The 114,917-nt window shown below is 65.8% G+C and carries 102 protein-coding genes, 5 tRNA genes, 1 other RNA gene and 8 pseudogenes (2 of these 116 only partly in view); 58 read left to right on the top strand and 58 right to left on the bottom strand.

The features are described 5' to 3' along the window. Positions 1-222, bottom strand: the start of a protein-coding gene (gene pks2, locus MYXE_RS01045; protein ID WP_085197318.1) for a sulfolipid-1 biosynthesis phthioceranic/hydroxyphthioceranic acid synthase. Its footprint begins 6,126 nt before the window's first position; 222 of the gene's 6,348 nt are visible here — the first part of the coding sequence; it begins with the start codon at positions 220-222; the stop codon falls past the left edge of the window. A 262-nt stretch (positions 223-484) separates the two neighbouring features. On the opposite strand from pks2, the gene MYXE_RS01050 reads away from it, so the two are divergent. From MYXE_RS01050 to MYXE_RS01070, 5 genes and pseudogenes are all read left to right on the top strand, one after another. Further along, a complete protein-coding gene (locus MYXE_RS01050) occupies positions 485-2,224 on the top strand; it encodes an AMP-binding protein (protein ID WP_085197316.1) in 1,740 nt (579 codons plus the stop codon). Positions 2,225-2,283: 59 nt separating this feature from the next. Next, on the top strand, positions 2,284-3,063 hold the full coding sequence (locus MYXE_RS01055) for a lysophospholipid acyltransferase family protein (RefSeq protein ID WP_085197314.1): 780 nt from the start codon (positions 2,284-2,286) through the stop codon (positions 3,061-3,063). Between the two features lie 4 nt (positions 3,064-3,067). After that, positions 3,068-3,843, top strand: a pseudogene (locus MYXE_RS01060) (lysophospholipid acyltransferase family protein). Between the two features lie 5 nt (positions 3,844-3,848). Further along, complete coding sequence (locus MYXE_RS01065) at positions 3,849-4,721, top strand: lysophospholipid acyltransferase family protein (RefSeq protein WP_085197309.1); 873 nt, start codon at positions 3,849-3,851, stop codon at positions 4,719-4,721. 118 nt (positions 4,722-4,839) lie between these two features. Next, the gene (locus MYXE_RS01070) at positions 4,840-5,655 is read left to right on the top strand and encodes a Cof-type HAD-IIB family hydrolase (protein WP_003921462.1); all 816 of its coding nucleotides are present in this window, start codon (positions 4,840-4,842) and stop codon (positions 5,653-5,655) included. Between the two features lie 10 nt (positions 5,656-5,665). On the opposite strand, the gene MYXE_RS01075 is transcribed toward MYXE_RS01070, so the two are convergent. Beyond that, the gene (locus MYXE_RS01075) at positions 5,666-7,294 is read right to left on the bottom strand and encodes an N-acetylmuramoyl-L-alanine amidase (RefSeq protein WP_112650013.1); all 1,629 of its coding nucleotides are present in this window, start codon (positions 7,292-7,294) and stop codon (positions 5,666-5,668) included. Between the two features lie 163 nt (positions 7,295-7,457). Further along, on the bottom strand, positions 7,458-8,447 hold the full coding sequence (locus tag MYXE_RS01080; RefSeq protein WP_039890651.1) for an exported repetitive protein Erp: 990 nt from the start codon (positions 8,445-8,447) through the stop codon (positions 7,458-7,460). Positions 8,448-8,723: 276 nt separating this feature from the next. Here MYXE_RS01080 and glf point away from each other — a divergent pair, with 276 nt between their 5' ends. From glf to zomB, 5 genes are read left to right on the top strand one after another with little or no spacing between them, the layout of a single operon-like run. Beyond that, the gene (gene glf, locus MYXE_RS01085) at positions 8,724-9,932 is read left to right on the top strand and encodes a UDP-galactopyranose mutase (protein ID WP_085197305.1); all 1,209 of its coding nucleotides are present in this window, start codon (positions 8,724-8,726) and stop codon (positions 9,930-9,932) included. Beyond that, on the top strand, positions 9,929-11,833 hold the full coding sequence (locus tag MYXE_RS01090; protein WP_085197303.1) for a glycosyltransferase: 1,905 nt from the start codon (positions 9,929-9,931) through the stop codon (positions 11,831-11,833). The genes glf and MYXE_RS01090 overlap by 4 nt, the downstream gene beginning before the upstream one ends. Continuing rightward, positions 11,826-12,368 (top strand): phosphatase PAP2 family protein, encoded by a 543-nt coding sequence (locus tag MYXE_RS01095; protein ID WP_085197301.1) that lies wholly within the window; start codon positions 11,826-11,828, stop codon positions 12,366-12,368. Before MYXE_RS01090 ends, MYXE_RS01095 begins: the two co-directional genes overlap by 8 nt. Further along, entirely contained in the window at positions 12,365-13,279 is a 915-nt protein-coding gene (locus MYXE_RS01100; protein WP_003921468.1) for a decaprenyl-phosphate phosphoribosyltransferase, read from the top strand. The genes MYXE_RS01095 and MYXE_RS01100 overlap by 4 nt, the downstream gene beginning before the upstream one ends. After that, the gene (zomB, locus tag MYXE_RS01105) at positions 13,266-15,215 is read left to right on the top strand and encodes a flagellar motor control protein ZomB (RefSeq protein ID WP_085197322.1); all 1,950 of its coding nucleotides are present in this window, start codon (positions 13,266-13,268) and stop codon (positions 15,213-15,215) included. Before MYXE_RS01100 ends, zomB begins: the two co-directional genes overlap by 14 nt. A 346-nt stretch (positions 15,216-15,561) precedes the next feature. Here zomB and MYXE_RS01110 read toward each other — a convergent pair whose 3' ends face one another. After that, a complete protein-coding gene (locus MYXE_RS01110; protein ID WP_039890657.1) occupies positions 15,562-16,143 on the bottom strand; it encodes a Uma2 family endonuclease in 582 nt (193 codons plus the stop codon). A 428-nt stretch (positions 16,144-16,571) separates the two neighbouring features. Here MYXE_RS01110 and ag85A point away from each other — a divergent pair, with 428 nt between their 5' ends. The 10 genes from ag85A (at position 16,572) to MYXE_RS24135 (ending at position 30,322) form a co-directional block, all read left to right on the top strand. After that, positions 16,572-17,618, top strand: coding sequence for a diacylglycerol acyltransferase/mycolyltransferase Ag85A (gene ag85A / locus MYXE_RS01115; RefSeq protein ID WP_085197299.1), 1,047 nt, complete (start codon positions 16,572-16,574; stop codon positions 17,616-17,618). A 146-nt stretch (positions 17,619-17,764) separates the two neighbouring features. Continuing rightward, positions 17,765-18,664: an esterase family protein gene (locus tag MYXE_RS01120; protein ID WP_085197297.1), complete on the top strand. Its 900-nt coding sequence runs from the start codon at positions 17,765-17,767 to the stop codon at positions 18,662-18,664. A 106-nt stretch (positions 18,665-18,770) separates the two neighbouring features. Beyond that, on the top strand, positions 18,771-19,793 hold the full coding sequence (gene culp6 / locus MYXE_RS01125) for a carboxylesterase Culp6 (protein ID WP_085197295.1): 1,023 nt from the start codon (positions 18,771-18,773) through the stop codon (positions 19,791-19,793). 263 nt (positions 19,794-20,056) lie between these two features. Then, positions 20,057-21,952, top strand: coding sequence for a long-chain-fatty-acid--AMP ligase FadD32 (gene fadD32 / locus MYXE_RS01130; RefSeq protein WP_085197293.1), 1,896 nt, complete (start codon positions 20,057-20,059; stop codon positions 21,950-21,952). Between the two features lie 5 nt (positions 21,953-21,957). Beyond that, on the top strand, positions 21,958-27,195 hold the full coding sequence (pks13, locus tag MYXE_RS01135; RefSeq protein ID WP_085197291.1) for a polyketide synthase Pks13: 5,238 nt from the start codon (positions 21,958-21,960) through the stop codon (positions 27,193-27,195). Then, a complete protein-coding gene (locus tag MYXE_RS01140) occupies positions 27,192-28,742 on the top strand; it encodes an acyl-CoA carboxylase subunit beta (protein ID WP_085197289.1) in 1,551 nt (516 codons plus the stop codon). The genes pks13 and MYXE_RS01140 overlap by 4 nt, the downstream gene beginning before the upstream one ends. Before the next feature lie 210 nt (positions 28,743-28,952). Next, positions 28,953-29,243 (top strand): hypothetical protein, encoded by a 291-nt coding sequence (locus tag MYXE_RS01145; protein WP_039890546.1) that lies wholly within the window; start codon positions 28,953-28,955, stop codon positions 29,241-29,243. After that, positions 29,236-29,457 (top strand): hypothetical protein, encoded by a 222-nt coding sequence (locus MYXE_RS01150; protein WP_161552022.1) that lies wholly within the window; start codon positions 29,236-29,238, stop codon positions 29,455-29,457. Before MYXE_RS01145 ends, MYXE_RS01150 begins: the two co-directional genes overlap by 8 nt. Continuing rightward, on the top strand, positions 29,426-29,791 hold the full coding sequence (locus MYXE_RS24130; RefSeq protein ID WP_172468551.1) for a hypothetical protein: 366 nt from the start codon (positions 29,426-29,428) through the stop codon (positions 29,789-29,791). Before MYXE_RS01150 ends, MYXE_RS24130 begins: the two co-directional genes overlap by 32 nt. A 318-nt stretch (positions 29,792-30,109) precedes the next feature. Further along, on the top strand, positions 30,110-30,322 hold the full coding sequence (locus MYXE_RS24135) for a hypothetical protein (RefSeq protein WP_085197287.1): 213 nt from the start codon (positions 30,110-30,112) through the stop codon (positions 30,320-30,322). A 42-nt stretch (positions 30,323-30,364) separates the two neighbouring features. On the opposite strand, the gene istB (MYXE_RS01160) is transcribed toward MYXE_RS24135, so the two are convergent. The 21 genes and pseudogenes from istB (MYXE_RS01160) to MYXE_RS01245 all read right to left on the bottom strand — a co-directional run bounded on the left by istB (MYXE_RS01160) (position 30,365) and on the right by MYXE_RS01245 (position 57,760). Then, complete coding sequence (gene istB, locus MYXE_RS01160; RefSeq protein ID WP_039890060.1) at positions 30,365-31,183, bottom strand: IS21-like element helper ATPase IstB; 819 nt, start codon at positions 31,181-31,183, stop codon at positions 30,365-30,367. Between the two features lie 5 nt (positions 31,184-31,188). Then, positions 31,189-31,491 (bottom strand): hypothetical protein, encoded by a 303-nt coding sequence (locus MYXE_RS25030; RefSeq protein ID WP_332101922.1) that lies wholly within the window; start codon positions 31,489-31,491, stop codon positions 31,189-31,191. Continuing rightward, positions 31,434-31,823, bottom strand: a complete 390-nt coding sequence (locus tag MYXE_RS25035) for a Mu transposase domain-containing protein (protein WP_332102207.1) — start codon at positions 31,821-31,823, stop codon at positions 31,434-31,436. Before MYXE_RS25035 ends, MYXE_RS25030 begins: the two co-directional genes overlap by 58 nt. After that, on the bottom strand, positions 31,807-32,751 hold the full coding sequence (locus MYXE_RS25040; RefSeq protein WP_332102208.1) for a hypothetical protein: 945 nt from the start codon (positions 32,749-32,751) through the stop codon (positions 31,807-31,809). Before MYXE_RS25040 ends, MYXE_RS25035 begins: the two co-directional genes overlap by 17 nt. Before the next feature lie 625 nt (positions 32,752-33,376). Then, positions 33,377-33,745: a GDSL-type esterase/lipase family protein gene (locus MYXE_RS01170; protein WP_232061700.1), complete on the bottom strand. Its 369-nt coding sequence runs from the start codon at positions 33,743-33,745 to the stop codon at positions 33,377-33,379. 299 nt (positions 33,746-34,044) lie between these two features. Further along, positions 34,045-37,268: pseudogene (locus MYXE_RS01175) on the bottom strand (arabinosyltransferase domain-containing protein). 23 nt (positions 37,269-37,291) lie between these two features. Beyond that, a pseudogene (locus MYXE_RS25180) lies at positions 37,292-37,380 on the bottom strand (sirohydrochlorin chelatase); the annotation flags it as partial. Continuing rightward, the gene (locus tag MYXE_RS01180; RefSeq protein WP_085195661.1) at positions 37,377-40,655 is read right to left on the bottom strand and encodes an arabinosyltransferase domain-containing protein; all 3,279 of its coding nucleotides are present in this window, start codon (positions 40,653-40,655) and stop codon (positions 37,377-37,379) included. The gene MYXE_RS01180 and the pseudogene MYXE_RS25180, both read right to left, overlap by 4 nt. Positions 40,656-40,727: 72 nt before the next feature. Beyond that, positions 40,728-42,491, bottom strand: coding sequence for a CocE/NonD family hydrolase (locus MYXE_RS01185; RefSeq protein WP_161552148.1), 1,764 nt, complete (start codon positions 42,489-42,491; stop codon positions 40,728-40,730). 190 nt (positions 42,492-42,681) lie between these two features. After that, entirely contained in the window at positions 42,682-45,960 is a 3,279-nt protein-coding gene (locus MYXE_RS01190) for an arabinosyltransferase domain-containing protein (RefSeq protein ID WP_039890553.1), read from the bottom strand. Continuing rightward, on the bottom strand, positions 45,960-47,915 hold the full coding sequence (locus tag MYXE_RS01195; protein WP_112650010.1) for a galactan 5-O-arabinofuranosyltransferase: 1,956 nt from the start codon (positions 47,913-47,915) through the stop codon (positions 45,960-45,962). Before MYXE_RS01195 ends, MYXE_RS01190 begins: the two co-directional genes overlap by 1 nt. Before the next feature lie 4 nt (positions 47,916-47,919). Further along, positions 47,920-48,684 (bottom strand): decaprenylphospho-beta-D-erythro-pentofuranosid-2-ulose 2-reductase, encoded by a 765-nt coding sequence (locus MYXE_RS01200; protein ID WP_085195657.1) that lies wholly within the window; start codon positions 48,682-48,684, stop codon positions 47,920-47,922. After that, the gene (locus MYXE_RS01205; RefSeq protein WP_112650009.1) at positions 48,685-50,064 is read right to left on the bottom strand and encodes an FAD-binding oxidoreductase; all 1,380 of its coding nucleotides are present in this window, start codon (positions 50,062-50,064) and stop codon (positions 48,685-48,687) included. 33 nt (positions 50,065-50,097) lie between these two features. Continuing rightward, on the bottom strand, positions 50,098-50,466 hold the full coding sequence (locus MYXE_RS01210; protein WP_086009203.1) for a GtrA family protein: 369 nt from the start codon (positions 50,464-50,466) through the stop codon (positions 50,098-50,100). Positions 50,467-50,571: 105 nt separating this feature from the next. After that, positions 50,572-51,054: a GreA/GreB family elongation factor gene (locus MYXE_RS01215; RefSeq protein ID WP_085195653.1), complete on the bottom strand. Its 483-nt coding sequence runs from the start codon at positions 51,052-51,054 to the stop codon at positions 50,572-50,574. A gap of 294 nt (positions 51,055-51,348) precedes the next feature. Further along, positions 51,349-52,623, bottom strand: a pseudogene (locus tag MYXE_RS01220) (hypothetical protein). Between the two features lie 71 nt (positions 52,624-52,694). Then, positions 52,695-53,525, bottom strand: a complete 831-nt coding sequence (wzm, locus tag MYXE_RS01225) for a galactan export ABC transporter permease subunit Wzm/RfbD (protein ID WP_003921491.1) — start codon at positions 53,523-53,525, stop codon at positions 52,695-52,697. After that, positions 53,522-54,430 carry a galactofuranosyltransferase GlfT1 gene (gene glfT1 / locus MYXE_RS01230; RefSeq protein WP_085195651.1) on the bottom strand — a complete coding sequence of 303 codons (909 nt, stop codon included), beginning with the start codon at positions 54,428-54,430 and terminating at the stop codon, positions 53,522-53,524. Before glfT1 ends, wzm begins: the two co-directional genes overlap by 4 nt. Further along, positions 54,427-55,236, bottom strand: coding sequence for a galactan export ABC transporter ATP-binding subunit Wzt/RfbE (gene wzt, locus MYXE_RS01235; protein ID WP_039890559.1), 810 nt, complete (start codon positions 55,234-55,236; stop codon positions 54,427-54,429). The genes glfT1 and wzt overlap by 4 nt, the downstream gene beginning before the upstream one ends. 9 nt (positions 55,237-55,245) lie before the next feature. Further along, on the bottom strand, positions 55,246-55,818 hold the full coding sequence (locus MYXE_RS01240) for a bacterial proteasome activator family protein (RefSeq protein WP_112650008.1): 573 nt from the start codon (positions 55,816-55,818) through the stop codon (positions 55,246-55,248). Then, a pseudogene (locus MYXE_RS01245) lies at positions 55,785-57,760 on the bottom strand (DUF6541 family protein). Before MYXE_RS01245 ends, MYXE_RS01240 begins: the two are co-directional and overlap by 34 nt. 108 nt (positions 57,761-57,868) lie before the next feature. Between MYXE_RS01245 and MYXE_RS01250 the strand changes: the two are divergent. Next, entirely contained in the window at positions 57,869-59,065 is a 1,197-nt protein-coding gene (locus MYXE_RS01250) for a cysteine desulfurase-like protein (protein ID WP_085195678.1), read from the top strand. A 57-nt stretch (positions 59,066-59,122) separates the two neighbouring features. On the opposite strand, the gene MYXE_RS01255 is transcribed toward MYXE_RS01250, so the two are convergent. Next, positions 59,123-60,100 carry an NAD(P)H-quinone oxidoreductase gene (locus MYXE_RS01255; RefSeq protein ID WP_112650007.1) on the bottom strand — a complete coding sequence of 326 codons (978 nt, stop codon included), beginning with the start codon at positions 60,098-60,100 and terminating at the stop codon, positions 59,123-59,125. A gap of 161 nt (positions 60,101-60,261) precedes the next feature. Here MYXE_RS01255 and MYXE_RS01260 point away from each other — a divergent pair. After that, positions 60,262-60,348 (top strand) — tRNA-Ser (locus tag MYXE_RS01260). Between the two features lie 59 nt (positions 60,349-60,407). Here the strand turns inward: MYXE_RS01260 and lipE are convergent. Genes lipE through MYXE_RS01275 form a run of 3 tightly spaced genes read right to left on the bottom strand, consistent with a single transcriptional unit; the run spans position 60,408 to position 62,761 of the window. Next, entirely contained in the window at positions 60,408-61,661 is a 1,254-nt protein-coding gene (gene lipE / locus MYXE_RS01265) for a lipase LipE (protein WP_085195647.1), read from the bottom strand. 47 nt (positions 61,662-61,708) lie between these two features. Continuing rightward, positions 61,709-61,897, bottom strand: coding sequence for a hypothetical protein (locus MYXE_RS01270; protein WP_085195645.1), 189 nt, complete (start codon positions 61,895-61,897; stop codon positions 61,709-61,711). Positions 61,898-61,936: 39 nt separating this feature from the next. Continuing rightward, positions 61,937-62,761 carry a crotonase/enoyl-CoA hydratase family protein gene (locus MYXE_RS01275; RefSeq protein WP_085195643.1) on the bottom strand — a complete coding sequence of 275 codons (825 nt, stop codon included), beginning with the start codon at positions 62,759-62,761 and terminating at the stop codon, positions 61,937-61,939. 23 nt (positions 62,762-62,784) lie between these two features. Between MYXE_RS01275 and MYXE_RS01280 the strand changes: the two genes are divergently transcribed. After that, positions 62,785-63,366 carry a TIGR03086 family metal-binding protein gene (locus MYXE_RS01280; protein WP_085195640.1) on the top strand — a complete coding sequence of 194 codons (582 nt, stop codon included), beginning with the start codon at positions 62,785-62,787 and terminating at the stop codon, positions 63,364-63,366. Here the strand turns inward: MYXE_RS01280 and MYXE_RS01285 are convergent. Together MYXE_RS01285 and hisC are read right to left on the bottom strand one after the other, a co-directional pair. Then, on the bottom strand, positions 63,363-63,830 hold the full coding sequence (locus tag MYXE_RS01285; protein WP_085195638.1) for a DUF4334 domain-containing protein: 468 nt from the start codon (positions 63,828-63,830) through the stop codon (positions 63,363-63,365). The two genes, MYXE_RS01280 and MYXE_RS01285, sit on opposite strands and share 4 nt — an antisense overlap. Next, a complete protein-coding gene (hisC, locus tag MYXE_RS01290) occupies positions 63,827-64,909 on the bottom strand; it encodes a histidinol-phosphate transaminase (RefSeq protein WP_085195636.1) in 1,083 nt (360 codons plus the stop codon). The genes MYXE_RS01285 and hisC overlap by 4 nt, the downstream gene beginning before the upstream one ends. Positions 64,910-64,995: 86 nt before the next feature. Between hisC and MYXE_RS01295 the strand changes: the two genes are divergently transcribed. Next, positions 64,996-65,084 (top strand) — tRNA-Ser (locus MYXE_RS01295). Positions 65,085-65,125: 41 nt separating this feature from the next. Next, positions 65,126-65,198 (top strand) — tRNA-Arg (locus MYXE_RS01300). A gap of 225 nt (positions 65,199-65,423) precedes the next feature. Here MYXE_RS01300 and MYXE_RS01305 read toward each other — a convergent pair. Next, complete coding sequence (locus tag MYXE_RS01305; RefSeq protein ID WP_003921504.1) at positions 65,424-66,422, bottom strand: phosphotransferase family protein; 999 nt, start codon at positions 66,420-66,422, stop codon at positions 65,424-65,426. Between the two features lie 106 nt (positions 66,423-66,528). On the opposite strand from MYXE_RS01305, the gene MYXE_RS01310 reads away from it, so the two are divergent. Together MYXE_RS01310 and MYXE_RS01315 are read left to right on the top strand one after the other, a co-directional pair. After that, positions 66,529-66,915, top strand: a complete 387-nt coding sequence (locus tag MYXE_RS01310; RefSeq protein WP_039890565.1) for a nuclear transport factor 2 family protein — start codon at positions 66,529-66,531, stop codon at positions 66,913-66,915. 3 nt (positions 66,916-66,918) lie between these two features. After that, positions 66,919-67,332: an MmcQ/YjbR family DNA-binding protein gene (locus tag MYXE_RS01315; protein WP_085195634.1), complete on the top strand. Its 414-nt coding sequence runs from the start codon at positions 66,919-66,921 to the stop codon at positions 67,330-67,332. 1 nt (position 67,333) lies between these two features. Here the strand turns inward: MYXE_RS01315 and MYXE_RS01320 are convergent, their stop codons facing one another. Beyond that, on the bottom strand, positions 67,334-67,681 hold the full coding sequence (locus MYXE_RS01320) for a nuclear transport factor 2 family protein (RefSeq protein ID WP_039890566.1): 348 nt from the start codon (positions 67,679-67,681) through the stop codon (positions 67,334-67,336). Between the two features lie 106 nt (positions 67,682-67,787). On the opposite strand from MYXE_RS01320, the gene MYXE_RS01325 reads away from it, so the two are divergent. From MYXE_RS01325 to MYXE_RS01340, 5 genes are all read left to right on the top strand, one after another. Next, the gene (locus tag MYXE_RS01325; RefSeq protein ID WP_085195676.1) at positions 67,788-68,711 is read left to right on the top strand and encodes a class I SAM-dependent methyltransferase; all 924 of its coding nucleotides are present in this window, start codon (positions 67,788-67,790) and stop codon (positions 68,709-68,711) included. A gap of 48 nt (positions 68,712-68,759) precedes the next feature. Continuing rightward, the gene (locus tag MYXE_RS24140) at positions 68,760-68,912 is read left to right on the top strand and encodes a DUF6131 family protein (protein WP_232061701.1); all 153 of its coding nucleotides are present in this window, start codon (positions 68,760-68,762) and stop codon (positions 68,910-68,912) included. 150 nt (positions 68,913-69,062) lie between these two features. Further along, the gene (locus MYXE_RS01330) at positions 69,063-69,767 is read left to right on the top strand and encodes a response regulator transcription factor (protein ID WP_003921511.1); all 705 of its coding nucleotides are present in this window, start codon (positions 69,063-69,065) and stop codon (positions 69,765-69,767) included. Then, entirely contained in the window at positions 69,745-71,241 is a 1,497-nt protein-coding gene (locus tag MYXE_RS01335; RefSeq protein ID WP_039890568.1) for a sensor histidine kinase, read from the top strand. The genes MYXE_RS01330 and MYXE_RS01335 overlap by 23 nt, the downstream gene beginning before the upstream one ends. 266 nt (positions 71,242-71,507) lie before the next feature. Then, complete coding sequence (locus MYXE_RS01340) at positions 71,508-71,951, top strand: lipoprotein LpqH (protein ID WP_085195632.1); 444 nt, start codon at positions 71,508-71,510, stop codon at positions 71,949-71,951. Positions 71,952-72,046: 95 nt separating this feature from the next. Here the strand turns inward: MYXE_RS01340 and MYXE_RS01345 are convergent, their stop codons facing one another. From MYXE_RS01345 to MYXE_RS01370, 6 genes are all read right to left on the bottom strand, one after another. After that, positions 72,047-73,018: an NADPH:quinone oxidoreductase family protein gene (locus tag MYXE_RS01345; protein ID WP_085195630.1), complete on the bottom strand. Its 972-nt coding sequence runs from the start codon at positions 73,016-73,018 to the stop codon at positions 72,047-72,049. Further along, entirely contained in the window at positions 73,018-73,620 is a 603-nt protein-coding gene (locus MYXE_RS01350; protein WP_003921515.1) for a TetR/AcrR family transcriptional regulator, read from the bottom strand. Before MYXE_RS01350 ends, MYXE_RS01345 begins: the two co-directional genes overlap by 1 nt. After that, complete coding sequence (locus MYXE_RS01355) at positions 73,617-74,924, bottom strand: acyl-CoA dehydrogenase family protein (RefSeq protein WP_085195628.1); 1,308 nt, start codon at positions 74,922-74,924, stop codon at positions 73,617-73,619. The genes MYXE_RS01350 and MYXE_RS01355 overlap by 4 nt, the downstream gene beginning before the upstream one ends. Before the next feature lie 15 nt (positions 74,925-74,939). Beyond that, positions 74,940-75,704 carry an SDR family NAD(P)-dependent oxidoreductase gene (locus MYXE_RS01360; RefSeq protein ID WP_085195626.1) on the bottom strand — a complete coding sequence of 255 codons (765 nt, stop codon included), beginning with the start codon at positions 75,702-75,704 and terminating at the stop codon, positions 74,940-74,942. A gap of 1 nt (position 75,705) precedes the next feature. Further along, positions 75,706-76,752 (bottom strand): phosphotransferase family protein, encoded by a 1,047-nt coding sequence (locus tag MYXE_RS01365; RefSeq protein ID WP_003921518.1) that lies wholly within the window; start codon positions 76,750-76,752, stop codon positions 75,706-75,708. Between the two features lie 83 nt (positions 76,753-76,835). Then, positions 76,836-77,291, bottom strand: coding sequence for a MarR family winged helix-turn-helix transcriptional regulator (locus MYXE_RS01370; protein WP_415624452.1), 456 nt, complete (start codon positions 77,289-77,291; stop codon positions 76,836-76,838). Between the two features lie 36 nt (positions 77,292-77,327). Between MYXE_RS01370 and MYXE_RS01375 the strand changes: the two genes are divergently transcribed. Together MYXE_RS01375 and MYXE_RS01380 are read left to right on the top strand one after the other, a co-directional pair. Further along, complete coding sequence (locus MYXE_RS01375; RefSeq protein ID WP_085195624.1) at positions 77,328-78,005, top strand: class I SAM-dependent methyltransferase; 678 nt, start codon at positions 77,328-77,330, stop codon at positions 78,003-78,005. A gap of 249 nt (positions 78,006-78,254) precedes the next feature. Next, positions 78,255-78,863, top strand: coding sequence for a histidine phosphatase family protein (locus MYXE_RS01380; protein ID WP_003921521.1), 609 nt, complete (start codon positions 78,255-78,257; stop codon positions 78,861-78,863). 3 nt (positions 78,864-78,866) lie between these two features. On the opposite strand, the gene MYXE_RS01385 is transcribed toward MYXE_RS01380, so the two are convergent. Continuing rightward, complete coding sequence (locus MYXE_RS01385) at positions 78,867-79,217, bottom strand: LapA family protein (protein ID WP_039890667.1); 351 nt, start codon at positions 79,215-79,217, stop codon at positions 78,867-78,869. A 107-nt stretch (positions 79,218-79,324) separates the two neighbouring features. On the opposite strand from MYXE_RS01385, the gene MYXE_RS01390 reads away from it, so the two are divergent. From MYXE_RS01390 to MYXE_RS01410, 5 genes are read left to right on the top strand one after another with little or no spacing between them, the layout of a single operon-like run. Continuing rightward, the gene (locus tag MYXE_RS01390; protein WP_003921523.1) at positions 79,325-80,266 is read left to right on the top strand and encodes an ABC transporter substrate-binding protein; all 942 of its coding nucleotides are present in this window, start codon (positions 79,325-79,327) and stop codon (positions 80,264-80,266) included. A gap of 34 nt (positions 80,267-80,300) precedes the next feature. Then, positions 80,301-81,395 (top strand): ABC transporter ATP-binding protein, encoded by a 1,095-nt coding sequence (locus MYXE_RS01395; protein ID WP_085195672.1) that lies wholly within the window; start codon positions 80,301-80,303, stop codon positions 81,393-81,395. Positions 81,396-81,397: 2 nt separating this feature from the next. Further along, positions 81,398-82,084 (top strand): ABC transporter permease, encoded by a 687-nt coding sequence (locus tag MYXE_RS01400; protein ID WP_085195621.1) that lies wholly within the window; start codon positions 81,398-81,400, stop codon positions 82,082-82,084. Next, positions 82,081-82,833, top strand: a complete 753-nt coding sequence (locus tag MYXE_RS01405) for an ABC transporter permease (protein ID WP_003921529.1) — start codon at positions 82,081-82,083, stop codon at positions 82,831-82,833. The genes MYXE_RS01400 and MYXE_RS01405 overlap by 4 nt, the downstream gene beginning before the upstream one ends. Before the next feature lie 54 nt (positions 82,834-82,887). Beyond that, a complete protein-coding gene (locus tag MYXE_RS01410; RefSeq protein ID WP_003921530.1) occupies positions 82,888-83,493 on the top strand; it encodes a putative glycolipid-binding domain-containing protein in 606 nt (201 codons plus the stop codon). On the opposite strand, the gene MYXE_RS01415 is transcribed toward MYXE_RS01410, so the two are convergent. Beyond that, positions 83,456-84,400, bottom strand: a complete 945-nt coding sequence (locus MYXE_RS01415) for a prephenate dehydrogenase (protein ID WP_003921532.1) — start codon at positions 84,398-84,400, stop codon at positions 83,456-83,458. The two genes, MYXE_RS01410 and MYXE_RS01415, sit on opposite strands and share 38 nt — an antisense overlap. 125 nt (positions 84,401-84,525) lie before the next feature. On the opposite strand from MYXE_RS01415, the gene MYXE_RS01420 reads away from it, so the two are divergent. The 6 genes from MYXE_RS01420 to MYXE_RS01445 all read left to right on the top strand — a co-directional run bounded on the left by MYXE_RS01420 (position 84,526) and on the right by MYXE_RS01445 (position 88,833). Continuing rightward, positions 84,526-85,047 (top strand): tRNA adenosine deaminase-associated protein, encoded by a 522-nt coding sequence (locus MYXE_RS01420; protein WP_003921533.1) that lies wholly within the window; start codon positions 84,526-84,528, stop codon positions 85,045-85,047. Next, the gene (locus MYXE_RS01425) at positions 85,044-85,502 is read left to right on the top strand and encodes a nucleoside deaminase (protein WP_003921534.1); all 459 of its coding nucleotides are present in this window, start codon (positions 85,044-85,046) and stop codon (positions 85,500-85,502) included. The genes MYXE_RS01420 and MYXE_RS01425 overlap by 4 nt, the downstream gene beginning before the upstream one ends. Positions 85,503-85,531: 29 nt before the next feature. Continuing rightward, a tRNA-Ser gene (locus tag MYXE_RS01430) sits at positions 85,532-85,622 on the top strand. Between the two features lie 218 nt (positions 85,623-85,840). Next, entirely contained in the window at positions 85,841-87,364 is a 1,524-nt protein-coding gene (locus MYXE_RS01435; RefSeq protein ID WP_003921535.1) for a DUF7159 family protein, read from the top strand. 45 nt (positions 87,365-87,409) lie between these two features. After that, positions 87,410-87,895, top strand: a complete 486-nt coding sequence (locus MYXE_RS01440; protein ID WP_085195619.1) for an NUDIX domain-containing protein — start codon at positions 87,410-87,412, stop codon at positions 87,893-87,895. A gap of 32 nt (positions 87,896-87,927) precedes the next feature. Continuing rightward, positions 87,928-88,833, top strand: coding sequence for a haloalkane dehalogenase (locus tag MYXE_RS01445; protein ID WP_085195670.1), 906 nt, complete (start codon positions 87,928-87,930; stop codon positions 88,831-88,833). Positions 88,834-88,921: 88 nt separating this feature from the next. Here the strand turns inward: MYXE_RS01445 and MYXE_RS01450 are convergent, their stop codons facing one another. From MYXE_RS01450 to MYXE_RS01460, 3 genes are all read right to left on the bottom strand, one after another. Beyond that, positions 88,922-89,473, bottom strand: coding sequence for an acyltransferase family protein (locus tag MYXE_RS01450; RefSeq protein WP_232061702.1), 552 nt, complete (start codon positions 89,471-89,473; stop codon positions 88,922-88,924). A gap of 259 nt (positions 89,474-89,732) precedes the next feature. Beyond that, positions 89,733-90,167, bottom strand: a complete 435-nt coding sequence (locus tag MYXE_RS01455) for an acyltransferase family protein (protein WP_161552024.1) — start codon at positions 90,165-90,167, stop codon at positions 89,733-89,735. A gap of 562 nt (positions 90,168-90,729) precedes the next feature. Further along, positions 90,730-91,260: a hypothetical protein gene (locus MYXE_RS01460; RefSeq protein WP_112650006.1), complete on the bottom strand. Its 531-nt coding sequence runs from the start codon at positions 91,258-91,260 to the stop codon at positions 90,730-90,732. 53 nt (positions 91,261-91,313) lie between these two features. On the opposite strand from MYXE_RS01460, the gene MYXE_RS01465 reads away from it, so the two are divergent. Beyond that, positions 91,314-92,021, top strand: coding sequence for a TetR/AcrR family transcriptional regulator (locus MYXE_RS01465; RefSeq protein ID WP_085195615.1), 708 nt, complete (start codon positions 91,314-91,316; stop codon positions 92,019-92,021). 56 nt (positions 92,022-92,077) lie between these two features. Here the strand turns inward: MYXE_RS01465 and arr are convergent, their stop codons facing one another. Further along, positions 92,078-92,503: an NAD(+)--rifampin ADP-ribosyltransferase gene (gene arr / locus MYXE_RS01470; RefSeq protein WP_085195613.1), complete on the bottom strand. Its 426-nt coding sequence runs from the start codon at positions 92,501-92,503 to the stop codon at positions 92,078-92,080. A gap of 270 nt (positions 92,504-92,773) precedes the next feature. After that, positions 92,774-93,853 (bottom strand): ATP-dependent DNA ligase, encoded by a 1,080-nt coding sequence (locus MYXE_RS01475; protein WP_085195668.1) that lies wholly within the window; start codon positions 93,851-93,853, stop codon positions 92,774-92,776. Between the two features lie 60 nt (positions 93,854-93,913). Here MYXE_RS01475 and MYXE_RS01480 point away from each other — a divergent pair, with 60 nt between their 5' ends. Together MYXE_RS01480 and ligD are read left to right on the top strand one after the other, a co-directional pair. Beyond that, a complete protein-coding gene (locus tag MYXE_RS01480) occupies positions 93,914-94,954 on the top strand; it encodes an ATP-dependent DNA ligase (protein WP_085195611.1) in 1,041 nt (346 codons plus the stop codon). Continuing rightward, entirely contained in the window at positions 94,954-96,006 is a 1,053-nt protein-coding gene (gene ligD, locus MYXE_RS01485; protein WP_085195609.1) for a non-homologous end-joining DNA ligase, read from the top strand. Before MYXE_RS01480 ends, ligD begins: the two co-directional genes overlap by 1 nt. A 753-nt stretch (positions 96,007-96,759) precedes the next feature. Here the strand turns inward: ligD and MYXE_RS01490 are convergent. The 4 genes from MYXE_RS01490 to MYXE_RS25185 form a co-directional block, all read right to left on the bottom strand. After that, a protein-coding gene (locus tag MYXE_RS01490) for an IS3 family transposase (RefSeq protein WP_112650005.1) occupies positions 96,760-97,907 on the bottom strand; the annotation gives its coding sequence in 2 pieces (ribosomal slippage) (positions 96,760-97,640 and positions 97,640-97,907; 1,149 coding nt in all). Between the two features lie 443 nt (positions 97,908-98,350). Beyond that, positions 98,351-98,767 (bottom strand): hypothetical protein, encoded by a 417-nt coding sequence (locus MYXE_RS01495; protein ID WP_085193082.1) that lies wholly within the window; start codon positions 98,765-98,767, stop codon positions 98,351-98,353. 59 nt (positions 98,768-98,826) lie between these two features. Further along, the gene (locus MYXE_RS01500; RefSeq protein ID WP_139821106.1) at positions 98,827-99,891 is read right to left on the bottom strand and encodes a hypothetical protein; all 1,065 of its coding nucleotides are present in this window, start codon (positions 99,889-99,891) and stop codon (positions 98,827-98,829) included. A 516-nt stretch (positions 99,892-100,407) separates the two neighbouring features. After that, the gene (locus MYXE_RS25185) at positions 100,408-100,800 is read right to left on the bottom strand and encodes a hypothetical protein (RefSeq protein ID WP_415624453.1); all 393 of its coding nucleotides are present in this window, start codon (positions 100,798-100,800) and stop codon (positions 100,408-100,410) included. Between the two features lie 357 nt (positions 100,801-101,157). Here MYXE_RS25185 and MYXE_RS25190 point away from each other — a divergent pair. The 3 genes and pseudogenes from MYXE_RS25190 to istB (MYXE_RS01510) all read left to right on the top strand — a co-directional run. Next, positions 101,158-101,250: pseudogene (locus MYXE_RS25190) on the top strand (Mu transposase domain-containing protein); the annotation flags it as partial. A gap of 114 nt (positions 101,251-101,364) precedes the next feature. Then, the gene (locus tag MYXE_RS25045; protein ID WP_332102210.1) at positions 101,365-101,712 is read left to right on the top strand and encodes a transposase; all 348 of its coding nucleotides are present in this window, start codon (positions 101,365-101,367) and stop codon (positions 101,710-101,712) included. A 61-nt stretch (positions 101,713-101,773) separates the two neighbouring features. Next, positions 101,774-102,591 (top strand): annotated as a pseudogene (gene istB / locus MYXE_RS01510) (IS21-like element helper ATPase IstB). Between the two features lie 711 nt (positions 102,592-103,302). Here istB (MYXE_RS01510) and MYXE_RS25425 read toward each other — a convergent pair. Then, positions 103,303-103,485 (bottom strand): annotated as a pseudogene (locus tag MYXE_RS25425) (IS256 family transposase); the annotation flags it as partial. Between the two features lie 419 nt (positions 103,486-103,904). On the opposite strand from MYXE_RS25425, the gene MYXE_RS01520 reads away from it, so the two are divergent. The 3 genes from MYXE_RS01520 to MYXE_RS01525 all read left to right on the top strand — a co-directional run bounded on the left by MYXE_RS01520 (position 103,905) and on the right by MYXE_RS01525 (position 106,065). Continuing rightward, positions 103,905-105,308, top strand: a complete 1,404-nt coding sequence (locus MYXE_RS01520; RefSeq protein ID WP_085193969.1) for an IS1380 family transposase — start codon at positions 103,905-103,907, stop codon at positions 105,306-105,308. 241 nt (positions 105,309-105,549) lie between these two features. Next, the gene (locus tag MYXE_RS23735) at positions 105,550-105,687 is read left to right on the top strand and encodes a hypothetical protein (RefSeq protein ID WP_169714206.1); all 138 of its coding nucleotides are present in this window, start codon (positions 105,550-105,552) and stop codon (positions 105,685-105,687) included. 99 nt (positions 105,688-105,786) lie between these two features. Then, entirely contained in the window at positions 105,787-106,065 is a 279-nt protein-coding gene (locus tag MYXE_RS01525; protein WP_003921547.1) for a GlsB/YeaQ/YmgE family stress response membrane protein, read from the top strand. Positions 106,066-106,088: 23 nt separating this feature from the next. Here the strand turns inward: MYXE_RS01525 and MYXE_RS01530 are convergent, their stop codons facing one another. Both MYXE_RS01530 and MYXE_RS01535 read right to left on the bottom strand, forming a co-directional pair. Next, complete coding sequence (locus tag MYXE_RS01530) at positions 106,089-106,730, bottom strand: cutinase family protein (RefSeq protein WP_003921548.1); 642 nt, start codon at positions 106,728-106,730, stop codon at positions 106,089-106,091. A gap of 64 nt (positions 106,731-106,794) precedes the next feature. Beyond that, complete coding sequence (locus tag MYXE_RS01535; RefSeq protein ID WP_003921549.1) at positions 106,795-107,400, bottom strand: cutinase family protein; 606 nt, start codon at positions 107,398-107,400, stop codon at positions 106,795-106,797. A 142-nt stretch (positions 107,401-107,542) separates the two neighbouring features. On the opposite strand from MYXE_RS01535, the gene MYXE_RS01540 reads away from it, so the two are divergent. Beyond that, positions 107,543-108,004, top strand: coding sequence for a DUF5078 domain-containing protein (locus MYXE_RS01540; RefSeq protein WP_039890578.1), 462 nt, complete (start codon positions 107,543-107,545; stop codon positions 108,002-108,004). A 76-nt stretch (positions 108,005-108,080) separates the two neighbouring features. Here MYXE_RS01540 and MYXE_RS01545 read toward each other — a convergent pair whose 3' ends face one another. Together MYXE_RS01545 and MYXE_RS01550 are read right to left on the bottom strand one after the other, a co-directional pair. After that, complete coding sequence (locus MYXE_RS01545; RefSeq protein WP_085196054.1) at positions 108,081-110,981, bottom strand: MMPL/RND family transporter; 2,901 nt, start codon at positions 110,979-110,981, stop codon at positions 108,081-108,083. Next, the gene (locus MYXE_RS01550) at positions 110,978-111,409 is read right to left on the bottom strand and encodes an MmpS family transport accessory protein (protein WP_003921552.1); all 432 of its coding nucleotides are present in this window, start codon (positions 111,407-111,409) and stop codon (positions 110,978-110,980) included. The genes MYXE_RS01545 and MYXE_RS01550 overlap by 4 nt, the downstream gene beginning before the upstream one ends. 399 nt (positions 111,410-111,808) lie before the next feature. Here MYXE_RS01550 and MYXE_RS01555 point away from each other — a divergent pair, with 399 nt between their 5' ends. Next, positions 111,809-112,144, top strand: a complete 336-nt coding sequence (locus tag MYXE_RS01555; protein WP_085196052.1) for a DUF732 domain-containing protein — start codon at positions 111,809-111,811, stop codon at positions 112,142-112,144. Between the two features lie 34 nt (positions 112,145-112,178). On the opposite strand, the gene MYXE_RS01560 is transcribed toward MYXE_RS01555, so the two are convergent. The 3 genes from MYXE_RS01560 to MYXE_RS01570 form a co-directional block, all read right to left on the bottom strand. Further along, a complete protein-coding gene (locus MYXE_RS01560; RefSeq protein WP_085196050.1) occupies positions 112,179-113,237 on the bottom strand; it encodes an NAD(P)H-dependent amine dehydrogenase family protein in 1,059 nt (352 codons plus the stop codon). A gap of 41 nt (positions 113,238-113,278) precedes the next feature. Further along, complete coding sequence (locus MYXE_RS01565) at positions 113,279-114,049, bottom strand: hypothetical protein (RefSeq protein WP_085196048.1); 771 nt, start codon at positions 114,047-114,049, stop codon at positions 113,279-113,281. Between the two features lie 87 nt (positions 114,050-114,136). Beyond that, positions 114,137-114,222: transfer RNA gene (locus MYXE_RS01570), tRNA-Ser, on the bottom strand. A 53-nt stretch (positions 114,223-114,275) separates the two neighbouring features. On the opposite strand from MYXE_RS01570, the gene ffs reads away from it, so the two are divergent. Together ffs and MYXE_RS01580 are read left to right on the top strand one after the other, a co-directional pair. Next, positions 114,276-114,372, top strand: an RNA gene (gene ffs / locus MYXE_RS01575) — signal recognition particle sRNA small type. Between the two features lie 68 nt (positions 114,373-114,440). Then, a protein-coding gene (locus MYXE_RS01580; RefSeq protein WP_085196046.1) for an aminotransferase class I/II-fold pyridoxal phosphate-dependent enzyme crosses the window boundary here: on the top strand, positions 114,441-114,917 show its 5' end (the start). The gene runs 822 nt beyond the window's last position; only the first 477 of its 1,299 coding nucleotides appear in the window; the start codon lies at positions 114,441-114,443; its stop codon lies off the right edge, out of view.

Below are 114,917 nucleotides of genomic sequence, written 5' to 3' on the forward strand. Positions count from 1 at the left end.
GTACTCGTCGGCATCCCAGCGGTCGGGCGGGATCTCGGTGACCAGGTCATCGCCGCGCAGCAACGCCTCCCACAGCAGCTCCGGGGAGTCGATGCCGCCAGGAAGCCGGCAGGCCATGCCGATGACAGCAATCGGAGTGACCGGCGTGGCGCCCTTGGTGGGCGACGAATTCGCCGAAGTTGAGCGGTCCACACCATGATTGATCGCCCCGAATGAAACCATTACGCCTCCTCACAGCAACGACTGTGTAGTCTTGTGCGCTCGTCGGCACAACGCGTGGCACCTGATTGACTACCCCCGGCGCCTATGTCTGCTCAATTGCTGCCCTCCCGATCGTGTTTGACTGTAGGCGATCGTTGTTCATCGGGGGTGAGTTCTGCCTAAGCCGGGCGACGATCTTGGACGAACAGGCATAAAGGCAGGCGCGAATTTCGCTTTTGATTTTCGACGCCATGGCAGCGGTGCCCACGGTAACCTGACGCCCGTGGTCGATACTTCACTTTTGGACCTGCTATGCGAACGCGCCAGCCTGCAACCCGATGACACCGCGTACACGTTTATCAATTACGACCAGGACTGGGCCGGTGTTGCGGAAAGCCTGACATGGTCGCAGCTGTATCGCCGGACGCTGAAAGTGGCAGAGGCGCTTCGGCGATATGGCTCGACCGGCGACCGCGCGGTGATATTGGCGCCTCAGGGGCTCGAATACATCGTTGCGTTTCTCGGTGCGCTGCAGGCCGGACGAATAGCCGTTCCACTTGCGGTTCCGTTAGGTGGTGTCAGCGATGAGCGTGTTAGCTCGGTGCTTGGCGACGCATTGCCGACGGTCATCCTCACGACGTCTTCTGTATCAGCTACCGTAGCCCCGCATGTAGAGTCGCAGTCCGGCGATTCCGCGCCCTCGATCGTCGAGGTCGACCTGCTCGACTTTGACACCCCAAGCAGATCCCGGGCCGGCTCGCAGGATCACCCGGACACTGCGTATTTGCAATACACGTCCGGGTCGACCCGTACACCGGCGGGCGTCATGATGTCACACAGAAATCTGCTGGCCAATTTCGAACAATTGACGTCGGACTACTTTGCCGACTACGGAAACATTCCCCCACCAGGCACCACTATCGTGTCGTGGCTGCCGTTCTATCACGACATGGGATTGTATTTGGGAATGTGCGGGCCGATTCTGACGGGGCTTCGGGCTGTACTCACCAGCCCAGTGGCTTTCCTGCAGCGGCCAGCACGCTGGATGCAACTGCTGGCCAGCAATAGTCGGGCCTACTCGGCAGCGCCGAATTTCGCGTTCGAATTGACGGCGCGAAAAACATCCGACGACGACATGGCCGGATTTGATCTCTCCGACGTGCTCGTCATTGCCACCGGTAGCGAACGGGTACACCCAGCCACGCTGCGGCGCTTCACTCAGCGGTTTGCCCGATACAATCTGCGTGAAGCGGTAATACGCCCGTCGTACGGGCTTGCGGAAGCAACCGTGTACGTAGCGACCCGCACGGCGGCGCAACCACCGCACATCGTGCGCTTCGAATCCGAGAAGCTGACCGCCGGCAAGGCGGAACGCTGCGAAAGCGGAACCGGCACATCTCTGGTCAGCTACGGGATGCCGCGCTCGCCGATCATCCGCATCGTTGATCCCGAGACGTGTGTCGAGTGTCCGGCGGGAACCGTCGGTGAGATCTGGGTGCACGGCGACAACGTCGCAATGGGCTACTGGGGCAAGCCTGAGGAGACCGAAAGCACTTTTGGCGGAAAGCTCGTCGCTCCCTCGGCCGGCACGCCCGAAGGACCATGGCTTCGCACCGGAGATTCGGGCTTCGTCTTCGAGGACGAGCTGTTCGTCATCGGCCGCATCAAAGACCTTCTGATCGTCTACGGGCGTAACCATTCGCCTGATGACATCGAAGCAACCGTGCAGGAGATCACGGGTGGACGGTGCGCCGCGATAGCGGTTCCCGATGCACACACCGAGAAGCTCGTGGTCGTCATGGAAGTCAAGAAGCGGGGCCAGTCCGACGAGGAGATAGCGGAACAGCTCGACAGCATCAAACGTGAAGTGACCGCAGCGATCTCGAACTCGCATGGGCTCAGCGCCGCGGATCTCGTTTTGGTGGCACCCGGCTCGATCCCGATCACCACCAGCGGCAAGGTCAGGAGATCGGCATGTGCCGAGCAGTACCGGCACGGTCAGTTCGTCCGCCTGGACGCCTGAGGCATGGTGTTTGCCGCGACTGCACCGGCGCGCAGCAGTGAGCACTAGGCTGGACCCTTGTGGAACCGGTATACGGGACGATCATCCAGCTCGCACGCTTGACGTGGCGAATCCAGGGATTGAGGTTCACCGTCACCGGAGTCGAGCACCTGCCTGAGACCGGCGGCGCCGTCATCGCAATCAACCACACCAGCTACTTCGACTTCACCTTTGCCGGGCTGCCCGCCTACCTGCAGGGTCGCGGGCGCAAGGTGCGGTTCATGGCCAAGCAGGACGTCTTCGACCACAAGATTTCCGGGCCGATCATGCGCAAGATGCGGCACATCCCGGTGGACCGCGAAAACGGAGCAGCGTCGTTCCACAAGGCCGTCGAGATGCTCAAGGCCGGCGAACTGGTCGGTGTCTACCCCGAGGCGACGATCAGCCGCAGCTTCGAGATCAAGGAACTCAAGTCCGGAGCGGCCCGGATGGCGATCGCGGCGGACGTGCCGATCATCCCGCACATCGTGTGGGGCGCCCAGCGGATCTGGACCAAAGACCACCCCAAGAAGCTGTTTCGCCCCAAGGTGCCGATCGCGGTGGCCGTCGGCGAGCCGATCCAACCGACCCTGCCGGCTGCGGAGCTGACCACGCTGCTGCATTCGCGGATGCAGCATTTGCTGGAACGCGTGCAGGAATCCTACGGGCCGCATCCGGCCGGTGAGTTCTGGGTGCCGCACCGGCTCGGTGGCGGGGCCCCGTCGCTGGCCGAGGCCGCCCGGCTCGATGCGGAGGAAGCCAGTCGGCGTGCTGCGGCCAAAGCGGCGCGCCGGCCCGATACGGCCGGTGCGCCGGAGTGAGGGCATGGAACCGGTTTTCCGCACGCTGGAGATCGCGGCCAAGGTCGTGGTCAAAGTCTGGGGCAGCCAGATCACCTACGAGAACCTTCAGAACATTCCCGAAACCGGCGGCGCCGTCGTCGCCATCAACCACACCAGCTACGTCGACTGGCTGTTTGCCGGCCTTGCGGTGCATGAGCGCGGCCGCCGCATCCGCTACCTGATCAAGGCCGAGATGCAGCAGGTAAAGGTGGTCGATTACCTGATCAGGCACACCAAGACGATCCCGGTCGACCGCCAAGCGGGCGCCGAGGCGTACGCGGTGGCGGTGCAGCGGTTACGCGAAGGCGAAGTGGTCGGGCTGATGCCGGAGGCCACCATCAGCCGCAGCTTCGAGCTCAAGGAGTTCAAGACCGGTGCGGCTCGGATGGCGCTGGAAGCAAGGGTCCCGATCGTTCCCCTGATCGTCTGGGGAGCTCAGCGAATATGGACCAAAGACCATCCGAAAAGCCTGGGCCACAAGAAGATTCCGATCACCGTGGCGGCCGGGCGGGCCTTGCCGCCGGAAGGTCGCGCAGACGAGCTCACCGCCGTGCTGCGCGACGAGATGACGTCGCTGCTGTATCAGGTGCAGCAGCAGTATCCACATCCTGGCGGGGCGTACTGGGTGCCGCGACGACTGGGCGGCGGCGCCCCTCACCGGCCGAGGCGGCCAGGTTGGAGGAACAGGAAGCAGCGGTGCGGGCAGCCAGCCGTGCAGCGCGCGAACTTAGGTCGGGCTGGCCTGGACGGAAGGGGTAGCGAGCATGGCAGAGCCCGTATTTCGCACCATCGAGATACTTGTCAAAGCCGCGATCGCGGTCAGCGGTATCAAGATCACTTTCATCGGCGAGGAGAACATTCCCGAACGCGGCGGCGCGGTGTTGGCCGTGAACCACACCAGCTACGTCGACTGGGTTCCGGCTGAATATGCCGCCACACTCCGCGGGCGCCGCTTGAGGTTTCTGATCAAAGCCGAGCTGCAGCAGCTGCGCTCGATCAACTTTGTCATCAAACACGTCAAGCTCATTCCAGTGGACCGCACCGCGGGAGCCGATGCTTACGCCGTCGCCGTGGAGCGGCTGCGCGCCGGAGAGCTGGTCGGCGTGCACCCGGAGGCCACGATCAGCCGCAGTTTCGAGCTGCGGGAGTTCAAAACCGGTGCCGCCCGGATGGCGCACGAAGCAGGGGTGCCGATCATTCCAGTCATCGTCTGGGGCGCGCACCGCATCTGGACCAAAGATCACCCGAAATCTTTGTGGCGCAGTAAAATTCCGATCACGGTCAAAATCGGAACACCGATATGGCCCATGGACACCTTGGAAAAGACGCAAGCAGCGCTGCGGGAGGCGATGGTCAGGCTGCTGCATGAGACGCAGGAGTCCTACCCGCATCCGCCCGGGGCGTATTGGGTGCCGCGGCGGCTAGGCGGTGGCGCACCAACCCCCGAGGAAGCAAGGCTGCTCGACGAAGCCGAACTCGCTGAGCGGGCGAAGCGAGCACAGTCCGCCCCTCGGCGAGGGTGGTTCTATCGACGGCGCCGCGGGCGCCGCAAGGCGGATCGCGCTGAGGCCATCGACAAGCCGCAACGGCGGGTGCACCTGTATACCAACGGCGGACAAGCAAGGCACATCGCCTGACAGGGCCGGTGTGGTGGGCGGAGCCGGCGTGGTTGAGCGACGGGAGCAAAAAGGTTGACAGTAAACAGTTTTCCCACAGGCCTATGACGCTGATGGGCAGCGGATCCGGATCGGCGCGATGACGCTGCCGGCGCTCATTGCCAGTGATGTGGACGGCACCCTTCTGGACGGCGATGACAAGATTTCGCCCCGGACTCGCACCGCCGTTCACGCGGCCGTCGCGGCCGGGGTTACGTTCATTCTCGCCACCGGCCGTCCGCCGCGGTGGGTGCGTCCGGTGGTCGACGAACTCGGGTTCGCGCCAATGGCGGTGTGCGCCAACGGCGCTGTCATCTACGACTCGGCCTCTGACCGGGTGGTGTCCGCGCGCACATTGCCCGTCGACACGCTAGCTGAGCTGGCAGAGATTGCCACACGGGTCATCCCGGGTGCGGGGCTGGCGGTCGAACGGATCGGCCTTAGCGCCCACGACACGGCGACACCGCAGTTCGTCAGCTCGCCCGGCTACGAGCATGCCTGGCTAAACCCCGATAACACCGAGGTGTCCATCGAAGACCTGCTGAGCGCGCCGGCCATCAAGCTGCTGATCCGAAAGGCGGGTGCACGCAGCGACGACATGGCTGCGGCGTTAGCTGGACACATTGGGGCACAAGGGGATATCACCTACTCGACCAACAACGGGCTGATCGAGATTGTGCCGCAAGGCATCAGCAAAGCCAGCGGCGTGCATGAGATCGCCGCCCCGCTGGGGATTTCGCCGGAGGACGTCGTGGCGTTCGGGGACATGCCCAACGACGTGCCGATGCTGGTGCAGGCCGGGCACGGCGTGGCGATGGGCAACGCGCATCCCGACGTGCTAGCCGTGGCCAACGAAGTCACCACACCTAACACCGACGACGGTGTGGCGCGGGTCCTCGAACGCTGGTGGCTCTAGATCTAGCGGGTCAGTGCGGCGGGCTGATCGGGCGGGTAAACCGCTCGAGCTGTACCGGCGGCCCGTTTGGCGCCGGCGGCGGAAGTTGTTCGGCGACACCGTCGATGACCCGGATCACCGTGCCGGATTCCCGGTCGAAGTTCAGGGTCCCATGCTGGAAGTTCTGCTTAACCCATTGCGGTTCTTGAATCTCCCCGCTGGTGGGCAACCCCAGCGCGCCACGCTCGTATCCCAGTGAGGCCCAAGCTTGGTAGATGGCGCCGGTGAGAGGCTCGGCACCGGTCTGCGGCGACCAGTACATCGCCCCCTTGTCGAACGTGGCATAGCGGGTGGAGCCCGCCCCGCTGGCCTCCGGCGACGTCGGCGCGCCCAGCACACTGTTCATGCCGCCCATCTCCTGCCAGCGGGCAAAGATGGCACCGCCGGCCAGCGACGCGGCGACGTCGTCAGGCCCTGGCGGATCGTTGAAATGTGCAGCGATATCCCGGATCTCGTCAAGAAGCGCATATGCCGCGTTGCCGGGGCAATCGGTGGGGCCCACGTCGCGATGGCTAAAGACGGCCGGCATGGTCAACGCGGCACCGCCCGGGAAGCGGGTGAACGGCCCACCGGCGGACGCTAGCGTGGCGGCGCCTTTGGGGTTGACGCGGTCCAGGCCGAGCCGCCAGCCGATCAGTCGGCCGACGGTGCGCAACTGGATCGATGTCGGCGGCACGTCGTTGAAATCGCCGATCATCGCCACACCCCAGGTCCCGCGGTTGAATCCACCGGTGTGAGAGCCTTCGACCGCTTTGGTGATCCCGCCGGCCCGGCCCTCGAATACCTGGCCGTACTTGTCCACCAGCGCGTTGTACGCGATGTCGCACCAGCCCAGCGTCTGGGTGTGGTAGGCGTAGATGGCCCGCACGATCTCGGCCGAGTCTTCCGGTGCGTAGTCGTTGCTGCCCGCCGTGTGATGGACGATCGCGGCGTGAATACCGTTGTCGTACATGGTATTACCGCATCGTATCGACTCGTCGGCCCCCCACTGGGCCCGGCTGATGATGTTCGGAGGCTGGCCGGGTGCCAGCACCGCGGTCGGCGGAGTCCACTGGGTATCCGCCGGGGCCCGCGGCGGGGAGATCAGCACCGCGGAGATGTTCTGTGCCAACGGTTGTTCGGCGGTGGCTGGTAGGTATCCCAGACCGGCCGGCGCGTGTTTCGGCGGTGGCGACGTCGTCGGCGCGTCCGGCGGGCGGGTAACGGCGATCTGCACGGTCGTGGTGGTGCCGACGAACACCGGCTCGGTGCCGCGCGGACCGCGTGGTGCCCCCGACGCTCCGTCGGCGCCTCCCGACTGGAGCGTTTCGGTCCCATACCAGGGCCCCCAGGAGCCGTCGGCATGCTTGGCCCGCACCCGCGCCGAGGTGCCGGTCAAGTCCCCGCCGGTCAACGCGACCATGGAAAACGGTGTGGATTGGGTGATTTCGCGCACGGTCACGCCGCCGCCCAGCCCGACCAGCGGTTGTTGGGTCAGGTGAGTGCTCGCGGGCCGTGAAGGCGCGTCGCCGCGGTGGGGATCGAGTGCCCACGGCAGGATCACGGCTGTGGCCGCGATGAGTGTGAACAACATCGTGGGTGCGGGGCGACGGCACGGCACCAGATGATGTTACGTATGTGTCTTAAGTTGCTAATGTTTCGACACGGGAATTTGTTAACAAATACGGCAACGGCACCGCAGAGTTGTCATCGCTGGGCGCCCCGAGCCCAGGCCACTCTGCGGTGCCGTTTGGTGACAGGCGTTATGTCTGCCGACGCCGTTGTTAGGTTGTCGGGGCTGGCGCCGGTGCGGCCGCGGCCGGCGCCGCCGCACCGTGCACGGCCTGCATGATCGAGGGCAACACCATCCCCTTGATCAGGTCGATGGCCTGACTGGCGCCCAGCTGGTTGGCGGTGTTCATCACATCGCTGATGATTCCGCCGCTGCCGCCGCTAGTGGTCGCCGGCGCAGCGCCCAGTGACGGGTCGCCCAGGATCGGATACGTGCCCCCGGCACCCGGGTCCAATCCCACGGGCGTGGTGATCGGCACCTCGCCCGGGCTGGTCAACCCCGGGCTGGTCAGCGACGGGTCGAGGCCGGTCCCCGGCGTCAGCCCCGCCGTGCCCGGTGTCAGCCCCGCTGGGCCCGGTGTCAGCCCCGCTGGGCTCAGCCCCGCCGGGTTGGTCAGCCCCGTCCCCGGAGTGAGCCCAGGCGTTGCCGGCGTGGCCCCCGCCGGGTTGGTCAGACCGGGTGTCGTCCCGCCGGGTGTGGTGAGTGCGGGGTTGGTCAGGCTGGGATCGGTCAGGCTGGGATCGGTCAGGCCCGGCCCCGCCGACGGGGTCGTCGCACCGGGCGTGGTAGCGCCAGGTGTGGTCAGGCCAGGCGTGGTGGTGCCGGGCGTGGTGAGCCCAGGTGTGGTCAGGCCGGGCGTGGTGGTGCCGGGGGTGGTCAGGCCCGGGTTTGTCAGGCCTGGACTGGTGAGCCCCGGCGTGGTGAGCCCGGGCGTGGTGGCCGGCGTTGTGCCGGTCGCGCCGAGGCTCGGCACCGGCGGCAGGTTGATCCCGAATTGCGACAACCCCTGCGACAGCGCCGACATCAACTCGTTGGGCAGGTCGGTCATCACCGCGGCCCGGACGAATTCCCGGTGCTGCGGTGCGGGCGTGGCGTCGGCCGTCAATCCGGAAACAGCGGTATAAGCAAACGGACTCGCGACTGCCAGGGCGGCGACTGCGCTCATGGCTGTTGAGAGCTTGCGTCGACGTCGGTTCGGCACGGAAGTCTCCTCAATCTGGACTATGTGGTGTTCGGCCGACTTGCAGGTGGAGCACGACAGGAAGCCGACGTGATCGATGGTACTGCTGTGATTAGTGAGATTAGAGTGGCGATATCGAATCGTGAGGCAATCGCGACCTTCCCGCCAACCGACCACCGCAGCGACCCGGTCGCCCAGCCCAGGGCCGCACACTGGCGGGGCAAAGTCGCGGCGCCGCCGAAATGCCACCGCCGCCAATCGGGGCAGACCCGCTCGGTCAGATACCCTAGGCAACCGATGACCCCGTGCTATGACCTCTTTGTCGTCGGCTCCGGATTTTTCGGGCTGACGATTGCCGAGCGCGTCGCGACCCAGCTGGGCAAGCGGGTGTTGGTCGTCGAAAAACGCCCACACATCGGCGGCAACGCCTACTCGGAGCCCGAGCCGCAGACCGGCATCGAAGTTCACAAGTACGGCGCACACCTATTTCACACCTCCAACAAGCGGGTCTGGGACTACGTGCGCCAGTTCACCGATTTCACCGGCTACCAGCACCGGGTGTTCGCCATGCACAACGGGCAGGCCTACCAGTTCCCGATGGGCCTGGGCCTGGTGTGCCAGTTCTTCGGCAAGTACTACAGCCCCGACGAGGCGCGCCGGCTCATCAAGGAGCAGGCCGCCGAGATCAAACCCGAAGAAGCGCAAAACCTCGAGGAGAAGGCGATCTCGCTAATCGGCCGCCCGCTTTACGAGGCGTTCGTCAAGGGTTACACCGCCAAGCAGTGGCAGACCGACCCCAAGGAGCTGCCGGCGTCCAACATCACCCGGCTGCCTGTGCGCTACACCTTCGACAACCGCTACTTCAACGACACCTACGAAGGGCTGCCGGTCGACGGCTACACCGCGTGGCTGAAAAACATGGCCGCCGACGAGCGCATCGAAGTCCGTCTCAACACCGACTGGTTCGACGTGCGCGACGAGCTGCGCGCCGCCAGCCCGGACGCACCGGTAGTCTACACCGGCCCGCTGGACCGCTACTTCGACTACGCCGAAGGCCGGTTAGGGTGGCGCACCTTGGATTTCGAGGTTGAAGTGCTCGACACCGGTGACTTTCAAGGCACCGCGGTGATGAACTACAACGACCTGGACGTGCCCTACACCCGCATTCACGAATTCCGCCACTTCCACCCCGAGCGCAACTACCCGACCGACAAGACGGTGATCATGCGGGAGTACTCCCGCTTCGCCGGCAACGACGACGAGCCCTACTATCCGATCAACACCGAAGCGGACCGAGCGCTGCTGGCGGCGTACCGGGCCCGGGCCAAGGCCGAGACCGCGTCGTCGAAAGTGCTGTTCGGCGGCCGGTTGGGCACCTATCAATACCTGGACATGCACATGGCCATCGCCAGCGCGCTCAACATGTTCGACAACGTCCTGGCGCCGCATTTGCGCGACGGCAAGGCTCTCGTGGAAAACAACGACAAAGAAAGCATCCGCGGATGAGTGAGACCGCCGTGAGCCTGCTGGCCCGGATCATCCTGCCGCGCCCGGGCGAACCGCTCGACGTGCGCAAGCTTTACCTGCAGGAGTCGACGACCAATGCGCGGCGCGCACACGCGCTTAGCCGCACGACATTGCAGATCGGTGCGGACTCGGAGGTGTCGTTCGCCACCTACTTCAACGCGTTTCCGGCCAGCTACTGGCGGCGATGGACCATCTGCAAGTCGGTGGTGCTGCGCGCGGAGCTGACCGGCGTGGGGCGCGTCGACGTCTACCGCACCAAGGCCACCGGTGCGCGGATCTTCGTCGACGGCCGCACCTTCGACGGCGGCCCTGACCAACCCGCGACACTCGAATTTCTAGTGGGGCTGGACCCTTTCGAAGACGGCGGCTGGATCTGGTTCGACATCACCACCGAAACCGACGTCACCTTGCACAGCGCCGGGTGGTACGCCACCGAGCCGGCCCCGGGTGTGGCCAACATCGCGGTGGGAATCCCCACCTTCAACCGGCCCGGCGACTGCGTCAACGCATTACAGGCTTTGACGTCAGATCCTTTGGTGGACAAGGTGATCGGCGCGGTCATCGTGCCCGACCAGGGCACCGCCAAGGTGCGCGACCACCCGGACTTCGCCAAGGCTGCGGCTCCGCTGGGCAACCGGCTGTCCATCCACGACCAACCCAATCTCGGCGGTTCCGGCGGCTACAGCCGGGTGATGTACGAAGCGCTGAAAAACACCGACTGCCAGCAGATCCTGTTCATGGACGACGACATCCGGATCGAACCGGACTCGATTCTGCGGGTGCTGGCGATGCATCGCTTCGCCAAGTCCCCGATGCTGGTGGGCGGGCAGATGCTCAACCTGCAGGAGCCGTCGCACCTGCACATCATGGGCGAGGTGGTGGACCGGTCGAACTTCATGTGGACCGCCGCGCCCTACGCCGAATACGACCACGACTTCGCCGCATACCCGTTGAGCGACAACAATCCTCGCAGCAACCTGCTGCACCGGCGCATCGACGTGGACTACAACGGCTGGTGGACGTGCATGATCCCGCGCCAGGTCGCCGAGGAACTGGGGCAGCCGCTGCCGCTGTTCATCAAATGGGACGACGCCGACTACGGGTTGCGCGCCGCCGAGCATGGTTATCCGACCGCCACCCTGCCCGGCGCCGCAATCTGGCACATGGCCTGGAGCGACAAGGACGACGCCATCGACTGGCAGGCCTATTTCCATCTGCGCAACCGGTTGGTGGTGGCGGCCATGCACTGGGACGACAACGTCGTCGGCCTGCTGCGCAGCCACCTGAGGGCAACGCTGAAACACCTTGCCTGCCTTGAATATTCGACGGTGGCAATCCAGAACAAGGCAATCGACGACTTTCTGGCCGGTCCCGAGCACATCTTCTCGATCCTGGAAACGGCGTTGCCGGAGGTGCACCGGATCCGCAAGGCCTACCCTGATGCGATCGTGCTGCCCACGGCCAGCGAACTGCCCGCGCCGTCGCAGAAGACCACGCCGATGAAACCGCCCGTGCATCCGCTGGCCATCGGCTATCGGCTGGCCCGGGGCATGCTGCACAACCTGACCAAGGCCGACCCGGCGCACCACCAGCGCCCACAGCTCAACGTGGCCACCCAGGACGCCCGGTGGTTTCGGCTGTGCACCCTCGACGGTGCGACGGTGACGACGGCCGACGGCCGCGGTGTGGTGTTCCGCCAGCGCGACCGGGCCACGATGTTCACGCTGCTGTGGCAGTCGCTGCGCCGCCTGGCCACGCTGACACGCCGCTTCGACGAGATGCGCCGGGTATACCGCGACGCCCTGCCGGTGCTGTCCAGCAAGCAGAAGTGGGAAACGGTGCTGCTGTCAGCGACGGACAAAGCGCCGGCGCATGGCTGAGCTCGCCGCGCCGCGCGGCGAAGTGGCGGCGGTGGTGGCGGTTCAGTCGGCGCTGGGCGACCATCCCGGTGTCGTGTCCGTGGCCAAAGCGCTGTCACATTTCGGTGAGCACAGCATCGGTTGGCTGACGGTATCGCTGCTCGGCGCGCTGCTGCAGCCGCGGCGGACCCGGGCGTGGTTGCTGGCCGGCGCCGGCGCGTTAGCCGCGCACGCGGCCGCGGTGCTGATCAAGCGGCTGGTGCGGCGACCGCGGCCGAACCATCCGGCGGTTGCGGTGAAGGTCCGCACACCCAGCCGGTTGAGCTTCCCGTCGGCGCACGCCACCTCCACCACTGCGGCGGCCATCCTGCTGGGCCGAGCCACTGGGATGCCGCTGACCGCGGTGTTGGTGCCGCCGATGGCGTTGTCGCGGATACTTCTGGGAGTGCACTACCCCAGCGATGTGGCCATCGGCGTTGCCGTGGGCGCCACGGTCGCGGCGATCGCCGCGCGGGTAGGCGGGCGGCCCGGCCTCGACCGCGGGTTGAGCGAATGAGTGAGGAAGTGGCCCCGGTGACCGGGCCTCCGGCCAACCTGATTGTCGGGGTAGTCAAGGCGATCCGTCCGCGGCAATGGGTAAAAAACGTGCTGGTGTTGGCCGCGCCGCTGGCCGCGGCGGGCCGCGGAATCCACTACAACTACGCCGACGTGCTCGCCAAGGTGGCCGTCGCGTTCCTGGTGTTCTGCCTGGCGGCCTCGGCGGTGTATCTGATCAACGACGTCCGCGACGTCGAAGCCGACCGCGAGCATCCCACCAAGCGGTTCCGGCCGATCGCCGCCGGGGTGGTGCCCGAGTGGCTGGCCTACCTGCTTGCCGCGGTGCTGGGCGTGGCGGCGCTGGTGATCTCGTGGTGGCTCACTCCCAACCTCGCGCTGGTGATGGCCGTCTACATCGGCATCCAGCTGGCCTACTGTTTCGGCCTGAAACACCAAGCGGTGATCGACATTTGCATCGTGTCCTCGGCCTATTTGCTGCGGGCCATCGCCGGTGGCGTGGCGGCCGACATCCCGCTGTCCCAGTGGTTTTTGCTAGCCGGCGCGTTTGCCTCGCTGTTCATGGTCGCCGGCAAGCGCTACGCCGAGCTGGTGCTGGCCGAGCGCACCGGCGCCAATATCCGCAAATCGCTGGAAACCTACACCAGCACCTATCTGCGGTTCGTGTGGACGATGTCGGCCACCGCGGTGGTGGTGTGCTACGGGCTGTGGGCGTTCGAGCGTGACGGCTACGCCGGGTCATGGTTTGTGGTGTCGATGGTGCCGTTCACCATCGCGATCCTGCGTTATGCGGTCGACGTCGACGGCGGGCTGGCCGGGGAACCCGAAGAGATCGCGCTGCGCGACCGGGTGTTACAGCTGCTGTTTCTTGCCTGGATAGGAACAGTCGGTGCTGCTGTTGCGTTCAGCTAGCCCCCGGGTCACAGTGGCGTCCCGCCGGCCCCCGGCGGTTGCCCGACCGCTGTTTCCCTACGACACCACGGTCCGGATCAGCCTGTGGGTTTCCGTCGCGGTGGTGGCGGTGCTGTTCGGCTGGGGCGCCTGGCAACGACGCTGGATCGCCGACGACGGGCTGATCGTGCTGCGCACGGTGCGCAACATGCTGGCCGGCAACGGGCCGGTGTTCAACGTGGGCGAACGTGTCGAGGCCAACACTTCGACCGCGTGGACGTTTCTGCTCTACCTGGGCGGGCTGATCGGCGGGCCGCTGCGCCTGGAGTACGTGGCACTGGCTATGGCTCTGGCGCTCAGCGTGATTGGGATCGCGCTGCTGATGCTTGGCGCGGGCCGGCTCTACGCGCCCAGCCTGCGCGGACACCGGGCGGTGATGCTGCCGGCCGGCGCCCTGGTCTACATCGCCGTGCCACCGGCGCGCGACTTCGCCACCTCCGGGCTGGAAAGCGGGTTGGCGCTGGCGTATCTGGGCTTGCTGTGGTGGATGCTGGTGTGCTGGTCGCAAGCGTTGCGGACCCGGCCGGAGGGCCGGGTGTTTGCCGCTGCGCTGGCCTTCGTCGCCGGCTGCAGCGTCTTGGTGCGCCCGGAGCTGGCGCTGATCGGCGGCGGTGTGTTGATCATGATGCTCGTTGCGGCCCGCGGCTGGCGTCGGCGCGCGCTGATCGTGACCGCCGGCGGGCTGCTGCCGGTCGGCTACCAGATCTTCCGGATGGGCTACTACGGGCTGCTGGTGCCGGGCACCGCGCTGGCCAAAGACGCCGCGGGCGACAAGTGGTCGCAGGGCATGGTCTATTTGGCCAACTTCAACCGGCCCTATGCGCTGTGGGTGCCTGCGGTGCTGTTGCTGGGGTTGGGCCTGCTGTTGACGGCGACCCGGAGCCGGGCTTGGCGCAACCACGCACCGCGCGGTTACGGTCCGTTGGCCCGCGCGGTGCAAAGCCCATCGGCCGTGGTGGTCTTCATTGTCGTCAGCGGGCTGTTGCAGGCGCTGTACTGGATCCGCCAGGGCGGCGACTTCATGCACGGCCGTGTCTTGCTGATCCCGATGGTGTGCCTGCTGGCCCCGGTGGCGGTGATCCCGGTGGTATTTCCCGAAGGCACCACATTTTCCCGCGAAACACGCAATGTGCTTGCCGGCGCGGTGAGCGCGCTGTGGCTGGCGGTTGCGGGCTGGTCGCTGTGGGCGGCGAACTCACCGGGAATGGGTGACGACGCCACCCGGGTCACCTACTCCGGCATCGTCGACGAGCGCCGCTTCTACGCGCAGGCCACCGGGCACGCGCACCCGCTGACCGCGGCGGACTACCTCGACTATCCCCGGATGCGGGCCGCGGTGGTGGCCATCAGCAACACGCCCGCCGGCGCGCTGCTGCTGCCTTCGGGCAACTACAACCAGTGGGACATCGTTCCCGCGGCCCCGCCAAAGCCAGGAGCTCCCGCGGAAAAAGGGCCGCACACGGTGTTTTTCACCAACATCGGCATGGTCGGGATGAACGTGGGCCTCGACGTCAGGGTGATCGACCAGATCGGATTGGCGAATCCGCTTGCCGCGCATACGCCGCGGCTGCATCACAGCCGCATCGGACACGACAAAAACCTGTTTCCGGACTGGGCCATCGCGGAAGGACCGTTTGTCGGCGTTCCGGGCTATCTCGACCCGGCGTGGGTCGAGCAAGCCCGAGCGGCGCTGAAATGCCCCGCCACCCAAGCGGTGCTCAGCTCGGTGCGCGCGCCGATGGGAGTGCACCGGTTCTTGTCGAACGTGCTGCACTCCTACCAGTTCACCAAGTACCGCATCGACCGGGTTCCGCTCTACGACCTCATCCGATGCGGCCTGGAGGTGCCGGAATCCGGTGTCCCGGCATACACCGGGCTACCCGCGACTGGGCCGTAACATCTCGGCTAAGCTAAGCGCCTGCGGGACAACGCCGTTGGCGACAACCACAACTGATCACATCTACGGGTTGGTGGAGTCGTTGTGCCCACCTTAGCGCGACAATCGGCCAAATGCGCTGGTGGGTGCTGCCCGACCACGGCGTCCGCGACTGTGCGGATTCCCACGCAATCGCGCGGCGTGTCGCGTATGAAACCACACAGTCGACGCGGTTTCGTGTCGTCACACCGGGGCGCAGCCCCTTGAAACGCTCAAAGCGACAAATGCCGTGTGCGCCTTGGTTTGTCGCTGTGAGGCGGGCGAAGTGTGTACCTGCCCCACCAGGAGACTCGTGAGGCAGATGTGACTACCGGGCTGGGGACCCGGTCAACGCGTCCACCGCAAATTCCATCTCTGCCGGCTCGTACACGTGAACCCGCCCTCCGTCGAGCGCCGCGACTCGTCGATACGTTCCGCCGTCAAGGCGGTAGGCGAGAAATCGGCCATCAGCCGGTGCGTCGGGATCGACGATCCAGTAGTTCTCGATGCCGGCCTGCGCGTACTCGTGCAACTTCATGACGTGGTCTGTCCCGCGCGAGCCCGGCGAGACGATCTCGACGACGAGGACGACGTCGGCTGCCGCGACACGGGCTGGGCGCTGATCAAACACGCGATCCGGTATCACAACGATGTCGGGATCGCGCACACTCGGCGGAAACGATGCTCTCGTTATCACCTCGATCTCGGGAACTACCTCGAGTCCATTCGGCAAATGGTCTTCGAGGAGACGGGTGAGCCTTCTGGAAATGCGTTGATGCCAGAGGTGCGGACGCGGCGACATGATGAGTGTTCCCTCACTGAGCTCCCACCGCCGCGTCGGGTCGAGTTCAAGCGCATCCCACTGCTCAAGGTTCAGTAATCCCCGAGGCAAGTGTGCAAGGTCGGACACTGCGCCTCCTGTCGCCATGGAACTCGAATAAATGCAGATTACGCGCAACGGCGATCACGTCGGAGTCTTGTGAACTGCACCGACAACCAATGTGCACCAAGGCGGATGGGCCCTGGCTCAGCCGAATTTTTCAACGACTTCATTTCCGAGGTCATCCACGGCCGCGCTGACCCCACGAGCAACGCTGAATTCTTCCTCTCACCAGCGCGTGACTGCCTGTGAGCACATCACGTGTCGGCATCACCGGATGCGCCGCGACACCGGGTCACGGTGCCGGACGGCCACCGGCGGGTGCCCTCCAAGGAGAACGAACGCCCCAAGGTGTGGTTGACTACACGAGCACAGCTGCGCCTTGCGCTCGCCGGGCAATGCCATGATGCAGTCCGACCTCCGAAAGGATGGGCCGAACAAAGGATGAGGAAACAGGGATGACGCTTGTTGACAGGTTTCGCGGCGCGGTGAAAGGCATGCCGCGCCGGCTCGTGTTCGGGGCCGTTGGCGCGGCCCTGCTGCCCGGGCTGATCGGTGTCGCCGGGGGTTCGGCGACCGCGGGGGCGTTCTCTCGTCCTGGTCTTCCGGTCGAGTACCTGATGGTGCCCTCGCCGTCGATGGGCCGCGAGATCAAGGTTCAGTTCCAAAGCGGTGGACCCAATTCGCCAGCGGTCTACATGCTCGATGGTCTGCGCGCCCAGGACGACTTCAACGGCTGGGACATCAACACCCCCGCCTTCGAGTGGTACTACCAGTCCGGGCTGTCGATGGTCATGCCGGTGGGCGGTCAGTCCAGCTGGTACACCGACTGGTACAGCCCGGCGTGTGGGAAGGCCGGCTGCCAGACCTACAAATGGGAGACCTTCCTGACCAGCGAGTTGCCGCAGTGGCTGCAAGCCAACAGGCAGGTCAAGTCCACAGGCAGCGCCGCGATCGGCCTGTCGATGGCGGCAGCGTCCGCGCTAAACCTGGCCAACTACCACCCCCAGCAGTTCGTCTACGCCGGCGCGATGTCCGGCCTGCTCGACCCCTCTCAGGGCATGGGGCCCTCGCTGATCAACCTGGCGATGGGCGACGCGGGCGGCTACAAGGCCAAGGACATGTGGGGCCCGAAAGAGGACCCGGCGTGGGCGCGCAACGACCCGCTGCTAAATGTCGGCAAGACCGTCGCCAACAACACCCGCGTCTGGCTCTATTGCGGGAATGGCAAACCGTCGGAGCTCGGCGGTGACAACCTGCCGGCCAAGTTCCTGGAGGGCTTCGTGCGCACCAGCAACCTGAAGTTCCAGGACGCCTACAACGCCGCGGGCGGCCACAACGCCGTGTTCAACTTCCCGGACAACGGCACGCACAGCTGGGAGTACTGGGGTGCTCAGTTGAACGCGATGAAGCCCGACCTGCAGCGGACGCTGGGCGCGACACCGAATACCGGTGCACCGGCGGCCGGCGCCACCAACGCCGCCGCTACCGCTAGCCACGGCTAAACGCAGGAATCGCACGGCCAACGGCGGCGACCTTCTGAGGTCGCCGCCGTTGGTCATTTCCGCTCCTTCGCCGGCGCGGCGTGTGGTTCACTACCTTGCGGGACGGGGGCGCTCAGCTGGCGAAGTCAAAGACGAGTGAGGTGGACATGAGGAGCCTGTCGATGCTGCTGCGAGTGCTGTGGGCCGTCGTGCTGACAGTCGGGTTTTGGAGCATCGCTGCGACACACCTCGGGTCGGCTCACGCGGCGAATTACGAGTCGCTGATGGTGCCGTCGGCGGCGATGGGCCGCGATATCCCGGTGGCATTCCTGGGCGGGGGCCCGCACGCGGTGTACCTGCTCGATGCGTTCAACGCCGGCCCCGATGTCAGCAACTGGGTGACCGCCGGCAACGCGATGAACACGCTGGCCGGCAAGGGCGTTTCGGTGGTCGCGCCCGCGGGCGGTGCCTTCAGCATGTACACCAACTGGGAGCAGGACGGCAGCAAGCAGTGGGAGACGTTCCTGTCCAGTGAGCTACCGGACTGGCTGGCCGCCAACAAAGGCCTGGCCCCCGGCGGACATGCCGCCGTCGGTGCCTCACAAGGCGGATACGGCGCGATGGCGCTGGCCGTCTTCCACCCGGACCGCTTCGGCTACGCCGGATCGCTGTCAGGTTTCCTGTACCCCTCGGAGACCACCACCAACGGCGCCATCACCGCCGGCATGGCCCAGTTCGGCGGGGTCGACAGCTACGGCATGTGGGGTGCGCCGCAACTGGGCCGGTGGAAATGGCACGACCCGTACGTGCACGCGTCGCTTCTGGCGGCCAACAACAGCCGGATATGGGTCTACGCGCCGGCCGCCGGGGCGGGCAGTGACCAGGCCGCCATGATCGGCCAGGCCGACCAGGCGATGGGCAACAGCCGGATGTTCTACCAGCAGTACCGCAACGTCGGCGGGCACAACGGCCACTTCGAATTCCCGACCGGCGGAGACAACGGCTGGGGGTCGTGGAGCGCGCAGCTGGCCGCGATGTCCGGCGACATCGTCGGCGCGATCCGGTAGCCACCTGCGCCGGGAGCCGGTGCGGCAGAGCCGGTACCGTGAGAAACCTGGGCGCTCGGCTGCACACGGGCGACGCTGTCCGCTCCCAATCTGCTAGCAGGAGAACATGGTCAAACGATCGCGGGGTAATTCCCGGCGTAGACGCCACCGCATCCTCGCGCTGATCGCCGCCGCCGCGATGGCGCTGGTGGTGGCGTTGGTCATCACCGTGGTGGTGGTGATCGTCCGGCATCGGCCAGGCCCGCCGAGCGCGGTGCCGCCCAGTATCGTGCCGCCGCCGAGCACCCCGGGCCGGGTCAAAAAACCCCGCCCGGCGTTCCAGGACGCCAGCTGCCCCGACGTGCAGTTGGTCGCCGTTCCCGGCACCTGGGAGTCGTCGCCGCAAGACGACCCGCTCAACCCTGTGCAGTTCCCGAAGGCGTTGCTGCTCAACGTGACTCGGCCGATCACTGAACAGTTCGACTCCAGCCGGGTCGAGACGTACACGGTGCCCTATACCGCGCAGTTCCACAATCCGCTCAGCGGCGACAAGCAGATGTCCTACAACGACAGCCGGGCCGAAGGCACCCGCGGAACGGTCAAGGCGATTACCGACATGAACGACAAGTGCCCGTTGACCAGCTACGTGCTGGTCGGCTTCTCGCAGGGCGCGGTGATCGCCGGGGACATCGCCAGCGATATCGGCAACGGCCGCGGGCCCGTCGACGACGACCTGGTGCTGGGTGTGACGTTGATCGCCGACGGGCGCCGCGAACACGGCGTGGGCAAGGAGATCGGCCCGGATCCGCCAGGGCAGGGCGCCGAAATCACGTTGCACGAGGTGCCGGTGCTCGCCGACCTGGGCCTGACCATGACCGGCAAACGGCCCGGGGGTTTCGGCGCGCTCAACAACCAGACCAACGAGATTTGCGCGCCCGGCGACCTGATCTGCGCCGCACCCGAGGAGGCGTTCAGCATCACCAATCTGCCCACCACGCTGGACACGCTGGCCGGCGGCGCGGGACAGCCGGTGCACGCGTTGTATGCCACCACGCAGTTTTGGAGTCTCGACGGGCAGTCCGCCACTGAGTGGACCTTGAATTGGGCCCACAACCTGATCGAAAACGCGCCGCACCCCAAACACGGCTGACGCGCGCCGACGTCGTGGGGGATAACGGTTCGATGACGCGGCCGGTTTCCGATTTGGTCCGCGGCAGAGCGGCCCTTAACATGACGGGAGTTTAAGAGAAAAATAAGAACCACGGTGGTCGGCGCGGTCGGGTAGTGCGGATGGACGCCGGTGCATCTGTACCATCTGTGAGGTTTGGCGTTCGCGGTGAGCGACGTTGGCGACGCGTGCGGCCTACCGCCGGCCAACCCGACGTTTGAAGCTTCTTCTGACAGGAGACTGGCATGGCGTACCACAACCCGTACATCGTTGACGGACACATCAGGTTTCCTGACAACACCAACCTGGTGATGCACGTCGAACGGTGGGCTAAGGTGCGCGGCCAGCGAGTGGCCTACCGGTTCTGGGACTACTCCACCGAACGCGACGGTGTCGCCCGCGAAATGTCGTGGGTCGACTTCGCGGCCCGCAACCGCGCGGTAGGGGCGCGGCTGCAGCAGGTCACCAAACCGGGGGACCGCATCGCGATCCTGTGTCCGCAGAATTTGGACTACCTCGTCTCGTTTTTCGGCATCTTGTATGCGGGGCGCATCGCGGTGCCGCTGTTCGACCCGGCTGAGCCCGGTCACGTCGGCCGGCTGCACGCGGTGCTCGACGACTGCAGCCCGTCGGCGATCCTGACCACCAGCGACTCCGCCGAGGGCGTCAACAAGTTCTTCCGCACCCGTCCGGCCAAGGAGCGGCCCCGCGTCATCGCCGTCGACGCCGTGCCCAACGAGGTCGCCGCCACCTGGGATCCCCCGCTGGACACGCCGTTCGACACCATCGCCTACCTGCAGTACACCTCGGGTTCCACCCGGGTGCCCACGGGCGTGGAGATCACCCACCTGAACCTGGCCACCAACGTGGTCCAGGTGCTGAACTCCTTCGACGGGAAGGAAGGCGACCGGGGTGTGACCTGGCTGCCATTCTTCCACGACATGGGTTTGATCACGATTTTGCTGACGCCGGTGCTGGGCCTGTCGCACACGTTTATGACGCCGGCCGCGTTCGTGCGCCGACCGATTCGCTGGCTGCGGGAGCTGTCCCGGGTGGACGACGACTATCCCGGCGAGGTCTATTCCGTCGCACCGAATTTCGCGTTCGAGCACGCGGCGATGCGAGGCGTGCCCAAAGACGGTGAGCCGCCGCTGGATCTGCGCAACGTGAAGGCGATCCTCAACGGCAGCGAGCCGATCTCGGTGGCGTCGATGCGCAAGTTCCACGACGCGTTCGGGCCGTTCGGGCTTCGTGATACCGCGATCAAACCGGCCTACGGTCTGGCCGAGGCGACCCTGTACGTGTCCAGCACCCCGATGTCGGAGCCGCCCACGGTCATCTACGTCGACCGGGAGGAGCTCAACAATCACCGATTCGTCGAGGTGCCCGCCGACGCGCCCAACGCCGTCGCGCAGGTTTCCTGCGGCAAGATCGGGCTGGACGAATGGGCGGTCATCGTCGACGTGGACACCGCCAGCGAATTGCCCGACGGGCAGATCGGCGAGATCTGGCTGCACGGCAAGAACATGGGCGTGGGCTACTGGAACCGCGAACACGAGACCCAGGAGACGTTTAAAAACATCCTCAAGTCGCGGACCAGCCCGTCGCACGCCGAGGGCGCTCCCGACGACGGGCTGTGGGTGCGCACCGGCGACTACGGCACCTACTACAAGGGCAGCCTCTACATCACCGGCCGCATCAAAGACCTCGTCATCATCGACGGGCGCAACCACTACCCGCAGGATCTGGAGTTCTCGGCGCAGGAAGCCAGCCGGGCGTTGCGCACCGGCTTCGTCGCCGCGTTCTCGGTGCCGGCCAACCAGCTGCCCCGGGAAGTGTTCGATAACCCGCACTCCGGGCTCACCTACGACCCCGACGACACCTCCGAACAGCTGGTGATCGTCGCCGAACGTGCCCCTGGCACACACAAACTCGACCCCCAGCCGATCGCCGACGACGTCCGCGCGGCAATCGCCGTCCGGCACGGGGTGACCGTGCGCGACCTGCTGCTGGTGCAAGCCGGCACGGTGCCGCGGACCTCCAGCGGCAAGATCGGCCGGCGCGCCTGCCGCGCCGCCTACATCGACGGCAGTCTGCGCCGCGGCACCGCCTCTCCAACCGCTTTCGCTGACCAAGGCTGACAAGCATGGCCGACACCGAAACTGATATCCGCGAGACCCCTGCAGCCGAAACCCCTGCTGCGCGAACCGATATGACGGTCGCCGAGATGCGGCGGTGGCTGCGCGAGTGGGTGGCCAAAGCCACCGGCCAGTCACCCGACGCCATCGACGAATCCACCCCGATGGTCGAACTGGGCCTCTCGTCGCGCGACGCCGTGGCGATGGCCGCCGACATCGAAGACCGCACCGGGGTCACCTTGTCGGCGACGGTGGCGTTCCAGCACCCGACCATCGAGTCGCTGGCCACCTACATCGTCGAGGGCGAACCCGTCGCGGTCGACGAAGCCGACGACGAGGACTGGTCACGGCCGGGGCCTGGCGACCGGGCCGACATCGCGGTGGTGGGCCTGGCCACCCGTTTCCCCGGCGACATGAACACCCCGGAGGAGACCTGGCAGGCGCTGCTGGAAGGCCGCGACGCGATCACCGACCCGCCCGAAGGCCGTTGGTCGGAGTTCCTCGACGAGCCGCGCATCGCCGAGCGGGTCGCCAAGGCCCGCACCCGCGGCGGCTATCTCAAGGACATCAAGGGGTTTGACTCGGAGTTCTTCGCCCTGTCGAAGACCGAGGCCGACAACATCGACCCGCAGCAGCGGATGGCGTTGGAGCTGACGTGGGAAGCGCTGGAGAACGCCCGCATTCCGGCGTCGAGTCTGCGCGGCGAGGCGGTCGGGGTGTTCATCGGGGTATCGGTGAACGACTACAGCTTCCTGGCCATGTCGGACCCGACGGTCACGCATCCGTATGCGATCACCGGTACCGCGCACTCGATCGTCGCCAACCGGGTCTCGTACTTCTACGACTTTCGCGGACCCTCGGTCGCGGTGGACACCGCGTGCTCGAGTTCGTTGGTCGCCGCCCACCAGGCGGTGCAGGCGCTGCGCAGCGGCGAATGCGACGTGGCCGTGGCCGGCGGGGTGAACGCGCTGATCACCCCGGTAATCACGGTCGGGTTCGACGAGGTCGGCGGGGTGCTGGCGCCCGATGGGCGGATCAAGTCGTTCTCGAACGACGCCGACGGCTACACCCGCTCGGAGGGCGCCGGGATGGTGGTGCTCAAGCGGGTCGAGGATGCGCGCCGCGACGGCGACCAGATTCTCGCGGTGATCGCCGGCAGCGCGGTCAACCACGATGGGCGCTCGTCCGGGCTGCTGATCCCCAACCCTGACGCGCAGGCCGACGTGCTGCGCCGGGCTTACAAGGACGCTGGCATCAACCCGCGCACGGTCGATTACATCGAGGCGCACGGCACCGGCACCATCCTCGGCGACCCGATCGAGGCCGAGGCGTTGGGCCGCGTGGTCGGCAAGGGCCGTCCCGCCGACAAGCCGGCGCTGTTGGGCGCGGTGAAAACCAATATCGGGCACCTGGAATCGGCGGCCGGGGTGGCCAGCCTGGCCAAGGTGGTGCTCGCGCTGGCCCACGACAAGCTGCCACCGTCGATCAACTATGCCGGGCCCAACCCGCACATCGACTTCGACGCGGTGCATTTGAAGGTTTTGGATACGATCGGCGACTGGCCGCGCTACAGCGGCTATGCGATAGCCGGGGTGTCCAGCTTCGGGTTCGGCGGCACCAACGCGCACATGGTGTTGCGCGAGGTGCTGCCCCGCGACGTGGTCGAGCGGGATGAGCCCGAGTCCGAAGCCGAAGTGGCGCAGCCTAATGGGCAGGCGGAGACGCAGACCCCGGCGGGCCGCTTCGACGAGTTCGGCGGGTTCATCGAGGAGCACCCCGCCGGATTCGACGAACCCGCGCTGCCTGGGCTGACTGACGAGGCCAAGCGGCTCAAAGAAATCGCGCTGCAAGAGCTTCAGGACGCTGGACCGGTGACTCCTCTTGTGCCGCTGGCGATTTCGGCGTTTTTGACGTCCCGTAAGAAGGCCGCCGCTGCGGAACTGGCCGACTGGATGGAAAGCCCTGAGGGGCAGGCGTCGTCGTTGGAGTCGATCGGGCGCGCGCTGTCGCGGCGCAACCACGGGCGCTCGCGCGCAGTGGTGCTGGCCCGCACCCACGAGGAGGCGATCAAGGGTCTGCGGGCGGTCGCCGAGGGCAAGCAGGCCCCGAACGTGTACAGCGCCGACGGGCCGGTCACCAGCGGCCCGGTGTGGGTGCTGGCCGGGTTCGGCGCCCAGCACCGCAAGATGGCCAAGAACCTCTACCTGCGCAACCCGGTATTCGCCGAGTGGATCGACAAAGTCGACGCCTATGTGCAATTCGAGCGCGGCTATTCGATCGTCGAGATGATTCTCGACGACTCTGTCGATTACGGCATCGAGACCACCCAGGTCACCATCTTCGCGATCCAGGTCGCGTTGGGTGAGCTGCTCAAGCACCACGGCGCGCGTCCCGCCGCGGTGGTGGGCCAGTCGCTCGGTGAGGCGGCCGCTGCCTATTTCGCCGGCGGGCTGTCGCTGGCCGATGCCACCCGCGCAATCTGCTCGCGCTCGCATCTGATGGGCGAGGGCGAGGCGATGCTGTTCGGCGAGTACATCCGGCTGATGGCGCTGGTCGAATACTCCGCCGACGAGATAAAGACGGTGTTCTCCGACTTTCCCGACCTGGAGGTGTGCGTCTACGCCGCGCCGGGGCAAACCGTGATCGGCGGACCGCCCGCGCAGGTCGACGCGATCATCGAACGCTGTGAAAAAGAGGGCAAGTTCGCCCGCAAGTTCCAAACCAAGGGCGCCAGCCACACCTCGCAGATGGATCCGCTGCTCGGCGAGCTGTCCGCCGAATTGCAAGGCATCGAGCCGCATCCCATCACGATCGGATACTTCTCGACTGTGCACGAGGGCCGCTACATCAAGCCCGGTGAGACCATCCACGACGTCGAGTACTGGAAGAAGGGCCTGCGGCATTCGGTCTACTTCACCCACGGCATCCGCAACGCGGTCGACAACGGGCACACCACGTTTGTGGAGCTCGCACCCAACCCGGTCGCGCTGATGCAGGTGGGTCTCACGACGGCGGCGGCGGGTTTGCCTGATGCGCAACTGATCCCGACGCTGGCCCGTAAGCAGGACGAGGTCGACTCGATGACGCAGGCGATGGCCCAGCTCTACGTGCACGGCCACGATCTGGACATGCGCACCCTGTTCACCCGCGCGCAGGGCCCGGAGGACTATGCCAACATTCCGCCGACCCGGTTCAAGCGCAAAGAGCATTGGCTCGACGCCCACTTCTCCGGCGACGGCTCGGTGATCATGCCCGGCACCCATGTGGTGCTGCCCGACGGCCGCCACGTCTGGGAGTACGCGCCGCGCGGTGAGACCGATTTGGCAGCGTTGGTGAAAGCTGCTGCGGCGCAAGTGCTTCCGGATGTCCAACTGGTGGCCGCCGAGCAGCGGGCGGTGCCCGGTGCGGGCGCACGGTTGGTGACGACGCTGACCCGCCACCCTGGTGGCGCGTCGGTGCAGGTGCATGCCCGTATCGACGAATCGTTCACCCTGGTCTACGACGCCCTAGTGAGCCGTAGCGGCCAAGCGGCGGTGTTGCCGACCGCGGTGGGTGCCGGCTCGGCCATCGCGTCGACGGTGACTGCGCCGGCGGCCCCTGTGGAGGAAGAGCCCGAGGCCGAAACCCTGCAGGACAGCCTCACGTTGCGCAACATGCCGGCCGGCTTCACCAAGTGGTCACCGGATTCCGGTGAGACGATTCATGACCGGCTGGCCACGATCGTGTCGGCGGCGATGGGCTACGAGCCCGAGGACCTGCCGTGGGAGGTGCCGCTGATCGAGCTGGGTTTGGACTCGCTGATGGCGGTGCGGATCAAGAACCGGGTCGAGTACGACTTCGATTTGCCGCCAATCCAATTGCAGGCTGTCCGCGACGCGAACCTCTATAACGTCGAGAAGCTGATCGAGTATGCGGTCGAGCACCGTGACGAGGTGCAGCAGCTGCACGAGTACCAGAAGACCAAGAGCGCCGAAGAAATCGCCGCCGAGCAGGCGCGGCTGCTCAGCGGCGCCACCCAGGCCGCCGCGCCGGCACCGGCTAGCCAGGCTGAGCCGACGACAGAGGCCGCAGTGCCGCCACCGCCCCCGGCGGATCAGCCCGCGGGGCCGGTGAAGGCGGACGTCTCAACGCTCAACCAGCAGGCGGTCGCCGAGGTGCTCGGCTCCGATGTGCCGCCGCGTGATGCGGCCGAGCGGGTGACGTTCGCGACGTGGGCGATCGTCACCGGCAAGTCGCCGGGCGGCATCTTCAACCCGCTGCCCGAGCTCGACGACGACACCGCCGCCAAGATGGCGCAGCGCCTCGCCGAACGCGCCGACGGGCCGATCACCGCCGAGGACGTCAAAACCGCCGAGACCATCGAGGCGTTGGCCGAGAAGGTGCGCGAGCATTTGGAGGCCGGGCAGGTCGACGGGTTCGTCCGCACGTTGCGGGCACGTCCGGAGGGCTCGAGCAGGGTCCCGGTGTTCGTGTTCCACCCGGCCGGCGGGTCGACGGTGGTGTACGAGCCGCTGCTCAACCGGCTGCCGGCGGACACACCGATGTACGGCTTCGAGCGGGTCGAGGGCTCGATCGAGGAACGCGCGATGCGCTACGTGCCGCGGCTGGTGCAGATGCAGGGCGACGGGCCGTTCGTGTTGGCGGGCTGGTCGCTGGGCGGGGCGCTGGCCTACGCGTGCGCGGTCGGGCTGAAGCGCCTCGGTTGCGACGTGCCGTTCGTCGGGCTGATCGACACCGTGCGGCCCGGTGAGGAGATTCCGCAGACCAAGGAGGAGATCCGCAAGCGCTGGGACCGCTACGCCCGCTTCGCCGAACGGAACTTCAACGTCACCATCCCCGAGATTCCGTACGAGCAGCTTGAGCAGCTCGACGACGAGGGTCAGGTGCGCTTCGTGCTCGATGCGGTCAAGGCCAGCGGCGTGCAGATCCCGGGCGGGATCATCGAACACCAGCGTACGTCGTACCTGGACAACCGGGCCCTGGACACCGTGCAGATCCAGCCGTACGACGGCCACGTCACGCTGTACATGGCCGACCGCTACCACGATGACGCGATCATGTTCGAGCCGCGGTACGCCGTTCGCCAGCCCGACGGCGGCTGGGGCGAGTACGTGTCCGATCTGGAGATCGTGCACATCGGCGGCGAGCACATCCAAGCCATCGACGAGCCGTACATCGCGAAGGTAGGGGTACACATGACCGAGGTGCTCAACAGGATCGAAGCCGAACAGAAGGCGCGCAAGTGAGCACGAAGACGACCGCCGAGCTGCTGGCCGAACTGCACGAAAAGCTTGAGCTGGCAAAGGAACCCGGCGGCGAGAAGGCTGCTGCCAAGCGCGACAAGAAGGGCATCCCCAGCGCCCGCGCCCGCATCCACGCCCTACTCGATCCGGGCAGCTTCTTGGAGATCGGGGCATTGTGCCGCACGCCGGGAGATCCCAACGCGTTGTACGGCGACGGTGTGGTCACCGGCCACGGCACCATCAACGGTCGCCCCGTCGGCGTGTTCTCCCACGACCAAACGGTATTCGGCGGCACGGTCGGAGAAATGTTCGGCCGCAAGGTCGCTCACCTGATGGAGTGGTGCGCGAAGGTGGCCTGCCCGATCATCGGCATCAACGACTCCGGCGGCGCCCGCATCCAGGATGCGGTCACCTCGCTGGCTTGGTACGCCGAGCTGGGCGCCCGCCACGAACGGCTCACCGGCCTGGTCCCGCAGATTTCTCTTATCTTCGGTAAATGCGCTGGGGGAGCGGTATATTCGCCGATCCAGGACGATCTCATAGTTGCGGTGCGGGACCAGGGCTACATGTTCGTCACCGGCCCTGACGTGATCAAGGAAGTCACCGGCGAGGACGTCACCCTCGACGAGCTCGGCGGCGCCGAGGCGCAGGCCCGCTACGGCAACATCCACCAGGTCGTCGACTCGGAAGCCGCAGCGTTTCAATACGTGCGCGAGTTCCTGTCGTTCCTGCCGTCGAACTGCTTCGACGACCCGCCGATCGTCAATCCCGGTCTGGAGCCGGAGATCACGCCGCACGACCTCGAGTTGGATTCGATCGTGCCGGACAGCGACAACGCGGTCTACGACATGCACGAGATCCTGCTGCGGCTCTTCGACGACGGGGATTTCCTCGACGTCGGCGCGCAGGCCGGGCAAGCCATCATCACCGGGTTCGCCCGCGTCGACGGGCGACCGGTCGGCGTGGTCGCCAACCAGCCGATGGTGTTGTCCGGGTCGATCGACAACGAAGCCTCCGACAAGGCGGCGCGGTTCATCCGATTTTGCGACACCATGAACCTGCCGCTGATCTTCGTGGTCGACACCCCGGGGTTCCTGCCCGGCGCCGAGCAAGAGAAGCGCGGAATCATCAAGCGCGGCGGCCGATTCCTGTATGCGGTCGTCGAGGCCGACGTGCCGAAGGTGACGATCACCGTGCGCAAGTCCTACGGCGGGGCGTACGCGGTGATGGGGTCCAAGCAGCTGACTGCAGACTTGAACTTCGCGTGGCCGACGGCGCGGATCGCGGTGATCGGCGCCGAGGGCGCGGCGCAGCTGCTGATGAAACGCTTTCCCGACCCGACTACCCCTGAGGCGCAGGCGATCAAGCAGAGTTTCATCGAGAACTACAACCTCAACATGGCCACGCCATGGATCGCTGCCGAGCGGGGGTTCATCGACGCGGTCATCGAGCCACATCAGACTCGGCTGCTGCTGCGCAAAGCGCTACACCTGTTGCGGGACAAGCAAGTTCAGCACGTTCAGCGCAAGCACGCGCTGATCCCGATTTAGGGCGAACAGACGCACAATCCCCGATTTCGTGCCGAAATCAGGGGATTGTGCGTCTGCTCGCCACGGCATCGCGAGTTCCCTCATCAGCGCCTGGACACGCCGCGAACCTATCCGCAACTGTTCCCGGTCGCGGAGTTGCTGCCAGCGGACTTCCCGGTAGAGTGTTGAGCCACCTAGGGATGACCTCAGACCCCAGACGAGGAGGTCGTGATGTCGGCGAAGGCGCTCCGGGTCGACACCGAAGCTCTTCGGGCCATGTCTGCCCGCTGGGCGTCAATGGCTGGCAATCTTCAGATTGAGACTCCCGAAGTTACGGCGGCCTCATGCGCGAGCGCGACGGCGGTGGCAGCCGGAGATGCCGAGATCAGTGCGGCCTCTGCGATGCTGGGCTCTCGGGTCCGGGCTGGTGCGGCGAAGGTTGCCCAGTCCGCAGAGCATTACGACACCAACGAGGCTGCCTCGGCGAGCAAGATGGTGGCGCTCGGAAAACGCCGTGGCTAGCTTGTCGTCGCCCGGGCTGTCTCAGCTGATGGACTGGCCCACCGAACATCTCATCGAGGCGACCGAACGCTGGACCGGGATTGGCAACCGGTGGACCGAGGCGTTCATCCAGGTGTGGCAAGACAGCTTCATGGTTGACTGGGAAAGCGATGCTGCTGCGGCGCTGCAGAAACCGCACCGGCATGGACAAGGAAAAGGTCAAGGGACTCGCTGAGCGGGCGCACGAAGCGGCTCGGCTGGCCCGCAGCGGGGCCTCCGATCTCGAGGCCGCCAGCGCGCGGGTGCGGTATGCGGTCGAGGATGCTCGCGCAGCGGGATTCGGTGTCGGCGAAGACCTTTCGGTCACCGATCGCCATAAGGCCGCGACAGCCGCGGAGCGGGCTGCCCGGCAGGAGCAGGCGCGGATCCGAACCAGATCATCTTTGGAGACACCGACCGTTACCGCTTCCCCCACCTGGAGACGCAGGCCGGAGCAACCCCGCTGGACGGCTACAAGAGCGCGGCGCACGGCCATTCCGACTATGGCCGCGACGCGCTGCGGCGGATGACCGGCTACAACCTGGCCACAATCTTGCTCGGCAAACCGGATCTGGCCGTTCGCGAGACCCTGCCCCAGCGTTAGGGAGAAAGATGACGACACGACTGGCTGCAGCGATCGCGATGGTGATGGTCTTGGGCGGAGGATGCGGAATGGATAACCCCTACGAACCGATTAGGCTCACCGATCAGCAGAAGGTTCAGCTCATCGATCAGCTTCGCCTGCGGGGCTCCTATGAGAATGCCCGCAAGCATCTCACCAGCACGGCGGTGCACATCGCGGAAACAACCCCTTCACAGCGAGCCAGTTCGATACCGCCATCGACATCTTGCGCCAGGAGGCGGCAAAGTTCGGCGTCAAGCCTAAGGAGGGTGAGTCCTCGCTGTTCAACGAAAGCACCAAGCGGGATTACCAGATCGAGGGCAACGAGTACACCTTCCGCATCTTGCAGATCAACGGCGCCGGGCTGATGATAACTGGACAGTGCGTCTTGATGCAGAAGGTTCTTGACATGCCACCCGGGCAGCTGCCGCCGGAATGACTGTCATTTGCCACGAGGATGGGACCACCGGTTGGCCAGCAACTAGGGACCACCTGTTTGGCTCACTGGCGATGATCGGCGGTCGTTCGGCCTGGTGTCAACTGAGGGCTTTTGGCGGCGCCGGTAGGACTGTCCTTCGATGATGAGTTCATGCGCTGTTGAGGTGACCCTGTCGACAGCGGATTGGGCCAGCAGGGGGTCGGTCATGACGGCCAGCCATTCGTCAGGGCTGCGGTTGGAGGTCAGCACGGTGGAGCCTCGCTGGTGGCGGGCCACGACAAGCTCGTAGAAGTCGGCGGTCGCGGTAGCGTCCATCGGCTGCAGGGCGAAGTCGTCGATGATCAGCAGCCGGACTTGAGCCAGGCGGCGCATCTCGGCTTCGGTGCTGTTGTCGAGTCGGGATGCTTTGAGCCGCTTGAACATTGCATCAGCACGCAACATCAGGGTGGGGATGCGTCGCCGCACGGCGATGTGTCCGAGTGTGGTGGCCAGATGCGTTTTGCCTACCCCGACCGGTCCCAGCAGCAGAGCGCCGTGGGGGCCGTCGAGAAACCGCAGGCTGGTCAAGTCGGTCCACAGGGTGCGGTCGTAGCTGACGGCGGCCGAATCGTCCCAGGAATCCAGGCGCATGGTCGCATCCAGGCCGGCCTCGCGGGCGCGGCGGGCGGCTGAGCTGTTGTCGCGGCGGGTGGCCTCATCGGCGAGGATCAGCTCCAAAAAAGCCGCGTGTGACAGGTGCCGCTGGTGAGCCAAGGTGAGCCGCTCGGGCAGGGTGTCGAGCATCCGCCCAAGTTTGAGTTGGCGCATCACTCGCTTGAGGTCAGTCGAGATCGGGTCGGTGACAACAGGTTTGGTCGCCATGCCGATCACAGCCCCTGGGTTGCGTTGCGACCGGTGGGGGTGGCGCCGCCGTCGATGACGCTCATCCAGTCGGGCCGCTGCCTGCCTTGGCTGCGGTATTCACCCGGGTCGCGGGCAAACCGGGCCGGAGCCAGCCCGGTGGCCGCCCGCGGCGCCTCGGCTGGGGTGTTCTCGGTGGCCTTGTGCAGCATCGCGGCGATCTTGGACACCGAGACCACATCGAGCTCCAATGCCCGCCCGCAGGCGGTGTTCACCGGGGCCGCGCCGTAGCGTTTGACCAGCCCCAACAACCGGTACACCTGGCGCATGCGTGTCCACGGCAGCTGGTGATCGAGCAGACGTTCGGCGTAGATGCCGATATCAGCCCCGTGGCGGCCGCGGTGGCGATCAGCCGGGTCAGGTCCCGCATCGCGTAGCCGGTCTTGTCAGCGGGCAGATCAGCCGGGTCGGTGCAACGTCCGCCGGCGGGCTGGCGGGGATGAGTCTTGACCAGCTTTCCGCCGTGGAACGCCTTGACCAACTCGCCGTCGGCGCGCACCGAAACGGTCTGCCCGCGAAGGTGTTCGGGGATTGAATACAATGCCCGATCGACTTGAATGTGGTAGTCGCGGTGCACCTTGGCTTCAGCGTAGATCGGCACCTGGTAGACCGCTGCTGGGGCGGGCAGCAGCAGTGCGGCCTCGCGCTCGGCGAACACCACCGCCGGGCGTTGACAGGTGGTGCCGTGGATGCGCTGGCGGCCTTGCCGGCACACCACACCTGGGCTCGGGCCTGAGCGTCGGCGAGGTCGGCGAAGTCTTCGCCGGCGAAGAAGTTGCCCCGCACGTACTGGACCATACGTTCCACCCGCGGCTTGTCCTGGGGTGACGAACCCGGGCCGGATCGGTGAAGAATCCACGGACCTGCGAGTACTCCGTCCAACCCACACTGAACTGCGGATCGGTCGAATCTGCCTTGGGCACAATCGGTGTCATGTTATCAGGGATCAACACCTTGAAGACACCGCCAAAGAACTGCCAGGCCGCCTCGCAGCCGGCGACAATCGCCTCCAGCGTCTGGTTAAACGTCAGCCACACGAACATGTGCCTCGAATACACCGCGGTGAAGATCAGCGCGTGCACCACTCGGTTGCGCCCCGATTCGGCATCAAAGATCTTGCCCATCCGGCCGAAGTCGATCTGGCACTCCACGCCGGGCTCACCATCGACCACCGGCACCGTGCCAGCGCTGCGACGGCCCCGGTACTCGGTGCACTGCGTGCAGTACCGGTGCAACGTCCGCTGGGGCACCGCCGTGCCGCGCCGCTCCAACAGGTCACAGATCTTGACCACCGTCAGGCCCTCTTCCACCCACTTGACGATCTGATCGTGATTGGCGCGCAACACTTCCCACACTTGGCCGTGGCCATCCGGCCGGTCCGGCCGCACCGCCTCGATCACCGCGCCGATCAGCTCATCGGTGAGCTGATCAAGAGCACCACCGCGGTCCAACCCGGCCAGCGCCGCCGCATTCGTATAGCTGCGTGCGGTCTTACGATCCACCCCGGCCAACGCAGCCACCCGGCGCAAGCCGCCCCGACATCCACACCCGCAACAACTCACGTACCTCGATCACCGAAACCTCCCGATACATTCAGCGGACCTCCTTCACATCGATCGACATGAAGTGATCCGACCCAGTAATCGAGCGACCCCGGACGTACGACACGCCGGTGGTCCCATCACTGGCAAACGGGTGGTCCCATGCGACTGGCTAAACCCCGCTCAAGGTGGTCCCATCATCGTGGCGGTCGACAGAATGACCTGGCGCTGCGGCTATTCGGTGTTCGGACCAATAACTACTGCGAAATATCTGGTTGGTGCCGTAGATCGTGATCCGTCAGTTGGATGACGACGTGAAAGTGAAGCTTCAGCACCGGGCACCGGCTGCACGGCCGTGGCACCGAGGAGGAGGTTGGCGAAAGCTTGCGAAACGCGGTGCGCGACATGGACGCGCCCGACCGGCTTGGCCCACGCAGGCGAAGCTGCGCTTCGCAGGTGTCGGCTTCGGATAAGAGATTGCTGAACTTCGCGACCAACTCGTTCGCCCAGCCGAATTCGAACAGTGATCCTGCGAGCGGCCGGCCGAGGCGATGCGGACGATCGAAATCGAAGCTTGCGCGACGGGATCGGTAACGACGCGCTGATCGCGCGTCTAGCCGATGTAGTCGGCGAGCGCGTTACCGATAGCGGTGGCGCCCCTAGCGTTGGGGTGAAGCGGCGCAGCGGGATTCGCGGGATCGAAGCCTTCCACGTAGCGCTGACTGATCGGCGCGCACATGTCGTGGCCCACCGACAGCGGCCTGGTGTCGAAGAAGTCGATGTGCTTCTCTGCGGCCAACTGCTTTTGCCGGTCGTCGAGTTCGTCGACCTTCGCCTGAAAGTAGTCGGCGTCCTTGGACACCGCCGGCTGGACCGGAAAGCAACCACCAGGCCGGATATACGTCAGGTAGCCCACCAAGATGATCCGCGCGGCCGGTGCTTTGGCGCGGATGTCGTCGATCACCGCCGCCCACAACGGCACTCGGGCGGTGATCGCCGCAGAAATCCGGGCGACGCGGCGGCCGAGTCGCCCATCGCGACGTAGTTAAGGTTAAGCTGCTTCGCCGGTGGTTGGGCACCGGTTTTCGACGGGGCCGTGCATGCGCCGGCAGGTGCGGCGAACAGCGCGACGACACACAGAACTTCGATGGCCCGCGCGAGCGGGCGCCTCTGCGCACCGACACGCCCAAAAGCCAGTGCAACTGCGCCCGTTCGCGCAGGCGGTGGATGCTTCGACGAAACGTCGGACGGGAATCGCATTCAACGGGCCAGGAATCGCGGTTACGCCTTGATGCGAATCTGTCCCGGCGACCACCAGCCGGCGCGCGTCGCACTGCCTAAATCCAGCCGCGCGGGCTGGGCATTGACGATGGTGTCGAACTTGCGCAGCGAACCCCAGTCGCGGCCCCAGTCCCGCGACAGGTATGTCGCCATGACGTGGGCCCGCAGCAGCAGGTCGGTGATGCCGAGCAGGCCGCCGTTGGTGCCGTCCTCCCAGGTGTCGGTGTCCTGCTTCTTGGCTGTGTAATCCGGGGTGATGCGGAACTTCGGAATCTCGGTGACGCCGTAGGCGTGCAGCATCGGCCGTTGGCACGGAAAGGCAAGCCCGACAGCCCAGTCCATCAACACCGGCTGCGAGGAGCCGACGTACTCCTGCAGCGAGCGCAGGTCAGGCACCCGCGGCGGGGTCACCGCGATCCAGTCCTCCGGCGTCAGCGACAGGTCCTCGGCGACCACGCGGACCGCCGTCACCTCCGGCGGGATCTCGGAGCGGGGGAAACGCAGGTTACGCCAGGCCTTGGGTTGTTCTCCGTACAGGTCGTAGGGCACCAGCCGACCGGACGGCACCGGAACGCCATCAGGGCCGGGTCTGCCCAGCTCCAACACCACCGTCTGCCCGGTGGTATGCCCGTGCAGCACGCTGTTGCCGGTGATCTTTCCCGCCGCGGTGACCACCACCAGCGGATGGCCCTTGTCGGGTGCCGGCAGCTGATACCACGCCGAGGTGAGCAGGCTCTGTTGTTGCGGGCCGGTGGTGTAGCTGCCGGCCAGCGGAACGCGGGCCGGGTCGAGGCCGTACGGCAACGGCACCCGAGAACCGTTGGTGCCGGGGGTTTGCAGCCTGGTCGGGGCGTCCCAGTCGTAGTCGGTACCCGGCTTGGGCAGGGGATGCTCCCGGATCGCCTCTGCGACAGTGTGTTCCGGAACGCCATCCGGGGTGAACCCTACCGGGTTGACCCCTCCCAACGGCCCCAGCGCACCGTAGTTGCCCGGCAGCGCCGCCATGAAACCGGCGTTGGCGTCCGGCTCTACCAGCACGTCGTCGGCCAGCCCGCAGCCGCCGGTGAACGCCCGCAGGTTGGCCCAGCCGTTGGAATAGGTTGGGTACTGGCGCACGATCCCGGTCACCATCGTCGCGACGAACAGTACTGCCATGAACCCCCGCGGCGATCGGCACCGGCGCCGCGGTCAGGGCTCGCGCTACTCGGCCCTCCCCCGCGGTCGCGCGGAGCGAAGTGCAACCAGATCGCGTACAGGGCGACCAGCGCGAAAAGCACGAAAAAGATTGTGCTGATGGTGATTCCGTCGATCTTCGGCATCGAGCTGTTGAACGGCACGCCGTAGCTGGACACATACCACCACCCGTTGGTGGTGGCGAAGCACAGTGCCAGCAGGAACATCAGCGCAGCCAGGAACGCCATCCGGTTGCGCGACCAGCGCAGCACCTTCGGCGACACCAGCACCGTCGTGAGCGCCGCCATCGCCGCACCTACCGCGGCGAACAACCCAAAGTGGTGCACCCACTTGGTGGGGGTGAACATCAAGAAGAACATGGTGCCGAAGATGACACCCATCAGCCGCCAGGCCGGTCCGCGGGCCACTCCAGGAACCCGCTTGCGCCGCAACATGATAAACACCGCGGCAAATAAGCACAGCGCGGTGATCAAGAACCCGAACCGACGTGACAGCGACCCGTCGACGGTGGGCAAGATCAGGTAGTAGTAGCGCAGGTTCTCGGTGTACCAAGCCTGGCTGGGGCCGATCGAGCTGCGAATCCTGGTGGCCTCCAACACCGTTGCCAGTGTCTGGTCGGCGAATACCACGGTCAGCACGACAAACCCCGCCGCCAACAGCGGCGCGACCAGCGGCCAGGTACCGACCAGCCGATGCCGGCGCACCAGAATCCGCAAGATCGGCCGACCGCCGGCGACCAGTGCCGCCACCGCGATCAGCCCGGTGGGCTGGATACCGAGCGTGAACGCCGCGGCCACCACCGCCAGCGCCGCGGGGGTCATCCGGCTGTAGCGCATGGACCGCTCGATTAGCACATAGGTGATCAGCGAGCCCAGCGCGATGATCGGCTCGGGCCGCAGACCATTGTTGAACGGCATCCACGCCGTCAGCAGCACCATCGCCGCCGCCCACACCGCGGCCTTGCTGGATGCCACCGCCGGGCCTAGCCGTGGCAGCACCTCGCGCGACAACAGCAGCCAGCACATCAGCCCGGCGACCAAGTCCGGCAACCGAATCCAGATGCTCTGGTCGCTGACATGGGTCATCAGTGCCAACAGGTTGTAGTACCAGCCGAACGGATCCTCGGGGCTGCCGAACCAGCGGAAGTAGTTGGACATGTAGCCGGCGTGGTCGGCGACGCGGGCCATGCCCAGGATGTAGCCGTCGTCGGAAGAGTTCGCACCGATCACATGCCACAGCAGGAACGCGAATATCACCGTGGCATCTACCAGCGTGAAACCGCGCCAGGTGGCTGGGATGAGCCGGCGCATCCGGCGGCCGTCCAGCTGGTCCAGGCGCCACAGCGCCACCAGCGCCACCACCGTCGAACCGATTGCCACCACGATCGCAGCCAGCTTGAGAAGTGTTGGGCGAGTGGAGAATCTGGTGTCGATGCTGGCTGAAAACTTCAGACCTGACGGCGCCGGGCCGGTCAGGTCGGTGAACACCCCGACGATCTGCGGGCGCAGGTTCGGATCGTTGAAACCGCTGCGCAGCGGCCGGCCGGCCGGATCCGTCAATCCGACAAACGTGGCGAAAGTGCCGGCATGCGAGGAGGTGATTTCGATCCGCTGGCATCGGGGCGAAACCACTTGGGCGCGTGGGACACTGGCGATCACCACATTGCGGTCAGTAACGTCCACCCGATCCCTGGTGACGTTGACGAACAGCGCCTGAAGCGCGGCGTCCTTGCCGTTCTTCGGCGCAGTACCCAAGACCATCCCGCCTGCGGGCGGCATCGAGCGCACCACCGTGCACGGCACGTTGACCGTCATCGTCACCGGCACCTGCGAAATCAGCGGCGCGGTCACGTTGTTCAGCTGCCCCTGCTGCGGCCAGTTCAACGTCGCGGTGGTTTGTACGACCGGCAGCAACGGTGTGGCGATCGACAGGAAGAACCCGAGTAGGCCTGCGATCGTCGCGATCCAGCGAGTCAGCTGTACATCGCGGGTCGCGGCTTCGGTAGCAGCGGCTTCGGCGGCGTGGGTCATAGTCATATTGCGCCGCTCCTCAGCATCGCTTCGCTTTGCATCGTCGACGGCGCGGTCATATTGCGCCGCTCCTCAGCATCGCTTCGCTTTGCATCGTCGACGGCGCGGTCATGGCAGCGCTCGAATCGGTCCTTGCCGGCTCCAGCCGTACACGGTGGCCACCCCCTGGTCGATGACGGCGTCTGGCGCCTGATCGGCCGGCACCAGCCGGTAATACTTTTCCACCGAGCCCCAGTCTCGATACCAGTCGCCGCGCAGATACGTCGGGATCGTGGAGGTGCGCAGCAGCGCCTGGGTGAACAAGAACGGCCCGCCGTCTTCCGCTGACTCCCACAGGTTCGACGACGACGCGGTCTGCTTGTGGTCGGGCAGGATGCGGTACTGCGGAAGTTCTGCTACCCCAAGGTGTTCGGAGAACGGCCGTTGGCACGGGAAGTTCGCCGCGGTCGCGATGTCCATCAGCACCGGGATGTGGGAGCCGATCAATTGTTGCAGGGTTTGCAGCACCGGCACCCGCGGCGGCGTGAAGGCGAACCACTGGTCTGAGCTGAGATTCGGATCGTCGGCAACGATGCGTGCCACGTTAGCCTCCGGCGGCGCCCAGGCCAGCGGGAATCGCAGGTTGCGCCAAGGCTTTTGCGGCCCGATGTCGATCGGCTCGAATTCGCCGAGCGCCGTGGTGGTGCCGTCGGGACGGCTGATGCCCCACTGCAGCCGCAGCGGCTGGCCGTAGCTGAGTGTCCCGTCCTCTTCGTGCGACCAGATCGCGCCGGCGGCGGCGACCACGACCAGCGGACGGTCGGGAGTGCGCGGCGGCAGCTGGTACCACACCGAGGTGGCGTGCGCGGCAACGGTGTTCTCGCCGTAGCTGCCCATCACCGGGGTGCGCGCCGGGTCGAGTCCGAACGGCAGCGCGGCCCGCGAGCCGTTCACTCCCACTGGGCCGTAGCCGCCGGCGGTGCCCGCCGAATCGCTGACCGCCGCGTTGGGCTTGTTGGGGGAGGCGTCGGAGTTGACCAGCCCGGGTTTGGACACCACCGGGTCAGAGGTCAGGTCGTCGGCGACGCCGTTGGGTTTGAACCCGACGGGTTTCACCCCGCCCAGTGGGCCGTCGGGACCGTAAGCTTGGCCCGGAACCGGTTGCAGTAGACCGGCATTGGGGTCCGGTTCGGCCAGCACGTCGTCGGCCATCGCGCAGCTGGTGTCGGAAAGCCCGGAGCGCAGCGCGTCGATGTTGGCCTTGGCGGTGGTGTAGACGGGGTAGCGGGCTGCGGCCGCCTTGGCCATCGAACCGACTTCGACGAGAACCATGATCGTGGCGACCACCAGCAGCGGGGTAGACGCCAGAATCCGGTTGCGGCGGGTGGGTTTGACCTCGGTGTGCCCGGCGTAGTCCAGCCGGAAGTGCTGCCAGGCGGCCAGCAATCCGGTCGCGATCGAGGCCGTCAGAAACATCGACGTCACCGGGTGGCTGGCGATGACGGGCTGGATGTCGCGCCACGGCACACCGTAGTTGCCGACGTAGAACCAGCCGTTGATGCCCGAGGTCGCCCAGGCCAGCACGAACAGCAGCGCGGTGATATACAGCGACAGGTTACGGCGGCTGTGCAGTCCGACGCTGGCCAAGGTGAACGCGGTGACCGCGCCCAGCGCTGCGGCGAACCCGGCGAACGCGCCGAACTGGACGGCCCACTTCGTCGGGGTGAACGTCAGCAACAACAACCCCGCCGCGCAGGCGCCGATCAGCCGCCAGGCCGGGCCGCTGGCCACGCCCGGGATGCGGCCGCGGCGCAGCAGCACCACCAGCACACCGAACAGGCACAGCAGCAGCACCAGCACGGCGAAGCGGCGGGTCATCGAGGCGTCGACGTTCGACTCGACTGTGACGAAGTAGTACCGCAGAAACTCCTGATACCAGGCGATGGTCGGTCCGACCACGTATTTGATGCGCGCCGACTCCGCGACGGTCGCAAGTGTCTGGGCCCGGAACACCACGACCAAAACCAGCGACAGCGAGGCCGCCAACACCGCCAACGGCGCCAGCAACCCGTCGAAGTGTCGACGCCGCGCGATGATCCCGGCGATGGCCCGCGACCCGGTCAGCAGGGCACCGAGGGCGATCAGCCCCTGGGGGGCCAAGGTCGCGGTGAGCATCGCGACCACGATCGCGGCCGCGGCCGGAACCAGCCGCCGAGTGGCAACGGCCTGCTCGACCAGCGCCCAGGTGAGCACGGTGCCGCAGGCGATCAGCGGCTCCGGGCGCAGTCCGTTGTTGAAGGGCAGCCAGGCGGCCAAAAAGACCGCGCCCGCGGTCCACACGGCCACCCGGTTGCCGGCCAGGCCGCCCCGGCCGGGACCCAACCGTGGTAGCACATAGCGGCTGATGATCAGCCAGCACCCGATTCCGGCCGCGGTGGCGGGCAGCCGCATCCACACCCCGGCGGTGCTGACCGAGGCCAGGTGTGCCAGCACGGCGGGATACCAGTCGAACGGCGCCTCCGAGGCACCGAAGAACCGGTAGTAGTTGGCCAGGTAACCGGCCTGGTGGGAGACTCGGGCGATGGTGAGGTTGTAGCCGTCGTCGGTCGAGGTGGCGCCGATGAGGTGCCACACCAGCAGCGTCGCGATGACAGCGGCGTCGGCCAGCCAGGTGGCCAGGCCGGCCCGCACCCGCCGCCAACTGCGGGGCACGCGGCGCCCCGCATGCCGATCCAGAACGGCCAGCGCGGCCATCGCCGCCAGCACCATCAACACGGCCAGGGCCATGGCGGCCTTCTTGATGGCGGTGGCGGCCGTGATGAACCTGGTGTCGACGTCGATACGAGCCGAAAGCCCGGGCTGCGGAGCGGTTTTCAGCTCGGTGAAGATGCCGCCGACCTGAGGTTTTTTCTCGGGTGCCAGTGTGCCGACGGCACCTGGAATACCGACGAAGTCCGCGCCCACCCCGGCGTTGGTGGCCCAGATGTGCAGCACGCGGCACACGCCGGCGGCCACCGCGGGCCGCGGCGCGACCGCTGCCACCGAGTCCCGGAACGCGACGACGACCGTGTCTTTGTTGGCCCGCACGAACAGTCCACTTTTGCCGGTCTGGAATCCGTCGCTCGGCAGCGTCGACAGCACCAGCCCACCGTCGGCGGGCAACGTCGCGCTCGCCGCGCAGGGAATCGAGATGTCCAGTGCTCGTGGTGCTCCGGACACCAGCGGGGCGGTGATCCCGGTGACGTGTCCGTCGGCGGCGGTGCCCTGCGGCCAGAGGATTGTCGCGGTGGTCTGTCTTACCGGGAGCAGCGGGATCACACTGCACAGCAACAGGCCAGCGATCCCCGCGACGACGGCGACGAGTCGTGCGATGCGCTGCGGCGCTCGCTCATTACCGTCGTGGGGCACGAGGGTCGATCGTATGCGACGGTGCGTCGGGCGACGACGCGCGTCGCCGCGCGGCGGGCCGAAGTCGCCGATTCAGGTCAAACTGCCCGGGTCAGCCAGCGGGACGAGCACGTATGACGGGGTGTGTCCGCCCTGGTGGACTTGGTAGCGTCCGCCGGCCAGGGCCCGCCGCGCCGGCTTGGCGGGCACCAGGTGCGGGAAGTCGTAGGTGGTGAGGATGAGCCGCAGCCGATGCTGGGGTGCGATATATGCGGCGGTCGGGAAGATCTCGAGGTCGTAGCGGGGCTGCTCGCCGGGAACGACGGGCTTGGCCGCCGAGCGGGTGCTGAAGTGATGCGGCCGCAGCAGGTCGCCGTCGGGCAGGTGCCAGGTGCGGTCGGGGTCCAGCGCGCGATGCGAGCCGAGCAGCGCGCCCTGTGTCAGCGGCCGGCTTGTCCCGTCAGGGGCGACGTCGTCGAGGTGGGCAACCCACAGGGTCTCGGTGGTGTCGGCGGTCGCGTGGAGGGTGAGCGTGATCGGCCCGGCCACGAGCGTGGGGGACGTGAACGGCTCGGTGGTGTAGGTCAGCGCCCTGCGCTGCAGGCGGCGGTTGTCCGCGTCGTAGCGGATGCGCCGACCCCGCTGGGCAGTGAAGAAGCTGTTCATCCCGAGGGTCCACTGCTCCAGGCTTCGCCCTGCCACCGGACCGCGCGCAGCGTAATCGAGGGTCGCCAGCGTTTGGTCCGGCGTGCAGTCACGGCTGAGGCGGCCTGACTCGCACAGGTAAAAGCGGGCGGGGCTCGCTTCGGCAAGCGGAAATTCGCGGGCGTGGAACCATTGCCGGCATCCGATGGCTTGGAAAGTGAACGGCGGGTCGGAGATCGCCGCGGATGCGTCGTCTTGCAGCCACTGGTCGAACCAGCGCAGCTGCAGCGCGTTGATGTGCAGGCCGTCGAAGTTCGTGACGTGATACCACGGGCCCATCAACAGCCGAACCCGATCCGACACCGGTTGGCCTGGTTCCATCGGCGCCTCGTCCGGCCGGCCGGCGAAGGCATTCTGCAGCGCGGCATAGTTGAGCGGCGTCCCCCGCTGGAAGGCGTCATGCCACCCGCCGACCAGGAAGACCGCCACCCCATTGGCGACGATCTGCGGAAGCACGACCGCCGGGCGCAGCGCATCCCAGAACGGTCCGTCGTATGCGGCCTCGCCGCCGGCCATGGCTTCGGCGATCAGTGGTCGGAAGTACCGTCGCTGGTCGCGGCCGCGCTGGCGCACTGCTGCTAACCCGCCGCCCCGCGGCCGCGGATGTCCGCCCCGGGCCAGCAATTCCAGCGTCGGGTTAACGACGTTGAGCAGCGAGTAGAGGGCACCGTAGGCCCGCACGGTCCGCAGGTGCGGCACCCCGCCCATGTTGGCGGCGTCGCGGTAGAAGTCGCGTGCCGCCATCACCGGAAAGATCGCTCTCAGCGGTGAATTCGGCCCCACCGCGGCAGCGGTGAACAGTTGGTTGATCGCCAGGTAGGAGGTGCCGAACATGCCGACGCGGCCGTTGCTGTTCGGCAGCGTCGCGGCCCAGTTGACCAGCTCCACCCCGTCCTGGGTCTGCCGGGCTCCGAACATCTCGAACGAACCGCCGGACGCGCCGGTCCCGCGGACGTCGACCATCACCTCGATGTAGCCCCGCTTGATCAGGTAGGGCGTCGCACCGCCACCGATCTGGGCGGCCGGGGGAGGGGCCTTTTTGCCGTACGGTGTGACGGACAGCAGCACCGGGAACGGCCCGGCGGCGGGCTCCCCGGTCTCCGGCACGGTCGGGTAATGGATGTCGGCCCGCAGAACGACCCCGTCGCTCATCGGTACCGCGACGTTGTGCTCTCTGCCGACCCCGTAGGCCGCGGGCCGCGGCGTCCACGGCGGTGAGAATGGCAACGGATTGCCGCGGCGGGTCCGCGGCCCCGCGCCTCGGCGTCGCAACCGCAACGTGGTCATCTGCAACTCCTGGATGCGTGAATCGAACCGGGCCCATTGGAACGGAAACTGACAGCTAATGCCTCAGCGGGCCCGGGCTCCACAAGCCGCTGCGGGTAGCCGAGCCGAGGTCGAGGCGGGCTGGGGTCGCGTCCGGGTAATACGGTGTCAACTGCTGCAGGGCGCCCCAGTCGCGGAACCAGTCGTCTTTGAGATAGCTCGGCACAGTGGTTGCGCGGACTAACAATTCGGTGATCCCCAGCGGGCCGCCGCCGTTGTTGTCCATCACCGGCGAGTTGGCTTCGGCGCCGAACCGGTCGGGAAGAATCCGCCACTTCGGCGCTTCGATGACGCCGTTGCGATGGTCGAACGGTCGCTGGCACGGAAACGCCAGGCCCACCAGCCAATCGAGCAAGACCGGATCCCGTGAGCCGACCACGTCTTGCAGCGTGCGCAGCCGCGGCATGCGGGGCGGGGTAACCGCGATCCAGTGTTGCGGCGCTAGGTCGTCGTCGGTGGCGACCACCCGCACCCGGGTGGCGCTGCGGGGCAGCGCAGCCATCGGCGCGCGCAGGTTTCGCCACGCCGGCGCCGCCCCCACGTCGACGAAATTAGTTGTGCCCGCGGGCTTTCCGTCTTCACCTGCCCACTGCACCTGGACCTCGTCGGGGTCGAAGCGCCCGGCGGCCGACACCACCAAGAGCGGGCCGGCCTGGTCCCGCGGCGGTAGCCGGTACCACGCCGAGCGCAGGACCGCCGGCACCTGCACACCGGATCGCCAGCTGCCCAACACTGGGGTGCGGGCAGGGTCGAGGTTGTAGGGCAGCCGGGCGCGCGACCCGTTGATCCCCGGCGCCGCGGTGGTACCGCCCTCAGTGCCGGCCTCGCTGCTGGTGACCAGTCCGTCGTCGCTTAAGAAACTACGGTCGCCGGGGCGTTCCATCACCGGGTCGGCGGACACATCGGCGGGAATACCGTTGGAGTCAAAGCCTTCCGAGTACCCCCCGCCCAGCGCGTCCTTGACCGGTGCCCCGATCGGGGTCAGCATGCCGGCGTTGGGATCCAGCTCGACGAGCACGTCGTTGGCCAACCCGCACGTTTTGCCTGTCAACGCCTCCAGGTTGGAGCGTCCCACCGACCACGCCGGGTACTGCGCGGTCATCGCCAACGTCAGCGACAGCACCTCGAAGAAGACCAGCACCCAGGCGGCTATAGCCAACGGCGCCTGGATGATTCGGGTCAATCGGATGCCGTTATCACGCTCTACGCCGTTGTTGACGAAGTGGAACCATGCCGCGGCCAGTAGCACCAGCACCGTGAGCCCCAGCAGCATGGTAGTAAAACCGAACTTCCACTCGGGGAACGAATTCGACCACGGCACACCGAAATTGGATACATACCACCAACCGTTGACGCTGGCGAACGACAATGCCATCACGAACAGCACCAGCGCGGCGAACATGGTGCGGTTGCGTCGGGAGCGCATCGCCGCGGATGTCACTGCGACGGCGGCCAATGCGCCCAAAGAGCCCGCCAGCCCGGCGAACACCCCGAAGTGGTGGGTCCACTTGGTGGGGGTGAACATCATCGCGATGAACGAGATGATGGTGATGCCGATGATGCGCCGGCTCGGTCCGGCCGCGGTGCCCGGAATCCTGCCCTTGCGCAACGACATTGCCACCGACACGGCGAGCGCGACGAGCAACGCCAGCACCGCGAAGCGGCGGGCCACCGAGCCGTCGGGGCTGGCCATGAACAGCCGCTCGTAGCGGATGTGCTCGTCGAACCAACTCAGGCTGGGCCCGACGGCGCGTTTGAGCATGCTGGCTTGCAGTTCGCCGGCGAAGGTCTGGTCGCGGAAGATCAGGATGGTCGTGACTGTGACCGCGGCCAGTATCGGGGCCAGCAGCGGCAGTGCCCCGAAGCGTTCGGAGCGGCGGTGCACGATGGTGCGCAGCGGGCCGATCGCCACCAGCAGCGCCCCGATCGAGGCGATTCCGGTGGGCCCGGAAAACAAGGTCAGCGCGCCGATGATGCAGGCGATCGCCACCGGCAGCAGGCGGCTGGTGGCCACCGCCCGTTCGACCGAACACCAGGTCAGCAGAATTCCCAGCGCGATGATCGGCTCGGGTCGCAGCCCGTTGTTCAGCGGCAACCAAACCGCCAGGAACATGCCCGCCGCCGTCCACGCCGCGGCGCGGCTTTGCTTGACCGCATGGCCTAGCCGCGGGATGACTTCCCGGCTGATCACCCACCAGCAGGTCAGCGCCATCAGCAGGGTCGGCAGGCGCATCCAGATGCTGGCCGTGGTGACGTGCGCCCACAACGCCAGCAGGTCGTAGTACCAGCCGAACGGCGCCTCGGGTGTGCCGAACCAGCGGTAGTAGTTGGCCATGTAGCCGGCGTGTTCGGACACCCGGGCCATGGTCAGGATGTAGCCGTCGTCGGCGGTGTTGGCGCCGACGAATTGCCACCACACCAGAGCGGCGATGACCAGGACGTCCAGCGGGGTGATCGACCACCATCGCGGTGGCAGGAACCGGCGGTGCCGGATTCCGTCGGCGGAGTCGAGCACATGCAGTGCGATCAGCGCGGTGACGGTCAGCGTCACGCCGAGGACCATCGCGGCCATCTTCAGCGGCGTGGGGGCGCTGCTGTAGCGGGTGTCGACGGTCGCCGAGAGCGCCAGCCCGGCCGGCGCGGGCCCGGACAGGTCGGTGAAGACGCCGACGATCTGCGGCCGGAAGTCGTAGCCGCCGCGTTCGCCGCGCAGCGGTGCGCCCGGGCGGTCGGCGTGCGGGCCTTGGCGCAACCCGACGAATTCACCGGTGACCTTGTCGGCGTGCGCGGTGAAGGTCAGCCGCTGGCAGGCGGGGCTGAGCACCTGGCTTAGCGGCGCCACCACCACCGGGGTGTTGCGCACGACAACGACCAGGTCGTCGTTAACGCGTTCGATGAGCAGTCCGCGATCGACGGCCTTGGGCGCCTGCTTGGGCACCGTCGACAACAACACGGTCTTGGTGCCTGCCAGCCCGGCGGCGGCTGAGCACGGCACAGTGATGGACAAGTCGGTGGCCACGTACCCGATCAGCGGCGCCTCGACGCTTGCGAACACCCCGTTTTGCGGCCAGTTCAGTTGGGCGGTGGTCTGTTTGACGGGCAGCAAGGGGGTCACGACCGCCAGGGCGGCCCCGAGCAGGCCCGCGACGACGGCGACCAGCCGGGCGGCCCGGTAGTTGTGGGCGGTCCGGTCGACCCAGGTCGCTTCGTCTTCCCGGGCGGTCCGGGCGTTCGCCCCCGTGACGGTCACGGAGCTAGATGGTAGTGGTCCGACCTGTGTCGTTTCGGTTGCCATCAGTGGCTGGGCTCCTGGCGGATGGCCAGCACGAACGGGCCGATGTTGGTGACGGTAAACCGCGGGTCGGCGAACAGGGCGGCTTTGAAGTCGACGGTGTAGCGGCGCACGTTGGGCTGGTTGGGGTAGACGTCCTCGGCCAGCCGCAGCGTATAGGTGTCGTCGGCGCCGCGCCGCATCAAAAACACCGTCGGCGCCGGCCAGGGCAAGTTGTCCAGCGCGTGGACGAACTGCTCGGCGGACGTGAGCTTGGACCAGCTCTTGATCGCGGCCGCGCGCTTGTCGAACTGGGCCAGGGGGTTGGCGTAGTGCGACGTCAGCCCTTGAAAACCCCAGTAGGGGTAGTAGGACAAGAAGCTGTAATCGGCGGTCAGGACGACGATTTCGTCGCGTGCGCGGCCCGTGGTTGCGGTGATCACGGCGTCGATGGCCGGGTAATACTTCTCGGCCCCGGGCGGGCGACGGTCCCCGCGCTGGCCGTGCCCGTCGGTGTCGGTGTAGGCGATGGTCAGATCGGGTCGCAGCACGTCGGGAATGTCCTGGCTGAAGGCGATCGCCGCGGCCAGACCCACCGCGGCGGCCACCGGGATGACGCTGCGGCCCCAGGCGTGGTCGCGTCCACGCCTGGCCAGGGCCTGCGTGAGCTCGATGAAGCCGAACGCCCCGGCGGCGGCCAGCAGCACGCTCAGCGTCGGCTGCAACCGAAACGACAGCAGCGTGGTGCGGGCCAGGGTGGTCAGCATCGACAGCAGCGACCACAGGTAGACGGCCAACACGCCGATCGCCAAGGCAGTTGCGCGCACCGATGACCGCAGCCGCACCACCAGCCACAGGGTGCCCAGCATGCACAGGGCCCCGAGCAGCGTGAACTGCAGCATCGGGAAGCTCAGCTCAGCGCCGTCGGCCGGCAGGTAGTGGTAGGCGCTGCCGGTGTTGCTGACCGGGTCGTGGGCGGCCCGCAGCAGAAACGGCGTCCACGTGATCGCACCGATGGCGGCGGCAATGACCGCGATGACCGTCAGCCGAAGCAGTGGGTCCGCGGCGGCCCTGACGCCCTGCCGCCACCGCGAGCCGGCCAGCAGCACCGCCATCAGCGCCACCGTGAACACGCTGTAGACCAACAGCAGTGTGTAGAAGGTGGCGGCGAACCCGAGGAACATCCCTACCCCGATCACCGCGGCCCAGCCGCCGGACCGGGCCGCCCCGCGCAGCCCCGACCAGGCCAGGACCAGCACCGGCGGCAGCAGTACGGTGATCATCGCCGAGTACGGCTCGGGCGAACTGTAGGCCAGCGTCACCGCGGCGGTCGCGGCTGCGACGATCAGCGCGAACTCGAAGCGAATCATCTGCCACCACAGCGCCAGCGCCACTGCCACCGCGATGGTGATCGAGGCGATCGCCCACGGCTTGTACATCTCCCAGCCGGGCGTTCCGGTCAGCGCCGCGATGCGCCCGCCGATCCAAAACCAACCCGGCGGGTAGAACGGCGGCAGACCCTGATAGGTCATATCGCGCAGGGCGGCGCTGTCGGTCAACCGGGTCAGATACTCGGTGCGGAACTGCTGGTCCACCGAGATCCCGAACAGGTAGAGCTTGGTGGCGCCCAGCGGCATGGCCAGCGTGACAACGGAAAACGCGGACACGAACACCAGCGCCGCCAGCCGGGCCAACACCCTAAGCGCCCGCTGACCGCGCCGCCACAGCCAGCCGGTGGCCACCAACCCGACGATGCACCCGACCTGGCCCACCGTGGTCAGCGCGTGTAGCTGATTCGACGACGGGTAGGCCGGCCAGTTCACCCCGCCGATCGCTTTCAGCGACACCACCGCGACCACCGCGGCGATCGCGGCAGCGATCACCATGTGAGCGATGCTGGCCAGCACGTTGGCGGCGCGAGCAGACGCAAAGGCCCCCCATCTGTCCCCGAAGTGGGGGCCCTTGCGTCTGCTCGCCATCTGCTCAGATGGGGAGTTTGCGGAAGATCGGCCGGGGGATGTGACGCAACACCATCATCACGTAGCGGAATGCTCCTGGGGCCCAGACCAATTCCTTACCTTTAGCAGCCGCGGTGACCGCGAGGTCGGCGACGTACTCCTTGTCGACGGTGAGCGGTGCTTCTTTGAGGTGGGCGCTCATCCGGGTGCGAACCTGGCCGGGGCGGATCACCAGCACACGAACACCGTACTCGCGCAAGGCTTCACCGAGACCAAGATAGAAACCGTCCAGACCGGCTTTGGTGGAGCCGTAGACGAAGTTGGATCGCCGCACCCGTTCACCGGCGGCCGAGCTCATCGCGATGATCTGGCCGAACCCTTGGGCGCGCATCTTCTCGCCCAGCAGCACTCCCACCGAAACGGCTGCGGTGTAGTTGATTTGGGCGATCTGCACTGCCTTGCGCTGATTTTGCCAGAGTTCTTCGGCGTCGCCGAGCAACCCAAACGCGACGATGGCCACGTCGACGTCACCGCCGGCGAAGGCCTGCTCGATCACCGCCGGGTGACTGTCGGTGTCCAGCGCGTCGAAGTCGACCAGTTCCACCGACTTGGCTCCGGCGGCTTTCATCTGTGCGACGGCGTCGTCGCGGCCCGGGTCGTCCGGCAGCGCCGCCAGCACGATACGCGCCGGGGCATTCTGCAGATAACGCTCGCAGATGGCCAAACCGATTTCGGACGTGCCGCCGAGCAGCAGGACGGTCTGTGGATTGCCTACGGCGTCGAGCACCATCTACAACAGCTCCAAACGACGCGCCATGTCGGAGGCGAAGACCCGCAAGGGATCGACCTTGCGGCGCACCGCAATCCACTCCTCAATGCGCGGATACATGGCGTGGAAGGTATCGGCCGTGGTCCGTGAGTCTTTGGCGGTGTAGAGCCGACCCCCGAATTCCAGGACGCGCCGGTCGAGTTCGCTGAGGAACTGGCCCAGGCCAGGTTTGATCGGAAAGTCGACGCAGACATTCCAGCCGGGGATCGGAAAGCTCAGCGGCGCTTGGTTTCCCGGTCCGAAAAGCTTGAACACGTTGAGAAACGAACAATGCCCCGACTTCTGTATGTCACCGATGATCCGTTTGAATTCCTCGACGGCCTGAGTAGGCACCACGAACTGGTATTGGCCGAAACCGGCCCGCCCGTAAGCCCGATTCCACTCGCCGACCATGTCCAGTGGATGGTAGAACTGCGTCAGGTTCTGGATCTTGCCGCGATAGGTACCGGATTTGCGGTACCACAACTCGCTGGCCGCCCCGAAGGTCAGCTTGTTGGCCAGCCCAGTCGGAAAGACATCCGGCATCGTAAAGTACTGCGGCGCATCGAATTTCAGTGGGTTACGCTGAAGTTTCTTGGGCAGTTGGTCGAGTCGGGCCAGCGATCCCCGTGATATGACGGCTCGGCCCAGCTTCGGCGGTGGGCTGATCGCGTCGAACCAGGCAGACGAATAGGTGTAATTAGCCTCGCTGCCGTCGCTGTGAAAGGCGATCGTCTCGTCGAGGCTGCGCGTGACGTCGCCGTCGGCGAGGAAATACGCGGTCTCGGTGTGGGTCATTTCGATGGTGGCGCGCAAGATGATTCCGGTGAGCCCGTTGCCGCCGACAGTGCACCAGAACAGTTCGGCGTCGTCGCCGTCGGGCGTCAAATGGCGGATCTGGCCGTCGGCGGTCAGCAGGTCGATGGAGTGCACGTGGTTGCCGAAGCTTCCGGCGCTGTGGTGGTTCTTGCCGTGGATGTCGCAGGCGATTGCCCCGCCGACGGTGACCTGCCGGGTTCCGGGCAGCACCGGGACCCACAGCCCGAACGGCAGGGCAGCCTTCATCAACTGGTCGAGGTTGACGCCGGCGTCGACGTCGGCGAGCCGGGTGTCGGCGCTGATCGAATGAATGGTGTTCAGCGGCGTCATGTCGACCACCAGCCCGCCACCGTTTTGGGCGTTGTCGCCGTAGGAGCGGCCCAGCCCGCGGGCGATGATGCCCCGACCACCGGCGTCGGCCACCCGGGCCACCGCCTTGGCGATGAGCTCAGGGTCGGGCGTGGACAGCACCTGCGCCACCGACGGCGCCGTGCGGCCCCAGCCGGACAGCCGCTTGGTGGTCGTGGGAAAGGTCGAGGACATCAGTCACAGAGGGTACCGCCTGCGCTGGCGGGCTCAGCGCAGCCGAAAGATGACGGACCGCTGCACGACGAAGTTGATGACCGTGGCCGTGCCCTGGGCCACCACAAACGCGAGCGGGACCGCCCAGTTTCGGTAATCCAGGAGCGCCAGGCAGAGGTGGTTGAGCCCGACCTGCACCGCGAAGGTCAGCCCGTAAAGCGCCATCACCGCGACGAACCGGGCGGTGCTGGGCGGCGCCTGAAACGTCCACCGCCGGTTGATCAGGTAGGCGGTGATGGTGCCGACGACGAAGCTGGTGGCTTTGGACAGGTCCACTTGCAGACCGACTGCCTTGTACAGCAGCACATACAGGCCGAAGTCGACAACCGCCGAGAGACCACCGGTGACGATGAACCGCCACATCTGTGTGGTCAGGCTGAGCTGCGCGGCTGGCGGCGCGATCTCGGTCATCGCGGGCAGTTTACGGGGCATTGCGGCCCGTCCGCGCAAGCCGAGCGCCCACTACCCCTAATTGGGGAACTTCACGTCGAGCAGCTCGACCTGGTTTTCGCCTTGCGGCGTCGAATAGGTGACCGTGTCCCCCGGCTTGTGCCCGGCCAGGGCGAGTCCCAGCGGGCTGCCGGCCGTCAGCGTCTCCGCTTCGCGGCCGATGGGGGTCTGCTCGACGATGGAGATCACCAGCATGGTGACCACCGAACCGTCGGGAAATCGCAAGGTCACCTCGGTGCCGGGCGGCAGTGTGGCGCCACCGTCGGACACCGGCCCGGCCCGCAGCACCCGGTCGAGTTCGTTGATGCGCTCATCGAGCGCTGCCAGTTCGTCGGCCCGCTGGATGGCGTCGGCGGCGTCACCGTGGTCGCCGACCATGCCGCGGTCGTTTTCGACCTCGACTTCCAGCCGGTCACGGCGCTGCCGCAGCCGCTGCAACTCTGCGGCGATGCGATCACGTGCTTCATCCGCAAGTCTTGTTGATTCGTCGTGCTCGCTCACAATGCTGGCCTGTCTCGTGGGGCCACCGCGGCTGTTGCCGCGAAGCGCCCAGGTTGTCTGTCTGCCGTGCGCCCATTATGGCGCTGGGAATCGGCTTGGTGGCGTTTCGTGTGGACGGTTAGCCGCCGCGAAGCTACCAGCTTGATGCTGTCGGTGGTATGCCCCCCGCTCATCGACATGATGAATGCCTAGCACGCATCACGGGCACGGGTGTGCCAAACCTGCCAATGGACGGCACCGCGGCCACCACCAGGCAACCGTCGATGGATTGCCGGTCGCCGGCTGCTCGACCGGCTACTGGCCGTGCCAGCGGGCCTGGTGTGCGGCATGGGTAGACAAGTAAGCCCCCGGAGCGAAGAGCTCGTCGTAGAAGTCGGTGTCGATGTGTTGGGCCTGCAGGTACATCAGCACATGCACAGTGGGCACGGTGCCCGGCAGCTTGCCGAACGTGTCGTAGATGTAGGACGCCTCGAGTGTGACGAGCTCGGCGATCCCGTCGGGTGGCAGCGCTGACGAACGAACTTTCGGGGTGTCGGCCCATGGCCCGGGTGTCTCGCGGTGAAACGGCCCACCGGGCCCGAAGCGCCGCGTCACGAACTTTGCGACGCCAGCTTCCACCGAAGGTACGTGCGGCGGACTAAGTGTTTCGAAATAGCCGGGCAGCCCAGTGACATTCGGCAGCGGCCAGCGGTCGTCATGGTCGGCGACAAAGCCCAGCCCAGGTGCCCTCGGGTCACCGGATCCGCCGAGCACCGACAGCGCGTCCAGGCCGTCGTACATCCAGCCGCCCAGTCCCATGGCCTGCAATACCAGGACGCCGTTGTTTGCCGCGGTGGCCAATTCGGCGCTGGCCTCGGTCAGCGTGTACTGCTCGACAACGGACAGCGGGACCGGGTCGCCAGCGTGACGCAGAGACGAAAACCGTTCCGTGCCAGGGATATTGCTTTCATTGACGTCGTCGTACACGAGATAGCCGTTGGCCGCGAAAAACCAGAGATTGGACATCAAGTGCTCGGCCAGGTCAGCCACGGGGAACGCCAGAAGGCTGCCGGGGTGGTTGGCGACCCAGATGTTATGACCCTCCATGTAGGGTTCTTCGCGGGGCAGGTGCAGGCGGTGCTCGGAAATCCGGATGTACGAGTCGGCGGTGTGGCTGAGTCACTCCTCGATGCCGGTGAACGCGCGCGGCGGCTGGTCGCGGGTGGGCAACAGATAGGTTCCGGTGTCGTCGGTGAAGAACAGTTGGCTGGTATGGAATCCAGCCGCGGACGGGAATGTCCGCCCGGTCGCGCTGCCCGAATAGTTCGGCAGCGCAGGAGCGTAGTCGGGGTTGTAGGGAATGCCGTAGTGCCAACCGGTGACACCACCGGTGACCGCAAGCACCAGCGCGCGTTCCACCTCTGACAATGGCTGCGCAGGTTTGCGGCTGGTGAATGCCAATGCTCCGCTTGGAATCTGGCCGCCGACCGGGAATCGGCGCGATCGCCGCCCGGTGATCGCGGCCAGCAACGGAAATCGCCTCGCGTCGGCGAGCGCGGCCCGCTCGTGGTCGGAGATCGTCAAGCTCATCGCTTACCCCTGCGGCGCCCGCGCAACCACTGCCAAGACCTGCAAGGCGTGTCCCCGCGGCACGTACCCCCCTACACCCAATACGGCACCCGGGCGCGGTACTGGCGCATCGCGAACGCGGCGAGCACCCAACCCACAGCCGTCAACACCAATACCACTACCCAGTGTCGCAGCTCTTGGTGGGCGCCCAACAGCGGTGCGCGCACAATGTCGAGGTAATGCAATAAAGGATTGAGCTCGACGATTTTCGACCACCTGCCAGCACCCTGCTGACGCAGCGTGTCGTCGTTCCAGATGATCGGCGTCATGAAGAACAGCAACTGCACGACGGAAAACAACAACGGGCCGATGTCGCGGTAGCGGGTGGCCAGAATGCCGAAACACAGTGACACCCACACGGCATTCAGCACGATCAGCGCCAGCGCCGGAACGACCGAAAGGTCGGCCCACGACCATGGCTTGGGATAGATGACCGCGATGACGGCGTAGATGACGATGTTGTGCGCGAACAAGATCATCTGCCGCCACACCAGCCGGTAGACGTGCACGCTCAACGGCGTCGGCAATTGTTTGATCAATCCTTCGTTGGCGACGAACACTTCGGCGCCCTCCAGGATCGCGGCGTTGATCAGGTTCCAGACGATCAGACCGAGCGTCACATAGGGCAAATGCACCGCCAAATCCAGCCGAAACAGCTTGGAGTACAGGCCACCCATCGCGACGGCGGTGGTTCCGGTGGCGATCGTGATCCAGAACGGGCCCAGCACCGAGCGTCGATACCGCTGCTTGATGTCCTGCCAACCCAGGTGCAGCCACAACTCGTGGCGGCGCCAGCCGTCGGTCAGATCACGCCAAGCGCGAGCCAACGACTTCGATCCGGCAGCATCGCCTGCGCGCGTCACGACAACCCTTCCGGCCGGCGGAACTGCTCGCGACGACCCAAGCGCCGCAACCGAAACCACTCCAGCAAGCCGGCTGGGTCGCGGCGGGACACCAGAAAGAACCAGCCGAACCGCAACCATTCCTGGGGTAGCAGCCGGCGTAGTCCCGGCTGGGACAGCAGATAACCGCGGTTGCGGTAGGTGAAGAAGCGCTTGATGGGATCCTCGGGATACTGGGTGTGCATCCGACCGCGAAGAATCGGTTTGAACTCCGCGGATCCGCACGGATGCAGGTACACCGCCTCCAGACAGGTGCCGAACGGCAGGCCGGAGCGCGCCAGCCGGCGGTGCATTTCCACTTCGTCGCCGCGGACGAACAGCCGCACATCGGGAACACCGACTGCCTCCAGCGTCGACGCGGCAAACAGCGCCCCGTTGAACAATGACGCGATGCCCGGCAACAGATCCTGCCCGTCGCCGGTGCGCAATTCGCTTACTCGTCTGCGCCACACCAGACCCGGGCGCAACGGAAATGCCAACCGCTGCGGGTCGTCGATGTCGCACACCATCGGCGACACCGCCGCCAGCCCGTGCTTTCTCGCGCAGGCCAGCAGGGTGGCCAGCACATGCGAGCTTTGCGGGTGCCCGTCGTCGTCGGCCAGCCATACCCAGTCGGCGCCCTGTGCCAGGGCATGCAGCATTCCGAGCGCGAATCCCCCTGCGCCGCCCAGGTTTCGGCGTGATCCGAGGTAGGTCGTCGGGATGGGTTGACCGGCCACCAGTTCGCGGACACGATCGTCGTGCCCGTTGTCGACGACGATCAGCTGATCAGGCAGCCGAGTCTGGCTGGTCAGTACATCAAGTGACTTCGCCAGCTCGTCCGGGCGCCGATGGGTGACCACGACGGCGCACACCGATTCGGTCATCCCGGTATCTCTTCACGCGCGGTCTCGGCCATCACTTCGCGCACGTGCCGGGCGGCGTCCTCGCCTTCGTAGGCGCGCACCACGTCCTCGATGCCGCCGGTCAGCCTGATGCTGCCGTGCTCGATCCACATCGCGGTCTTGCACAGCCGGGCCAAAAACTCGTTCGAATGGCTGGCGAAAACCAGGATTCCCGACCTTTCCACCAGGCGCTGCAGCCGCGGCTGCGCTTTCTTCAAGAAATCGGCGTCCACCGCGCCGATGCCCTCGTCGAGCAGCAGGATCTCGGGGTCGATGCTGGTGACCACCCCCATCGCCAGCCGCACCCGCATCCCGGTCGAATACGTGCGCAGCGGCATCGACAGGTAGTCGCCGAGCTCGGTGAACTCGGCGATTTCGTCGACCTTGGCCATCATCTGCCTGCGGGTCTGCCCCAGGAACAGCCCGCGGATGATGATGTTCTCGTAGCCGGAGATCTCCGGGTCCATTCCGATGCCCAGGTCGAACACCGGCGCCACGCGCCCGACCACCGTCGCCGAACCCCGCGTCGGCTCGTAGATACCCGAAAGCAGGCGCAGCAGCGTGGATTTGCCCGCCCCGTTGTGGCCCACCAGGCCCACCCGGTCGCCCAGGCTCAGCGACATCGTGATATCGCGCAGCGCCTCGATGATCACGACGTTGGACGTGTTGCGCCCGATCGTGCCGCCGGCGGCTTTGCCGAGGAAGGTTTTCTTCAACGACCGCGACTTGGCATCGAAGATGGGAAACTCCACCCACGCGTTGCGCGTCTCGATGCGAGGTCCAGACACCGGTGTTGCTTACAGGTATTGTCCGGTGCCCGATTGTCCGTGGCCGCTGTGCCGGTGGACACCCGGCGGCAGCGCGCCCTGGCGCATCTGCTCGAGCTGCGCGCGGGCCGCCATCTGCTGGGCGAACAGCGCGGTTTGGATGCCGTGAAACAGCCCTTCCAGCCACCCGACCAGCTGCGCCTGGGCGATGCGCAGCTCGGCGTCCGACGGGGCGGCGCCCTCGTTGAACGGCAGCGTCAGCCGGTCGAGCTCCTCCCGCAGTTCCGGTGCCAGCCCGTCTTCGAGCTCTCGGATGCTGGTGGCATGGATCTCGCGCAGCCGGTTGCGGCTGGCCTCGTCCAGCGGCGCAGCCCGCACTTCTTCGAGCAGCTGCTTGATCATCGTGCCGATCCGCATCACCTTGGCCGGCTGCTCGACCAGATCGGTCAGCGACTGATCCTCGGAGTCTTCGTCCGTCTGCGTCGCCATTGCGCGCGGATCGACGCCGCCGACGATCTCGACGTTGTCGTCGCCATTACCGGTACTCAATGCAGTCACCACCCTCGGTTCTAGGAGCTTGTCATGGCGGGCCGGCCGCGCCATTCGTAGATGCGGGCCTCGCCGTTGTCGTAGATCTTCACCCACGACTTGGACCTATCTAACGACACTAGTCCGTCGGGCATAACGAACCCTCTCACGGTTGGCGAGCTGGTCAAGATGTAGCGGATGTTGAGTGCCCGGACCGCCTCGGGTACCCGTGGATCTGTGTCGGCGTCATCGGCGTAGGCCCAGAAAATGAAACGCTGATACCCCGGGCCCTGCTGCATCGGGTAGTCGTAGTGCGTCCACAGCGGGTGCAGGTCGGCCACCGCGTACATCCACGCGTGGCGTCAGTGTTGGCGTTGCCGATCAGCGTGTCACGCGCACCGGGCAGTCGGGCCAGATACGCCATCGCCTCCAGGTCGCGCTGGTCGATCATCACCGAGTCGTACTTGTCGCCGAACAAAAACCGGTGCCGGGGAAAGTAATGCCAGGCGCTGACCAGGTTGGCGGCCACGAGAAGCACCGCCGCGGCCGCCGCCCACACCGGCGCCGCCACCGGGCGGGTCAAGAACCGGCCGACAAGCCGCTCGGCCGCCGCGACGACGACCATGACCAGCGCGAACAACGCAACACCGGCCATCGGCACCAGCAGCAGCGCCGTCGCGGCCGCAATCCGGCGCGGGTCTTTGTAGAAGAACTCGCCCAATCCTCCGGCCAGCGTTCCGATCGGCCCGCCCAGCGGTGTCCCGGCGTCGACGTTGGCCACGATCAGCACCAGCCACACCGCCAGCGGCCACCAAATTCTTCTGACCAACAAGATGAGTCCGCCGGCGGCGGCCAGTGCGATCAGCGCGTACTGGACGGGGAAGTCGTTCAAGTGGCGGGAGTGCTGGAACACAGCGTCGAACAGCCCGCGCTTCTTGCTCAGGTAGGTCAGGTAGGAATGCCCGGCGATCACGTCTTCCTGCTGTTTCACGCTGATGAATTGCGGCAGCAGCACCAGCCCGCTGGGCACCGCGACCGTCGCCAGTGCCACGACGTCGGCCACCCGGCCGCGCACCGGCTGCCAGAGGGTTTCCAGCAGCCACCAGGCCGCGAGCAGCATGAGCACTACCACCCCGCCGGTGATATGCACCGAGAAGATCCCCACCAGCGCCAGCACCGCCACCGGGATGCGGTCGCGGTGCCGCAACGTGGAAGCGATCAGCACAAACGTGGGCGCCGCGAGGCCGTAGGCGGTCAGGTTGGGCATCGCCGCGGTGTCGAACTCGACGTAGGGCACCGCGGTGAACGACGCTGAGAGTGCGCCCGCGGTGGCCGCCGCGCCGGCGGTGCGCCACTGACTGGTCCGCATGCGCAGCATTCGCCAGGTCAGCAGCGCCGCGCTGACCGGAAACAACCAGATCGCGGCGGCCAGCGAACTCAAGGTGTAGGCGGTGGTGGGCGCGGCACCGGTCAGCTGGGCCAGTACCGCCGCCAGGGCGTGAAACGCCGACGGGTAGTACAGCAGCGCGTGGGTTTCGACGTTGCGCAGCTCGCCCATGTGGGTCGACGACGCCTGGCCGGTGTCGAGGATGAAGCGCACGGTGTTGGCGTGCCAGACGGCGTCCCAGGTGCTGGGGATCGACTGCCAATGCGGGATGCCGCGAACCGCCGCGCAGCCGATCAGCACCGCTCCCAGCAGCACGCCGGCGGCCACGGTGAGCGCCGGCCAGCCGGTGACCGCGCGGGATTCGCCGTCGGCGTCGCGATAGGGGTCCAGCAAGACCCGCAAACCCGCGACCACCATGGTGACGACGAGCAGAGCGCCCAGCGCGGTCCATGCGTTCCAAACGATTCCGAGCGCACCGAACGGAATGATGGCCAGCGCCACCACTCCGTAGGTCAGCGCCGGGCCGGCGGCCACCGCGATCGGCCAGGTTAGCTGCGCGCTGCGCGCGACGATTGCTCCGGGGGCTATCAGCAACAACAATGCGGCAAGGATTCCGATTGTCAGCCCCACTGCACTAGTATGGCTGGCCGGGTGACCCGGCTCGGGACGGCGGGGACGTATCTGGGTGCCTCGCTGGTGTCGCGGTTTGCGGACTGGCGGAATTCTAAGGTGGCTGACATGGCATTCGACGTCGCCCGGGTGCGTGGACTGCACCCATCGCTGGGAGACGGCTGGGTGCACTTCGACGCCCCGGCGGGAATGCTGATTCCCGAGCATGTCGCCACCACGGTGTCGACGGCTTTCCGCAACTCGGTGGCCAGCACCGCCAGCGCTCACCCGTCGGCCTGGCGCAGTGCGGCCGTGCTGGAGGCAGCGCGGCAGGCGGTGGCCGATCTGGTCAACGGCGACCCGCGCGGCGTGGTGTTGGGCGCCGACCGGGCGGTTTTGCTGTCGTCGCTGGCGGGAGCGTCGTCGTCGCGGGCCGGGCTCGGCTACGAGATCGTCGTCACCCGGCTCGACGACGAAGCCAACATTGCTCCCTGGCTGCGCGCAGCAAACCGATTCGGCGCCAAGATCAAATGGGCCGAGGTCGACATCGAGACCGGCGAGCTGCCGAACTGGCAGTGGGAAAGCCTGATCGGCAGGTCGACTCGCTTGATCGCGGTCACCTCCGCGTCGGGCACGCTCGGGACGGTCACCGAGTTGCGTACCCTGACCAAGCTGATCCACGATGTCGGCGGCCTGGTGGTTGTCGACCACTCCGCCGCCGCGCCGTACCGGCTGCTCGACATCGAGGAAGCCGACGTTGACGTGGTGGCGGTCAACGCGGTCGCGTGGGGTGGTCCGCCGATCGGGGCCTTGGTGTTTCGCGATCCGGCGCTGATCAATTCGTTCGCCTCGGTCTCGACCAACCCGAACGCCACCGGCCCGGCGCGCCTCGAGATGGGCGTGCACCAGTACGGTCTGCTCGCCGGTGTGGTCGCCAGCATCGAATACCTGGCCTCACTCGACGAATCCGCTCGGGGTACCAGACGTCAAAGGCTGGCGTACTCAATGGAATCGGCCAGCTCATACATGAGCCGAGTTTTCGACTACCTGATGGTGTCGCTGCGGTCGTTGCCGCTGGTGATGGTGATCGGCCGGCCCGAGATCCGGATTCCGGTGGTCAGCTTCGCTGTCCACGAGGTGCCGGCCGAGCGTGTGGTGCAGCGGTTGGCGGACAACGGGGTCCTGGCGATCTCGAACGCCAGCTCGCGGGTGCTCGACGTCATCGGGGTCAACGACGTCGGCGGCGCGGTCACCGTCGGACTGGCGCACTACTCGACGACCGCCGAGGTCGACCAGTTGGTGCGCGCGCTCGCCTCTTTGGGGTGAGCAGACGCAGAATCGCACGATTCGGTGCCCGAACGTGCGATTCTGCGTCTGCTCACGCTACAGGGTGAGCACGATCTTGCCGGCCACCCGGCCCGAGGACAGCAATTGGTGTGCGTCAGCGGCCTTTTGAATCGGCATCGCGGCGCCGACGACCGGACGGACCCGTCCGTCGGCAATCATGGGCCACACCGACTTGACCACCGCCTCGACGATGACGCTCTTGCCGTTCGGCCCGGAGACCGGTCGACCTCGCAGCGCGGTACCGATGACCCGGGCCCGTTTGCTGATGAGCTTGCCGAGGTTGAGCTCACCCTTTGTCCCGCCCTGCAAGCCGATGACGATCAACTGCCCGTCGCTAGCCAGCGCGTCGAGGTTGCGGTCCAGGTAGGCCGCGCCCATGATGTCGAGGATCACGTCGGCGCCGGCGCCGTCGCTGGCTTCGCGCACCCGCGTGACGAAATCCTCGTCGCGGTAGGCGATGGTGATCTCGGCGCCGAGATCGCGGCACAGTTGCAGCTTGGCCGGTGACCCGGCGGTGATCGCCACGCGGGCGCCCAGCGCCCGGGCGACCTGGATGGCGTGGGTTCCCACCCCGCTGGCGCCGCCGTGGATCAGCAGTAGCTGGCCGGCGTTCAAATCGGCGGTCAATACCAGGTTCGACCACACGGTGCACGCCACCTCGGGCAGCCCGGCGGCGTCGCGAAGGGACACGCCGTCGGGAATCGGCATCACCTGACCAGCGGGAACCGCGACGTATTCGGCATACCCGCCGCCAGCCAGCAAAGCGCAGGCTTCTTGCCCGGCGGTCCAATCGACAACATCGTCGCCGACCGCGGCGACGATGCCGGACACCTCCATTCCGAGGATCTCGCTGGCTCCCGGCGGGGGCGGATAATGGCCAGCGGCCTGCAGCACGTCAGCCCGGTTGACGCCAGCGGCGCTGACTTTGATGAGGACCTCGCCGCTTGCCGGCTGCACATCGGGGACTTCCTGCCACACGAGCTGACCGGTGGAATCGGCGACGATCGCGTGCATGGTGCACAGGCTACTACCAGCGGGTTTAGCCACGCCGGACACCATGCAACACCATGCGTCGCATAGCCTTACGGGAGGCCCGTACACCCCGTGACATGCCGGGCCTGGATATCGCCGAGCTGAAGGGATGGCCCGGCTCTAACGCCGTTACGCTTGTCGGCGGTGGCGTGGCAGAGCGGCCTAATGCACTCGCCTTGAAAGCGAGAGACGGCTAACACCGTCCGGGGGTTCAAATCCCTCCGCCACCGCCTGTTGCGTCGTCGCCCGAGATCCACGACCGCAGCTTCTGTTCGCGACGCTTTAACGGCTAGCTTGTGGTGCGGGGGATTTCGGCTGTGATGCGATCCAAGACCGCGACGTAGCGCTTGGCTTCGGGATCGCGGCCCGGCTTGCCGCTGCTGATCAAACCGGCCGCGAGGTTGCGCTGTGGGTCTGCCCACACCGCGACGTTGACCAGGCCGGTATGACCGAACGCTGCCGGAGCGTTGCGCCCGAACGGCCCGAACCTTTTCGAGCCCAGCATGTATCCGGTGCCCCAGCGCATCGGCATTCCGCCGCTGGCGATGTCGGGTCGCAACCGTCGGCATTCGGCCACCGCGGCGTGAAGTGTGTCCGGCTGCAGAATCCGCACACCGTCGAGTTCCCCACCGCGACGCAGCATTTCGGCGAAACGCGACAGCTCATCGGCAGTCGAGACGGTGTTGGACGACGGCAGCACGCAGGTCAGGAATTCCGGCCGGTTGGTGTAGGGGATGATTTGGTGCACTGTTCCGCCGATCGCCTTGCGGAACGCCGCGGCGATCGGCGCCGGCAGCGGTCGCCCGGTGGCTTGGCTTGGCGCGACTAGCGGAACATCTTGTGGCGCAACGCCGTAGTTCGTCCAGCGGAAACCGAGCGGATCGAGAATCTCGGCGGCCAGGATGTCGCGGATGTTCTTGCCGGTGGCGGCCGAGACGATTTCCCGTATCAGCGGCCCCCACGTCAAACCGTGGTAGATGTGCACCAACCCCGGTCGGTGGAGCGGTCGGAGCTCGCCGAGTTGCTGGCGCGCGTAGTCGCTGTCGTCTACGCGGGTGACGTCGGGTCTGCGTTTGGGGGCGAACGGCACCCCGGCGCTGTGAGTCATCACATGCCGGATCGTGGTGCGGTCTTTGCCGTGGCTGGTGTAGGTGGGCAGATACTGGCAGACCCGGTCGTCAAGTGAGAAATACCCGCGCTCGGCCAGCATGTGGACGACGGTGCTGGTGATCGCCTTGGCCGCCGAATACACGCAAAACGGCGTTTGTGGTGTGACGGGTATCTTCTCGGCGTCCGGCGGGTCGGTCGGCGCGTTGCCCCAGCCATGTCCGATCGCCCGGTTGAGGATGACCTTGCCGTTGTGGCGCAAACACAACTGAATCGCCGGGTGCATGCCCGCCTGATACCAGTGCCGCACCGCTTGCCAGATCCGTTCCACCGCAGCGGCGTCGATCCCGGAGTGGTCTTCTTCGCCGACGGCCGTGACGGCGTCGAGATCGGCCGGCACGCGGATCCTGCCTTGGACTGGGCCTGGGTCGGTCACGTCCGTCAGGGTACGTGGGCGGCTCGGCGCGGCGCCCACACCCCAGGCTAGGGCCGGTCGCCGTCGGTTTGGTCGAAGAACCGCCAGTCACCGTCGATGTTGACCTCCATCCGCCAGCCCAGCTCGGTCTTGTCGCCCACGGTGTCGACAAGCCAGGCATGCGCATCCTCGGCGCTGGCGATGTCCTTGGTGGCGACGACGTCGCCGTTCGGATTGATGACTCGATAGGTAGACATACGCCGCAGTTTTCCCGGCCGCGGCCCCGCCGAATCGGGTCATTCGCCGGTGAACTGCGGCGGCCGCTTTTCGAAGGTCGCCGAGATGCCCTCGGTCAGGTCCTTCGACGGCAGGAAAGCCGCGTTCCACGCCGCGACGTAGCGCAGGCTCTCCGACACTCGCGAAACACGTTGCTGGTCAAGCACATCCTTGATGCCCCGGACGGTCAGCGGCGGGTTGGCGGCGATCTCGGCGGCGGTGGCGTGCGCAGCGGCCAGGCAGGCTTCGGCGTCGTCGTAGACGTCGTTGACCAGACCGATCTTCTCGGCGCGGGCGGCGTCGATGTCCTTGCCGGTCAGCGCGAGCTCCCGCAGGTGCCCGTCGTTCAAGATCAACGGCAGCCGGGCGAGGCTGCCGACGTCGGCGACGATGGCCAGCTTGACCTCGCGTACCGAGAATTTCGCGTCGGCGCTGGCGTAACGAATGTCCACCGCGGAGATCAGGTCGACGCCGCCCCCGATGCACCAGCCGTGCACCGACGCGATCGTCGGGGTGCGGCATTCTGCCACGGCGTTGATCGCGCGCTGCATGCGCAGAATCTCGGCGTGAAAATCGGCGCGGGGACGAGCCAGCGCATCGCCGGCCAGCAGCGGGGTGAACGACCCGCCCATCGCGGGCACGTCGAGGCCATAGCTGAAATTGCGCCCCGACCCGGTGATGACGATCGCCCGCACGTCACGGTCGGCGTCCAGCGCGGCAAACACCTGCGGCAGCTCCGACCAGAATGCCGGGCCCATCGCGTTGCCCTTGCCTGGCCCGATCAGCGTCACCTGCGCGACCTGGTCCTTAGTTTCGACGGTGACGGATTCGTACGAGTCGCCCATGTGCAGACCGTAGCGTGACAGCCATGCCGTCTGATCTGCGACCCGGACCCGACTCCCCACCGACCGACGAGCTCGACAGCGCTGAAGAGACGCTGGGCGTGCTGCAACGGGTTTTGCATCCGATTTCCCGCGACGACCTGTCGTGCCCCACGCCCTGCTCAGAGTTCGACGTTGCCCAGCTGACCGATCACCTGCTGAACTCCATCACCACCATCGGTGGCGTTGTGGGCGCGGAGTTTCCGCCGCGCGACGCCGACAACTCGGTGGAGCGGCAAGTCGTCGCCGCGGCCCGGCCGGCCCTGGACTCGTGGCATCGCCGAGGACTTCAGGGCACGGTGAAACTGGGCTCCACCGAGGCGCCGGCCAAGGCGTTCGCCGGTGTGCTCTCGATCGAATTCCTGGTTCACGCTTGGGATTACGCCACGGCCACCGGACGCGACGTCGACGCCCCGGACTCGCTGGCCGAATACGTGCTCGAGTTGGCTCGAACGATCATCACGCCGTCCCGTCGCGTCAACGCCGGCTTCGACGACCCGGTCGACGTCCCCGCTGATGCCGGCCCGCTGGACCGGCTGATCGCCTTCACCGGCCGCCATCCGCGCTAGACCCGCTCCAGGTAGAAGTAGTAATACCGCCCGTTGTCCAGCACGCCCTTGCCGTTCATGATGCCCATCACGGCGTGGTCGTCGATCTTCTTGAAGTGGTCGTGGACGGGTTGACCGTCATAGACCATCGTCGCGGTGATCTCGCCGCGGAATTCCTCCATCCACAGGCTGGCCTCGCCTTTGCCCATCTCGACGTTGGAGAACTTGTTGCCGTCGGCGTCCAGACACACCAGGGGCTGCACGTCGGTTGCCGAGTTGAAGGTCTTGCCGAACCAGCGGGCCTTTTCGAGCCGGCCATTCATCCGGTGGCCGGTGTCGAACTCGCCGCCCTGCCACTCGCCGATCATGTCCGCGATAGTGGCCGGCGTGAGGCTGGCCCAGTACTCGTCGAGCGCGGTGTCGGAAATCCGGTCGCTGCGCTCTTTGAACTCGGTGAACTTCTTGCGGGCCAGTGCATCGTTCATCGGGGTCCTCCTTGAATCCAGCTGCCCGCGAATCGCAGCAGCGCGTCGTTTTCTGCCGGTGCACCGATCGTGACCCGCACCCCGTCGCGGCCGTACGGGCGGACCACGATGCGCGCGTTGGCGGCCTGTTCGACGAAGTCGGATGTGCGCGCCCCCAGCGGTAACCAGACGAAGTTGGCTTGCGACGGCGGCAGCGCAAACCCCGCATCGCGCAACCCGGCACTGACCCGGGCGCGCTCGGCGACCACGGCGTCGGTGCGGGCCAACAGCTCGTCCGCGGCCTCCAGCGACGCCATTGCCGCCGCCTGTGAGACGTTGGTCACCGTGAACGGCACGTACACCTTGTCCAGCGCGGCAATCACATCCGGGTGGCCCACCGCGTAGCCGATCCGCAAACCAGCCAACCCGTACGCCTTCGAAAACGTCCGCAGCACAACAACATTGGGGTGCGAACGGACCAAACCAAGGCTGTCGGGCAGCATGTTGTCGCGGACATACTCGACGTAGGCCTCGTCGATGGCGATCAGCACATGCGAGGGCATTGCCTCGACGAAGCGAACCAACGCGTCAGGGTCGACGACCGTCGACGTCGGATTGTTGGGGTTGCACACGAAGACCAGCCGGGTGCGGTCGGTGACCGCGGCAAGCATGGCGTGCAGGTCGAAGGTGTGGTCAGCCAGCGGCACCTGGACAGCCGTGGCACCGGCCACCCGCACTTGGATCGGGTAGAGCTCGAAGCTGCGCCAGCCGAACAACACCTCGTCGCCCACCGACGCGGTGATCTGGATCAACTGCTGGCACAGGCTGACCGAACCGCACCCCACCGCGACGTGCTCGGAGGCCCAGCCGCCGGTGTCGCCCACCGTGTTGAGGTGTCTGGCCAGCGCCGACTTGAGCTCAGTGCAGCCGGTGTCCGGGTAGCGGTTGACGACGTCGGTGGCTTGTTCGATGGCCGCCCGCACGCTGGGCAGCGGCCCGAACACAGTCTCGTTGCTGGCCAGCTTGATCGCCCCGGGCACGGTTTTGCCGGGCACATAGGTCGGAAGGCCCGCCAGCTCGGGGCGCAGGCGGGCGGTCACGTCGACAGCATATGCCGAGGCTGTGCGCGCTGTACCTCGGGCGGTTCAGCGTCCGTGCCCGGTTCAGGTACCCTCAGAACGTCCAAGGAGGCGTGCCAGAGCGGCCGAATGGGACTCACTGCTAATGAGTTGTCCTCTTAAACGGGGACCGGAGGTTCAAATCCTCTCGCCTCCGCCGCGGGCTGAGTTTCAGCCACCGAGACAACTGCACAACAGGCGCCCGTAGCTCAACGGATAGAGCATCTGACTACGGATCAGAAGGTTGGGGGTTCGAATCCCTTCGGGCGCGCTCGCCTCTCGCACAAATGCCCGCGCTAGCCCTTGCGGTGGGTGCGGCGTGCGCCGTAGTCACGCCAGATGGCGAATACCCAGATCGCCAGCACCAGCAAAAACAGGATCACCCCAATATCCATGTCGAATCCTGATGCGCTGATCCCTCGCCGTGCGCGGGGTGGGCTCGACAGGCCTTCATTATCCGCCGGATGCGGCGCGCGGGACATGCCCGCGTCAGCACTCAGTGCGGTCCGTCCATCAGGCTCAGTGCGCGCTCGAACAACCACACCGCGGCCGCGTGCAACTGGTCACCGACCTCTTTGGCGGCCTTGCCCGCATACGCGCGAGCCAGCGTGCCCTCGATGACGATGCCGAGCTTGAAACAGGCCAGCACCGTGTACCAGGTGATGTGTGACAGGTCGCGGGTGGTGTTGGCCGCATAGCGCTCCAGCAAGTCGTCGGTGGTCGCGAGCCCACCCATCTCGGTGAGCGTGTGGCTGAACACGCTCGACCCGTCCGGCTGGCGCCAGGTGGCCAGCAGCCAACCCAGGTCCAGCAGCGGATCGCCGATCGTCGACATCTCCCAGTCGACGATCGCGACGACCTCCGGCCCGGTGCGCGAGAACATTACGTTGGCAGCGTGGTAGTCGCCGTGCATGATCCCCGGTGACCAGGACGACGGCCGGTGCTGTTCCAGCCATTTGGCGACGTCGTCGACGCCGGGCAAGTCCGGTCCGGGATAGTTTTCGAACTCCCGATAAGACTCCAGTTCCGAAAGCCAGCGTGGCACTTGACGTTCCAAGAATCCCTCGGGCTTACCGAAGTCGGCCAGTCCGACCGCAACGTGGTCGACGGCGCCGAGCTTGGCCAACGCGTCGGCCATCGACAGCCCCATCTGGAACCGCACAGTCGGATCATTGGCGTGCAGCTCCGGCAGCTCCTGGCCGGCGTTGAACCCGTCGACCGGCTCCATCAGGTAGAAGACGGCGTCACCGAGCACGGAGGTGTCGTCGCAGGTGGCGATCAGCCGCGGATGCGGTACGTCGGTGTCGGCGAGCGCGGCCAGCACCCTGGTTTCGCGCAGGATCACCATGTTGCTGCGTGGGCGCAAGTGCTGCGGGCCGCGTCGCAGCACGTACTCGCGGCCCGAGCGGCTGAACCGCAGCATGATGTTCTGCGTTCCGCCGCTGATCTCGGTGACGTCCTGCAGCGGCCCTTCGCCCAGATCCTGCCCTGACATCCAGTCCGCTACTGCTTCGAGGTTCACGCCGCAGAAGCTACGCCAGGCCGGGCGGCGCGGGTGCACGGAGGTCCCTCGGGCAGCGGGAGTCTGCGAGGATCGCCGTATGACGCCACCTGTGATCCGACGTTGGATCGACATCATCGACAGCGGGCACAGCGACGAACTGGACACTTTGCTCGCCGAGAACGCCGTCTTCTTCTCACCCGCGGTGTTCACCCCGCAAGAAGGCAGGGCGAAAACCGCCGCGTATTTGACGGCAGCCGCAAAAGTATTCGGTGACAGCGATTTCCACTACGTCGAGCGCTGGTACAGCGAGCGGTCGGCGATCCTGGAATTCGCTGCGACGATCGACGGTATCTACGTCAACGGCATCGACATGATCCATTGGAACGACGACGAGCAGATCGTGTCGGTCAAGGTGATGCTGCGGCCGCTGAAGGCATTGCAGACGATCATCCCGGCGATGGCCGAACTCCTGCAGAAGTCGTAGGCGATGACGGACCGTCCGGCACGAGTCAGCGACGTTCACCAGATCGCCGCGGCGATGCCGCATACCCGACGCATCGAAGGGCCGAAAGGCAACGCGGTCTATCAGGTGGGCGGCAAGTCGTTCGTGTTCTTCCGCACCCCGCAGCCCGACGCCGTCGACCCTGAAACCGGGGAACGCTATTGCGACGTCATTATGTTGTGGGTGGAATCCGAGGGCGACAAGCTGGCACTGGTGCAGGACCCGCAGACTCCGTTTTTCACCACTGACCGGTTCGATGGCCACCCGTCGGTTCTGGTGCGGGCCAGCAGATTAGCCGAAATCAGCCGAACCGAGCTGGCCGAGCTCATCCAGGACGCATGGCTGTCACGGGCCTCGAAACGACGTGCCGCCCAGTGGCTTTCCGAGCACCAGCCATAGTTCAACTCTTGGTGTGCACGGAGTAGCGGACCGTCTGAACTCGAATCATGCCGTCGCGGAACACAAAAGTATCGACCCCGTCGTCCACCCGGGAAGTCGCAGCATCGGCCACCCACTCCAGGAACAACACGTCACCCTCATAGATCTCGGTCCTCAGGTCCCACTTCGCATCGGGCACATCGTTGAGCAGCGTGGTGAATGCCGCACGGATGCCGTCCTTTCCCCGCATGACGCCACCTGGCGTGATCAGGACCGCGTCATCGGCATAGTCGGCGACAATCTCGTCGAGATCGCCCGCGGCCAACGCCTGGGCGTGGTGGGCAAACACTTCCCGGGGTGTGCGTGTCATCGCGGCCCCTTCCTGCCGGTGTGCTCCGAGGTTGGAGGGTACGCCCAGCCGAGGGCCAGCGTGCCTTCAGGCCGGGAGCGTAACGTCCGAAATGGAGGTGACGACGATGGCGCGAACCGACAACGACACCTGGGACATCACCGAAAGTGTGGGAGCGACGGCGTTGGGCGTCGCCGCGGCTCGGGCGGCGGAGACCGACAGCGACGACCCGCTGATCACAGACCCGTTCGCGCGACTGTTTGTCGACGCCGCGGGACAGGGGCTTTGGAGCATGTACTCGAGCCCCCTCGGCGACGTGGAACCGGATGTGCGGGCCTGGCTACAAGCGATGGTCGACTTCATGGCCGTGCGCACAGCTTATTTCGACGAGTTCTTCCTCGATGCAGCGCAGCGCGGTGTTCGGCAGATGGTGATCCTGGCGGCCGGCTTGGACGCGCGCGCATGGCGGCTGCCGTGGCCGGACGGGGTCACGGTCTACGAATTGGACCAACCCAAGGTGCTGGAGTTCAAGTCCACGACCTTGCAACGGCATGGCGCTCGTCCGAAGGCGCGTCAGGTAAGCATCCCCGTCGATCTACGCCACGATTGGCCAAAAGCTCTGCAGGGGGCTGGATTTGATGCATCGAAACCGAGCGCCTGGCTGGCGGAGGGCTTGCTGCGCTATCTGCCGGCCGCGGCTCAGGATCTGCTGATCCAGCGTGTGCATGCGTTGAGCCCCGCCGGGAGTCGGCTGGCGGCCAACTCACCTGCGGGCGACTTCCTCAATCCGCAGCGGCTGAACCGCCAACGGCAACGGACGCAGCGGCTGCGCGCCGAGGCGGTCCGGCTCACCGGCACCGAGATACCGGACGTCGAGGAGCTGTGGTACCCCGAGGAACGCACTGACCTTGCCGAATGGCTACGCCAGCACAATTGGGACGCGTCGTCGGTAACGATGGCGGAGATGCTGACTCGTTACGGCCGCTGCATTCCTGACGAGGAAGCGTTGCCGCCAACCGTTTTCGTTTCTGCGCGACGCTTGGCCGACTAGCGGTTGCTCACGACCGCGGCGACCGGGTAATCGGCTTCTGCACACCCGATGTTTGGAGTTTTGCTGCGCGGGTATCGCTGTTGGGCCAAGATACACCTGGAAGCTGCGGAGGTCGGGATCATCTTGCTCGTAATCGGGGCGGTGTTTTGGATCTTGGGCGCGGTCGGTCGCCCGGTGGCGGGCAGAAGGTACTGGTACTAACCCCCGCCCCTGCGGCCGATTCCGGCCCCGCCGTCGTGTCGCAGACCGGTCCTCACAGCTGACGCATAGGATTGACACAGCATCAACTCATCCGCCCGCGGATAGTGAAAAGCTGTGAGCCACCCCAATGTGTCCGGCGAGCGCGTCGTCATGCGCCGTGCCGACGGCAACCCGATCAATGTGCTGGTAGTCGACGACGAAACCGTGCTCGCCGAGATGGTTTCGATGGCGCTGCGGTACGAGGGCTGGGACGTCAGCACCGCCGGTGACGGGTCGTCTGCGATCACCGCAGCACGCGGCCATCGTCCCGACGTCGTGGTCCTCGATGTGATGCTGCCCGACATGAGCGGGCTGGACGTGTTACGCAAACTGCGCGAACAGAATCCGCAGCTGCCGGTGTTGCTGTTGACGGCCAAGGACGCGGTCGAGGACCGCATCGCCGGGCTGACCGCCGGCGGCGACGATTACGTCACGAAACCGTTCAGCATCGAAGAGGTGGTGCTGCGGCTGCGCGCGCTGCTGCGCCGTACCGGGGTGACGACGGTCGACAGCGGCGCGCAGATCGTGGTCGGCGATTTGGTGCTCGACGAAGACAGCCACGAGGTCACCCGTGGCGGCGATCCTATTGCGTTGACGTCCACCGAGTTCGAGCTGCTGCGGTTCATGATGCGCAACGCCAAACGGGTGCTCTCCAAGGCACAAATCCTGGACCGGGTGTGGAGCTACGACTTCGGCGGCCGGTCCAACATCGTCGAGTTGTATATCTCCTACTTGCGCAAGAAAATCGACAACGGGCGCGAGCCCATGATCCACACCCTGCGCGGTGCCGGCTATGTCCTCAAGCCGGCCCGCTAGCATGCGCCGAATCTGGTCGCTGCGAATACGCTTGCTGGCCGGTCAAATCGTGGTCTTGGCCCTGGTCTGTGTCGGGATCGGTGCGGTGACCGAGCTGGCCCTGTACCGCTACCTGATGGGACAACTCGACCAGCAGCTGCAGGGCGCCTCGCATCGCTCGGCGATGACTTACGGCGAGCGACCGCCACCGCCAGTGCCATGGCGGCATCCGCGGGTGCCGATGCCGGGCCCCGGCCCGCGGTTTCTGGACGCTCCCGGCCAGCCCGTCGGCATGGTGGCGGCGATCGTCGGCGCCGGTGGCACCGTCAATGCCGGTTACCTGACCAGCACGGGATCCCGTTCGGCGGTGACCGATATCGCCGAGGCCCAGCTAAGGGCGATCGCCCCCGACCGCACCCCGGTCACCCGAGAGCTCGACGGGCTGGGCCGCTACCGGCTGGTGGCCGCGTCGGCGAAGCACGGCAACGACGTCATCGTTACCGGCTTACCGATGTCCAACGTCGACTCCACCTTGATCCGGATGCTGGTGAGCTTCGCGCTGGTCACCGTGATCGCGCTGGCCGCGGCGACGACAGCCGGCGTCGTCATCATCCGGCGGGCCCTGGCGCCGTTGAACCGGGTGGCCCAAGCCGCGGGCGAAGTCGTCGACCTGCCGCTGGATCGCGGCGAGGTGGCCCTGCCGGTGCGGGTGCCCGAGCCGGATGCCAACCCCTACACCGAGGTGGGCCAGCTGGGACTGGCGGTGAACCGGATGCTCGACCACATCGCGGCCGCGCTGTCGACCCGGCAGGCCAGCGAGACCCGGGTGCGTCAGTTCGTGGCCGACGCCAGTCACGAACTTCGCACCCCGCTGGCCGCCATCCGCGGCTACACCGAGCTGGCCCAGCGCATGCGCCCTGACACCGACGCGGTCTCCCACGCGATGAGCCGGGTCCAATCCGAGACCGAGCGCATGACCCGGCTCGTCGAGGACCTGCTGCTGCTCGCCCGGTTAGATTCCGGTAGGCCCTTGGAGCGCAAACCCGTTGACCTTTCCCGGGTGGCGGTGGACGCCGTCAGCGACGCGCATGTTGCCGGCCCGGACCACCAGTGGGAGCTTGACCTGCCCCCCGAGCCGGTGGTTGTCGCCGGCGACGCGGCCCGACTGCACCAGGTCATGACGAATCTGCTTGCCAATGCCCGCATTCACACCGGCCCAGGAACCGTGGTGACGACACGGCTGACCACCGAGCCGACCCATACGGTGCTCAAAGTGATCGACAATGGCCCTGGCATCCCCGAACCGCTGCAATCGGAGGTATTCGAGCGCTTCGCCCGCGGTGACACCTCACGCTCGCGCAAGGGTGGCAGCACCGGCCTGGGACTGGCCATCGTGTCGGCAGTGGTCAAAGCGCACGACGGCACAATCGCGGTGCGGAGCGCCCCTGGCCATACCGAGTTCACTGTCCGGTTGCCTCTTACTAACCAGCAATAGCGACCGGCAATTGAAGCAACCACACCGAGTCGGGCCTCAGCTTGTCACCGAATCACCAAGAAACCCAAGCATGTTGGGCGAATCAGGTTGGAACACAGTTGTCGCGGTGATAGTGAAGCTCGCTCGGAAATGATCAACCCCACTGAACAGCAAGTCTCGTCGGCGGCAAGTTTTTTGGCCATTCGCAAGACCGCTGGTCAAACGAACACCATACTGCTTGCGACGGCCCGCCGGAGTTGACGGGCCACGACACAAAGGAGATAGCGGTGAACCGTTGGTTCGTGGTTGCAGGCGGCGCGGCGATGATCGTCGCGGCCCTGGCGGGATGTTCTAGCGGGGGTGGACAGAAAGTCAGCACTTCGGGCCACGCGAAAGTCGTGGTCGACGGCCAAGACCAGAACGTCAACGGTCCCGTCACTTGCCAAAAAGCGGGCGGCCAGCTCCAGATCGGCATCGGTCAGCCCGGTTCGCCCAACACTGTGGCGGTGCAAGCCACCGACGCCGATCCGCCCACTATTCATCAGATCGCGTTGGGCACGATCAATGGCGTGCCCCTTGCCTATCAGCAGGGCAGCCCCGGCGCTAACGCTCAAGCCACCAAGGACGGCAATGGCTACAAGTTCAGCGGCACGGCGACCGGTATGAACCCGTCCAACCCGATGGCGGGAATGGTCAGCAAGCCCTTCGAGGTCGATGTGACTTGCCCATAGTCGGATCCGGGCAAGATGACGGCGGCGTCCGCGGGGGCGCCGCCGTTATCGTGTACGACTTTTCGGCAGTCCGCCCGCAAATGCGGGCCCCATGATCAATCGACGTCAATCACCACTTTGCCAATCGCTTTGCGGTCCGCGACATACCGTAACGCAGCGGCGGTGTCGCCCAGCGGAAACCGTGCACCGATGTAGGGCTTGATCCGGCCGGCGGCGAACATCTGCTGCAGTTCCCGCACGTCTCGGGCGGCCTGGTCGGGATGGTCGGTGCCGAATGTCCGGATCTCCATGCCCTGCAACGTAATTCCCTTCAGCATCACCAGGTTCAGCGGAATAGCGGGAATCGAGCCCGCGGCGTAGCCGAGCGTGACGAACCTGCCGCCACGAGCGAGCCCGCGCAGCGCCGGCTCGGAATATGGTCCGCCCACAGGATCGAGCACCACTTGGGCACCGCCACCGGTGAAGTCCCGAATCCGCTGTTTGAGATCTTCGCGGTCGTAGTCGATGAGCGCCTCAGCGCCGCGCCGGCGGCACACGTCGAGCTTCTCCGGGCTTGACGCCGCCGCCAGCACCCGAGCCTTCATCGCGACCGCCAAATCGACTGCTGCCAGTCCTACTCCGCCCGCGGCTCCGAGAACGACAACCCAATCACCTTGCGCCACTTGGGCAACCGAACGCAGCGCGTGATAGGCAGTGCGATAGGTGACACCGAAGCTGGCCGCGGTGGCATAGTCGACGCCGTCAGGCACCAGCGTCACAGACTCGGTGCGCAGCAGCGCTTGCTCGGCGAACGCGCCGACGAACGTGGTACCGATCACCCGGTCGCCCGGGGCGAGCGCGACGCCATCGCCGACGGCGACCACGTCTCCGGCCAGTTCACTGCCCGGGGTGAACGGAACCGGGATCTGGACCTGATACTTTCCCGCGATCAGCAGCACGTCGGGAAAGTTCACCGCCGCTGCGCGCACTCGTACCACTAGTTCCCCCGGTCCGGGCGCTGGGTCGGGCAGCTCGTCGATAACCAGGTCTTCCGGCGGCCCGTATCGACGGCACACAACGGCTCGCATCAGCGTACTCCCAAGCCGCGCAGGCAGAACCGCACCAGATGCTCGATGTCGTCGGGTTTGGGACGATCGGCGGATCCGACATAACGGCGCATGGCTGCGGCCGTGCACAGAAACACCGCGTCAGCGTCTCGCTTCGGGTCATCCCCGCCCAGAGCGGTGACCGGCTCGGTCAGCAGATCGCGCAGCGGCCGCAAGATCTCCTCGTCGACGTTGGCGCCGGCCGGCAGCTGGCCGGCCGCCGCGCGGCTCATGCTGATCAGATGAGGGTCGGCGACCTGTGCGAGCGTGCCCTCGATCCAGCGTGCGATCTTGCCCTCCGACCTGGATTCCTTGGCCATCTGGTGCTGAAGGTACGACACGACGATCGCCACGCCGCGCTCCATGACCGCCAGGATCAGATCGTCCTTGCCGGCGAAGTAGCGGTAGAACGCCTTGTTCGAGGATCCCGCTTCGGCGACGATATCGCTGACACGCGGGGGCTCGGGTGCCACGCGTTCCATCACCCGCACCGCGGCGGCCAGGATGCGCTCGACTTCCTCGGTGGCTTCACGCTGGCGGTCGTCGAGGGCGCGTTCGACCGCTGCGGCGACTCGGCTGGTCATGACGAATCGGGCAGCGCCGGAATGCGGTCCAGCAGATCGCCGTACTTGGCTCTGGCGGCCTCGACACGCTTGTCCAGCAGCTCGCTGGGCCATTCCGGATCCTCGGCCTGGTAGTTCTTCAGCAGCATCCGGGCCAGGTTCACCTTGTGCGCCTCGGTGGGCCCGTCGGCCAGACCGAGCGCCACACCGCCGAGCAACACGTTGGTCAATGGCAGCTGGTCGGTGAGCCCCAAGGCGCCGTGCACCTGGATCGCCCGCAAGCCAATCGATTTGAGCACCTGCGAGGCCAGGATCTTGCACACTGCGATCTCGGTGCGGGCGGCATGCTCCCCGACGGTGTCACACAGCCACGCAGCGTGCAGGACAGCCAGCCGAAACGGCATCAGCTCGGTGTAGGAGTCGGCGATGAACGCCTGCACCAGCTGCTTGTCAGCCAGTGAACTGCCCTGGGTGAAACGGCTTTTCGCGCGCCGCGCCATCATGTCGATGGCGCGCTGGGCCACCCCGATGGAGCGCATCGCGTGGTGTAGCCGGCCGCCGGCCAGCCGGGTCTGCAAGATCATGAAGCCCTGGCCCGGTTCACCGAGCAGTGCGTCGGCGGGCACACGGACCTCGTCGTAGCGCACCAGCGAATGCCCCGGCTCGTGCGGGTGGGCACCGGCCAAATGGTGGGTGGCTTCGATAACCAGCCCCGGGGTGCCCGCCGGGACCAAGAACGTCGAGGCACCACGATGGACCGGCACGTCGGGGTCGGTGATCGCGACGACAATAAAAAACGAAGCAACGGATGCATTGGAAGAAAAGTACTTTCGTCCGGTGATGACCCAGTCGTCGCCGTCGCGCACGGCTCGTGTCGTGAAAACTCGGGGATCGGCACCGCCTTGCGGCTCGGTCATCGAGAAGCAGGAGAAGATCTCCCCGGACAGCAGCCCGGCGAGGTACCGATCTTTTTGCTCTTGGGTGCCGAAGCGGGCCAGGATCTCAGCGTTGCCGGTGTCGGGCGCTTGCGTTCCGAACACGATTGGCGCCCATGGGCTGCGCCCCAGGATCTCGTTGATCAGCGTCAGCTTGACCGCACCGAAGCCCTGCCCACCGAGTTCCGGGCCCAGGTGCGGGGCCCACAGCCCTTGGTCGCGGACCTGCTGTTTGAGCGGGTCGACGATTTTGCGGCGCTCGTCGGACAGCGGCAGGAACTCACAGCCGGGGAAGAGCACCTCGAGCGGTTCCACTTCGTCGCGGACGAACGCGCGAATCCAGTTGAGTTTCTCTTCGAACTCCGGTTCGGTGGAGAAATCCCATGCCATGTCCAGTCCTCTCAGCTAGGGGATCCCGCCGTCGGCCCGCAGGATCGCGCCGGTGGTGAAGCTGGACGCATCCGACGCGAGAAACAATGCGGCGCCGACGATTTCGGGCGGATCACCGGCACGTTGCAAGGCAAGGTGAGCAAACGGGTTCTGCGTCGCCTGCGCTAAATTCCAGGCCTTGCTGACGTCGGTCAAAAACGGACCGGCCATTAGCGTGTTGACGCGCACTGCCGGTCCAAACGCCTTAGCCAGCGCCTCCGTCATCGCGTTGAGACCGGCCTTGGCCGCGGCATAGGGCACGATATCCGGGGTTGGACGAAGTGAGCCTGCGGTGCTCACGTTGACGATCGATCCACGACCGGCTGCGACCATGCGCTCGCCCACCAATGCCGATAACCGAAATGGGCCCTTGAGGTTGAGGTTGACGACGGCGTCGAACAGCTTCTCGGTGACATCGGTGAGCTTGTCGTAGATCGGTGACATGCCGGCGTTGTTGATCAGCACGTCGACCTTGCCGAACCTGTCATACGTCGCCTCGACCAGACCGTCGAGCTCGTCCCAGCGGCCGACGTGCACGGCATAGGGCATCGCGGCGCGCCCGGTCTTGGCCTCGATCTCCTTGGCGGTGGCCACGCAGTTTTCCATCTTGCGGCTGGCGATCACCACGTCGGCCCCGCAGCGGGCCGCGGCAAACGCCATTTCCCGGCCCAGCCCCCGGCTGCCGCCGGTGATCAGCGCGACTCGATCGGTGAGGTCGAAAAGCTCATCGGCGTAACCCATTTCAGCCCTTCGTCGGCAGCGAGCGGGCCAGCTCGGCAGCCGTCGCAATCAACTGCAGGATCATCGGCCCGAACGCTTCGGTGATCTTGGGATCGACTTTGCCGGTCTTCACTCCGGCGGCGTAGGTCTTCTCCAGCACGATGCCGAGTTTCCAGTTGGCCAGCACCAGGTAGTAGTCGATGTTGTCGGTGGATAGCCCGCTGATCTTCTCGTAGTGCTCGAGTAATTCGCTGCGGTTTGGCATGCCGGCCAGGTCGAGATAGAAGCCGTCGGTGCGTGGGTGTTCGCCGTCGTAACCCAGCAGACACCACGCCAAGTCCAGGAGCGGATCGCCAACGGTGGTCATCTCCCAGTCCACGATCGCGGCCAGCTTGGCCGGCGCTCCGTGCGCGAACATCACGTTGGCGAACTGGTAGTCGCCGTGCATGATGCCCGGGGTGTAGTGGCCCGGGCGGTTGCGGCGCAGCCAGTCCGCGGCTACGTCGAGGCCGGGGAGCTCGCGCACCCGATAGGCGTCCAGGAATGCCAGCCAGCGATCGACCTGCCGTTCGTGGAAGCCCTCGGGGCGGCCGAACCCCGCCAAACCCCTGGCCCGCCAGTCCACCCGGCCCAACTTGGCGGCGCCGCCGACGAGCTCGAAAGCCAGCCCGCGCCGCGCCGTCAGGTCGGTGTCGAAGGGTGCCGGCCATCCACCCTGCATCGGGCTCCACCCGTCGACCGCTTGCATGACATAGAAGGGCATGCCGAGCAGATCGCCGGCATCGTCGGCGGCGATCAGCTCGGCATGGGGCACGTCGGTGCCGGACAGCGCCCGCACCAGCTTGATCTCGCGGCGCAGCCCGTCGATGCGGGCCTGGTCGGCGCGGGCGCCGGGCATCCGCAACACCATGCGCTGGCCGCCGCGCTCAAGCAGATACAACGTGTTCTGCGACCCGCCGCCCAGCGGTTCCAGGACCGGTTCTTCCCCGTCACCAGGCGCGCCGTGCTCGTCTAGCCAGCGGCCCAGGAGACCCGCATCCAATCGGGGTTCGCTGACCGGCACCGCCACGGGAACACCTCACTCTCGCGGCAGAGAATAGCATTCTCCATTCGTGGCGGAAAACCACCTGGGTGTTTCCCAGCGACGGTCTCCTAACTTGGACCCCCATTGCCGTCGAGCGGTTGCGAGCCCACCGCGTGCAGGAGTCGTTTGAACTCACGGCGTTCGGTGGGCGTGAGTTGAGCCAATAACCGCTCGTCGGCGACGCGCACAGCTGCTTCGGCGCGTTTTAACAGCGCCCTGCCTTTGCCGGTGAGCCGGGCCGGGAGCGCACGACCCGACGATACGGTGGCCGGCCGGGTCACCGCGCCCATGTCCTGCAGTCCGCGCAGCACCAGGTTCATCGCTTGCGGAGACACATTCGTGGCACGGGCCAGCTCGGCGCTGGACTGCCCCGGGAACGTCGACAGAATCCGCAGGCACACGAACTCCGGCAGCCCGAGCCCGAGCGGCCCCAGCTCGGCGGTCACCTGAGGCCGCAGCGCCGTCATCGCGCGATAGAGCAGGTAGCCCAGCGGCTGATCCTCGTAGTCCGTCATGTCAAACATGTTGACATATATCAAGCGGATTGATAAGTAAGTGGTATGACTGAAGCATTGGAGTTCGACGAGGTTTACCGCGGCGAGTCCGCCCGAATCGGCCACGGTGTGCGTCCACCCTGGAGTCTCGGGGAACCCCAACCCGAGCTTGCCGCGCTGATCGAGCAGGGCAAGTTTCACGGCGAGGTGCTGGATGTGGGCTGCGGTGAAGCCGCCATCTCGCTGTATCTCGCCGAACGTGGCTACACCACCGTCGGGCTCGACCTGTCACCGACGGCCGTCGAGCTGGCCCGCCGCGAAGCAGAAAAGCGCGGGCTTAGCAACGCCAGCTTCGAGGTCGCCGACATCAGCTCGTTCACCGGGTATGACGGACGGTTTGGCACCATCGTCGACAGCACGCTGTTTCACTCCATCCCGGTCGAGGCCAGAGAGGGATACCAGCAATCGATTGTCCGTGCCGCCGAACCGGGCGCATCGTATTTCGTCCTGGTCTTCGACAAGGCCGCGATCCCGGAGGGCCCACCGTATGCGGTCACCGAAGACGAACTGCGACAAGTGGTCTCGAAGTACTGGGTGATCGACGAGATCAAACCGGCCCGCATCTATGCGAACTGGCCCGAAGGCTACACCGAGATACCGGGTGCACCGCGCATGAAGATCGAAGTTGCACCCAACGGCCGCAAATCCGTTGCGGCCTGGCTGTTGTCGGCGCACTTGGGCTGAGTTGACGGCGCGCCGAGCAGAAATCCGGGACGCAGCACCTGGCCTTCGTTGTCGCGTTCGACCGTGGGAAACGGTACCGGAGCAAACCAGCCCGCGGTCGTTGACTTTAATCTTGGCGGGGCGGATACCGTCGATCGCCACGGCGTCGAGATCGGCTCGCGCAACTCCGTCTCGGCGACCGCGGTATCGCCGCCCAGAAACCGGAGGCAGCCGTAGCAGGTTTGCCTACCGCACGGCCACAGGAAGACGATGCAACTGCTTTTGGTCCGGCACGCCTTGCCACTTCGGAGCGACCACGGCGAAGGGTCGGATCCTGAGCTCTCCGACGAGGGGTTGGCTCAGGCCGCTCGGCTGCCCGACGCGCTCGCGAAATATCCGATCGCGCGGGTGGTCAGTAGTCCGCAGCGCCGCGCCATCCAGACCGCAGAAGCGGTGGCCGCGGCCCGCAAGCTAGCGATCGAAGTCGACGACCGCTTCGCCGAATACGACCGCGACCTGCCGGTGTACATCCCCATCGAACACATTCGCGACGAGAATCCGCAGGAGTGGGCTCGCATGGCCGACGGTCATCTGCCCAGTTCGGTCGACGAACGCGCTTTCCGCGCCCGGGTCGGCGCCGCTGTGGACGGTGTGGTCGCCGCCGCCGGTCACGCGGACACCGTGGCCGTGTTCAGCCATGGCGGGGTCATCAACGTGGTGTTGCACCAGATCTTGGGCACCAAGCGGCTGCTGTCGTTTCCCATCGACTATGCGTCGGTGACCCGGTTGCTGTTTTCCCGCTCCGGGCAGGCCACCGTGGTGACGGTCAACTGCACCGAGCACGTGTGGGACCTGCTGCCCCGTAACAGGCGGCGATAGCCGCTACCGGCGGCGGGCCAGGTCCTTGCGCGCCGCGCGGCGCAGCTGATAGATCCGCGCGGTGCCGGCCAGCACGGTGATCAGCCCGCCGCACACCGCCGCCAAAAGTATCGCCACGCCAAGCGGCAACGTCCACCGCCAACCGAGAAACGCGAACTGCGCGGACGTGGTGTTTTGCGCGATGAAGATCAGCAGCACGATCAAAATCAGCATGCCGACGGTCAATGCCGTCCACACCGCGGCAGCGCGGGTGAACCTGACCGACTCCGGGGCCGAGGGCGCCGCGGGTACCTGGCCGGATGGCGGCGTCTTTTGATGGGGCTGTTCGGGTGGTGCGGGTCGATCGCTGCTCATGGTGCCATCTTTGCCCGTTCCCGCACAGAATGAAACCGAACGCGCCGGAAACCCGGCCGCCCACAGCTCGCAGCGTCGCATAGTTTCTGCGGCTAATGTCGGCAGATATGACGACGCTGCGGCGGCGCGCGCGGGGCGCGACGGCGGTATTTGCCGTGGCGACATGGCTGGTGGCGGCTTGCGGCAACCCCAACCCCCTCGGGGCGGTATCGGGCAGCATGAAATCGATCGTCGTGGGGTCCGCCGACTTCCTGGAATCGAAGATTGTCGCCGAGGTCTACGCACAAGCCTTGCAAGCCAATGGTTTCAGTGTCGGGCGCCGACTGGGAATCGGCAGCCGCGAGACCTACATTCCGGCGCTGAAAGACCATTCCATCGACTTGGTGCCCGAGTACATCGGTAACCTCCTGCTGTATTTTCAACCGGACTCGACGGTCACCATGCTCGACGCCGTCGAATTGGAGCTCTACAAACGGCTGCCAGGAGACTTGTCGATCTTGACGCCGTCGCCGGCTTCCGACACCGACACGGTCACGGTCACGGCGGCCACGGCCGCGATGTGGAACCTGAAAACCATCGCCGACCTGGCGCCGCATTCACCGGAAGTCAAGCTCGCCGCCCCGTCGGCGTTCCAGACTCGACCGGCCGGTCTGCCCGGGCTGCGGCAGAAGTACGGGCTTGACATCAGCCCCGCCAACTTTGTGGCGATCAGCGACGGCGGGGGCCCGGTGACGGTGCGGGCGCTGGTGGACGGCACCGTCACCGCCGCCAACATCTTCAGCACCTCACCGGCAATCCCGCAGAACCACCTGGTGGTGCTGGAGGACCCGGAGCACAACTTTCTCGCGGGAAATATTGTGCCGCTTGTAAACTCGCAAAAGAAATCGGACCACCTCAAAGATGTCCTCGACGCGGTGTCGGCCAGGCTGACCACCCTCGGTCTGGCCGACCTCAACGCTTCGGTATCGGGCAACTCAGGGGTCGATCCTGACGAGGCGGCGCGAAAATGGGTGCACGACAACGGCTTCGACCACCCGATCAGCCAGTGAAGATTAGGTGCCTACACGCGGGAACGGATTCAGGTTGATCAGCTTCGAAAAGGCCACCAAAGTCTACGGCGACGGCACCGTGGTCGTGGACAACCTGACCCTGGAAGTTCCGCGAGGCGCGCTGACGGTCTTCGTCGGGCCGTCCGGCTGCGGCAAGACGACGTCGATGCGGATGATCAACCGGATGATCGAGCCGACGTCGGGCACAGTGATGGTCGACGGCGCGGACGTGTCCACGGTTAACCCGGTGAAGTTGCGGCTCGGCATCGGTTACGTCATCCAAAACGCAGGATTGATGCCCCATCAGCGGGTGATCGACAACGTGGCCACCGTTCCGATACTGAAGGGCCAGTCCCGCCGGGCTGCGCGGCAGGCCGCCTACCGCGTACTCGAACAGGTCGGCCTGGATACCAAGCTGGCCACCCGGTATCCGGCGCAGCTTTCCGGCGGTGAGCAACAGCGCGTCGGCGTGGCGCGGGCGTTGGCCGCCGATCCGCCGATCTTGTTGATGGACGAGCCATTTTCGGCTGTCGACCCGGTGGTCCGGCGAGAACTGCAGCGCGAAATACTGTGCCTGCAAGCCGAATTGCACAAGACGATCGTGTTCGTCACACACGATATCGACGAGGCGGTCCGGCTGGCGGATTTGGTGGCGGTGTTCGGGCCGGGCGGCTCGCTGCAGCAGTACGACGAGCCCGCCCACGTATTGTCGCGTCCGGCCAACGATTTCGTGTCGCAGTTCGTCGGCCTCGGCCGCGGCTATCGCTGGCTGCAGTTCGTCGACGCGACCGGGCTGCCCCTGCACGACATCCCGCGTATCACCGAGTCCGACGCCGTGGAAGCCAGGCTGCGCGACGGCTGGGCGCTGGTCGTCGACTCTCGCGGAGCACCGGTGGGCTGGATCGATGCCGACGGTGTGCAGCGCCACCAGGGTGGTGCGTCGTTGTCCGACAGCATCACACCTGTCGGCTCCCTGTTTCGGCCGCACGGGAATCTCAGCCAGGCTTTGGACGCAGCGCTGTCCTCGCCGGCGGCGATCGGTGTGGCCGTCGACGACGCAGGCAAGGTGATCGGGGGAGTGCTGGCCGCCGACGTGCTATCGCTGGTGGAATCCCGGCGGCGGGGTTGACCGTGCACTATCTGATGACCCACCTCAGCACCGCCTGGACGCTGACCGTGATCCACTTGCGGCTGTCGCTGATCCCGGTGCTGATCGGGTTGGCGATCGCGCTGCCGCTGGGTGTGTTGGTGCAGCGGACCACCGTGCTGCGACGGCTGACCACAGTCACCACCAGCGTCGTGTTCACCATCCCGTCGCTGGCCCTGTTCGTAGTGTTGCCGCTGATCATTCCGACCCGCATCCTCGACGAGGCCAATGTCGTTGTCGCGCTTACCCTTTACACCACCGCGCTTTTGGTACGTGCGGTGCTCGAAGCGCTCGATGCGGTGCCGGCACATGTCCGCGACGCTGCCACCGCGGTCGGGCATAATGCGATCCGCCGGATGTTGAAAGTCGAACTTCCGCTGGCGATCCCGGTGCTGGTGTCGGGTCTGCGTGTGGTCGTCGTGACCAACATCTCGATGGTTTCAGTGGGCGCCGTGATCGGCATCGGCGGGCTCGGCACCTGGTTTACCGAGGGATATCAGGCCAACAAGAGTGACCAGATCGTCGCGGGCATCATCGCTATCTTCGTGCTCGCGGTGGCGCTCGACGTGCTGATCATGCTCGCCGGCCGGCTGGCCACGCCGTGGGAGCGTGCGGCACGCCGGGGCGGTCGACGCCAGATCCGGGCACCGGTCGTCGGCGGTGCGCGATGACCTACCTGACCCAGGCGTTGGCTTACCTCTTCACGTTGGACAACTGGCTCGGGCCGGTCGGGTTGGCCGCCCGCACACTCGAGCATCTGGAGTACACCGTTGCGGCGGTCGCGGTTTCGGCGGCGATCGCGATCCCGATCGGGCTGGTCATCGGACACACCGGTCGCGGCACGATCGTCGTGGTCGGCATCGTCAATGGGCTGCGCGCCCTGCCGACGCTCGGGGTGTTGCTGCTGGGTGTGTTGTTGTGGGGGCTGGGCCTGGTGCCACCGATCGTCGCGTTGATGCTGCTGGGCATCCCGCCGCTGCTGGCCAGCACGTACGCCGGTGTGGCCAACGTCGACCGCACGGTGGTCGACGCCGCTCGCGCCATGGGGATGACCGAGACCCAGCTGTTGTTGCGCGTGGAGGTGCCCAACGCGCTGCCGCTCATTATCGGAGGGTTACGCACCGCGACGCTTCAGGTGGTCGCCACCGCGACGGTGGCCGCCTACGCCAGTCTGGGCGGGCTGGGTCGTTACCTGATCGACGGGATCAAAGTGCGCCAGTTTCACATCGCGGTGGTTGGTGCGCTGATGGTGGCCGCGCTGGCGCTGATTCTCGATGCGGCGCTGGCATTTGCGGTGTGGCTGTCTGTGCCGGGTACCGGCAGGATCAGCAGACCTCCGGTCAACGGCCAGCGCGCCTCGCAAGTCGCGCTCCGTGACGCAACGAGCCACGGGCGTGAACCGGTGCCGCAGACCGGATGAGCGAAGCCCGCCACCTGGCTACAACCGAGAAGACCCGTCGCTTACCGTATACGCGTGAACCCAGCCCCGTCGGACACCACGAAAAGCCCTTGGCCGGCGATGCTGACTTGGCGGGCGCACGACGCCTCGCGTATGGAGTCGGTGCGGATCCAGTTGTCCGGCAAGCGGATTAAGGCCAATGGGCGGATTGTGGCGGCCGCCACAGCATCGAACCCGGCGTTCGGTGCCTACTACGACTTGCAGACCGACGAGACGGGCGCCACCAAGCGGCTCGGGCTGACCGTGACACTGGCGGAGCGGGAACGCCAGCTCTCCGTTGCCCGCGACGAGGAGAACATGTGGCTGGTGACCGATCACCGCGGCGAATCACGCGCGGCCTACGACGGCGCTCTTGACGTCGACGTGGTGTTCAGCCCGTTCTTCAACGCGTTGCCGATTCGCCGGTGCGGGCTGCATGAGCACGCCGAATCCATCACAGTGCCGATGGTTTATGTGAGATTGCCGGAGATGTCGGTTGACGCGGCTACCGTCAGCTACACCAGCACCGGCCGCGGAAGCACCGAAGGCATCAAGCTGCGCTCACCGGTCGCCGATACCACCATCACCGTCGACGCCGACGGGTTCATCGTGGATTACCCAGGCTTGGCAGAGCGGATCTGATCACCCCGCCGGCTCGCCCCAACGCGGCCAATTCCTGGCGCCAGTTCTCCGCCCCGATGACGACGGTCACGATATCCGGCCGCGGGAAGCTGTCGTAGCGGGTGCGCGCGGCGTGACCGGCGTCGACAAGCTCAGCCACCGATTGGTTGGCGGCCAGCGCGTCGCGGGCCCGGGTGAGCAGTTCGAGGACACGGTCCAGCGCCGGCAGCAAGTGTTCGGAGTTGGCTTCACACATCGCCCGCACCAGATCCGGTGCGCTGGCCGCGACGCGGGTGCCGTCGCGGAAGGAGCCGGCGGCCAAGGCGAAGGCGAGCGGAACCTCGCCGGCGGTGACGGCCAACGCCTCGGCAAGCAGGTGCGGCAGATGCGAGATGGCGGCCGCGGCGGCGTCGTGCTCGTCGGATCGCGCAGGCACCACGACCGAGCCGCAGTCGAGCGCCAGATTCATCACCGTCGACCACACCGCTGGGTCTACGTGGTCGTCTACCGCGATCACCCAGGGAGCGCCGGTGAACAACCGCCCGTGGCCGGCGGACCACCCGGAGTGCGCGGTGCCCGTCATCGGGTGCCCGCCAACGAAGCGGGCCTGCAGGCCGGCGGCGGTGACCTCTTCGAGGACCGCGCTTTTGACGCTGGTGACGTCGGTCAGCGGACAGTGGGGCGCATAGTCACGGATGTGGGCGAGCATGCTCGGCAAGGCCGGCATCGGAACGGCGAGCACGATTAGTGCGTCGACGGCGGCGGCCCGCTTCAGCGCTTCGCTGATGTCGGTGGTGGCGTCGAAGCCGTCGAATCGCGCCGCCTGCACGCCCTCCACTGAGCGGTTGTAGCCGAACACCTCGTAGCCCGCCGCCGTGGCCGCCCGCATCAGCGAGCCACCGATCAATCCGAGCCCCAGCACGCACACCGGTGTCTTCGCCACCGTTCCAGGTTGGCACATTTTTCGGCTGGCGTTTCACCGCCGGCCCAGGCGGTCAGATGTGCTGGCATTGGCTGGTCAAGCCGCCTGCAGACCGACTAGCGTATGCGGCCATGGGAGCACAACGGGCCTCCGCGCAGGGCCCGTCCGCGGACACGCCGGACGGCTTCGGCGTTGCTGTCGTTCGCGAGGACGGCAAATGGCGTTGTTCTGCCATGCGTCCCAAGGTGTTGACCAGTTTGGCTGCCGCCGAGACCGATTTGCGCGAATTACGCAGCGCTGGAGCTGTTTTCGGGCTGATTGACGTAGACGACGAGTTTTTCGTCATCGTGCGCCCGGCACCGTCGGGCACCCGGCTGCTTTTGTCGGACGCGACCGCGGCGCTGGACTACGACATTGCCGCCGAGGTTCTGGAAAACCTCGATGCCGAGATCGACCCCGAAGATCTCGAGGACGCCGAACCGTTCGAGGAGGGCGATCTCGGTCTGCTGTCCGATATCGGTCTCCCCGAGGCCGTGCTGGGCGTCATCCTCGACGAAACCGACCTGTATGCCGATGAGCAGGTGGCTCGCATCGCCGAGGAGATGGGTTTCGCCGAGGAGTTGTCCGCGGTGCTTGAGCGTCTCGGTCGGTGAGTAGCGACGAGGATTTGATTCGAGCAGCGCTCGCGGTCGCCGCCACCGCCGGTCCTGGTGACGTGCCGGTGGGCGCGGTGATCGTCGGTCCCGACGGAACGGAGCTGGCGCGGGCGGTCAACGCTCGCGAAGCTCTCGGCGATCCTACTGCGCATGCCGAGATCCTGGCGATGCGGGCCGCGGCCGCCGCGCTCGGCGACGGTTGGCGGCTGGAGGGCACCACACTTGCGGTCACCGTCGAGCCCTGCACGATGTGCGCGGGCGCTGTTGTGATGGCGCGGGTCGCCCGGCTGGTGTTCGGGGCGTGGGAACCGAAAACCGGAGCGGTCGGCTCGCTGTGGGACGTGGTGCGGGATCGGCGGCTCAACCACCGCCCGGCTGTGCGCGGCGGCGTGCTGGCCGACGAATGCGCCGCCCTGCTCGAGGACTTCTTCGCCCGCCAGCGATTGGGGTGATCGGCTCCAGGTTGGGTAAGCTGCTCGGCGGTGGTGTGTCCGAGCGGCCTAAGGAGCACGCCTCGAAAGCGTGTGACGGGTAACCCCCGTCCGAGGGTTCAAATCCCTCCGCCACCGCCAACATTTTTCGGCCATGCTGGGTAATCGGCGTCGCCTTTCGCAGGCTCGGCTCGTGGACCTTTCGTCGCGCGCGCTTGCATGACGTGGCAGCGCAAGCTCAGCTAATCGCCGAGCCGAGGTCGGCGCCATCCTGAGCTGACGAAGTTTATGGTCGTCGGCGGACAGGGTATCCTTGGTGCAGATAGCGTGGGGGAGCCAGCAAACTTTTTGGAGGAGCGGTGGACATCGTACTGGGCGTGTCGATGGCACCCGAAACAGTCCGCATGGTGCTGGTCGAAGGCGAAAACGCCGACGGCGCCACCGTTGAGGAAGACAGCATCCCGGTCAGCACTGACGGAGACAATCGAGATCTGGCAACCTTGACGGCGCCAAATCAGGTGGTGTCCGCGATTCTGGGCACCCGGGAAAGTGCGACGCAGGGCGGCCACCAACTGACCTCCACCGGGGTGACATGGACTGACCCCGCAGAGGCGGCGGCGCTACGTGACCTGCTGGCCGCCCACAAGATGGAAAACGTCATGCTGGTCTCCGCGTTTCTGTCCGCGGCCGCGCTGACTCAATCGGTCGGGAACGCGGTTGGGTACAACCAGACCGCGCTGCTTTTCGTCGAACCGGATACCGCGACGCTGGCGGTTGTCGACACCGCCGACGGCTCTATCACCGAGATGCAGAGACGGCCATTGTCGGCCGACGACACCGAAGCCGTACAACAGCTGAGCGAGATGGCCGCCGCGGCAGAGGCGTTGGACTCGCGCCCGCAGGGCCTGTTCGTTGTCGGCTCCGATGTCGACGTCGTCATGATCAAACCGCAGTTGGAGGCGGCGACCACCCTTGTGGTGAACGCGCCCGACGAACCGGACATGGCGCTGGCTCGTGGTGCGGCGCTGGCCTCGGCGCATGCGCCGTTGTTCGAATCATCCACCGCCGCACAGGCTTACGCGCAAGTCCCCGGCACAGGGGTCGTCGAGCCGGGCGCGGCGGCGGCTGAGATGGCTGCGCCCGGATACGCGGGCTTCGTGCAGGGCGCGGCCGACGACGACGACGGCGACATGACGCAAGCCCTGGCCTACAGCGCCGATCCCGACAGCACCGCCAACGCCTACACCGCCGTCGCGGGCGCGGAAGGCGCCGAGATGGTGGCCGGTGGCGCGTTCGACGCCGACGTCGGCGACCAGCGACCGGCACGCAAGCCGTTCTTGGTGGCCATGAGCGCATTGACGATCTTTGTCGTCGGCGTTGCGGCGTTGGCCATTGCGCTGGCGCTGAACATCCGGCCTAAGGTCAGCGACCGGCCTAACCTCGGCCAACGGATGGTCGTGCCGACCAAACAAGCTCCGGCGCCGCCGCAAGCTCCGGCGCCGCCGCAGGTACCCGCGCCGGCGGCTCCTGCGCCGGCGGCTCCTGCGCCGGCAGCCCCGGCACCTGCCCCGGCAGCTCCGGCGCCTGCCCCCGCGGTTCCGGCACCTCCGGCGGTCGCTCCGCCACCCGTTCCGGTCGCGCCGCCGCCTGTCCAGGTTGCGCCGCCGCCGGCCCGGGTTGCGCCGCCGCGAGTACCGGCGCCCGCCAATCCGATCCCGGGCCCTAACATTCCGGGTCCGAACTTGCCAGGTCCGGGGATTCCTGGACCGGGAATCCCGGGGCCGAACATTCCGGGTCCGCCAATCCCGGGCATCGGCCACGGCGGTGGCGGCCCAGGCATTCCAGGGATCGGCGGCGGCATTCCGGGCATTCCGCACTTCTGAGGCGAGGTGCACCTCTCGGCGCAAAGCGGCGGGGTTTGAGGCCGGGTGGCCAAGCTCAGCGCGGGTCTGCTGCTCTATCGCGTGCAGAACGGCGTGGTGGAGGTACTGATTGCCCACCCCGGCGGCCCCTTTTGGGCCACGAAGGACGAGGCGGCATGGTCGATCCCCAAGGGTGAGTATGTCGAGGGCGACGACCCGTGGGTAGCCGCGCAGCGCGAATTCGCCGAGGAAATCGGCCTGAAGCCGCCCGCGGGTCCGCGGATCGATCTCGGTGCGCTGAAGCAACCCGGCGGCAAAGTGGTGACCGTGTTCGCGGTGCTGGGGGACCTGGATATCACCGCTGCCCGCAGCAATACCTTCCAACTCGAATGGCCGCCAGGCTCTGGAACCCTCCGCGAATTCCCGGAAGTCGATCGGGTCGGCTGGTTTCCGGTCGCGCAGGCCAGGACCAGGCTGCTCAAAGGACAGCGCCTGTTTCTCGACCGGCTGATGGCGCAACCCAGCCTGGCGAGGCTGCGCGAAGACCACTGAACTTCGCTTGCGCGCGGGGTATGTTCACACCCGTGCAGACATTGCGAACTCCCGACGAGCGGTTTGCGGGTATTCCTGAATTCCCTTATATCCCAAGGTATTCCGAAGTCTCGGACGGTGAGGGCGGGCAGCTGCGGGTGGCATGGGTGCAGGACGGTCCGAACGACGCCGACCCCGTGCTCATGCTGCACGGCGAACCGTCGTGGTCTTTCCTGTACCGCAAGATGATCCCGATCATGGCCGCCGCCGGGTATCGCGTGGTCTGTCCAGACCTGGTCGGATTCGGCCGTTCCGACAAGCCCGCCCGCCGCGAAGACCACAGCTATGCGCGCCACGTTGAATGGATGCGGGCATTGGCATTCGACGTGCTGGACCTGCGCCGGGTCACCCTGGTCGGACAGGATTGGGGCGGGCTGATCGGGTTGCGGCTGGCGGCCGAACACCCCGAACGTTTCAGCCGCCTGGTCGTCGCCAACACCGGCCTGCCGACCGGTGACCAGCCGATGCCGGAGATCTGGTGGCGGTTCCGGGAGACTATCCAGGGCCAGCCGTCGCTGGACATTGGCGGTTTCGTGCAGTCCGGTTGCCGGCGCCCACTGCGCGACGCGGTGCGCGCCGCCTACAACGCCCCGTTTCCCGACGACTCCTACTGCGCCGGCCCGCGCGCGATGCCTGGCCTGGTTCCGACCTCGCCGGATGACCCTGCCACTGCGGCGAACCGATCGGCGTGGCAGAAGCTGTGCGCGAGCCCGACGCCGATGCTGGTCGCGTTCAGCGATGGCGACCCGATCACGGGTGCGATGGCGCCGATCTTCAAACGCGAAATGCGCGGCGCACAGGGCATTGACCACCCGGTAGTGCAAAACGCCGGGCACTTCCTGCAAGAAGACGCCGGCGAGGAGCTGGCCAACTACATCGTGGAGTTTTTGCGCAGCTGAGCGCCTGCGGTGCGCACCTTGCTAGCAGATGGCCATTGTTGATACGGGGGTAAGCGTCGCCCGAAGGATGTGCGCCAAGGCCGTTGCGTCAGCCTGGTCGGGTGTTGACCCGCCCACGGCGTGGCCATAGATGGGGACTGCTCTTGGGATACCGGCGGCCGTTAAGGAATACACCGACGAAAGTGCTGCGGACCAGCCAGTGATAGGAGGCCAGAAGCAGCGCTGTCGTTACGCTGATGACCAGCGAGAACTTCACCGACCAGTGCAGCGGCCAGCGAAGCAACGATGCCTGCAGCAGCCAGACAATGGGCACGTGCACGAGATACATCCAATAGGAGGCGTCGGAGAGATAGCGTACGCGCGGCGTCGGTTCATCGAGGAATCTCACTGCGGCCCCAATGATCGCGAAGCACCAGCACCACAGCGCCAGTGTGTACGTGGTGGCCAAGACCGTGCGTTTGAAATTCGGCATTGGCTGCATGCTGAAGTGCAGCGCGTCGCCCGCCACATAGATGGCTGCCAGTGTTGCCAACACCGCAGCCGCGAGATACGGCAGCCAGTCGGCAGCCAAATACCGCAGCGCGCTCTGCTCGCGATGCATCACCCAGCCCAGCACGAAAGCGCAACCGAAAATCAGCACCGCCGGGCACATTGGGGACCAGGCCCGTGGCGGGCATGGGAACCCCCATCCATACCAGCCACCATTTGGTAGAGACGAGCACCGAAGCGACCGGAACGGCGAGCAGCACTGGCGCGAACCGCCGAGCAATCACCCGAGCCACCACGCCCCGCGGCCGCCGCGCGTCGTGCACCTGAGGCATCAAGCCACGCGAAAACCGCACGCACCGGCAGCCATAGCGCTAGCAGCACCAGCAATAGATAGAGGAACCACAGGTGCCCTAGTGGAATTGGTGGACCGATGACGGGAGCGCTTGAGCCAGGCGGTGGGCCGCCGTGCACGCCGATCTGCACCGCCCCCCCAGATGTTGGCGCCGATAGCTGGCGGGATTATCAGGACCATCGCAGCCAAAAAAAGGCAGTCCGATGCGACGCAGCCGGTTCTTGATGAGCCCGGCAGTGCCCAGTCGCTGATGCAGCAGCCGCGCGAAAAAGCCTGCAACCATGAAGAACAACGCCATGCGGAAGATATGGACCACAAAGTAAGCGAGGCCAAGCACGGTACTGGTGGATTTATCCGCGATGGGCCAGTTGAGCGTGCGTAAGCCCGGAAGATACGCCATGGTGGCGTGCAGCACGATGCCAGCCAACATCGCTGCGGCGCGCACGGCGTCGAGCGAGTGGAATCGTGTTCGTCCGACAGTGCTGCTGCTCACGCGTTAATCCCGTCGTGGGGAAGTTTCAACCGTGTCCGTCGGGGCGGCGTGCGTACCCCGAACAGGATGTGACACGTCAGCGTGCCCGGTGCTACGGGACCGCCGATCCCTGCCTTGGTCGGCCTGTGGCCTTCGGCAGTTGCACCGAGGTGTTGAGCACGATGGTGAAAGGCCATGAAGCTGAGCACCTTTCCGAATCGGAACTCCTCAACTGTCCCATCCTTGCGGTTGATGGGATGCTTTATTGATTGCGTGAGATCGCGTGAGTCCGACTGCCCTTCGGCCCGCCGCATGCGCAGCGTGGGCCGCGTAGAACTGCCGACGAATAGGACGATCGGCACGCCATAGAGACATGATGAAGCACATCACACTGATCGTGGCTGAGATTGCCCGCACCGAAGCCGACGAGCTATGTTCATGCCGGCCGTTGCCGCGACCCTGTCCTCGAGGGATCAGCCCCGTGTTGGCCGCCGTCACTAAAAGGACATCGCTACGTCGCAATTGCTGCAAGTTCCTGGTGGTGGCCCTAGCCGACCTTCCGCTGGGCACATCGCGGACCTTGTCATCCGAAGGCCTGATCCACCGAACAGCGGCTCCAAATTTGCGCAGCTGAGCGCGTCTGTGCTGCGCAAGCGGGCCCGTCGGGCAGCAGGTGCTGGCGGACCAGTTTGTGCCAGCGCCGGTGCCGGTAGCGGTAGATCCCGACGGCGATCGCGGCGACCAAGCGGGTGGCGCGCCCGGCGTCGATCGCGACGGTATCGCTGTAGCGGCAGCTGCGCGCGTCGGTCGGTTCGACATGCAGGGTGTGATCCCAGGCGGTGAGGATGCCGCCGTGTTCGTGGGTGCGGATGGTGCGGGTCTCGGTGTTGACCTCGCGGACCTCGATCGTGTGCCGGTAGGCCGGGATCAGGTGAAAGGCGAACAGCCAGGCTGTTCCCCCTTCGCCGGGACGCAGCGGCCCGGACCGTCCCTGCAGTGCCGGAATGCCGAACAGGCCTCGACATACGTACAAGAAGGTGGCTGGCGACTGCATCGCCTGCCAAACCCGGTCGGCGCTGGTGGGCAGGATTGTTGCCACATGTATGGTCTGCACGATCGGACTCCTTCAAGTTAGGTCCGCCTAATTTTGCGGGGCGTTCGGCTAATTTGACTACTCGCTTCTCAGGGGACGCCGCGATCGCTCCGCCGGACCGGTATCGGCCGCGCAAGCAGCCGAAACAGCAGCGCGCCCAGCAGACCAGGCAGCGCATCCTGGACGCGGCTGCTCGCGTTTTTGGCGAATACGGTTACGCCGCGGGCACGACCAACCGGATCGCCGAGGTTGCGGAGTTGTCGGTCGGTTCGCTCTACCAGTACTTTCCGAACAAGGACGCGATCCTGGCCGCGCTGATGCAGGCACATGTCGACGCCGGAGCCCGGCAAATCAGCGAGCGGCTGACCGAGGGCGTCCCAGCTCGGCTCGACGAGGCGCTCAGGGTTTTCGTGCGCGCCACAATCGACAATCATCGCGGCAATCCGCGGCTGCATCGGGTGCTTTTCGAAGAGGCGCCACGCTCGCCGGCATTCCTGGTGCGGCTGCATGACTCCGAACAGTTGATCATCGATGCGACGGCGTGCCTGCTCGACCAGTGTTCGGCGGTGCAGGTCGCAGACAGTCACCTGGCCGCGCGGATCGTTGTGGCCACGATCGAATCACTGGTGCACCGTCTTATCACGTCGCCCTCGCCGATCGACCCGCAAGTGCTGGAAGACGAGATCGTCGTGCTGCTGGAGCGCTATTTGCGGGGCATAGCAGCACCGGACAGCCGCCCTGGCCGGGGTGACCGACGGTTAGCGCGTGGAGCTTCTCGCTGACCTCGGCGAGGGACTTGTTGGCGTCCCCGGAAAGCAGAGGGCTGCGACAACCCGATCTAGTCGTCGATGACCGCAAGCCCTCGCCACTCCAGGTCAGCCAAGAGGTCTCGCCTGGCTTGCACCTGTTCGGGTGAATGTCCCTCCCAGTCCGTGAGCTCGCCAACGATTCTCACGGGCTTCCGGGTGCGGTAGGAGTGGGTCGGATTACCGGGAAACTTCTTGTCCGTCACGTTCGGGTCGTCCTCCAACGCGCCTTCGGGTGCCACGATGTAGATGCGGCCCGGACCTTCGCCTATCGCCAGCTCGGCTGCCCACACCGCGGCATCCAATGTCCGCGTCACATAAACGTGGTGCGACAGGCGGCCTTTGCCATAGTTGGATCGGCGCCCCGCAACGAGCAGATCGCCCACCGCAAGCTCGGCCTTGGTCCCGTGAAGGAACGCACCCGATGGGTGCACTTCAAAGGGTTTCGGCGGGCTCATTTACAACCACCCCATCGAGCTCTGATTGAAACCGTGGCCACTCGCGCAGCGGCTTTTGTGCCGATGTGCGGAAGTGCACGAATTGTGTTGTCGTAATTGGTCGAAAGATTGTGCAGCATACGGGGGCCTTGCCGCAATTCGCCCTCCATGCCCTATGCTGGTAGTGGCAGCCGATTGAGGTGGCAGCTGATCCAGATGCGCTCCGCGTAGGTATCACCGATTAGCGGCGCAATTCCCGGTCAAAGGCGCCGCGGGAACCTGGGCGGCTCCTCATCCACCAGTGGGTGAGCTGAGTCCGGGAAGGATGTCGCCCAGGCTGAACGTAACCGGTTGTTCCAGTTGGGCATACGTGCACGAACGCGGGTCGCGATCGGGCCGCCAGCGATTGAACTGCGCCGTGTGGCGGAAGCGTTCGCCTTCCATGTGGTCGTAGCGCACCTCGACGACCCGCTCGGGCCGCAGCGGTACGAACGAGAGGTCTTTACCCGCATTCCAGCGTGAGCCTGAGTTGCGCCCTGGCGGGCGCTCACCGGCCATGTGCGCGGGCCAATTCCACGGGTGCGTATCGAAAGTGGTTGCCAGCAGCTGCAATTCAGCCAACAGTCGCCTTCGCTCCGCCATTGGGAATGCGCCCACGACGCCGACCCAACCAAGTATGCCGTCCTGCTTGTAGAGGCCCAGCAGTAGCGAGCCGACCGCGTCGCCGCCCGACTTGTGCGCGCGGTAGCCTGCGACAACACAATCCGCGGTGCGCTGGTGTTTGACCTTGAACATTACGCGTCGGTCCGGCTGATAGGTGATGGTCAGCGGCTTGGCGATGATCCCGTCGAGCCCTGCCCCCTCGAACTCGGCGAACCATCGCCGGGCGGTAATGACATCCGTGGTCGCCGGGGTGACGTGAATCGAGGGTCCCGAGCCTGCAAGAGCATCCACGAGAGCGGCGCGGCGCTCGCTGAACGGTCGCTGGGTGTAGTCGGTGTCGCCAAGGGCGAGCAGGTCGAAGGCGATCAGCGAAGCCGGTGTCTGATCGGCGAGCACCCGCACGCGCGATGCCGCCGGATGCAGCCGCAGCTGCAGCGTGTCGAAGTCCAGGCCGTGATCGGTGGCGATGACGATCTCACCGTCGATCACGCACCGACGCGGCAACTCCGCGGTGGCCGCCGCGACGAGTTCCGGGAAATACCGCGTCATCGATCGCTCGTTGCGGCTGCCCAGCTCCACTTCGTCGCCGTCGCGGAAACAGATTGTCCTGAACCCGTCCCACTTCGGCTCGTAGAAGGCGCCGGATGGGATCGACCGAACGGGTTTGGCCAACATCGGCGAGACCGGCGGCATTACAGGCAGCTGCACCCGCTCATTGTTGCGCACGGGCGCCGATGACATTGCCCCGGTTGCGGGGTCTACGTTTGTATGAAGGGCGTGGATCTGCCCGTGCAACCGCCGTTGGAGCCGATGCTGGCCAAGGCCGCGACCAAAGTCCCCACCGACGCCGGGGTGTGGTCATACGAACCGAAGTGGGATGGCTTCCGGGCGTTGGTTTTCCGCGACGGCGACGAGGTGGTGCTGCAATCGCGCAACGGAAGGGAGCTCGGCCGGTATTTCCCGGAGCTGCTCGACGCCCTGCGCGACGAGGTCGCGACCCGGTGCGTGCTCGACGGAGAGGTCGTCGTACCCCGCGAAATCGGCGGCCGGATCCGGTTGGACTGGGAATCGCTCTCCCAGCGCATCCACCCCGCGGCGAGCCGGATCACGATGCTGGCCCGACAGACCCCGGCGCATTTCATCGGTTTCGACGCGCTGGCCACCGGCTCGACGTCGTTGCTCGGCGAACCGTTCCGGATCCGCCGCCGCGCGCTGTCGGAACTGGTCGATCACCAGCAGTGGTGTCATGTCACCGGTGCCACCGAAGACCCGCAACTGGGGCAGCAGTGGCTGACGACGTTCGAAGGCGCGGGTTTGGACGGGGTCGTCGCCAAACGGCTTGACGGGCCGTACCTGCCGGGCAAGCGGGACATGGTCAAGGTCAAACACGCCCGCGAGGCCGATTGTGTGGCGATCGGCTATCGCATCCACAAGAGCGGACAGGGCATCGGATCGATCCTGCTGGGCTTGTACCGCGACGACGGCGAACTGCAAATGGTCGGCGGCGCAGCATCTTTCACCGCTAAAGACCGGCTCAAGCTGCTGGCCGAACTCGAGCCGCTGCGCAAGGGCGCCGACGTCGTCTACGAAGGTGAGCCCAGCAGATGGAATTCGGCTGCGGACAAACGGTGGATACCCATTCGACCGGAGAAGGTCGCTGAGGTTGCTTACGACCAGATGGAGGGCCAACGGTTCCGGCACGCGGTGCATTTCGTGCGCTGGCGACCCGACCGCGACCCCAAAAGCTGCACGTTCGACCAGCTCGACGTACCCACGACCTATGACCTGTACGACGTGCTGGAATCGTAATGCCTAGTGCTGCAGAAGAACTCGACGTCGACGGGATCACCGTTCGGTTGACCAACCCGGACCGGATATATTTCCCGAAACTGGGTTCGGCCGGCACCAAACGCCGGCTCGTCGAGTACTATCGCGCGGTCGCGCCCGGCCCGATGCTGACCGCGCTGCGTGACCGGCCCACCCATTTGCAGCGTTTCCCCGACGGCATCGACGGGGAGGAGATCTACCAAAAGCGGATACCGCAACACCACCCCGACTATCTGGAAACCTGCCGGGTTACGTTCCCTTCTGGGCGCACCGCCGACGCGCTGAAGGTGACCCATCCCGCCGCGATCGTGTGGGCCGCGCAAATGGGCACCGTCACCCTGCATCCCTGGCCAGTGCGCTGCCCCGACACCGAACATCCCGACGAGCTCAGGATCGACCTGGACCCGCAGCCTGGCACCGGGTTCGCCGAGGCTCGGGCGATCGCCGTCGACGTGCTCAAACCGTTGCTTGACGAGCTCGGCCTGGTCGGCTACCCCAAGACGTCCGGTGGCCGGGGCGTGCACGTATTCCTGCGGATCAAAACCGACTGGGATTTCATCGCCGTACGTCGAGCCGGGATTGCCCTGGCCCGCGAGGTGGAACGCCGCGCACCGGACGCCGTCACGACCTCGTGGTGGAAAGAGGAGCGCGGAAAGCGCATCTTCATCGACTACAACCAGAACGCCCGCGACCGCACGTTCGCGTCGGCATATTCGGTGCGGCGGACGCCGATCGCGACGGTATCTACCCCGCTGACCTGGCAGGAGCTGGCCCGCGCTGACCCCGACGATTACACGATCGCCACCGTGCCCGACCTAGTGGCCCGCCGCGAAGACCCGTGGGCCGATATGGAATCTGTCCGCCAGTCAATTGCGCCGCTGCTGGAGATGGTCAGGGCCGACCAAGAGCGCGGCTTGGGCGACCTTCCATACCCGCCGAACTACCCGAAGATGCCGGGCGAACCGAAACGGGTTCAGCCCAGCCGGGACACCGACCTGAAGGCACAGCGTACGAGTGAACTCCATAGGCGTTAGCATTGCGGTCGCCCGATTACGTTGATCTACGCCTGAGTCGCTGCTGTCGGTGATCGGACGGTGATTCCCCTAAATCTGGGGCTGCGCAAGAACAAGACCGCGAAGTACACGACGTCGACCATAGCCACGTCTCGCGTGGCGGGTGGTCGATCGCTTTGGGCCGTGGCCGCCGAAAGCGGAAATGAGTTCGGCGATCGGTTGCGATGGTCAGCTTCTTACTCGGCCTGCAATATTCGTTGCTGCCAAGACCTGCCAATGGCGCGCGCATTTGGAGCGCGAAAGGTCCAAGACTTCTCGTATGAAACCGCTTCGGGTGAGGGGTGCAATTACCAGTCGTCGCGGGCAGGTGCAGCCCATTGGCCGCCGTGAATGTGGGCGTGCCCACGCTGATGCAGTCGTCGCAATCTAGCGCGGTCGCAATGAGCATGACCCCCAGCCGGCTTGAGGCAGCCGCGGCTGTGATGGCGGCTCGGATGCAGCCATCGGCGCCACACTCTTTGCGGCCAGTGTCCGCTAACACGACAACGAAGCACAGTCGGCGGTCACGCTGCGTGCTGGGGCCGAGCCGTTGGTCTAGATGCCAGGGACACCCTGCGGTCTCTGTCCAAGCTGCTGGCTGGCATACCGAACATCTGACTCAAGGCGCGTCTATTGGGAGATGATCCCGAACCGGTGGGGAGCGCTTTTGCTGATGGCAGGTCCCCGATAGTCGGTCCACCTGGTTTTGGAGCCAGGTTGTGATTGATACCGATTTCAGTTGATCTCGCAGGCCACGGGGTGATGGGTGTGGCTGCATTGGGCAGCGTACTCGACCGGAGTGAGGTAGCTCAGCGCCGAGTGACGGTGTCGATGATTGTGTTCGTGCTTGAAGTCGTCGATGACGACGCGAGCCTCAAGCAGGTTGGTCCAATGGTTGCGGTTGAGGCACTCCCTTCGTAGTCGGTTGTTAAACGATTCGATGTAGCCGTTCTCCCACGGCGCCCCGGGCGGGATGTAAGTCATCCCCACCTTCCCGGCGCAAAACGATTGCAGCGCTTGGGAAATGAGTTCCGGACCGTTGTCCATCCGCAGCACCATCGGCGGGCCGCCGGCCGCGGCGAAACACTTCTCCAAGTCCTCGATCAGCCGCTCGGCGGTGATCGAGCGTTCCACGATATTCAGTAGCGATTCGCGGGTGTGCTCGTCGAGCATCGACGCGATCTTGACGGCCTTGCCGTCGATGGTGGAGTCAAACTGGAAATCGATCGCCCACACCACTTTCGGCGCATCGGCAGCCACCTCAGCCGGCCACGACGACTGACCTGTCCGCTTGCGCGGGCTGTGCACCCGCCGCTGCAGGCCTTCCTCCTTCCACAGCCGGTGGACCTTCTTCTTGTTCACATCCCGGTGCTCGTCGTGGCGCAGCGCCGCCCACGCGCGACGAAACCCATGGCACGGGTGCTTGGTGGAGTAGTCACGCAGCCAGCGGCGCAGCTCGGCGTCAGGGTCAGCAGGGGTCTGCGCGACAGGGATGCGGCGATACGTGGAACGGGCAAGCCCGACCGCTTTGCACGCCAGCCGCTCCGACACGCCCAGAACCTCTTTGAGCATGTCCACGGCGCGGCGCTTGGCGTCCGGGCTCAGAATTTTCCCTTGGCCACCTCCCGCAAAGCATCCTTCTGCAGCTCAGCCTCAGCCAGCAGCCGCTTCAAGCGGGTGTTTTGCTCCCGCAGCTCTTTGAGCTCTTTGGCCCCATCCAGATCCATCCCGCCGTAGGCGCGGCGCCAGTTGTACAGCGTCGCCGCTGACACCTCCAGCTCGGCGGCGATCTCTTCGTTGGTCTTGCCCGCCGCGGCGAGTTCGTCAGCGCGGCGCAGCTTACGCACCACATCCTCAGCGGAATACTTCTTCCGGCCAGCCATGTGATTCATCGTCCCTTCCAGCCCCACTTCGGGGCCACAGGACTCTAAAACAAGGCGGACTCATTCACCGGGGACACGCCACTGAGACCTATCACCAGATCCGCTCTCGAGCAGGACGAACCGAGAACTCAAGCGCCTCAACGCGATTCTGAAGCGACCGGCGAGTCCCTTCGGGGCGGAGCTCGACCCCCAACACAAGAAAGAAATAGTCGATTTCGTCGACGCCGCCCACGAGAAGCTCGGGGTCGAGCCATCTGCATCGTCCTGAGATCGACAGGGTGTCGGCGGCCCGAGCACCTACTCTGCCGCCAAGACGCGCGCTCACAGTCGGCGCGCGCCTGCCTATACCCTCATTGGAGGGCCGGCGGCAAAATAGCGCTGTTCGTTGGTTGCCACCGAAGACGCCGAAATTACCGTTGCGAGTAAACGAGCTTAAGACGCGGCTAGCATTCGCGGGTAGACGCTTCAGCGTATGTGGGGCGGCCGCCGTTATCAGGAAACAGGGCAGATCTTAGGGGATACCGGCACAGCTTGCGCTGGATTGATCGCAGCAACGGAAGTGCTTTCTCATCGCCGCCCGTCCCGTAGTCCAACCCTGAGCCGATCAGACTACTCGCCCAGCATGTCTCGGTAAGCAGCTGCGCGCGCGCCCAGTCCAATTCGGAAAGTGGTTCTTTCCGCGCAATGGCTCTTCTGAGTCGTATCAGCAATTCATTAAATTCGTCTGACGTCGAAATCCCTAAGATCTTAATCGGATAAGGTGTGTAGCCGGCTGGGCCCTCAAACTCGCTGAGGACAGTCAGCATAAACTCGCGTTCGTCGTCAGTCAGGTCGATCGGGATCAGCTTCGGCTCGGTCATTGCTTTACCCTAGGCCAGGCGTGACACAAGATCACTCGTCTGCTTCTGATACGTCACAGCTATCCCTCGTATTCCTCTGGATCTTCGCCTAACACCGGCAGCCAATGGTGGCTGTGGGGAGGATAGACGGGGTGCGGCCCAGTCGCCGGTGAATCCCAGGGCATTCCACCGCCGACGGGAAGCCTTGGCATTGCCACGCCACCCCCTCTGCCGCCAGGCGCTGGCTTAGCTGGCGGTGCAGCTTCAACCGGTGCGTGGCCCGGTCCCTTGGGTGCGCCTGGTTCGAGTGCTGGCGCACCAGCAGGATGCGGCAATTCCTCAAGCCGGCTGTGCGGGAATGAATCGACGCGTTCTTTGATCTTGGGCACTATGCCTTTGTCCTGGTTCCCCAAGACGTAGTCCATGCCGTCCTTGGGTTTGAATACCGTCCCAGCATCGGAACCCCTAGCTGCCCCCGTAGGGTCACGGATGACGACAATGTTGTTCTTGGGGTCGTAGATTACCGGCGCACCATCAGTGCTACTGTTGCCCAGTATTAGGTCCTTCGGATTGTTGACGCTATCTTGCATCATTTTGTAGATGAGGTCGGCGAGTTGGTCTTTGGTCATCCCGGGGAAATCAGCCATGTGTCCGTCGGGACCACTAGCGTGCCCGTAGGCGATCTTCTGCGCGGCCCTCATAAGTGGGTCACTGCTCCAGCCGCCTGGTGGCGGGTCTGGTTCTGGATGTGGACTTTCCGGTATCGGTGTGCCGTAACCAGTAAGTTGGATCCCGTTGTGCTCATCCTTTGATGGATGGTCAACAGCGAATGGCTCTTCGAAAAAGGTAAGATTGTCGATGCCCTCTGTCGCGGTGGCGATTTCCGTAGCTATCGCGTGATCGTTCGCGACCAACGCAGCGACACGATGCTGGATGAAAGCGGTGTGGCCTTGTGCTGCGGCAAGACGTGCAGCCCGAAACTCAGCCGAACCGCCCTTGGAACGGTCGGTGACCGAATAATCCTCACCGACATCGAAACCCTCTGCGCGAGCCTCGCTAACGGCATCAAGCACCGAGTCCCTCGATGCCTGTAACTGTTCGTCTCCGCGATGAGCGATCGTGGCGGCCTGCTGCAATTGGTACACCGCACCGCGCACCTTCACCAAGTCGGTGGAGGCACGTTCATACGCTGCATCCTTAGCCTGACCCGTCCACGGCGTGCCTCCAGGTGTCGACCGCCACGATGATGGGACCACCTTGAGCGGGGTTTAGCCAGTCGCATGGGACCACCCGTTTGCCAGTGATGGGACCACCGGCGTGTCGTACGTCCGGGGTCGCTCGATTACTGGGTCGGATCACTTCATGTCGATCGATGTGAAGGAGGTCCGCTGAATGTATCGGGAGGTTTCGGTGATCGAGGTACGTGAGTTGTTGCGGGTGTGGATGTCGGGGGCCGGCTTGCGCCGGGTGGCTGCGTTGGCCGGGGTGGATCGTAAGACCGCACGCAGCTATACGAATGCGGCGGCGCTGGCCGGGTTGGACCGCGGTGGTGCTCTTGATCAGCTCACCGATGAGCTGATCGGCGCGGTGATCGAGGCGGTGCGGCCGGACCGGCCGGATGGCCACGGCCAAGTGTGGGAAGTGTTGCGCGCCAATCACGATCAGATCGTCAAGTGGGTGGAAGAGGGCCTGACGGTGGTCAAGATCTGTGACCTGTTGGAGCGGCGCGGCACGGCGGTGCCCCAGCGGACGTTGCACCGGTACTGCACGCAGTGCACCGAGTACCGGGGCCGTCGCAGCGCTGGCACGGTGCCGGTGGTCGATGGTGAGCCCGGCGTGGAGTGCCAGATCGACTTCGGCCGGATGGGCAAGATCTTTGATGCCGAATCGGGGCGCAACCGAGTGGTGCACGCGCTGATCTTCACCGCGGTGTATTCGAGGCACATGTTCGTGTGGCTGACGTTTAACCAGACGCTGGAGGCGATTGTCGCCGGCTGCGAGGCGGCCTGGCAGTTCTTTGGCGGTGTCTTCAAGGTGTTGATCCCTGATAACATGACACCGATTGTGCCCAAGGCAGATTCGACCGATCCGCAGTTCAGTGTGGGTTGGACGGAGTACTCGCAGGTCCGTGGATTCTTCACCGATCCGGCCCGGGTTCGTCACCCCCAGGACAAGCCGCGGGTGGAACGTATGGTCCAGTACGTGCGGGGCAACTTCTTCGCCGGCGAAGACTTCGCCGACCTCGCCGACGCTCAGGCCCGAGCCCAGGTGTGGTGTGCCGGCAAGGCCGCCAGCGCATCCACGGCACCACCTGTCAACGCCCGGCGGTGGTGTTCGCCGAGCGCGAGGCCGCACTGCTGCTGCCCGCCCCAGCAGCGGTCTACCAGGTGCCGATCTACGCTGAAGCCAAGGTGCACCGCGACTACCACATTCAAGTCGATCGGGCATTGTATTCAATCCCCGAACACCTTCGCGGGCAGACCGTTTCGGTGCGCGCCGACGGCGAGTTGGTCAAGGCGTTCCACGGCGGAAAGCTGGTCAAGACTCATCCCCGCCAGCCCGCCGGCGGACGTTGCACCGACCCGGCTGATCTGCCCGCTGACAAGACCGGCTACGCGATGCGGGACCTGACCCGGCTGATCGCCACCGCGGCCGGCCACGGGGCTGATATCGGCATCTACGCCGAACGTCTGCTCGATCACCAGCTGCCGTGGACACGCATGCGCCAGGTGTACCGGTTGTTGGGGCTGGTCAAACGCTACGGCGCGGCCCCGGTGAACACCGCCTGCGGGCGGGCATTGGAGCTCGATGTGGTCTCGGTGTCCAAGATCGCCGCGATGCTGCACAAGGCCACCGAGAACACCCCAGCCGAGGCGCCGCGGGCGCCACCGGGCTGGCTCCGGCCCGGTTTGCCCGCGACCCGGGTGAATACCGCAGCCAAGGCAGGCAGCGGCCCGACTGGATGAGCGTCATCGACGGCGGCGCCACCCCCACCGGTCGCAACGCAACCCAGGGGCTGTGATCGGCATGGCGACCAAACCTGTTGTCACCGACCCGATCTCGACTGACCTCAAGCGAGTGATGCGCCAACTCAAACTTGGGCGGATGCTCGACACCCTGCCCGAGCGGCTCACCTTGGCTCACCAGCGGCACCTGTCACACGCGGCTTTTTTGGAGCTGATCCTCGCCGATGAGGCCACCCGCCGCGACAACAGCTCAGCCGCCCGCCGCGCCCGCGAGGCCGGCCTGGATGCGACCATGCGCCTGGATTCCTGGGACGATTCGGCCGCCGTCAGCTACGACCGCACCCTGTGGACCGACTTGACCAGCCTGCGGTTTCTCGACGGCCCCCACGGCGCTCTGCTGCTGGGACCGGTCGGGGTAGGCAAAACGCATCTGGCCACCACACTCGGACACATCGCCGTGCGGCGACGCATCCCCACCCTGATGTTGCGTGCTGATGCAATGTTCAAGCGGCTCAAAGCATCCCGACTCGACAACAGCACCGAAGCCGAGATGCGCCGCCTGGCTCAAGTCCGGCTGCTGATCATCGACGACTTCGCCCTGCAGCCGATGGACGCTACCGCGACCGCCGACTTCTACGAGCTTGTCGTGGCCCGCCACCAGCGAGGCTCCACCGTGCTGACCTCCAACCGCAGCCCTGACGAATGGCTGGCCGTCATGACCGACCCCTGCTGGCCCAATCCGCTGTCGACAGGGTCACCTCAACAGCGCATGAACTCATCATCGAAGGACAGTCCTACCGGCGCCGCCAAAAGCCCTCAGTTGACACCAGGCCGAACGACCGCCGATCATCGCCAGTGAGCCAAACAGGTGGTCCCTAGTTGCTGGCCAACCGGTGGTCCCATCCTCGTGGCAAATGACACTCCAGGCGTCGATATCAGGTCGTGGACCGCCGTGAAGACCTGGTCCCAGAGATTGGCGGTGCGTGTCCAATATGCTTCTGCCTCACGCAGATACGAGGTATCCATACCCTCAACCTGCGACAGACTCGGCAGTGGGGCGGTCGCCGGCATCTAGCACACCGTCTGTTTGCCTAACGCTCCCAATTCAGCAGCCGACCTAACTTCGTTCGCTGAGTAACCACTAGCCGCCGCCGCGAGCTTAGCGGCAGTCGCCTCCATGCGAAACGCACAGCGGATGGCAGCCGCAGCGACCCGCCCGTTGGCAGCGTTGACCGCCGCTGCGCTCGTCAGCCAGGACGATGCCATAGCACTCGGTGCGCTATTGCTCGCCAGCCTGCGGGCCAGGGACTCACAGCGGCCGGCCTCTGCGCGAAGACCCACATCGCTGACCTGCAGTCCGTTGGTGACCTGCAATGATTCCACACGGAGAGTTTAGACCAATTGTCAAAGCCTCTGGATCGAGATCCTTCTCAGGCGGCCTTCTTCCGGGCCTCGTCGGCGGTTGGTTCGTCGGGGCGTGCAACGGATTTGCCGTTGTCGAATTTGGCGCCGTAGCAGGCCCCAGGGTGCCCTCACCGCTTGACGTTCCCGTTCTCCGCGAAACGCTTTCTTCGTGTCAGGGTCCGCTTACTTCGGCAGCATGGCAACAACGTGAGGAGCCTTATAAGACCAACACCGCTGCTCTTTAGCCTGCAGAAACGCTTCGCGCAGCGCAACCCAAAAGCCCAGGGTGCTGGTCTCGACTGCCAGCACCGGCGTGCGCATGTCGCGCCATTTGGCATCACGCAGCAGATCCGCCCACGACTCGCTGGCCAGGAGCGAGGTGGGCAGCATGTTGCCGCGAAGTGATGCCTCGTAGCCGGGTTCGCAGGCGGTTCCCCTCGACCAGCTCAGGTCACCGCGGGTGGCGCGTGATTGGTCGACGGCCACGTAGGCTCCTTCCTCAGACTTTGATCGGTCTTCGAGGAAACCTACGTCCGAATCTTTTTACACAGTGGCAGGGACACGACCGAGGGCTACCGGGATTCGAGTGGGTGATGGGATGACTAATCCACCGAGCCGGACAGCGGCCACCGCAGCGAAGAGATTCCACCCTAGTCGCTAAACCTTAGCCTAAATCCGTGGATGGTTCCGGTGATTTGATCGGCGTGTGAACAGCGAAAATGCCTTCTGAACTGGGACAATACGAGTGCTGAGGCCGCATTTGTCCATAGTCCGGGAAGGCACTTTCGATGCACTCATCGTATACGTTCACCACCGGATCGGCGGTGTTTGACGAGCAGAATCTGCTGTCGGCGGCCGGGTTGGTGCCAGTGCTGGAACTGGCTGAGCAGACCGGTCTTTCGGAATTGATCAACGAGCGCGTGGATCTGCCGTCGACTCGGGTGAAGTCCGGCGCGGTCAACCCGGCTGGCAAGCTGACCTCGATCGTCGCCGGGATGATGTGCGGCGCGGACAGCATCGATGATGCCAATGTGCTGCGCGCCGGCGGCACACCCCGGGTGTTCAACGAGGTATATGCCCCATCGACGTTGGGGATCTTTTTGCGCGAGTTCACCTTCGGGCATACCAAACAACTCGCCGCAGTGGCCCGCGAGCATCTGATCGCACTGGCGGCGCGCACCCCGCTGCTGGCTGGCGCCGACGAGCGGATGTTTTTGGACATCGACTCGCTGCTGCGCCCGGTCTACGGCCACGCCAAGCAGGGCGCCTCCTTCGGTCATGCCAAGATCGCCAGCCGCGCGCTGCTGCGGCTGGGCCTGTCCCCACAGATCACCACCATCTCCACGGCGACCGCCGCGCCGGTGATCGCCGAGGCGCAGCTACGGAGCGGCAAAGCCGCCTCCGGGCGCGGTGCCGCATACCAGCTCAAGCAGGCGATCACCACCGCGAAAGCGATCAACCCCGACGCGCCGATCCTGGTGCGCGGCGACTCAATGTTTGGCACCAAGAAAGTGATCACCACCTGCATTCAGCGAGGCGCCGAATTCTCCCTGTCGATCAGCCGCAACAAGCGCATCAACGCCGCGATCGCCGCCATCGACGAGGCCGCCTGGACCCCGGTGCACTACCCGGGCGCGGTCGAAGACCCCGACACCGGGGCGTTGATCTCCGATGCCCAGGTCGCCGAAACCCCCTACACCCTGCGCCTGGCCCGCGGCCGAACACTGACCGTGCGGCTGGTAGTGCGCCGGGTCAAAGACGCCCGCCACCTGGATGCGTTGTTTCCGGTGTGGCGCTATCACCCGTTTGTCACCAACTCCGCGCTGCCGGTCGACCAGGCCGATATCACCCACCGACGCCACGCCATCATCGAAACCACCTTCGCCGATTTAATCGACGGCCCACTGGCACACATCCCGTCGGGGCTGTTCGCGGCCAACTGCGCCTGGCTGGCCTGCGCGGTGATCGCCCATAACCTGCTGCGCGCCGTCGGCACCCTCGCCGGTGGCCACCATGCCGTGGCCCGCGGGGCTACCCTGCGCCGCGACCTGATCAACATCCCGGCCCGCTTCGCCGCCCCGGCCCGCAAACCAATGCTGCACCTACCCGCCCACTGGCATTGGCGAGCCAGATGGAAGGCCCTGTGGCACAACGTCATCGGTTACCCGATCGCGCAACCCCGCGCCGCCTGACCCCACCTTCCAAGCCCTGTCCGCCCCGCCATCCCAGGCCCGACCCAAGGAACCCAAAGGAAAGCTGGTACAGGCCAGCGGATCACCCACGCCCCACCGCGCCACACTCGGCCGCATCCCAAAACAACCGCGTCGACGGCAACACGAAATCACCCATCCACGGATTCAGGCTTAGGTAGCTTGTGGGCCTCACGGCAGCGCGTCCGAAGCGTTGCGGCGCGCACGCCAATCCGCTGTCACCATGGACTATGTGACCACCGCGATTGTGGTGACGTTGACGCTCGTGGCGCTCGGTATCGTCATCGATCGACTGATGTGGCTTCGGAGGTGGCTGAACAAGCCGCCCCCTCACAGCACCGATGACGACCGGCGGGCGTGAACCCCGGCACTGGATTCTTCGACGTTACAACCCGGTCAATTGCGGGAATCCTCTAGCCGCAAGGGGCGCCGACCGGGCGCCGCTATGACAGGAGCAGCAATGATCGGATCAATAATCCTTGCCGTCATCGTGGGCGCGATCATCGGTGTAGTGGCGCGTCTGGTCATGCCAGGCAAGCAGAACATCGGCATGATCATGACGGTTTTGCTCGGCGCGGTCGGTGGCCTCATCGGCTCGGCTGTGGCCGGCGCGTTCGGGTACCAAAATGCCAACGGCGGAATCGCCTGGATTCCGTTCATCATTGGCGTGGTTGTCGCCGTCATCCTGATCGCGATCTATCAGGCAGTAACAGGTCGGCGCGCCAGAACGCTGCGGTAGCTTCCTGGCAGCTACGCCGACGGCTACTGAAGTCGGCTCGCAACATATGCCGCGGCTTGATCCGGCATGCCATTCTGCACATACAGCAGGTGAGGGACCATGTTGCCGCCATCGGCACAGATGATGTCGTCGGGCAGGCACAAGTCGATGGTTTTGGCGCGATACAGCCCGCTGATGGCTGGAATCCGGTTGTCCGTCAACGACTTTGCGTAGCTGCTCGACGGGTTGCCGAAGAGGGCGACCGCCGCGACATGGTTGGCTAGCTGGGCCGGCATCTGGTTGCTGACCAGGTCCATCACACCAGCGCCTTGCGAATATCCGCCGAGCACCACTTTGGTCTTGGGGCAGGTCGCCACGATGTTTTGGAGGTGTGCGCCAGCGTCGCTTGCGCCGGCCAACGCGCTGTTGACGTAATCGTCGGTTGCCGGGTAGTCGACCGCGTAGACCTGCATCGATCGCCCGGCAAGGTGTGACTGAAGCGCGTCGACGAACGCCTGGCCGACCCCGCCCACACCGGGAGGCTCACCGGTGCCACGGGCGAACACCACCTCGGTGTCAGGGCATTGATCGGCATGAGCCGACGCGGTAAGGCCCGGCGCGCTGACAAGCGCCCACAGCGTCCCACCAGCAATACCGAGCATGCGAGCGATGTCGTGCATGGTCATCTCTGCATGCTGACATATCGCCGGTGATCGGCTGGCCCGTGGTGGTAACAGGGTCGAACCACCACTACAGCCGGCTGGCCGCGAACGACGCGGCCTGGTTTGTCATGCCCGACTGGATGTAGGCGACGTGTGCGGCGCCGTTCCTGCCTTCGGAGCAGATCGGGTCGTCCGGCACGCACATGTCGATGGTCTTGGGACGGTAAAGCGGGCTGATCGTCGGCAGCCGGCCGCCACCCAACATCCGCGCGAAGTTGCTTTCCGGATTGCCGAACAGCGCCACCGCGGCGACGTGGTCAGCCACTTGCGGCGGCATCGACTCGGTGGCCAAATCGATCACACCCGCACCCTGCGAGTAACCGCCCAGCACCATTCGAGTGCTGGGGCAGTTCGCAGCCATGCTTTCGACATGAGCACGCGCATCACCGGCACCGGCAATTGAGCTACTGACAAAGGAGTCGCTCGCAGGGTAATTGACCGCGTAAACGCCGATCGACCGCCGCGGGGCTTGGGCCCTCAGCGAGTCGACGAACGCCTGTCCCACCGCCCCGACGCCGGGGGGCTCGTTGGTACCGCGAGCGAACACCACCTCACTGTCGGGGCACGGGTCTGCGACAGCGCCGGCTGAGGTGTTCAGCACGGTGCAGGCCGTCATCGCGGCGGACGCAAGCATGCACGCGGCGGTCCGTGCACTCATCTGTGCATGCTGACACACTTCCGGCGTCTGCCGGGCCTGGTTGGCAGGCCCGGTGGGCACCTGACGAATATGCCCGAGGCAGCGCAAAGGTCGTTACAGGGGCGTTATAGTAGGCCACATGCGTCGCAATCATCGGAAACCAGTCCTGTGCGCCGGTGCGGCAGCAATGCTCGCCCTCGGCATCGCCGCGACGGCCCTCCCCGGCCGCGCCGCCGCGGACTCCACAGACGACTACCCGATACCGCGGCGGATCATCAATACCACATGCACCGCCGAGCAACTCCTGGCCGCCGCCAGAGACTACGCGCCGGTGTACTACGAGCGGTACATGAACGACTACCACTTCCACCAAAATTTTCAGCAGGCAGTCCAAGACAAGGCGCACTGGTTTTTCTCATTGACACCCGCGGAGCGCAGGCAATATTCGGACCACTTGTATGAGCCGGGTGTGCGCGACCCGATGACGATCCAATGGGTCAACAACTTCAAGATCTTCTTCAACAACAAAGGCGTCGTCGCCAAAGAAACCGATCACTGCGCTGAATACCCACCGAACGACATGTCGGTGTGGGACTGGTGAGCCGCATCGCCGCGTAACACGTTGTCGTTCAGAAAAATTCGCGGATAAGGCACTGGCGTAGCCAGCTGTCTGTTGGCTACGATCGTGCTTCGACTAACTCCCGGCGGACGGGCGCGGCCGACGCGGCCCGGTGCCGGGCGGGCCGGGTCCGCACGCGTTGCGGCCACCAGAACCAGCGGCCGAGCAGCGCGGCGATGGACGGCGTCATGAACGAGCGCACCACCAAGGTGTCGAACAGCAGACCCAGGCCGATAGTGGTGCCGACTTGTCCGATGACCCGCAGGTCGCTGACCACCATGGCCATCATGGTGAACGCGAACACCAGGCCCGCCGACGTGACGACGGAGCCGCTGCCGCCCATTGCGCGGATGATGCCGGTCTTCAGCCCGGCGTGGATCTCCTCTTTGAACCGTGCCACCAGTAGCAGGTTGTAGTCCGAGCCGACCGCCAACAAGATGATCACCGACATCGCCAACACCATCCAGTGCACATCCAGTCCGACGATGTGCTGCCAGATCAGCACGGACAATCCGAACGCGCTGCCCAGCGACAACAGCACGGTGCCGACGATGACGGCGGCGGCGATGATGCTTCGGGTGATGACCAGCATGACGATGAAAATCAAACACAGCGAGGCGATTCCGGCGATGATCAAGTCCCACGCCGCCCCGGTGGACATGTCTTTGTAGATAGCAGCGGTACCACCGAGGTACACGTTGGAGCCCTCCAATGGCGTGGCCTTGATGGCCTCGTGCACGGCGCGCTTTATCGGATCGACGTGCGAAATGCCCTCCGGCGACATGGGATCGCCTTCGTGGAAGATGATCATCCGGACCGCATGGCCGTCCGGCGACAAGAACATCTTTACGCCGCGTTTGAAATCGGGGTTGTCAAAGGCTTCCGGCGGCAGATAGAAGGAGTCGTCGTTCTTGGCGTCGTCGAAGGCATGGCCCATCGCCGACTGGTTGTCCATCATCGCCTGCATCTGATGCTGCAGGCCGCCCATGGTTTGCTGCATCGTCAGCATCATGGTCTTCATCGTCTTCATGGTCTCGATCATCGGCGGCATGATCGTGAGCATCTGCGGGATCAACGTGTCCAGCCGGTCCATGTCCGGCATCAAATTCGTGATGTCATCGGTCATGGTGTCAACGCCGTCGAGTGCGTCGAAGATCGACCGTAGCGACCAGCAGATAGGAATGTCGAAACAGTGCTTCTCCCAATAGAAGTAGCTACGAATCGGTCGCCAGAAATCGTCGAAGTTCGCGATCTGGTCCCGCAACTCCTGAATATCGGCCACCATTCCGTGCATCTTGCCGACCATGCTGTGTGTGGTATCCGCCATCTGCCTGGTGATGTCAAGCATCTTTTCCATGTTGTTGATGGTCTTTTGCATTTCGTCGGCCTGCACCAGCATGTCGTTCATGCGGTCCAACATGTATTTCATGTTCAGCTGCTGGGTGGTGCCCTGCATGCTGATCATGAACGGAATCGTCGTGTGATTGATCGGCGTCCCCTGGGGCCGGGTGATGGCCTGTACCCGCGCGATGCCTGGCACCTGGAAGACGGCCTTGGCCACCCGGTTGATCACCAGAAAGTCGGCCGGGTTTCGCATGTCGTGATCGGTTTCGATCAGCAGCAATTCCGGATTCATCCGGGCCTGGGCAAAGTGGCGGTCCGCGGCGGCGTATCCCACATTCGCCGGGATGTCGGCCGGCATGTAATTGCGGTTGTCGTAGCCGGGGCGGTAGCTGGGCAGCGTGATCAGGCCGACCAGGGCGATGGCCACCGTCGCGGCCAGGACGGGAGCCGGCCAGCGCACGACCGCTGCGCCGATCTTTCGCCACCCGCGTATCCGCATCGCTCGCCGCGGCTCGAGCAGCCCGAAATGACTGGCCACCACGACGGCCGCCGCTCCGAGCGTCAGCGCGGCGAAGACCACGACGAGCATGCCGATAGCAAGCGGAACCCCGAGGGTCTGGAAATAGGGCAGCCGGGTAAAGCGCAGGCAGAAGGTCGCGCCGGCGATCGTTAGGCCGGAGCCCAGGATCACGTGGCCCGTCCCGCGATACATCGTGTAGAACGCGGACTCGCGATCCTCGCCGAGGGTGCGGGCTTCCTGGTAGCGGCCGATCAAGAAGATGGCGTAGTCGGTCGCCGCGGCGATGGCCAGCATCACCAGCAGGTTTACCGCGAATGTGGAGAGTCCAATGATGTTGTAGTAGCCCAGGAATGCCACCACGCCGCGGGCCACCGCCAACTCCAGGAACACCATTGCCATCACGATCAGCACCGTGACGATCGACCGGTAGACGAACAGCAGCATGACGATGATCACCAGGAAGGTGAGGCTGGTGATCAGCTTCAGGCTGCGGTCACCGGCGATGTGCTGGTCGGCAAGCAGCGGTGCGGCTCCGGTGGCGTAGACGTGGATTCCGGGCGGTGGCGGGTTGTTCTTGATGATGCTTTGGATCGCCTCGACCGACTCGTTGGCCAGGCTCTCACCCTGATTACCGGCGAGATACACCTGAACGTAGGCGGCCCTGCCGTCGGGGCTCTGCGAGCCCGCCGCGGTCAGCGGGTCGCTCCAGAAGTCCTGGACGTTCTCGACGTGTTTGGTGTCCGCCCTGATCTTGGCCACAAGCCCGTCGTAGTAGTGGTGGGCTGCGTCGCCGAGCGGTCGATCGCCCTCCAACACGATCATCGCCGAGCTGTCGGATTTGAACTCGTGGAAGACCTGACCGACGCGCTTCATCGCGATCATCGACGGCGCGTCCTTGGGGCTCTGCGACACCGTGCGCATCTGGCCCACGACGTCCAGTTGGGGCACAACCAGGTTCAAGATCACGGTGACCGCAACCCACGCGAGCACAATCGGCACCGCCAGCCGGCGGATCCAGCGCGGCAACCGCTCGTGTATCGGCTCACCGGCTACCCGCAAGGCATCGGTGGGCGCGTCGGCCGAGTGGGCGCTCATGCGGATTTCACCAAGCAGAAGGTCTGGGCGTTCACGCCGTTGGAGATCCTTTCGTCTTTGACCACACCGTCGACTGTGATGCGGCAGCCGATCGTGTCGCCGTTGCCTTGGGCGACGATGTTCGGGCTCACCGCGGGATCAGTGGTCGACAACGTCAGCGACCACGGCAGCGGTGCCCCGTCCACACGCCGGGGGGTGGCGTTGAGATCCAGGTAATTGATGTCGGCCATGGCGCCGCCCTGGCCGAAGATTTCGTAGACCACCACCTTCGGGTTGAACGGCTTAGTGTCTTCGTACTTGACCGACGAGCCGCCGGCGCTGCCGTGAGCGCCGAAGTAGCCATGAACCCGGTACACCGTGAACCCGCCGACCGCGACGACGACGGCGATGAGCAACGGCATCCAGACGCGTTTGATAACTCTGTACATCGAAAGCTCACCCCTCTCGTCGTGACCATCGATAGCCTGCGGCCGCGCGCGCTTCGCGGCGTCGGCACACGCAGACGATCGGCGACACGCTGCCGCCACCGGCGTACACCAGTTCGTCCGGTACGTCAGCGGGTCTGCTCAGGTGTGGCGTTGGTGCGGTTGCCACTGAGATACGACCTCAGAAGCCCTGCCGGCCCGTGGTTTCCTCACCGCGGACCCGGTCCCTGCCATGTCGACCGTCCTCCTTACCGTATTGCCATAGATTAGTTGGCCTAACGTACGTGCGCCATAGATTAGCGACGCTAAAGTCTGACTGCTGCGCCGGGCTACGAGTATGGCCATCCCGGCCTATCCAGCCGAGATGGACCCGCCGGTGGAACGGAAAGGTACGATCCAGCCATGAAGGTAACGAGGTTTACGGTCACCGCGATCGCCGTTGCGACTGCTCTGGCCGCACCAGCGCACGCCGACCCGGACACCGACTTCGACAACCAGCTTCAGACCTACGGCATCTACGGCCCCCACGACTACAACCCGTACCTGGCCAAAATCGCTTGTCGGCGACTCGGTGACGGCGTCGACCCGGACGCTGCCGCATCCGCCCGGTTCCTGTCACACAACTTGCCGCGGGGCACCACCCCGGTGCAGACGTATCAGTTCCTCGGCACCGCGATCAGCTTCTACTGCCCCGACCTGGCACCCAAGCTGCAAAACATTCCACCGGTCCAAAGCTGAGCACCGACGCTCGCCATCCGCCTCGACCGACCGCTCAGCCCGCCGAGGCCACGCCACGCGGCAGCGTCAACGGCAGGTCGTTGTAGGTGACGATGCCCGGCGCGGCCGCGACGACAGCCGGAATCGCGTCGATGGTAGGCATTGCCGTCATGATGTGGCCGAGCGTCATGAAGTCGGCGATGGTCTCGGCCTGGAAATCCGGGGGCGGCAAAAACCCGACGGTGGTCTTCACCGTTGGCCGTCCGTCGATTTGGATCACCCACCCGTCCTGGTCGATCTTCCAATCCGGCTCGAGGGTCTGGCCCTTGCGCCACCGCACATTGAGCTCGACGAGGGTTTTGCCGCCGACGACTCCCTGCCAGCTCGCGTAGACGCCGGCGACGCAGCCGGCCGCGATGGTCCAGGAGCCGAGGTCGAGATCCGCGGTGGTGTGCGCGTACTCCGCCTGGCAGCGCACCTCGTCGAGCTCGACCCCGAGCGCGTCACCGACCAGCCGCACCGCCTCGCCGGACACCGCCGTGCCGTGGGCCGTCATCGCCGGCAGCTCGGGGTGGTCGATCGGTTTGCCGAAGCCCACCGGCAGTTCGGTCGCGGGCGAGTCGTAGAACGTGGTGTCGGCGGCTTCGTTGACGGTGACCTTGTCCACCCGGTCGCACACCATGGCCGACACGATGGCCAGCAGTTCGGCGAATCCGGGGCTCACCCCGGAGCCGAAGATCGTCGAGCCGCCTTTGCGGCAGGCTTCGGCGATGCGGTCGCGGCCCACGCCCAAGTTGTGTCCGGTGATGAACGAGGCCGTCGCGACGACGTTGACGCCCGCCGACAGGATACGGACCAGCTCGTCGACGTCGATCCACATCGGGTTGTAGACGACGCAGTCCGGCTTCAGCGCCAGCAGCGCGTCGACATCATTGGTGGCGGCAACGCCCAGCGGATCGATGCCGCACAGTTCTCCGACGTCGCGGCCCACCTTGTCGGGTGAGTAGGCGTAACAGCCGACGAGGTCGAATGCGGGGTTGGCCGCGAGGGCCTGTACCGAGCTCTTACCGACATTTCCTGTCGTCCATTGGACGATCCGATAGCTGTTGGGCACCCGCTCAGCATATTGCCCGCCGGTGACGATGCGGAGCCGGCCTACTTGTCTTCGACCGCGACGCCGCCGCGGGAGCGCCGACGCCGCCGCAGCGACGACTTGCCGGTCGGGCGGCGATTGCGCAATCCGGCTGGCGGTGCCCCGGTTGCGACGGTGTCCTCGGCGCTGGGCAGTTCCTCCTGCGCGGGCTCGGGCTTGTCGGCTGGCGGCCCGGGCTCCTCGGCGGCCTCGGCGGTTTCTGCTTCGGCTGCCTCGGCTTCGGGTTCCTCGGGTGCAGCCTCGGCCTCGCCGGGCTCGGCACCTTCGGCTTCCGTGTCGGCTATGCGGCGTTTCTTGCGACGAAGGCGGCGCCTGGGTTGCTTGGCCTTGCGCGGCTTGGGCGGCGGTGGCGGCAGCTCAGCGACAAACGACAGGTAGAAGGAGAAAATGCCCAGCAACGCGATTGCGGCCGCGGCCCCGTAGATCCCGAACAACCACTGCCCGCCGGTGTCCAGGCTCAACCAGATTTCGCTGATCGCCGCGCCGACGACAAGCACCCCGGCCAGCACCTGCGCCCCGATCGACCAGACGCGCAACGACAGCGCCAGCTGCGGGGTGCCGTATTCGGGCTTGCGGGTCCGCAACAGCGTAAACACCACCGGAAGCGCGCCCAGCCCGATCAGCCCACCACAACCGATGCGTCCCGCCGTCCCGAGCGCGTGCGGCAATTCGCCCATGAGCTCATACCAGCGGGGTATCGCGAAGAAGAAGTAGAGGGCGCCGGCGGCGATCCACGACAGCGCGTGCCACACGATAGCGACCTTGCGCCCCATAGCCCTCCTCAAGCCTCATCGATGTGAACTCGGTCCAAGGGCGGCCAAACGCTGACCATCTCGCCTGGCCGCACCTTGGACCGCGCGCGGAGGATGCGGGATTTGAACCCGCGAGGGCTGTTAACCCAACCCGCGTTCCAGGCGAGCGCCATAGGCCACTAGGCGAATCCTCCTCGGTCATGGTAGCTGGCTGGCGCCAGCTGCCCCGGCAACGGTACTAGACTCGCGGTGGACCCCGCGCGGCGTCTATCCTGTGAACTCCCCCAGGGCCGGAAGGCAGCAAGGGTCAACGGGCTCTGGCGGGTGCGCGGGGTCCCCCAGGTCGGTGGCGGCCGCGGTCCGACCGGGTATCGATCCCACTTGCTCCACGGCGTGCGACGGTGAAAGGCGTATGGTGTCGCTGCATTCCCTCAGGCGTGACGAGCTGGCGGCCCTGCACGCCCGTCACCAGCAGCAGTATGCGGGCCTGCAGTCCAAGAAGCTGGCCCTAGATCTCACGCGTGGCAAACCATCGAGCGAGCAGCTCGACCTGTCCAATGCGCTGCTGAGCCTGCCCGGCGAAGACTACTGCGACGAGGACGGCACCGACACCCGCAACTACGGCGGACAGCACGGTCTGCCGGGGCTGCGCGCGATTTTCGGTGAGCTGCTTGGCATCCCGGTGCCGAATCTGATCGCTGGCAACAACTCCAGCCTCGAGATGATGCACGACGTCATCGTTTTCTCGATGTTGCACGGCGGCGTGGATTCGCCGCGACCCTGGAAAGACGAACCGACGGTCAAGTTCCTCTGTCCGGTCCCCGGCTACGACCGGCACTTCGCGATCAACGAGAGCCTGGGCATCGAGATGATCTCGATCCCGATGCGC

It is taken from the genome of Mycobacterium xenopi (assembly GCF_009936235.1).
Taxonomy (GTDB): domain Bacteria; phylum Actinomycetota; class Actinomycetes; order Mycobacteriales; family Mycobacteriaceae; genus Mycobacterium; species Mycobacterium xenopi.

Coding starts and splice junctions, on each gene's coding strand:
- MYXE_RS01065 (WP_085197309.1), top strand. CDS start 3,849: ATGGCAGAGCCCGTATTTCGCACCATCGAGATACTTGTCAAAGCCGCG.
- MYXE_RS01070 (WP_003921462.1), top strand. CDS start 4,840: ATGACGCTGCCGGCGCTCATTGCCAGTGATGTGGACGGCACCCTTCTG.
- glf (WP_085197305.1), top strand. CDS start 8,724: ATGACCCCGTGCTATGACCTCTTTGTCGTCGGCTCCGGATTTTTCGGG.
- MYXE_RS01090 (WP_085197303.1), top strand. CDS start 9,929: ATGAGTGAGACCGCCGTGAGCCTGCTGGCCCGGATCATCCTGCCGCGC.
- MYXE_RS01095 (WP_085197301.1), top strand. CDS start 11,826: ATGGCTGAGCTCGCCGCGCCGCGCGGCGAAGTGGCGGCGGTGGTGGCG.
- MYXE_RS01100 (WP_003921468.1), top strand. CDS start 12,365: ATGAGTGAGGAAGTGGCCCCGGTGACCGGGCCTCCGGCCAACCTGATT.
- ag85A (WP_085197299.1), top strand. CDS start 16,572: ATGACGCTTGTTGACAGGTTTCGCGGCGCGGTGAAAGGCATGCCGCGC.
- MYXE_RS01120 (WP_085197297.1), top strand. CDS start 17,765: ATGAGGAGCCTGTCGATGCTGCTGCGAGTGCTGTGGGCCGTCGTGCTG.
- culp6 (WP_085197295.1), top strand. CDS start 18,771: ATGGTCAAACGATCGCGGGGTAATTCCCGGCGTAGACGCCACCGCATC.
- fadD32 (WP_085197293.1), top strand. CDS start 20,057: ATGGCGTACCACAACCCGTACATCGTTGACGGACACATCAGGTTTCCT.
- pks13 (WP_085197291.1), top strand. CDS start 21,958: ATGGCCGACACCGAAACTGATATCCGCGAGACCCCTGCAGCCGAAACC.
- MYXE_RS01145 (WP_039890546.1), top strand. CDS start 28,953: ATGTCGGCGAAGGCGCTCCGGGTCGACACCGAAGCTCTTCGGGCCATG.
- MYXE_RS24130 (WP_172468551.1), top strand. CDS start 29,426: ATGGACAAGGAAAAGGTCAAGGGACTCGCTGAGCGGGCGCACGAAGCG.
- istB (WP_039890060.1), bottom strand. CDS start 31,183: ATGGCGACCAAACCTGTTGTCACCGACCCGATCTCGACTGACCTCAAG.
- MYXE_RS25030 (WP_332101922.1), bottom strand. CDS start 31,491: ATGCGCCAGGTGTACCGGTTGTTGGGGCTGGTCAAACGCTACGGCGCG.
- MYXE_RS01185 (WP_161552148.1), bottom strand. CDS start 42,491: ATGAGCGACGGGGTCGTTCTGCGGGCCGACATCCATTACCCGACCGTG.
- MYXE_RS01190 (WP_039890553.1), bottom strand. CDS start 45,960: ATGGCAACCGAAACGACACAGGTCGGACCACTACCATCTAGCTCCGTG.
- MYXE_RS01195 (WP_112650010.1), bottom strand. CDS start 47,915: ATGGCGAGCAGACGCAAGGGCCCCCACTTCGGGGACAGATGGGGGGCC.
- MYXE_RS01200 (WP_085195657.1), bottom strand. CDS start 48,684: ATGGTGCTCGACGCCGTAGGCAATCCACAGACCGTCCTGCTGCTCGGC.
- MYXE_RS01205 (WP_112650009.1), bottom strand. CDS start 50,064: ATGTCCTCGACCTTTCCCACGACCACCAAGCGGCTGTCCGGCTGGGGC.
- MYXE_RS01210 (WP_086009203.1), bottom strand. CDS start 50,466: ATGTGGCGGTTCATCGTCACCGGTGGTCTCTCGGCGGTTGTCGACTTC.
- glfT1 (WP_085195651.1), bottom strand. CDS start 54,430: ATGACCGAATCGGTGTGCGCCGTCGTGGTCACCCATCGGCGCCCGGAC.
- MYXE_RS01240 (WP_112650008.1), bottom strand. CDS start 55,818: ATGGCGCGGCCGGCCCGCCATGACAAGCTCCTAGAACCGAGGGTGGTG.
- MYXE_RS01250 (WP_085195678.1), top strand. CDS start 57,869: ATGGCATTCGACGTCGCCCGGGTGCGTGGACTGCACCCATCGCTGGGA.
- MYXE_RS01255 (WP_112650007.1), bottom strand. CDS start 60,100: ATGCACGCGATCGTCGCCGATTCCACCGGTCAGCTCGTGTGGCAGGAA.
- MYXE_RS01270 (WP_085195645.1), bottom strand. CDS start 61,897: ATGTCTACCTATCGAGTCATCAATCCGAACGGCGACGTCGTCGCCACC.
- MYXE_RS01275 (WP_085195643.1), bottom strand. CDS start 62,761: ATGGGCGACTCGTACGAATCCGTCACCGTCGAAACTAAGGACCAGGTC.
- MYXE_RS01280 (WP_085195640.1), top strand. CDS start 62,785: ATGCCGTCTGATCTGCGACCCGGACCCGACTCCCCACCGACCGACGAG.
- MYXE_RS01285 (WP_085195638.1), bottom strand. CDS start 63,830: ATGAACGATGCACTGGCCCGCAAGAAGTTCACCGAGTTCAAAGAGCGC.
- MYXE_RS01305 (WP_003921504.1), bottom strand. CDS start 66,422: ATGTCAGGGCAGGATCTGGGCGAAGGGCCGCTGCAGGACGTCACCGAG.
- MYXE_RS01310 (WP_039890565.1), top strand. CDS start 66,529: ATGACGCCACCTGTGATCCGACGTTGGATCGACATCATCGACAGCGGG.
- MYXE_RS01315 (WP_085195634.1), top strand. CDS start 66,919: ATGACGGACCGTCCGGCACGAGTCAGCGACGTTCACCAGATCGCCGCG.
- MYXE_RS01320 (WP_039890566.1), bottom strand. CDS start 67,681: ATGACACGCACACCCCGGGAAGTGTTTGCCCACCACGCCCAGGCGTTG.
- MYXE_RS01325 (WP_085195676.1), top strand. CDS start 67,788: ATGGCGCGAACCGACAACGACACCTGGGACATCACCGAAAGTGTGGGA.
- MYXE_RS24140 (WP_232061701.1), top strand. CDS start 68,760: ATGTTTGGAGTTTTGCTGCGCGGGTATCGCTGTTGGGCCAAGATACAC.
- MYXE_RS01330 (WP_003921511.1), top strand. CDS start 69,063: ATGCGCCGTGCCGACGGCAACCCGATCAATGTGCTGGTAGTCGACGAC.
- MYXE_RS01335 (WP_039890568.1), top strand. CDS start 69,745: ATGTCCTCAAGCCGGCCCGCTAGCATGCGCCGAATCTGGTCGCTGCGA.
- MYXE_RS01345 (WP_085195630.1), bottom strand. CDS start 73,018: ATGCGAGCCGTTGTGTGCCGTCGATACGGGCCGCCGGAAGACCTGGTT.
- MYXE_RS01350 (WP_003921515.1), bottom strand. CDS start 73,620: ATGACCAGCCGAGTCGCCGCAGCGGTCGAACGCGCCCTCGACGACCGC.
- MYXE_RS01355 (WP_085195628.1), bottom strand. CDS start 74,924: ATGGCATGGGATTTCTCCACCGAACCGGAGTTCGAAGAGAAACTCAAC.
- MYXE_RS01360 (WP_085195626.1), bottom strand. CDS start 75,704: ATGGGTTACGCCGATGAGCTTTTCGACCTCACCGATCGAGTCGCGCTG.
- MYXE_RS01370 (WP_415624452.1), bottom strand. CDS start 77,291: ATGTTTGACATGACGGACTACGAGGATCAGCCGCTGGGCTACCTGCTC.
- MYXE_RS01375 (WP_085195624.1), top strand. CDS start 77,328: ATGACTGAAGCATTGGAGTTCGACGAGGTTTACCGCGGCGAGTCCGCC.
- MYXE_RS01380 (WP_003921521.1), top strand. CDS start 78,255: ATGCAACTGCTTTTGGTCCGGCACGCCTTGCCACTTCGGAGCGACCAC.
- MYXE_RS01385 (WP_039890667.1), bottom strand. CDS start 79,217: ATGAGCAGCGATCGACCCGCACCACCCGAACAGCCCCATCAAAAGACG.
- MYXE_RS01390 (WP_003921523.1), top strand. CDS start 79,325: ATGACGACGCTGCGGCGGCGCGCGCGGGGCGCGACGGCGGTATTTGCC.
- MYXE_RS01405 (WP_003921529.1), top strand. CDS start 82,081: ATGACCTACCTGACCCAGGCGTTGGCTTACCTCTTCACGTTGGACAAC.
- MYXE_RS01420 (WP_003921533.1), top strand. CDS start 84,526: ATGGGAGCACAACGGGCCTCCGCGCAGGGCCCGTCCGCGGACACGCCG.
- arr (WP_085195613.1), bottom strand. CDS start 92,503: ATGAGCCCGCCGAAACCCTTTGAAGTGCACCCATCGGGTGCGTTCCTT.
- MYXE_RS01480 (WP_085195611.1), top strand. CDS start 93,914: ATGAAGGGCGTGGATCTGCCCGTGCAACCGCCGTTGGAGCCGATGCTG.
- ligD (WP_085195609.1), top strand. CDS start 94,954: ATGCCTAGTGCTGCAGAAGAACTCGACGTCGACGGGATCACCGTTCGG.
- MYXE_RS01495 (WP_085193082.1), bottom strand. CDS start 98,767: ATGACCGAGCCGAAGCTGATCCCGATCGACCTGACTGACGACGAACGC.
- MYXE_RS25185 (WP_415624453.1), bottom strand. CDS start 100,800: ATGTTATCAGGGATCAACACCTTGAAGACACCGCCAAAGAACTGCCAG.
- MYXE_RS25045 (WP_332102210.1), top strand. CDS start 101,365: ATGCGGGACCTGACCCGGCTGATCGCCACCGCGGCCGGCCACGGGGCT.
- MYXE_RS01520 (WP_085193969.1), top strand. CDS start 103,905: ATGCACTCATCGTATACGTTCACCACCGGATCGGCGGTGTTTGACGAG.
- MYXE_RS23735 (WP_169714206.1), top strand. CDS start 105,550: ATGGACTATGTGACCACCGCGATTGTGGTGACGTTGACGCTCGTGGCG.
- MYXE_RS01525 (WP_003921547.1), top strand. CDS start 105,787: ATGATCGGATCAATAATCCTTGCCGTCATCGTGGGCGCGATCATCGGT.
- MYXE_RS01530 (WP_003921548.1), bottom strand. CDS start 106,730: ATGACCATGCACGACATCGCTCGCATGCTCGGTATTGCTGGTGGGACG.
- MYXE_RS01535 (WP_003921549.1), bottom strand. CDS start 107,400: ATGCTTGCGTCCGCCGCGATGACGGCCTGCACCGTGCTGAACACCTCA.
- MYXE_RS01540 (WP_039890578.1), top strand. CDS start 107,543: ATGCGTCGCAATCATCGGAAACCAGTCCTGTGCGCCGGTGCGGCAGCA.
- MYXE_RS01545 (WP_085196054.1), bottom strand. CDS start 110,981: ATGAGCGCCCACTCGGCCGACGCGCCCACCGATGCCTTGCGGGTAGCC.
- MYXE_RS01550 (WP_003921552.1), bottom strand. CDS start 111,409: ATGTACAGAGTTATCAAACGCGTCTGGATGCCGTTGCTCATCGCCGTC.
- MYXE_RS01555 (WP_085196052.1), top strand. CDS start 111,809: ATGAAGGTAACGAGGTTTACGGTCACCGCGATCGCCGTTGCGACTGCT.
- MYXE_RS01565 (WP_085196048.1), bottom strand. CDS start 114,049: ATGGGGCGCAAGGTCGCTATCGTGTGGCACGCGCTGTCGTGGATCGCC.